Source organism: Halomonas sp. KO116 (genome assembly GCF_000734975.2).
Lineage (GTDB): Bacteria > Pseudomonadota > Gammaproteobacteria > Pseudomonadales > Halomonadaceae > Vreelandella > Vreelandella glaciei.
The window spans coordinates 171,932-285,718 of record NZ_CP011053.1 but is presented as its reverse complement, the minus strand read 5'-3'; the positions used below and the strand labels follow the sequence as shown (position 1 = coordinate 285,718).

114 protein-coding genes and 9 pseudogenes (1 of these 123 running past the window's edge) are annotated in these 113,787 nt (G+C 54.2%); 82 read left to right on the top strand and 41 right to left on the bottom strand.

Annotated features, from left to right (window positions below):
• Positions 1–72: 72 nt before the first annotated feature.
• The 18 genes from KO116_RS22790 (at position 73) to KO116_RS22705 (ending at position 16,404) form a co-directional block, all read left to right on the top strand.
• Entirely contained in the window at positions 73–1,731 is a 1,659-nt protein-coding gene (locus tag KO116_RS22790) for a DUF4942 domain-containing protein (protein ID WP_035557814.1), read from the top strand.
• Between the two features lie 84 nt (positions 1,732–1,815).
• The gene (locus tag KO116_RS22785) at positions 1,816–2,034 is read left to right on the top strand and encodes a hypothetical protein (RefSeq protein WP_035557817.1); all 219 of its coding nucleotides are present in this window, start codon (positions 1,816–1,818) and stop codon (positions 2,032–2,034) included.
• A gap of 172 nt (positions 2,035–2,206) precedes the next feature.
• Positions 2,207–2,515, top strand: a complete 309-nt coding sequence (locus KO116_RS22780; RefSeq protein ID WP_035557818.1) for a hypothetical protein — start codon at positions 2,207–2,209, stop codon at positions 2,513–2,515.
• The gene (locus KO116_RS22775) at positions 2,512–3,120 is read left to right on the top strand and encodes a thioredoxin domain-containing protein (protein ID WP_035557821.1); all 609 of its coding nucleotides are present in this window, start codon (positions 2,512–2,514) and stop codon (positions 3,118–3,120) included. Before KO116_RS22780 ends, KO116_RS22775 begins: the two co-directional genes overlap by 4 nt.
• Positions 3,120–3,764: an OmpA family protein gene (locus KO116_RS24320; RefSeq protein WP_052703858.1), complete on the top strand. Its 645-nt coding sequence runs from the start codon at positions 3,120–3,122 to the stop codon at positions 3,762–3,764. The genes KO116_RS22775 and KO116_RS24320 overlap by 1 nt, the downstream gene beginning before the upstream one ends.
• Positions 3,761–4,540, top strand: a complete 780-nt coding sequence (locus KO116_RS22765; RefSeq protein WP_035557823.1) for a hypothetical protein — start codon at positions 3,761–3,763, stop codon at positions 4,538–4,540. Before KO116_RS24320 ends, KO116_RS22765 begins: the two co-directional genes overlap by 4 nt.
• A gap of 10 nt (positions 4,541–4,550) precedes the next feature.
• Positions 4,551–4,964, top strand: coding sequence for a lytic transglycosylase domain-containing protein (locus KO116_RS22760; RefSeq protein ID WP_045812323.1), 414 nt, complete (start codon positions 4,551–4,553; stop codon positions 4,962–4,964).
• On the top strand, positions 4,961–5,323 hold the full coding sequence (locus KO116_RS22755; RefSeq protein WP_035557825.1) for a TrbC/VirB2 family protein: 363 nt from the start codon (positions 4,961–4,963) through the stop codon (positions 5,321–5,323). Before KO116_RS22760 ends, KO116_RS22755 begins: the two co-directional genes overlap by 4 nt.
• A 17-nt stretch (positions 5,324–5,340) precedes the next feature.
• Complete coding sequence (gene traL / locus KO116_RS22750) at positions 5,341–5,634, top strand: type IV conjugative transfer system protein TraL (RefSeq protein WP_008958346.1); 294 nt, start codon at positions 5,341–5,343, stop codon at positions 5,632–5,634.
• Complete coding sequence (locus KO116_RS22745) at positions 5,634–6,191, top strand: TraE/TraK family type IV conjugative transfer system protein (protein WP_035557829.1); 558 nt, start codon at positions 5,634–5,636, stop codon at positions 6,189–6,191. Before traL ends, KO116_RS22745 begins: the two co-directional genes overlap by 1 nt.
• A complete protein-coding gene (locus KO116_RS22740) occupies positions 6,188–6,880 on the top strand; it encodes a TraK domain-containing protein (RefSeq protein WP_035557832.1) in 693 nt (230 codons plus the stop codon). Before KO116_RS22745 ends, KO116_RS22740 begins: the two co-directional genes overlap by 4 nt.
• On the top strand, positions 6,873–8,360 hold the full coding sequence (locus KO116_RS22735; RefSeq protein ID WP_035557835.1) for a TrbI/VirB10 family protein: 1,488 nt from the start codon (positions 6,873–6,875) through the stop codon (positions 8,358–8,360). Before KO116_RS22740 ends, KO116_RS22735 begins: the two co-directional genes overlap by 8 nt.
• Positions 8,361–8,364: 4 nt before the next feature.
• Entirely contained in the window at positions 8,365–8,862 is a 498-nt protein-coding gene (locus KO116_RS22730) for a TraV family lipoprotein (protein ID WP_035557838.1), read from the top strand.
• A gap of 1 nt (position 8,863) precedes the next feature.
• Entirely contained in the window at positions 8,864–11,476 is a 2,613-nt protein-coding gene (locus KO116_RS22725) for a TraG/VirB4 family ATPase (RefSeq protein ID WP_035557840.1), read from the top strand.
• Between the two features lie 9 nt (positions 11,477–11,485).
• A complete protein-coding gene (locus tag KO116_RS22720; RefSeq protein ID WP_035557843.1) occupies positions 11,486–12,268 on the top strand; it encodes a M48 family metallopeptidase in 783 nt (260 codons plus the stop codon).
• Positions 12,265–15,246: a hypothetical protein gene (locus KO116_RS22715; RefSeq protein WP_035557846.1), complete on the top strand. Its 2,982-nt coding sequence runs from the start codon at positions 12,265–12,267 to the stop codon at positions 15,244–15,246. Before KO116_RS22720 ends, KO116_RS22715 begins: the two co-directional genes overlap by 4 nt.
• A gap of 96 nt (positions 15,247–15,342) precedes the next feature.
• Positions 15,343–15,762, top strand: coding sequence for a hypothetical protein (locus tag KO116_RS22710; RefSeq protein WP_035557849.1), 420 nt, complete (start codon positions 15,343–15,345; stop codon positions 15,760–15,762).
• 39 nt (positions 15,763–15,801) lie between these two features.
• A complete protein-coding gene (locus KO116_RS22705; protein WP_052703857.1) occupies positions 15,802–16,404 on the top strand; it encodes an RES family NAD+ phosphorylase in 603 nt (200 codons plus the stop codon).
• Between the two features lie 465 nt (positions 16,405–16,869).
• On the opposite strand, the pseudogene KO116_RS22700 reads toward KO116_RS22705, so the two are convergent.
• Positions 16,870–17,514, bottom strand: a pseudogene (locus tag KO116_RS22700) (recombinase family protein).
• A gap of 640 nt (positions 17,515–18,154) precedes the next feature.
• Between KO116_RS22700 and KO116_RS22695 the strand changes: the two are divergent.
• From KO116_RS22695 to KO116_RS24310, 4 genes are read left to right on the top strand one after another with little or no spacing between them, the layout of a single operon-like run.
• The gene (locus KO116_RS22695; RefSeq protein WP_144408654.1) at positions 18,155–19,567 is read left to right on the top strand and encodes a sensor domain-containing diguanylate cyclase; all 1,413 of its coding nucleotides are present in this window, start codon (positions 18,155–18,157) and stop codon (positions 19,565–19,567) included.
• Positions 19,568–19,588: 21 nt separating this feature from the next.
• Complete coding sequence (locus KO116_RS26365; protein WP_158414228.1) at positions 19,589–19,711, top strand: EAL domain-containing protein; 123 nt, start codon at positions 19,589–19,591, stop codon at positions 19,709–19,711.
• Entirely contained in the window at positions 19,712–19,912 is a 201-nt protein-coding gene (locus tag KO116_RS24315) for an EAL domain-containing protein (protein WP_052703856.1), read from the top strand.
• Between the two features lie 9 nt (positions 19,913–19,921).
• The gene (locus tag KO116_RS24310) at positions 19,922–20,443 is read left to right on the top strand and encodes an EAL domain-containing protein (RefSeq protein ID WP_082072712.1); all 522 of its coding nucleotides are present in this window, start codon (positions 19,922–19,924) and stop codon (positions 20,441–20,443) included.
• Between the two features lie 177 nt (positions 20,444–20,620).
• On the opposite strand, the gene KO116_RS26150 is transcribed toward KO116_RS24310, so the two are convergent.
• Together KO116_RS26150 and acuI are read right to left on the bottom strand one after the other, a co-directional pair.
• A complete protein-coding gene (locus KO116_RS26150; RefSeq protein ID WP_268762341.1) occupies positions 20,621–20,743 on the bottom strand; it encodes a hypothetical protein in 123 nt (40 codons plus the stop codon).
• A gap of 82 nt (positions 20,744–20,825) precedes the next feature.
• Positions 20,826–21,808, bottom strand: a pseudogene (acuI, locus tag KO116_RS22685) (acrylyl-CoA reductase (NADPH)).
• 161 nt (positions 21,809–21,969) lie between these two features.
• On the opposite strand from acuI, the pseudogene KO116_RS25995 reads away from it, so the two are divergent.
• Positions 21,970–22,692 (top strand): annotated as a pseudogene (locus tag KO116_RS25995) (IS3 family transposase); the annotation flags it as partial.
• Between the two features lie 236 nt (positions 22,693–22,928).
• Here KO116_RS25995 and KO116_RS22670 read toward each other — a convergent pair.
• The 6 genes from KO116_RS22670 to KO116_RS25370 form a co-directional block, all read right to left on the bottom strand.
• Positions 22,929–23,342 (bottom strand): DUF6691 family protein, encoded by a 414-nt coding sequence (locus KO116_RS22670; RefSeq protein ID WP_035557854.1) that lies wholly within the window; start codon positions 23,340–23,342, stop codon positions 22,929–22,931.
• Positions 23,339–23,800 (bottom strand): YeeE/YedE family protein, encoded by a 462-nt coding sequence (locus KO116_RS22665; RefSeq protein WP_035557858.1) that lies wholly within the window; start codon positions 23,798–23,800, stop codon positions 23,339–23,341. Before KO116_RS22665 ends, KO116_RS22670 begins: the two co-directional genes overlap by 4 nt.
• Before the next feature lie 110 nt (positions 23,801–23,910).
• Positions 23,911–24,084 (bottom strand): hypothetical protein, encoded by a 174-nt coding sequence (locus KO116_RS24915; RefSeq protein ID WP_176304696.1) that lies wholly within the window; start codon positions 24,082–24,084, stop codon positions 23,911–23,913.
• Between the two features lie 69 nt (positions 24,085–24,153).
• Positions 24,154–24,582: a TIGR01244 family sulfur transferase gene (locus tag KO116_RS22660; RefSeq protein WP_035557861.1), complete on the bottom strand. Its 429-nt coding sequence runs from the start codon at positions 24,580–24,582 to the stop codon at positions 24,154–24,156.
• The gene (locus KO116_RS22655; protein ID WP_235272577.1) at positions 24,560–25,564 is read right to left on the bottom strand and encodes an MBL fold metallo-hydrolase; all 1,005 of its coding nucleotides are present in this window, start codon (positions 25,562–25,564) and stop codon (positions 24,560–24,562) included. The genes KO116_RS22660 and KO116_RS22655 overlap by 23 nt, the downstream gene beginning before the upstream one ends.
• Before the next feature lie 236 nt (positions 25,565–25,800).
• Positions 25,801–25,947, bottom strand: a complete 147-nt coding sequence (locus KO116_RS25370; RefSeq protein WP_157826461.1) for a hypothetical protein — start codon at positions 25,945–25,947, stop codon at positions 25,801–25,803.
• Between the two features lie 440 nt (positions 25,948–26,387).
• Between KO116_RS25370 and KO116_RS26145 the strand changes: the two genes are divergently transcribed.
• Complete coding sequence (locus tag KO116_RS26145; RefSeq protein WP_268762340.1) at positions 26,388–26,510, top strand: hypothetical protein; 123 nt, start codon at positions 26,388–26,390, stop codon at positions 26,508–26,510.
• 153 nt (positions 26,511–26,663) lie between these two features.
• Here KO116_RS26145 and KO116_RS22645 read toward each other — a convergent pair whose 3' ends face one another.
• Positions 26,664–26,936, bottom strand: a complete 273-nt coding sequence (locus tag KO116_RS22645; RefSeq protein ID WP_035557864.1) for a hypothetical protein — start codon at positions 26,934–26,936, stop codon at positions 26,664–26,666.
• A gap of 705 nt (positions 26,937–27,641) precedes the next feature.
• Here KO116_RS22645 and KO116_RS22640 point away from each other — a divergent pair.
• From KO116_RS22640 to KO116_RS22630, 3 genes are all read left to right on the top strand, one after another.
• A complete protein-coding gene (locus tag KO116_RS22640; protein WP_035557867.1) occupies positions 27,642–28,268 on the top strand; it encodes a class I SAM-dependent methyltransferase in 627 nt (208 codons plus the stop codon).
• Positions 28,269–28,725: 457 nt separating this feature from the next.
• Positions 28,726–28,878: a hypothetical protein gene (locus tag KO116_RS25365; protein ID WP_157826462.1), complete on the top strand. Its 153-nt coding sequence runs from the start codon at positions 28,726–28,728 to the stop codon at positions 28,876–28,878.
• A 192-nt stretch (positions 28,879–29,070) separates the two neighbouring features.
• Entirely contained in the window at positions 29,071–29,346 is a 276-nt protein-coding gene (locus KO116_RS22630) for a hypothetical protein (RefSeq protein ID WP_035557873.1), read from the top strand.
• A 243-nt stretch (positions 29,347–29,589) separates the two neighbouring features.
• On the opposite strand, the gene KO116_RS24305 is transcribed toward KO116_RS22630, so the two are convergent.
• Positions 29,590–30,432: a hypothetical protein gene (locus KO116_RS24305; RefSeq protein ID WP_052703854.1), complete on the bottom strand. Its 843-nt coding sequence runs from the start codon at positions 30,430–30,432 to the stop codon at positions 29,590–29,592.
• 139 nt (positions 30,433–30,571) lie between these two features.
• Here KO116_RS24305 and KO116_RS22620 point away from each other — a divergent pair, with 139 nt between their 5' ends.
• The 5 genes from KO116_RS22620 to KO116_RS22595 all read left to right on the top strand — a co-directional run bounded on the left by KO116_RS22620 (position 30,572) and on the right by KO116_RS22595 (position 33,840).
• Complete coding sequence (locus tag KO116_RS22620) at positions 30,572–30,928, top strand: hypothetical protein (protein ID WP_035557876.1); 357 nt, start codon at positions 30,572–30,574, stop codon at positions 30,926–30,928.
• Positions 30,921–31,331: a DUF6573 family protein gene (locus KO116_RS22615; protein WP_035557880.1), complete on the top strand. Its 411-nt coding sequence runs from the start codon at positions 30,921–30,923 to the stop codon at positions 31,329–31,331. The genes KO116_RS22620 and KO116_RS22615 overlap by 8 nt, the downstream gene beginning before the upstream one ends.
• Positions 31,332–31,567: 236 nt before the next feature.
• Positions 31,568–32,158, top strand: coding sequence for a DUF6927 domain-containing protein (locus KO116_RS24300; protein WP_052703853.1), 591 nt, complete (start codon positions 31,568–31,570; stop codon positions 32,156–32,158).
• Between the two features lie 195 nt (positions 32,159–32,353).
• On the top strand, positions 32,354–32,932 hold the full coding sequence (locus KO116_RS22600) for a hypothetical protein (protein WP_035557883.1): 579 nt from the start codon (positions 32,354–32,356) through the stop codon (positions 32,930–32,932).
• Positions 32,933–33,162: 230 nt separating this feature from the next.
• Positions 33,163–33,840 carry a hypothetical protein gene (locus KO116_RS22595; RefSeq protein ID WP_144408651.1) on the top strand — a complete coding sequence of 226 codons (678 nt, stop codon included), beginning with the start codon at positions 33,163–33,165 and terminating at the stop codon, positions 33,838–33,840.
• A 605-nt stretch (positions 33,841–34,445) separates the two neighbouring features.
• On the opposite strand, the gene KO116_RS22585 is transcribed toward KO116_RS22595, so the two are convergent.
• Positions 34,446–34,844 carry a MerR family transcriptional regulator gene (locus KO116_RS22585; RefSeq protein ID WP_035557890.1) on the bottom strand — a complete coding sequence of 133 codons (399 nt, stop codon included), beginning with the start codon at positions 34,842–34,844 and terminating at the stop codon, positions 34,446–34,448.
• A gap of 78 nt (positions 34,845–34,922) precedes the next feature.
• On the opposite strand from KO116_RS22585, the gene KO116_RS22580 reads away from it, so the two are divergent.
• From KO116_RS22580 to qatD, 22 genes and pseudogenes are all read left to right on the top strand, one after another.
• Positions 34,923–35,342 (top strand): mercuric transporter MerT family protein, encoded by a 420-nt coding sequence (locus KO116_RS22580; protein ID WP_035557893.1) that lies wholly within the window; start codon positions 34,923–34,925, stop codon positions 35,340–35,342.
• A 33-nt stretch (positions 35,343–35,375) separates the two neighbouring features.
• Complete coding sequence (merP, locus tag KO116_RS22575; protein ID WP_035557896.1) at positions 35,376–35,681, top strand: mercury resistance system periplasmic binding protein MerP; 306 nt, start codon at positions 35,376–35,378, stop codon at positions 35,679–35,681.
• A 63-nt stretch (positions 35,682–35,744) separates the two neighbouring features.
• The gene (gene merA, locus KO116_RS22570; protein WP_035557898.1) at positions 35,745–37,379 is read left to right on the top strand and encodes a mercury(II) reductase; all 1,635 of its coding nucleotides are present in this window, start codon (positions 35,745–35,747) and stop codon (positions 37,377–37,379) included.
• Between the two features lie 219 nt (positions 37,380–37,598).
• Complete coding sequence (locus KO116_RS22565) at positions 37,599–38,042, top strand: glycoside hydrolase family 15 protein (protein WP_052703852.1); 444 nt, start codon at positions 37,599–37,601, stop codon at positions 38,040–38,042.
• Between the two features lie 431 nt (positions 38,043–38,473).
• Entirely contained in the window at positions 38,474–38,800 is a 327-nt protein-coding gene (locus KO116_RS25235; protein WP_127059530.1) for a hypothetical protein, read from the top strand.
• Positions 38,801–39,058, top strand: a complete 258-nt coding sequence (locus KO116_RS25230; protein WP_127059529.1) for a hypothetical protein — start codon at positions 38,801–38,803, stop codon at positions 39,056–39,058.
• Between the two features lie 138 nt (positions 39,059–39,196).
• Positions 39,197–40,543 (top strand): dihydrolipoyl dehydrogenase family protein, encoded by a 1,347-nt coding sequence (locus tag KO116_RS22555; RefSeq protein ID WP_035557901.1) that lies wholly within the window; start codon positions 39,197–39,199, stop codon positions 40,541–40,543.
• A 190-nt stretch (positions 40,544–40,733) separates the two neighbouring features.
• A pseudogene (locus tag KO116_RS24295) lies at positions 40,734–41,909 on the top strand (ISL3 family transposase).
• A gap of 172 nt (positions 41,910–42,081) precedes the next feature.
• A complete protein-coding gene (locus KO116_RS22535) occupies positions 42,082–42,543 on the top strand; it encodes a hypothetical protein (RefSeq protein ID WP_035557913.1) in 462 nt (153 codons plus the stop codon).
• 153 nt (positions 42,544–42,696) lie between these two features.
• On the top strand, positions 42,697–43,038 hold the full coding sequence (locus KO116_RS22530; protein ID WP_035557917.1) for a single-stranded DNA-binding protein: 342 nt from the start codon (positions 42,697–42,699) through the stop codon (positions 43,036–43,038).
• A 64-nt stretch (positions 43,039–43,102) separates the two neighbouring features.
• Positions 43,103–43,666 carry a hypothetical protein gene (locus KO116_RS22525; RefSeq protein WP_035557920.1) on the top strand — a complete coding sequence of 188 codons (564 nt, stop codon included), beginning with the start codon at positions 43,103–43,105 and terminating at the stop codon, positions 43,664–43,666.
• Between the two features lie 94 nt (positions 43,667–43,760).
• Positions 43,761–44,576, top strand: a complete 816-nt coding sequence (locus tag KO116_RS22520) for a DsbC family protein (protein ID WP_035557923.1) — start codon at positions 43,761–43,763, stop codon at positions 44,574–44,576.
• A gap of 450 nt (positions 44,577–45,026) precedes the next feature.
• Complete coding sequence (locus KO116_RS24290) at positions 45,027–45,485, top strand: hypothetical protein (RefSeq protein WP_052703851.1); 459 nt, start codon at positions 45,027–45,029, stop codon at positions 45,483–45,485.
• Complete coding sequence (locus KO116_RS22505) at positions 45,482–45,850, top strand: hypothetical protein (protein WP_035557931.1); 369 nt, start codon at positions 45,482–45,484, stop codon at positions 45,848–45,850. The genes KO116_RS24290 and KO116_RS22505 overlap by 4 nt, the downstream gene beginning before the upstream one ends.
• Positions 45,851–46,511: 661 nt before the next feature.
• Positions 46,512–47,219, top strand: a complete 708-nt coding sequence (locus tag KO116_RS22495) for a recombination-associated protein RdgC (RefSeq protein ID WP_268762339.1) — start codon at positions 46,512–46,514, stop codon at positions 47,217–47,219.
• A 197-nt stretch (positions 47,220–47,416) separates the two neighbouring features.
• Entirely contained in the window at positions 47,417–48,193 is a 777-nt protein-coding gene (locus tag KO116_RS22490) for a ParA family protein (protein WP_035557937.1), read from the top strand.
• 1 nt (position 48,194) lies between these two features.
• Positions 48,195–49,361, top strand: coding sequence for a ParB/RepB/Spo0J family partition protein (locus tag KO116_RS22485; protein ID WP_035557941.1), 1,167 nt, complete (start codon positions 48,195–48,197; stop codon positions 49,359–49,361).
• A 5-nt stretch (positions 49,362–49,366) separates the two neighbouring features.
• Positions 49,367–49,648 carry a helix-turn-helix domain-containing protein gene (locus tag KO116_RS22480; RefSeq protein ID WP_035557944.1) on the top strand — a complete coding sequence of 94 codons (282 nt, stop codon included), beginning with the start codon at positions 49,367–49,369 and terminating at the stop codon, positions 49,646–49,648.
• 710 nt (positions 49,649–50,358) lie between these two features.
• Positions 50,359–52,230: a KAP family P-loop NTPase fold protein gene (locus KO116_RS22475; protein ID WP_045812319.1), complete on the top strand. Its 1,872-nt coding sequence runs from the start codon at positions 50,359–50,361 to the stop codon at positions 52,228–52,230.
• Entirely contained in the window at positions 52,230–53,060 is an 831-nt protein-coding gene (locus KO116_RS22470; protein ID WP_045812318.1) for a hypothetical protein, read from the top strand. The genes KO116_RS22475 and KO116_RS22470 overlap by 1 nt, the downstream gene beginning before the upstream one ends.
• The gene (qatC, locus tag KO116_RS22465) at positions 53,057–54,322 is read left to right on the top strand and encodes a Qat anti-phage system QueC-like protein QatC (RefSeq protein ID WP_035561737.1); all 1,266 of its coding nucleotides are present in this window, start codon (positions 53,057–53,059) and stop codon (positions 54,320–54,322) included. Before KO116_RS22470 ends, qatC begins: the two co-directional genes overlap by 4 nt.
• The gene (gene qatD / locus KO116_RS22460; protein WP_035561733.1) at positions 54,319–55,080 is read left to right on the top strand and encodes a Qat anti-phage system TatD family nuclease QatD; all 762 of its coding nucleotides are present in this window, start codon (positions 54,319–54,321) and stop codon (positions 55,078–55,080) included. Before qatC ends, qatD begins: the two co-directional genes overlap by 4 nt.
• 574 nt (positions 55,081–55,654) lie before the next feature.
• Here the strand turns inward: qatD and KO116_RS22455 are convergent.
• Genes KO116_RS22455 through KO116_RS22445 form a run of 3 tightly spaced genes read right to left on the bottom strand, consistent with a single transcriptional unit; the run spans position 55,655 to position 57,289 of the window.
• Positions 55,655–56,611, bottom strand: coding sequence for a tyrosine-type recombinase/integrase (locus KO116_RS22455; protein ID WP_035561730.1), 957 nt, complete (start codon positions 56,609–56,611; stop codon positions 55,655–55,657).
• The gene (locus tag KO116_RS22450) at positions 56,596–56,931 is read right to left on the bottom strand and encodes a hypothetical protein (RefSeq protein ID WP_035561726.1); all 336 of its coding nucleotides are present in this window, start codon (positions 56,929–56,931) and stop codon (positions 56,596–56,598) included. The genes KO116_RS22455 and KO116_RS22450 overlap by 16 nt, the downstream gene beginning before the upstream one ends.
• A 43-nt stretch (positions 56,932–56,974) precedes the next feature.
• Complete coding sequence (locus KO116_RS22445; protein WP_052703849.1) at positions 56,975–57,289, bottom strand: hypothetical protein; 315 nt, start codon at positions 57,287–57,289, stop codon at positions 56,975–56,977.
• A 404-nt stretch (positions 57,290–57,693) separates the two neighbouring features.
• On the opposite strand from KO116_RS22445, the gene KO116_RS22440 reads away from it, so the two are divergent.
• Positions 57,694–58,050, top strand: coding sequence for a histone-like nucleoid-structuring protein, MvaT/MvaU family (locus tag KO116_RS22440; RefSeq protein WP_035561723.1), 357 nt, complete (start codon positions 57,694–57,696; stop codon positions 58,048–58,050).
• Between the two features lie 33 nt (positions 58,051–58,083).
• Positions 58,084–59,115, top strand: a complete 1,032-nt coding sequence (locus tag KO116_RS22435; RefSeq protein WP_035561720.1) for a hypothetical protein — start codon at positions 58,084–58,086, stop codon at positions 59,113–59,115.
• 1,189 nt (positions 59,116–60,304) lie between these two features.
• On the opposite strand, the gene KO116_RS22430 is transcribed toward KO116_RS22435, so the two are convergent.
• On the bottom strand, positions 60,305–60,859 hold the full coding sequence (locus KO116_RS22430) for a JAB domain-containing protein (protein WP_035561717.1): 555 nt from the start codon (positions 60,857–60,859) through the stop codon (positions 60,305–60,307).
• Positions 60,860–60,996: 137 nt separating this feature from the next.
• Here KO116_RS22430 and KO116_RS24285 point away from each other — a divergent pair, with 137 nt between their 5' ends.
• Complete coding sequence (locus tag KO116_RS24285) at positions 60,997–61,899, top strand: ArdC family protein (protein ID WP_052703848.1); 903 nt, start codon at positions 60,997–60,999, stop codon at positions 61,897–61,899.
• Between the two features lie 296 nt (positions 61,900–62,195).
• The gene (locus KO116_RS24280; RefSeq protein ID WP_052703847.1) at positions 62,196–63,224 is read left to right on the top strand and encodes a DNA-binding protein; all 1,029 of its coding nucleotides are present in this window, start codon (positions 62,196–62,198) and stop codon (positions 63,222–63,224) included.
• A 1,047-nt stretch (positions 63,225–64,271) separates the two neighbouring features.
• On the opposite strand, the gene KO116_RS22410 is transcribed toward KO116_RS24280, so the two are convergent.
• Genes KO116_RS22410 through KO116_RS22405 form a run of 3 tightly spaced genes read right to left on the bottom strand, consistent with a single transcriptional unit; the run spans position 64,272 to position 65,412 of the window.
• A complete protein-coding gene (locus tag KO116_RS22410) occupies positions 64,272–64,685 on the bottom strand; it encodes a DUF411 domain-containing protein (protein WP_035561714.1) in 414 nt (137 codons plus the stop codon).
• 13 nt (positions 64,686–64,698) lie between these two features.
• Entirely contained in the window at positions 64,699–64,833 is a 135-nt protein-coding gene (locus tag KO116_RS26140; protein ID WP_008957443.1) for a hypothetical protein, read from the bottom strand.
• Positions 64,834–64,869: 36 nt separating this feature from the next.
• Positions 64,870–65,412, bottom strand: coding sequence for a hypothetical protein (locus tag KO116_RS22405; RefSeq protein WP_035561711.1), 543 nt, complete (start codon positions 65,410–65,412; stop codon positions 64,870–64,872).
• A gap of 358 nt (positions 65,413–65,770) precedes the next feature.
• Here KO116_RS22405 and KO116_RS22400 point away from each other — a divergent pair, with 358 nt between their 5' ends.
• The 5 genes from KO116_RS22400 to KO116_RS22380 all read left to right on the top strand — a co-directional run bounded on the left by KO116_RS22400 (position 65,771) and on the right by KO116_RS22380 (position 69,985).
• Entirely contained in the window at positions 65,771–66,142 is a 372-nt protein-coding gene (locus KO116_RS22400) for a copper resistance CopC family protein (protein WP_035561708.1), read from the top strand.
• A gap of 3 nt (positions 66,143–66,145) precedes the next feature.
• On the top strand, positions 66,146–67,051 hold the full coding sequence (locus KO116_RS22395) for a copper resistance D family protein (RefSeq protein ID WP_035561705.1): 906 nt from the start codon (positions 66,146–66,148) through the stop codon (positions 67,049–67,051).
• Between the two features lie 283 nt (positions 67,052–67,334).
• Positions 67,335–67,868: a cupredoxin domain-containing protein gene (locus KO116_RS22390; protein ID WP_035561742.1), complete on the top strand. Its 534-nt coding sequence runs from the start codon at positions 67,335–67,337 to the stop codon at positions 67,866–67,868.
• Positions 67,869–67,882: 14 nt separating this feature from the next.
• Positions 67,883–68,548 (top strand): response regulator transcription factor, encoded by a 666-nt coding sequence (locus KO116_RS22385; RefSeq protein WP_035561703.1) that lies wholly within the window; start codon positions 67,883–67,885, stop codon positions 68,546–68,548.
• A 135-nt stretch (positions 68,549–68,683) separates the two neighbouring features.
• Entirely contained in the window at positions 68,684–69,985 is a 1,302-nt protein-coding gene (locus KO116_RS22380; protein WP_035561701.1) for an IS1380 family transposase, read from the top strand.
• 352 nt (positions 69,986–70,337) lie between these two features.
• On the opposite strand, the gene KO116_RS22375 is transcribed toward KO116_RS22380, so the two are convergent.
• Positions 70,338–71,663, bottom strand: a complete 1,326-nt coding sequence (locus tag KO116_RS22375; protein ID WP_035561699.1) for an IS1182 family transposase — start codon at positions 71,661–71,663, stop codon at positions 70,338–70,340.
• Between the two features lie 383 nt (positions 71,664–72,046).
• Between KO116_RS22375 and KO116_RS22370 the strand changes: the two genes are divergently transcribed.
• The gene (locus tag KO116_RS22370) at positions 72,047–72,718 is read left to right on the top strand and encodes a response regulator (RefSeq protein ID WP_035561696.1); all 672 of its coding nucleotides are present in this window, start codon (positions 72,047–72,049) and stop codon (positions 72,716–72,718) included.
• 29 nt (positions 72,719–72,747) lie between these two features.
• Positions 72,748–74,070 (top strand): ATP-binding protein, encoded by a 1,323-nt coding sequence (locus KO116_RS22365; protein WP_035561693.1) that lies wholly within the window; start codon positions 72,748–72,750, stop codon positions 74,068–74,070.
• A 52-nt stretch (positions 74,071–74,122) separates the two neighbouring features.
• Here KO116_RS22365 and KO116_RS22360 read toward each other — a convergent pair whose 3' ends face one another.
• The 5 genes and pseudogenes from KO116_RS22360 to KO116_RS25225 form a co-directional block, all read right to left on the bottom strand.
• Positions 74,123–77,320, bottom strand: coding sequence for an efflux RND transporter permease subunit (locus KO116_RS22360; protein ID WP_035561689.1), 3,198 nt, complete (start codon positions 77,318–77,320; stop codon positions 74,123–74,125).
• Between the two features lie 14 nt (positions 77,321–77,334).
• Positions 77,335–78,600 carry an efflux RND transporter periplasmic adaptor subunit gene (locus tag KO116_RS22355; RefSeq protein ID WP_035561686.1) on the bottom strand — a complete coding sequence of 422 codons (1,266 nt, stop codon included), beginning with the start codon at positions 78,598–78,600 and terminating at the stop codon, positions 77,335–77,337.
• A gap of 21 nt (positions 78,601–78,621) precedes the next feature.
• Positions 78,622–79,842, bottom strand: a complete 1,221-nt coding sequence (locus tag KO116_RS22350; protein WP_035561683.1) for a TolC family protein — start codon at positions 79,840–79,842, stop codon at positions 78,622–78,624.
• A gap of 204 nt (positions 79,843–80,046) precedes the next feature.
• On the bottom strand, positions 80,047–80,403 hold the full coding sequence (locus KO116_RS22345; protein ID WP_035561679.1) for a P-II family nitrogen regulator: 357 nt from the start codon (positions 80,401–80,403) through the stop codon (positions 80,047–80,049).
• Positions 80,404–80,420: 17 nt separating this feature from the next.
• A pseudogene (locus KO116_RS25225) lies at positions 80,421–80,555 on the bottom strand (efflux RND transporter permease subunit); the annotation flags it as partial.
• A 90-nt stretch (positions 80,556–80,645) separates the two neighbouring features.
• On the opposite strand from KO116_RS25225, the gene KO116_RS22340 reads away from it, so the two are divergent.
• The 4 genes from KO116_RS22340 (at position 80,646) to KO116_RS22325 (ending at position 86,106) form a co-directional block, all read left to right on the top strand.
• Entirely contained in the window at positions 80,646–81,947 is a 1,302-nt protein-coding gene (locus KO116_RS22340) for an IS1380 family transposase (protein WP_035561676.1), read from the top strand.
• 95 nt (positions 81,948–82,042) lie between these two features.
• Positions 82,043–83,395, top strand: coding sequence for a sensor histidine kinase (locus KO116_RS22335; RefSeq protein WP_052703844.1), 1,353 nt, complete (start codon positions 82,043–82,045; stop codon positions 83,393–83,395).
• Between the two features lie 68 nt (positions 83,396–83,463).
• The gene (locus KO116_RS22330; protein WP_035561674.1) at positions 83,464–85,326 is read left to right on the top strand and encodes a copper resistance system multicopper oxidase; all 1,863 of its coding nucleotides are present in this window, start codon (positions 83,464–83,466) and stop codon (positions 85,324–85,326) included.
• A gap of 9 nt (positions 85,327–85,335) precedes the next feature.
• Positions 85,336–86,106 carry a copper resistance protein B gene (locus KO116_RS22325; protein ID WP_035561671.1) on the top strand — a complete coding sequence of 257 codons (771 nt, stop codon included), beginning with the start codon at positions 85,336–85,338 and terminating at the stop codon, positions 86,104–86,106.
• A gap of 118 nt (positions 86,107–86,224) precedes the next feature.
• Here KO116_RS22325 and KO116_RS22320 read toward each other — a convergent pair whose 3' ends face one another.
• A complete protein-coding gene (locus KO116_RS22320) occupies positions 86,225–87,244 on the bottom strand; it encodes an IS30 family transposase (RefSeq protein ID WP_035565798.1) in 1,020 nt (339 codons plus the stop codon).
• Between the two features lie 93 nt (positions 87,245–87,337).
• On the opposite strand from KO116_RS22320, the gene KO116_RS22315 reads away from it, so the two are divergent.
• Both KO116_RS22315 and KO116_RS22310 read left to right on the top strand, forming a co-directional pair.
• Positions 87,338–87,754, top strand: a complete 417-nt coding sequence (locus KO116_RS22315) for a hypothetical protein (protein ID WP_045812317.1) — start codon at positions 87,338–87,340, stop codon at positions 87,752–87,754.
• Positions 87,755–87,920: 166 nt separating this feature from the next.
• Positions 87,921–89,087, top strand: a complete 1,167-nt coding sequence (locus KO116_RS22310; protein WP_052703843.1) for a DcaP family trimeric outer membrane transporter — start codon at positions 87,921–87,923, stop codon at positions 89,085–89,087.
• A gap of 143 nt (positions 89,088–89,230) precedes the next feature.
• On the opposite strand, the pseudogene KO116_RS22305 reads toward KO116_RS22310, so the two are convergent.
• From KO116_RS22305 to KO116_RS22275, 7 genes and pseudogenes are all read right to left on the bottom strand, one after another.
• A pseudogene (locus KO116_RS22305) lies at positions 89,231–89,449 on the bottom strand (transposase); the annotation flags it as partial.
• A 233-nt stretch (positions 89,450–89,682) separates the two neighbouring features.
• Positions 89,683–90,012: a four-helix bundle copper-binding protein gene (locus tag KO116_RS22300; protein ID WP_035565121.1), complete on the bottom strand. Its 330-nt coding sequence runs from the start codon at positions 90,010–90,012 to the stop codon at positions 89,683–89,685.
• A gap of 442 nt (positions 90,013–90,454) precedes the next feature.
• Positions 90,455–91,719 (bottom strand): annotated as a pseudogene (locus tag KO116_RS22295) (IS1380 family transposase).
• Positions 91,720–91,938: 219 nt separating this feature from the next.
• A pseudogene (locus KO116_RS22290) lies at positions 91,939–92,169 on the bottom strand (transposase); the annotation flags it as partial.
• Positions 92,170–92,419: 250 nt separating this feature from the next.
• Positions 92,420–93,586: a DcaP family trimeric outer membrane transporter gene (locus KO116_RS22285; RefSeq protein WP_052703843.1), complete on the bottom strand. Its 1,167-nt coding sequence runs from the start codon at positions 93,584–93,586 to the stop codon at positions 92,420–92,422.
• A gap of 166 nt (positions 93,587–93,752) precedes the next feature.
• Positions 93,753–94,169, bottom strand: a complete 417-nt coding sequence (locus tag KO116_RS22280) for a hypothetical protein (protein WP_144408650.1) — start codon at positions 94,167–94,169, stop codon at positions 93,753–93,755.
• 101 nt (positions 94,170–94,270) lie between these two features.
• A pseudogene (locus KO116_RS22275) lies at positions 94,271–95,525 on the bottom strand (ISL3 family transposase).
• Positions 95,526–95,720: 195 nt separating this feature from the next.
• Here KO116_RS22275 and KO116_RS22270 point away from each other — a divergent pair.
• On the top strand, positions 95,721–95,978 hold the full coding sequence (locus tag KO116_RS22270; protein WP_127063332.1) for a hypothetical protein: 258 nt from the start codon (positions 95,721–95,723) through the stop codon (positions 95,976–95,978).
• A gap of 7 nt (positions 95,979–95,985) precedes the next feature.
• On the opposite strand, the gene KO116_RS22265 is transcribed toward KO116_RS22270, so the two are convergent.
• The 8 genes from KO116_RS22265 to KO116_RS22230 form a co-directional block, all read right to left on the bottom strand.
• Positions 95,986–96,255, bottom strand: a complete 270-nt coding sequence (locus KO116_RS22265; protein ID WP_127063333.1) for a hypothetical protein — start codon at positions 96,253–96,255, stop codon at positions 95,986–95,988.
• 311 nt (positions 96,256–96,566) lie between these two features.
• Entirely contained in the window at positions 96,567–96,923 is a 357-nt protein-coding gene (locus tag KO116_RS22260; RefSeq protein ID WP_035564328.1) for a copper-binding protein, read from the bottom strand.
• Positions 96,920–100,075, bottom strand: coding sequence for an efflux RND transporter permease subunit (locus KO116_RS22255; RefSeq protein WP_045812315.1), 3,156 nt, complete (start codon positions 100,073–100,075; stop codon positions 96,920–96,922). The genes KO116_RS22260 and KO116_RS22255 overlap by 4 nt, the downstream gene beginning before the upstream one ends.
• Entirely contained in the window at positions 100,072–101,529 is a 1,458-nt protein-coding gene (locus KO116_RS22250; protein ID WP_035564331.1) for an efflux RND transporter periplasmic adaptor subunit, read from the bottom strand. The genes KO116_RS22255 and KO116_RS22250 overlap by 4 nt, the downstream gene beginning before the upstream one ends.
• Positions 101,526–102,779: a TolC family protein gene (locus KO116_RS22245; RefSeq protein ID WP_035564332.1), complete on the bottom strand. Its 1,254-nt coding sequence runs from the start codon at positions 102,777–102,779 to the stop codon at positions 101,526–101,528. The genes KO116_RS22250 and KO116_RS22245 overlap by 4 nt, the downstream gene beginning before the upstream one ends.
• 99 nt (positions 102,780–102,878) lie before the next feature.
• Positions 102,879–103,232 carry a hypothetical protein gene (locus KO116_RS25220; protein WP_144408649.1) on the bottom strand — a complete coding sequence of 118 codons (354 nt, stop codon included), beginning with the start codon at positions 103,230–103,232 and terminating at the stop codon, positions 102,879–102,881.
• A gap of 71 nt (positions 103,233–103,303) precedes the next feature.
• Positions 103,304–104,320, bottom strand: coding sequence for an IS30 family transposase (locus tag KO116_RS22235; RefSeq protein WP_035565389.1), 1,017 nt, complete (start codon positions 104,318–104,320; stop codon positions 103,304–103,306).
• A gap of 309 nt (positions 104,321–104,629) precedes the next feature.
• Complete coding sequence (locus tag KO116_RS22230; protein ID WP_035563023.1) at positions 104,630–105,352, bottom strand: cytochrome c biogenesis CcdA family protein; 723 nt, start codon at positions 105,350–105,352, stop codon at positions 104,630–104,632.
• Between the two features lie 247 nt (positions 105,353–105,599).
• Here KO116_RS22230 and KO116_RS22225 point away from each other — a divergent pair, with 247 nt between their 5' ends.
• From KO116_RS22225 to KO116_RS22185, 10 genes are all read left to right on the top strand, one after another.
• Positions 105,600–106,229 (top strand): peroxiredoxin, encoded by a 630-nt coding sequence (locus KO116_RS22225; protein ID WP_035563020.1) that lies wholly within the window; start codon positions 105,600–105,602, stop codon positions 106,227–106,229.
• A gap of 86 nt (positions 106,230–106,315) precedes the next feature.
• Positions 106,316–106,723, top strand: a complete 408-nt coding sequence (locus KO116_RS22220; protein ID WP_035563017.1) for a heavy metal-responsive transcriptional regulator — start codon at positions 106,316–106,318, stop codon at positions 106,721–106,723.
• An 80-nt stretch (positions 106,724–106,803) separates the two neighbouring features.
• Positions 106,804–109,278, top strand: coding sequence for a heavy metal translocating P-type ATPase (locus tag KO116_RS22215; RefSeq protein ID WP_035563015.1), 2,475 nt, complete (start codon positions 106,804–106,806; stop codon positions 109,276–109,278).
• A 33-nt stretch (positions 109,279–109,311) separates the two neighbouring features.
• Positions 109,312–109,440, top strand: a complete 129-nt coding sequence (locus KO116_RS26135; RefSeq protein ID WP_255319124.1) for a hypothetical protein — start codon at positions 109,312–109,314, stop codon at positions 109,438–109,440.
• Between the two features lie 65 nt (positions 109,441–109,505).
• On the top strand, positions 109,506–110,336 hold the full coding sequence (dsbG, locus tag KO116_RS22210; protein ID WP_052703842.1) for a thiol:disulfide interchange protein DsbG: 831 nt from the start codon (positions 109,506–109,508) through the stop codon (positions 110,334–110,336).
• Between the two features lie 61 nt (positions 110,337–110,397).
• Positions 110,398–111,075, top strand: coding sequence for a TVP38/TMEM64 family protein (locus KO116_RS22205; RefSeq protein ID WP_035563012.1), 678 nt, complete (start codon positions 110,398–110,400; stop codon positions 111,073–111,075).
• Positions 111,076–111,165: 90 nt separating this feature from the next.
• On the top strand, positions 111,166–111,693 hold the full coding sequence (locus KO116_RS22200) for a DsbE family thiol:disulfide interchange protein (RefSeq protein ID WP_035563010.1): 528 nt from the start codon (positions 111,166–111,168) through the stop codon (positions 111,691–111,693).
• A gap of 68 nt (positions 111,694–111,761) precedes the next feature.
• Complete coding sequence (gene lgt, locus KO116_RS22195) at positions 111,762–112,574, top strand: prolipoprotein diacylglyceryl transferase (protein WP_035563007.1); 813 nt, start codon at positions 111,762–111,764, stop codon at positions 112,572–112,574.
• Positions 112,571–113,113, top strand: a complete 543-nt coding sequence (locus KO116_RS22190; RefSeq protein WP_022522186.1) for a protein-disulfide reductase DsbD domain-containing protein — start codon at positions 112,571–112,573, stop codon at positions 113,111–113,113. Before lgt ends, KO116_RS22190 begins: the two co-directional genes overlap by 4 nt.
• Positions 113,114–113,787, top strand: the 5' portion of a protein-coding gene (locus KO116_RS22185) for a sulfite exporter TauE/SafE family protein (RefSeq protein ID WP_035563003.1). Its footprint extends 61 nt past the window's final position; the window shows 674 of its 735 coding nt (coding positions 1–674); it begins with the start codon at positions 113,114–113,116; its stop codon lies off the right edge, out of view.

Genomic DNA, 113,787 nt, shown 5'->3' with positions numbered 1-113,787 from the left:
GCGTCACCTACGCAGGAAGCCAGGCACCTCGGAAACTCGCTTGTAATAGATCACTAAATAGGGAACGGGACCATGATTCACGAAGCCATTGATAGCTATGACAGCACAGAATATCTTGGAGATATGGGGGAGTTCTTCGCCCCGGCCTCGACAGATATGGTCGATGGGCTGGTGGGGCGCTACAACGCAATGCGTAGGCGTGTGGAAGAAGTGGCGGCACTGTTTGATGGTGATCGTAAAGGTGTCGTCAACTACTTCATCCAGGGCAATCGCAAGCACGACAACACACGTTACTCATCACTGTCCACAGAGAATATTTTTATTGAAGAAGGCGCGATCGCAGCGCTGAACGCTGAATATTGGGACCGGGCCTTGAAGATGACCGATGTTCTCGACTTCATGCCTCAGACTCGCCGTAGCGAGTGGTGGGAGCAGATTAACGAGATGAAAACCCCTGACTTCACTGAGGAAACCGTAAGGGCAACCCTGACCGAGCTGCTAATGATGCGCGGCACCTTCCTAGCTGAGCGTGTCGACGGTATATTCCGTGCCCTAAGCCGTGAGCATGTTACCAATCGGCCTGAAGGTTTCTACAAACGGATGATCCTCAATTATGTCGTCACTTCCTATGAGACGGTGAATCATGACCAGGCAGGCCATATCAATGACCTTCGCTCAGTCATTGCTAAATTTATGGGCCGGGATGAACCAAACTGGCAGGCCTCTAGCCGATTGATTGATATTGCACGGCGCACCCCAGGCAAGCGGTTTATGGTTGATGGTGGCGCTCTGTACCTGAAGGTCTTTAAAAAAGGCACGGCGCATCTTGAGGTACACCCCGAAATCGCTTTTCGCCTAAACCAAGTGCTGGCGCATTTGCACCCGACAGCAATTCCTTCCCAGTTCCGCACCCCGCCTAAGCGCAAGCCTAAAGACTTTGTGCTAATGGATCGCCCACTTCAATTTGCGGTCATCAATTTACTCGGTTCCATGCGCAGCGTCCCTACCCGCTGCCCTAGCCACCTTCGACATCTCGAAACACGGTCGCCGAAGACAGAAAACCCTTGGGCGATTGAGTTCGATTATGGAGTGAAGGATAAGGTAGCGTTGGCTGAGGCTGAGCAGGTGCTCAAGGCCATCGGTGGGGTTAAGGTATTCAGTGATAACGGCGCAGTGTCGTGGTTCGAGTTCGACTACCACACCAAGCCGATTTTGGATGAGATTGTTGCCAGTGGTTGCATCCCTGACCATAAGAGCCACCAGTATTACCCTACCCCGGAGCGCTTGGCGTATGAGGTCGTAGAATTGGCCGAGATCAACGACCAGGATACGGTGCTGGAGCCAAGTGCTGGCCAGGGCCATATTGCTGATATGCTTCCCAAAGATCGGACTACCTGTGTCGAGCTGGCACCGCTGCATTGCAAGGTGCTAGCGGCGAAGGGGTTTCGCTGCCATCAAGCCGACTTTCTGGAGTGGGCAAATACGGCCAGAAGCTACACCAAAATAGTCATGAACCCTCCGTACAGCAAAGGTCGAGCCCTGCATCATCTTGAAGCCGCAGCGAGTTGTCTAGCTCCTGGCGGGCGCCTTGTGGCTATCCTCCCCGGCAGCATGCTCGACAAGGATCTACTGCCGGGCTGGGAGGTGGAATGGACTGCTAGCTATCAGGGTGAGTTCGCTGGGACTGGCGTAAACGTGACTATCCTGGTGGCTGATAAGCCCGCCCAGTAAGAAGTAAGCTAGCGCGGTCGATGCGATCGCGCCAGCTTTAGCATTTGGGTTAGCATTCCGAAAACACATCCTAACGGAAAGGTAATGGATCAAGGGTGCTACGAGGCTTACCTCCTGTCTCATGAAATACACAAAACGCTGGGCAACTATCAGCCCTCTCCTTATCGTCCTTGGTCGCCTGAGGATATGGCGTGGCTCGCTGGTGTTGATGATGCCTCTGGAGAGTATTTAAAAGCCGACAATGAGCAAAGCGGCGCCTCCCCCTCTCCTCGATCTAAAGAAACCCAGCTCTCCCTGTTCTAAGCCTCCCTCGATAGTCGTTTTCATCTCCCTCTAAGCCTTGGCATGCGACAGCAAAGCGACTCGCGCAAAAAAATCTCTACTTCCCCCGGTTAAGTGTCAGTGGCTGCCCTATCTACCTGCGAGGCCCATTAAGGGCACCTATGAGAGAGCACCGCTGGGAGGCGGAATTGAGATGATGGCGATGCGAGGCAGCACGCTTATTGGCGTGGCCATATTAGTTTGGGTCGCATGGATTGTCCTGGCGACCGATTCAGAAGCTCGAATTGAGCGAACCTGTCAGCCCGTTCTTTGGTTTGGCAATGTGGCAACTTCACTGACGCAGCTAACCTTTCCTAAGCAACAGGAATCGGTGCATGAGGCGTTTGAATCAGCTGACTATGCTTGTCGCTTTACCGTGTGGCGCTTGCTGCACGAAGACGCCTGGATCGAAAGCCACCAAGGTAACGAATCTAGTGATCAGTCGGGGGAGAGCGACCAATGATTTCCCCTACCCGCCTGCTACACCCCATCCGTAGAATTCTCGGTGTCACCGTGGCCACCTTGGGGCTCGCTGCTGGCGCTCATGCCGGAAATGATCAGCCTCTGGCGCTGGTTGAGTTTGCCAGCTTCGATTGCCCGCACTGCCAGGCCATGGACAAACACCACTCTTCTATTCAGGCAGCCGTCGAAGCGGCGGGCCTGGAGTACCGCTACGCTCCCCTGCCTTCCCATACCGGCCTTGAACGCGCATGGCGTGAACGCGCCTTTTACGCATCTCGCTCTATTCCAGGGGTTGCCAATGACGTTCGGAAAGCCTTTCTCACGGCTGGCGAAACCGGGGTTCCCCTCAAGGACTATGACGATGTGCTGGCGCACCTCCAATTGCATGTTCCCCAAGTTCGGTGGAACGAGTTTGCGGACGACCATATCAGCGATCCCAGCTCTGTCGAGGCGATTGAGCGAGCAGCGAGGCTTGCTGGTCGGGCAGGTCTTCGTGAGTACCCTGCCTTTGTCGCTGTGTCTCGTTCTGAAGTGAAGCTATTGAGCCTGTCGGGAGACGTTGCCGAGAGGGCCGAGGCGGTAATCAAGTACCTGGAGAACCTTTGATGACACTGCGAAACCCTGTGCTTGCTGTCTCGCTGACAGCTGTTCTTGCTGGCTGTGCAGCACATCCTCCGGCTCTGGAGCACGCACGCACGTCAACGCTACCTGATTCGTATAACACGATGACCAGTCGGCATGTGGTGATCCCTGCCTATACGCTTCAAGGGGTCAACGCGACCCGTACCACCAACTGGTACTACGGGGCTGGCCAGGGGCTTGATCGCTACGCTTACGGCGGCACCGTTTACGACGAGGCCTATTGGCAGCAGCGCCATGCCTCAATGCCGGATGACTACAAGGACGCCATGGAGTCTGTGCCTCTGGCGCGCTTCCATTTCGAGTTCGACTCAACAACGCTGACGCCTACCTCTCAGCGTGAAATGGCTTCCTTCCTGGAAGGAGAAGACCTGGCTGGCCGTGTGCTCATTGTTGGGTACACCGACCATATCGGCCCTGAGTCCTACAACATTTCACTCTCACAGCGCCGCGCTGATGCGATCGCGGGACAGCTCCATTTGGCTTGGCCAAAGGCCCGGTTCCTGACGGAAGGGCATGGCATCTATCCCAAGTTGGTTGACGGCACGACTGATGAAGCGCGGGCGGCAAACCGTCGCGCCGAGATTTTTTACCTGGAGGCAGACCAATGAACGTCTTTATCGCCCACGCCCAGATTCTACGAAAAGAGACGCCAAAGGAGCGCGGTCGTTCTGGCCTGATGGTGCTCAAGGTTGGTAAGAACAAGCGAAGCACAGAAGCCCTAATCCAATCTGTAAATCAGATCATTGTCCGAATTCCGAATCATCTATCTGATCGCGCAGCCAAGCTGGATGTTGATTCTTACATTGAAATTTTCGGCCATGTTGGCGGCATTGTGCGCCGTGCACACCACACGGGTGAGCAGCACCTGAGTGCCGAGTTGGTGGCCAACAACATCCAGCCGGCTGCCCCGATGATCGAGGGCAACATCGAAAAACATCTTTTCAATCGTTTCATTGCGATTGGCTTGCTGAGGGGGGTGAAAACTCCCGAGAAGGAGGGACCACCCTCCACAGCGTACCTGCAGATCGGCCCTGACCGACCGGACCTGGGGCGCTCCTTTCAGCATACCGGCGTGGTGTCCATGGCTGCTTTTGGGCGCGTTGTCGATCGACTTGTCGAGTACGAGGCCGGCACCGCCCTTCATGTTGAGGGACGAGTTACCGGCCTATTGCGAAAGATCCCCAAACCAGGAGCAGAAGGCGGCTTCGAGGAAAGTCTGGAGGTCGGGCTGGTGATGGATCGTGTCAGCCCCACTGCCATGGTCGCTGAGCGGATGATGACGCCGTTTGATGTGGCCAAGCCTGAAGCGCAGAACACCCCAGAAGAAACCAACGACGAAGCTGGCGCTGGGGAATCCGCGGCAGTGGCTGAAGAACAGCGCTAGGAGGTGGTCAATGATTGCCCTACCTGATTGTGTCCCTGAAATCGCTGATTACTACCAAGTACCCATCGAGATTGTCGCGGCAGTGCGTCTTCAAGAGAGCGGCAGCCGAGGGCAATTAGTGGGTCGCATAGGTCCGAACAAGAATGGCACTTACGACCTAGGCGCTATGCAAGTCAATACATGGTGGCTCGACCAGGAAACCAACCGGAATTACCTCCAGCAATGGGGAATTACCGAGCGTGAGTTGTTGGAAAATGAGTGTACGAATTTCGCTGTAGGGACGTGGATTCTCTACGACAACATCACGCGCTACGGCGAGTGGGAGGCGGCATTGGCCGCTTACAACGCTGGGTCGCCGAATAGTCCGGCAGGCCAGCAATACGCAAACGAAGTCCTCGCGACATTAGGAGATCAGTACCAATGACTACTTCCGTAGATACCCAGGCCACAACCAAGCAGGGCAAGCTCGCTCATCTAGTCGAATGCCTCCGCATGAACAAGAAGCGAGCAGCAGAGCGCTCACTGTTGGTTGCTACTACCGCTTTCCTGGCGATGCCAGCATGGGCACAGGAAGACTTTGAAGACTTCGCTGACAAGGTTGAAGAGCTGGCGCATGGGCCCTTCGGTATCGGCATTTCCATTCTGGCGCTGATCATCGGTTGCCTGGTGGGCCTTGGACGTCAATCTGCTGCCCCTGCGTTCCTGGGTCTAGGGATCGCCGGTGCCTTTGCGGTCGGCCCCTTCATGATCAAGGAAATCTTCAGCTGGTTCTCAGGCACCTGAGTTAGGAGTCGCGGGTCATGTCTAACGAGTCCTATCGGATACCGCAGGATGTTGATGCCCCTATCCCCATCTTCGCCTGGGAGATGACCGAGGTGGTTGTCGCCATCATGGTGATCGGCGTGGGCATCATCATGCGGTTTTTTATCCCAGGCCTATTTGCGGGGATCTTTCTCATGATGATGGCTAAGAAGATGCGTGCCGGCCAGAAGCGGGGACAAGTGCAGCATGTCTTGTGGCGGATGGGGCTCAAGTTAGACCCGCTGCTTGGCAAATACGCACCTAGACCAATGCGATTGGAGTACATTCGCTGATGAAATACCTCAATGCATTGCGAAATCAGTGGGTCGCTGCCAGGGGCTGGATGTTCTGCACCCTGCTCCTGACTGGGTTGCTGATCTATGTCTTGCAGAGCTATGTCCAGCTCAGCGCCAATATGCCAACCCGGCTGGTTCCCTACAACCTGCACGTCGTGGATGGGCCGGTCGAGGTGGGCGCCAGCGCTGGTTATACCGATGCGAGCTACCTCACTGAGATAGCCATGGCGGATGCCCAGCTGCACAGCTCTTGGACCCCAAGGAACGTGAGAAGCCAATACGCTCGGTTCCAGAACCGGATGACGCCGGCCCTCTATGCCAAGGTCGGCAATGATCTACAAGCACGGATTCCAGACCTGGAGAAATCTGAGCGTACCCAGGCCTTGTTCATTGAAGGGACCCAAGTCCTAGACGGCACAGTGCGAGTTTATGGGCGCTTGCGGGCTTGGCATGGCACCGAACAGATCGAAGACGAACCGATTGCTTACCGTGTCCGCTATTCCTTCAGCGGTGGCGTTCCGTATGTCGCTGGTTTCTCTTTGGAGGACGAATGAAAAAGCCTAAGATGCAGGGGCTGGTCATGGTGGCGGCGCTTGCCGTCGCCACCTTTGTCAGCGCCAGCGATGATGTCCAGAAGGTGGTTGTATCCACCGATGCTTATAACCGGCTGGTATTCCCAGAGCCGTACTCTACGATTGTTATCCCCCCCGAGGCCGAGTTGCGTGACAACCCTGTGCCGACTGATGGCAAACGTGGTCTCCTCATCCGTCCTGCAGACGAAGCCGACCCGTTCTCTATCTTCATCCAGCTGCGAAGCGGCGAGGCCTTCACGGTGAAGCTAGCGCCGGAAAGCGGCATCGATGCCCAGGTGTTCCGGTATCGAAACGCCCCTGACCTATCCGCAGAGCCCGAAAGGGAAAGCCGGCCCAAGGATCGTTGGATTGCTGACACTATCCTGTCCGCTTTCCAGGGGGCTCGCCCTAGCGGGTTTGAGCCGGCTGGCGCCCCGCCTAGTGCCCGACTTGAAATGCCTAATGGCGGCACGCTCAAGCTCACAGCGGAAACCCAGTACCGTGGTTCCGGCCATGTCGTGAATATTTACCGGCTGTCTTCTGATACCTCCCTTGAAGTCGAGCCTCGTGACTTCTACCGCGATGGCGTCGTTGCTGTTTCCTTGGAAGGGGACACGGTAAGTGAGCGCGATCAGCCCCGAATGATCGTCGTGGAGGTTGACCGTGGCTGAAGATCAGAACAACCAGCAGCCGAATGAATCGGGCCAGGACAAGCCTTCTAGGGTGGCCAAGGCCCGAGCTAAGTCCAAGGTAGTCTCTCAGAGCCTGTTGGAGCGAGCGCAGGGAAGAAAGTGGCTTCTATATGGTGGTGGGGCCTGCCTAGTCATCTGGCTTGTGGCAAGTAACGCTATTAGCGCACGAGACAACAGTAGCAATAAAGCGCCCCCTCCCCCGGAATTTATGGACACCACGCCGGATACACGGCATGGGGAGGAAGTCACTATTTCCCGACTTCAACAACAGTTAAGGGAGGCTCATGAAGAATTGGCAGACCAGCGCGAGAGTCAAGAGCAGAGGGATGCACGACTTCAGGCGCAGCTCGAAGAAATGCAGGCTGGCATGGAATCCGAACGCGAGCAAACGCGGGAAACCATGGAGTCGCTGCGCACACGACTAGCCGATATTTCTAGCGGAGATGATGGCACCAGTGAGGTTCGCATTGGCACATCTTCAAACAGAAGCACCGACGCCAACCGTGCCCCGTCTGACTATCTTCGCCCCCCCCGAGGCGACGACGCTAGCGCGGTACCTCCGCCCCCGGTAGCGCGTCGAGATGGTGACTCTGGCCGTGCCGGTTTACCCCCGAGGCAACAATCGTCGACACAGGGCGGCGTCATTCCTTCACAGTTTCCACAGCTCCAGAAGGAAGAAGGACCGGCTGACCCGATCGTACTCAATGGCTCAAGTGGTGAGTCCAGCGCTCGCATCTTACGTAATGAAGCGGCTCAGCAGGATGACGAAGAAGAGGATCTGGGGCCACCTAAAGCTGGGTTCCTCCCTATGGGGTCGTTCTCTGAGGTGGCAATGTTGACTGGCGCTGACTTTGGCGCTGCCGAGCGTACCCGCAACAACCCTCAGCCGGTGCTATTCCGCATTCAAAACGATGCATTCCTACCTGGCAGTGCGCGGTATCGCCTCGCTGACTGCTTTGGTATGGGCGGTGGCTACGGTGATTTGTCGAGCGAGCGAGCGCATATCAACGTCTCTCGTATTTCCTGTGTCGATACACGGACTGGAATGATGCTTGAGTCTCCAATCAATGGCTACATCGTGGACTCGGATGGCCGTCTGGGGCTTCGCGGCAAAGTTGAGCGACGTGCTGGCGCCCTGCTGGGTAAGGCCATGCTTGCTGGCTTCGCAGAAGGCGCCAGCAGCATTGCTGCAACAGCAGCTCAAGGTGCTGAATCGGCTGTCACAGGCAGCGGCGTTGTCACCACCATCGACCCGAACAGTGTCGCCGAGGTTGGCATGTACGGCGGTGCAGGCCGCGCGATGGAGATACTGGCAGAGCGTTACATCGAAGAGGCTGAATCCATGTTCCCGGTGATCGAGGTTCCATCAGGGCGCCGTGGCACTATTGTAATCCAGGAAGGCCAGAAGCTCGAGTGGGAAGCCTACGAGCTGGCCGACAAGATGCCGAGCGAGGGCTAATACGATGAGCTTAAAGTTGATGATCCCCTTGACCGCCCTGCTGTTCCTCGGTGGGTGTGCCACTGTCCAGCATGATTGTGAGCTGGGAAGCGAGTGTGTCGGTACCGGCGATGTTTATGAAGCTGCGGTGGCAAATAGTGGTTCCTCTGAAACAGTGATGGAGGGCCGTAAGGATGGCTCAGAAGCTGAAGAAGAAAAGATCGAGCAATGGCGACCCTATAGCGGGGGAGGCCTAACCGATATGCCTGTCTACCAGCCAGGTAAACCGGTGCGTATCTGGGTGGCGCCATGGCGCGGTGATGACGGCATTCTACGATCGGGCGAATACCTGTATGTGACTCTGCCTGATGACTGGAGTTATGGCCAGCTGCGTGACGATGGCATTGGGGCAGGCATGATCGGACCTTCTCCGGGTGTTCAACACATCGCGCCGAGAGGGCAAGACGCCAGCGTGAATCCTTATCGCATTCAGCCGCAAATGCAGATCGTCCCGGAGAATTGATATGAAGATAACCGCGATGACTCGTATGCGGCACCAAGTGCGCCGCATGATCCAGCAGGGCGCTCCCGATTATGGCGATCGCGCCCTCCCCCTCCAGGCAGCCGAGGCGCTGACTGAGCGGGATGATCCCGCGAGCCTGCTCCCCTACATCGACTATGAAGATAACTACTGTGTCCGGGATGATGGTAAACATCCTCAGCTTGGCTTCGGCGTCCAGTTTGCGCCATTGATGGTGGCTGGCAAGGACATCGAGGAGCAAATCGAGTCGCTGATTACGCGAGCGCCAGCGGACACGGTTATCCAGTTCGTCGCCCATAGTTCGCCGGCCATTGAGGACCGGATAAATACCTGGCAGGCACGGCGGTTACGTTACTGCAAAGACCCTATGCTCCAAGAGCTGGTAGAGCGCCGTAGCAAGCACATGCTTGACGCCGCGGCCGGGAACAAAAGCCTCCTACCGAATGAGCGTCTATATCCCCGGGAGGTGCATTACTTCGCCTTTTTCACCATGACCTTTGGCGGTGACCCAGAGCATGCTGAAGAGATTCGTTCATGGCGGCACATGTGCGACGAATTCCGGCAGTCGGTGATGGGGACATTCAGCTCTATGGGCCTGTCCCCTGCCCTGATGAACGAATTGGGTACGCGACGTGTGCTGCGCCGCATAGCCAACCCACAAATGGTGCCAGGGGAGCTTCAACGCCTGGAGGAGGAAGGTGGTCACTTCATTGATTCCATTTTCGATAAGCGCACACGCATTCGAGTGAAGTCCTCGGGTGCAGTCCAGTTTAGCGACAATGAAAGGGAGGTGGATGTTGTCCCTTTGACCATCGACACCTACCCGGACTACCTGCGTCTCTACATGACAGGTGACATGCTTGGGGAGTTGAAGTCGGCGACCGATCGGATCGCGCCGGCCTACTGGATGTATACCACCATCTACAAGCCGAACACCGAAAAGGCTCGTGATGACATCACCATGCGAATGGGCATGATCTCAAAGCAATGCATGAGTGATTCCGAGTGGTACAAGGGGATGATGCCGCACCTCTTCACGCGGCGTAGAGATACCCAGCAGCTGCTCAACGATACTCGCTCAAACTACTGCCCGGTACGCATGTGGTCGGGGATCAATATCATCACCGAACCCGAGCGAGCAGCTTCGGACGCGGACTATGTTTCCTCGTTGTGGCGGAAAGCAGGCTTCAGAGCCTCGCGTGAACGCTATATCTCGCTGCCTATCTGGTTGTCGTCTTTGCCATGGGGCTACAACCCACGCATGGACAAGCCTACATCAGGCCTTCAGCGGGCACAGATGGTGTCCAGCCTAAACGGCGCTTGCGCCTCAATCTGCCAGGGCGATTGGGGCGGTAACGGGCCAGTAGTACGCAAAGACCCACAGGGGAACCCTTACCTCTACGCAAACGGACTGTTGCTGGTTTCTCGCCGCGGTCAAATGTCGTGTATCGACATTTTTGATTCGGCCACCTCATACAATTTTTCGGTGATCGCGACCTCGGGTGCGGGTAAGTCATTCCTTGCCAACGAATTCGTTACCGACATGCGCTGTCGTGATGGCGTGGTCCGTATCATTGACGTGGGCGGCTCTTATAAGGAGCTGTGTGAACTGCTGGGCGGTCAGGAACTGAGGTTTGATCCTAACCATCCGGTCTCACTTAACCCATTCTGGGGTATCAAAGGCAAGCAGCGTTACGACGATGATGAAGGTGGCAGCGAGATCGCAGAAATGATCCCGGTGCTGAAGGATGCCATATCTCAGATGGCGTTCCCCCTAGGTGAGCCCGACAACTACGAATACCAGTTGATCGAAAAAGGCATCCTTGAGGCGCACGATAAACATGGCGAGGTCATGGAAACCAAGCATGTCTATCAGTGGCTTGAGTCCCGGGCAGACAGTGATCCGGTGGCCAAGAGTATTGCGTTGCAGTTGGAGCCGTATGCCGTAGGTCGGCATGCCGCATGGTTCAACGGTGAGCCCCAGCTGGATCTTTCCAATGAGTTCACCATACTCGAGCTGGAAGAGCTAAACGTCGATCGTGAGCTTCGGAATGTGGTCATGACACTCCTGATGGCTCGGACGACGCGGGACATGTATCTGCGCCCACGCAACATCCCGAAAATGATGCTGATCGATGAGGCATGGGATCTACTCGCGGACCCGAAAAGCGGGAAGTTTATCGAAACCGCCTTCCGGCGCATCCGTAAGTATTACGGCAGTGCCGGTTTCATTACACAGGGCTTCAAGGATACCGACCTGTCGCCGGCCGCTCAGGCTGCCTTCGACAATGCACCTTGGACGTTTGTGCTCAAGCAGTCGGGTCCCTCGCTCGACTACGCACAGAAAAACGGAAAGCTGGGCGGCGAAGACGAATTCCTATTCGATATGCTGCGCGGTGTGAAGCCCGGTGCCGGCTATTCGGAGGTCTTCGTCAAGCACGAGAGCGGGGGTGGCCTTTTCCGCTTTGTGGTCGATCCTTACTCCTACTTCCTATATTCGACCAATCCCAAGGACCAGGCACGCCTGATGAAGCTCACTTCAGCGGGCTACAACACGCAGGAGGCCATCCGCATGCTGGCCGAGGGGCAAGGGTAGGCTTGGCTTATGCTGGCGCTCCTGTCTGCCTTGTCGGCCTGTTTCGCTGGGGCGCTTGGTTATACTGTGATGGTGGTATTGCCGGTGGTGGTCTTCGTTGGCTTACCCCTGGAGTTCATACGTCCCCCTGGTGAGCTTATGACAGTCACTTGGCTGGCCAAGGCCACCTACCTCGCAGGTGGGTGGCTAACTGCCCTCGCCTGGCTAGGGCTTAGGCTGGCGCCAGCCAGTTACCGTATCGGCCGGCTATTCCCAAGGGCTCGTGAGATTGCAGATCGTGTCTGGGTTTACGAGACGCCTGCCCTTCAGGCCTATGCTATGCCGAGCCCTACGGGTGGCGTTGTAATCGTTTCCCGGGGCGCCCTCAATCTGCCTCCTGATGAGCTTGAGTGGCTGCTGGCGCACGAGAGGTCACACCTTCGCCGCGGCGATGCGTCTGCGAGCCTATACTGGTGGACGCAGCACAGCATTTTGCGGGTGGCGCTTTGGCTGGCGCGGTTGATCTATACAATTCTTCGTCCCATTCCCCTGATTGGCCTGTTGAGCGGCTTGTACTTTTCTGTGGCGAGCTTGGGGATTCGCTTGGCATTAGGGCTTTTCAAAGTCTTGGACCGCCACTTAGGGCATCTAATGGAATATCGTGCCGACCGTGACGCGGCGCGTGTTGCCTCTCCAATAGCAGGCTGCCGGCTTCTCAGTAGGCTCTCTACGGGTCTTGAATCGAGCTGGGGGCTTTTCTCGACACATCCGCCGACATATCGGCGTATCAAGCGCCTGGAGCGTATGACATGAGTTTGATGGGGTATCGCTCGACACTGCTAAGATCCGTTATTGCTCTAACTATCTTCTACAGTCTCGCCGCGGCTACTGCTTTTTACTTCATGGGGCCGGAAACGCTGCAGGAGTGGCTAGCTGGCGCTGGCTTTTGGGTAGAGGGTGACGAAGAGATAAACCCCGCGAACGCGGCATCAGCGGCCACTGAGGTCGTCCTGGCAAGGTTGCGTGTTGTCTGGCCATGGTTAGCCGGGGGAATGGCTGCTGGCTCTGTGATCGTTCTGCTCATAGTGGGAATGGGATTAATAACACGTCGACAGCGCGCTAAATCTCGCGGTGAGTTCCGGGGCATGGATCTCTCAATTACGTACATGCCTTATCCTGATCCGATTAACTTCAAGCCAGTGAAAGCGCAGCTGTCGGGTAACGTTCCGGCACATCACATGCCGCTAATTAACCAGTTGCTCGGTTACCTCCAGGCTCACCCTGATGCTTTTTGCGGTGACGGCCACAGTACGACACTGCTTGAGCACCATCTAGGCGTGATCGATGAGGCCTTCGAGTACGAAGGTGCCGATCCCCTCCTCCCTCTTGCCGCGGCAGCACATGATATTGGCAAGACTGTTTCGCATGCGAAACAGGACGGGCAGTGGGTCCGCCTGTCCTACCACGATAAACAGAGCGGGCGTCTGTTGGCAAAGTTCCCCGCGTGGTGGGAGCTGCCTGAGGATGAGCGAGCCATACTGTTGCTGGCAGTAAAATACGAGCATTCTCCCAACCTGATGCCAGTGGCTTTCCCTGGCCTCAGTAGCAAGGGGGTGCGCCGCGCAGTCACTCTCCTCCAGCAGCTGCGAGAGATAGACGGCCTCGCTACACGAGGCGAGAAACGCAAGGTGCTTGAGAATCTGAACGTCCAGGAGCTGGCGATCGAAACGTTCTTGCGAGTGGTTCCCCAAGTACCCTATCAGGTGAAAGGTTTAGCGAAGCGTGTCAAAGCGGCAGGCTTCCGCGTTGGTGAGCGGCTTTACCTCTCCGAACATCATGTTCGGGAGACAGCCCTTTCCAAGCTGGATGATGACGTTGCCGCGGCCTTTGGCGGTGACTTTCGAGCCCCAGGTAAATCAGGGGAGTTTACACAGGTACTTTTGGCAGCATTGGCCGATCGCGGCTGGCTCATCACTGAAATCGAGGGAGTGCCAGAGGGGAGCGAAGCGGCGAAGACCTGGACGTTGCCATCTGACCAAGCGTTGTGGCGGGTACGTTCCGGCATAATCGAGTTCAGGGGAATGATCGCGGTGGAGCTGCCAGTAGAACACCAAGGCCTATACCCGCGAGAAACCGCTTATGAGGTAACCGTCCTCGGCCCCCAGGGCAAGCACAGTAGCAACGCTGGCGTTGCGCCAACAAAAGACAGTGGTAAGCGGGAAGAGCGCATGACTAAGCCTAAAGGTATTCCAGCGTCAGACGTATGTGATGTCAGCCTGTTTGCTTCAGTGCCTACGGGTACGGGTGATGCAACGAAAACCAGTGGGAATGCTGCACAGAAGAGTTTAGGGGCAGCGAGCAAAACCTCTACATTCAGCCATGAATCACTCACGAATACCGACGTGGCTTCCGCCTGGCTGCTAGATGATTCCCAGGCGGCAGGTGGGAATACTGCACAGGAAGAGACGCGACAGCCCACCCCTTGCGGTGGGGATGCTGCACAGAAAGGCAATGGCACCCAGAACCAGCAGGCCTCCGCAATGGTTGAAACAGGCGAAGGAAAAGATATAGCCGGTGCCAAGCCGATGGATGATCTCCATGCGGCAGGTGGGGATACTGCACAGGAAGAGACGCGCCAGCCCATCCCTTGCGGTGGGGATGCTGCACAGAAAGGCAATGACACCCAGAACCAGCAGGCCTCCGCAATGGTTGAAACAGGCGAAGAAAAAGATATAGCCGGTGCCAAGCTGATGGATGATCTCCATGCGGCAGGTGGGAATACTGCACAGGAAGAGATGCGCCAGCCCACCCCTTGCGGTGGGGATGCTGCACAGAAAGGCAATGGCACCCAGAACCAGCAGGCTTCCGCAATGGCTGAAACAGGCGGAGAAAAAGTTATAGATGGTGCCTGGCTGCTGGACGATTCTCATACGGCAGGTGAGAACACTACACAGGAAGGCACGGGCCAGCCAATACCTTGCGGTGGGGATGCTGCACAGAAAGGCAATGATGCCCAGAATCAGCAGGCCTCAGCCAAAGCTGAAACAGGCGACGAAAAGGCTATAGTTGGCGCTTGGCTGCTAGAGGATGTCCCCGGTGTCGGTGGGGATATTGCACATTATGAGCAGGATGGGATGAGTAATTCCATTCATACTAAGACTCCAGCAGGATTTAAAAGAGAATCAGAGGGAGCTTGGTTACTAAATGAGATTGTTGAGGCGGCCGGTGGGAACGTTGCACAGATAGCGACCAATGACCAAATTTCGCCCACAACAAGCGGGGGGGATGTTGAACTGATCGCTGAGCAAGCCGAACCCACGAATGACTTTTCAGAGATTAGTCAGCTGACGCTAGGGGCTGACGCAGATAACCATAGTGATGTTTCGGCTGAGCTGGGTGACTGGAGCCCAGAGGCCGATAACGCACCGAATGATACCCATATTCAACTTGGCCTGGGGGAGGCAATGCTGGCCACAGCTGAGCATGAGTCCCCAGTGACACAGCCGAGCCATCAGCCAGTCCCTACTGTCATGGTTGATAAAACGACGCAAGGTGCTACAGAACAGCAGAAATCGGCTGTGTCTGGGCAGAAAGATGTACGGACATCCTCACCTATCCAGCGACGCCTGAAGAAGCGAGGTGGGACCTCGGCTGGTCGCCAAAAGGCTTTAAACAACGAAGCGCCAGCGGATAAAAGCGAACAGACAGGCCAAGTGAAAGCGAGCAGAGGGTCATCCAAGCCTGCCGGTGCCAAGGCGGAAGTAAAAGGAGTGCCTAAGCTGTTCAGTTGACCAAACATCACCTTGCGGAGATGGACTTCGAAGCGCTGAAGTTATATGATGCATTTATGTAGCAACATCGCTGCATTTTTGCAGGGAAAATAGGCTATGAGCGTTGAAGCAATCATCGAGCCGTCCGATTACGTTGCTCCCGACACTTTCAATCAATTCCTCGCTGACTTGAAAGCTCGGGCACGGCAAACCAAGAGCCCAATCATCAGCCCGAGGATGTTCTGCCTTGCCCTGGGCATGGATGTACAGACGCTGGCCTCGCGGGCGCATGTCCACCGCGTTACTGTAAACCGCGCCCAGGGGGCTGAGAAGCTGCAGACTTACTTACGGGATGCGGTGCGAGTCATGGGAGCAGCGGCTGACATAAATGGTAATTTTCAGGATGCCGCGTTCTGGTTTCGTAATGAACCGATCAGCGCATTCAATTTCAGGACACCAGAGCAGTTGGTCAGCGAGGGACGAGCTGAGGATCTATTGAACTATGTTCAATCACTTCACGCAGGCGCGGCTGGATGATCCTTACCAGCCTGGCAGATCAACCAGCCTATCGTGTCCATGTCCCCCGCTGGGCCATCGCCCCCCACAAGTGGCGCAGGCGCCGCCCAGCATGGCGGTCGCCTCAATCGTATCGGGGTTCCCGCACTCTACCTTGCTCTGGAAGAGCTGACCGCGCTTGAGGAGTGCCGGCAGCTCTCGACCCTGATGCCACCCGGTCTTATTGTGAGCTACACGGTAGCGTTGGCCACAGTAGTGGACTTCAGCCATGGGTACACGGCTGACTGGGACTCTCTCTGGCAGGAAATGGGTTGTGACTGGCGTAGAATTTTGTTTAATGATCGCGTTGAACCGCCCAGCTGGTTGCTCGCTGACCTAGCCTTGGAGGCTGGTGCTAGCGGCATACTGTTCCCGTCGTTGGCCAATCCACGGGGTGTAAACCTCGTAGTCTACACCGACGCCTTCATTTCACGTCACACCGCCCCTACCTCTCTTCGAGACCTGTCATACGGGAATGAGAAGAGAAGGATGCAAAATCATGATGATGTGCTGATTGTCCGAGGCGATGCTGATCTACGTTGCTACTGGCTAGCGATGGAGGGCAGCCCTTTGCAGATGTCGAGCCAGCGGAGTTCGGGATCGAGCGGCAGAAAGCGCAGGTAAGGTTCCTTACTTGGGACTGATCCTACTCTGCCACAGTAAGGCTATCAATTGATGGCAAACGGAGAACCTGCCCGTTAAGCATGGGTTATACGGGCTTGTAGTTCGCCCAGACTGTTGATTTCACGCTTCCCCAGGCTGTCTGCTGAGGGAGGCATTTTCAAAACCGCTTGATCCATCCGGTCAGTCATGCTTTTTGAAAGCTCGAATAATGAGAAAAGCTATGAACAGCGCTAAGTGGAATAAGTTGCTAGCTCGGTGGTGCCTTCTTAAAAATCAGTATCAATTGGGTTCAGGGGACTGCAGCCAGTCCAAGTTCTTACTGGCCTATCCTTAAATGCTCCAAGTTTAATACTATTATGCTTACACATATCGGCTGATTTTCTGCCATCTTTGATCATAAAGTCGATATAAAGCATCACTATTAGGCTAGAAGTGTCCGGAGAACACAGAGCAGTCCAGTTTTCTTTACACATGAAGCTTGCCCCTCCAGGTGTTATTTTCAGAAGACGATCGCACTGCGTGTCTGAAGTCGGTTGCACTGTGGTCTGGGGCTTCGGACTGGCTGGCCTCCAAAGCGGCGTAAAGGGCCGTCTTGCTGACCTTGATGCGTGCGGCGGCCTCGCGGATGCTCAGCCCATTGGCGAGGTGCTCCCTTGCCCGCTTCAGCTTGTCGTCGGTGACAACGGGCTTGCATTCTCCTTTGCGCCCACGGGCGGCGGCAGCGGCCAGCCCCGCCTTGGTGCGATCACGGATCAGATCACGCTCGAACTGCCCCAAGGCGCCGAACACGTGGAAGATCAGCCGCCCACCCGGCGTGGTGGTATCGATGCTTTCGGTCAGCGACCGGAATCCGACGCCACGCGCGTCCAGAGTGCTGACCACTTCGATCAGATGCGGCAGTGAGCGTCCCAGTCGATCCAGTCGCCACACAACCAGCACATCCCCGTCGCGCAGGAACCCCAGCGCGGCTGTTAGGCCGGGTCGTTCTTCCTTGGCCCCGGAGACGGTGTCATCAAAGATTCGCTCGCACTCCGCCTTGCGAAGCGCATCGGTCTACAAGGCGGTGTTCTGCTCTGCCGTCGGGACCCGCGCATAGCCAATCAGCGCCATTGACTGCCCCTTTTGTCCGCTAATCCGTCCGTTTATCTTATTGTCCCAAAATACATCAAACAAGCTGTTGTCGGACAATGTCCGGATTGGCCGCCTAATGATCGTTTCTCGGACAGGCTGCATTGTGCGCCGCCATGCTGAACCAATTCGAGGATCGTTTGACACGGCTCGTTCACAAGTCCGCTGCACACCGGGCGAACCGCCCAATGCATGGGTACAACCACCTTCTGACAACGACAGGCAATCAATGGGCTCAACACACGCGTTCGACGCGCTGATGAATATGGCGGGTTCATCGTTCCGTCACCATCGCTCGCTGCCCTGACTGTCGGCAGCCGCGGTGCCTCCAGCAGTGCTTCTCTATCCAGCGTTGAAGGGAGTGTTGGCCGATTACGGGTGAATAAAATTACTCTTGAGACGCTTTCAGTGTAACTTCCTTACAGATAAGTTATGAGCTACATCTCAGTCTGTTCGCACAAGCGCGACAAGCGACGGGCGACGAAGGTTCTTTGGCGAAAGAGCACGCGGATACTCTTCTTAAGGCTTCGACATGGACAACGTGTAAGTGCACGCCGGACAAGAACGCGGGGATGGCGCCCCTCAGGACGAATTGGCCTCCATCGAGTCCAGTGAACGGCTTATGAGAGCCCTGGGGCGCGGTCTCTTAATCAGCCTGGTCACGATCTTGATCGCCGTGGCCGGGGTCTTCGGGGTGGTGATCCTGTCGTCGCAGTCGCTCGATCGCTATGCCGAAGCGAAGTCGCGGGAGCAGGTGCAGCGACTGCTCGATCTCGAGCTCGAAGAACTGGCCAACCGCAGCCGAGATTATAGCTGGTGGAACGAGGCCGTCGAGCTGGTAATCTACCAGCGAGACACCGACTGGGCCATGGAAAACGTCAGCGGTTATCTGCAGAACCAGTACGGTACCGACTGGGTAGTGAGTCTGGATCGCGAGGCGACACTGATCCACGGCGTACACAAGGGTACGGAACTGGAGGCGCTGCCCGAGGGCCTGCTGACCGCCGAGTTCAAGCAGCTCATGGCCGAGGCCATCGACGCCGATTTCGCCGACCCCGAGCCCGCATCTGACATCCTGGATATCCAGGGAGCGCCTGCCCTGGTCGCCGTGTCGCCGTATGTGGCCTACGACCCGACCCCGTATGCCACCGATCAGGCGCATGGCTACCTGATCCTGGTCAACTACATCGACGAGGCCATGCTGGACGCTTGGCGCCGTGATTTTCAGATCGAGGCCCTGCGTCTGCTGCCGGCAGCGGCAGCTCCCCCTCGGGAGACAGGCCAACTGGCGTCCCTCCCCCTGGCAACACCGAGCGGCGAGCCGCTGGGCACCCTTCAATGGCATCCGGAGCATCCTGGCCAGAGCCTCCTCACACAGCTCCTACCCTGGGTGATCGGAGGCGTGCTACTGATCCTCGCGGGCAGCCTCTTCTTCTATCGACGGCTGCGAGCCTATGGCAGGCTGGCCCATGGTCACCTCATGGAATTGAGCACCAGTCGGGAACTGCTCTTTCGTCAGGCGAACTACGATTTTCTCACCGGCTTGGCGAACCGGTCGCTGTTCATAGAGCACCTGAACCACGAGTTGGCGCGCTGCATCCGCCATAAGCTGAAGGCCGGAGTCCTCTACGTTGACCTGGACGGTTTCAAGGCCGTCAACGACACCCTGGGCCATACCGCCGGCGATGAGCTGCTGTGCTGGGTGGCCAAATCCATGGCGAAGCTCGTGCGCACCGAGGACGATGTGGCACGCTTCGGTGGCGATGAATTCTGTCTGTTGCTGACCGACGTCGCATCTGAGGAAGATGTGTCACGGGTCGTCGACAAGATTCATGCCCTGCTGGCGGGCCCCGTTGAGGTGGGCGGCAAGCACATGCTGGTCGGGGCGAGTATCGGGATCGCGATGATTCCCGACGACACTCAGGATCTCTCCGATGTGTTCCGCTATGCCGATATCGCCATGTACCAAGCCAAGTCGAGGGGCACAAACCTGTCCTGCTTCTATGATGCAACGATGGAGGAGCGCTCGCAGTAACATGCAAGGCTGAAGGGTCTGTTGGCTCATTGCCTGACCCATGAAGAGCTGTACCTGCGCTATCAGCCTATCTATTCTCTGGTGAGCCGTGAGATCACCTGCATGGAAGCACTGCTCCGGTGGCGCCACAAGGAACTGGGGTAGGTGTTGCCGGCCGAATTCATTCCCGTGGCGGAAGAAACGGGCCGGAATATCACGGTCTCGATCAATATCTCGGCCAAGCAGCTGCGCGACCTGACGTTTCCGTTCAAACTGAATCAGCTGCTGGAAAAACACGGCGTGGAGTCTTCCAGCATCAAGCTCGAGATCACCGAGAGCCTGTTGATCTTGGAAAGTGACAACTAGCACCGTGTCCTGCTCGACCTGGCGAAGCGAGGATACCGCCTGGTGCTGGATGACTTCGGCACGGGATATTCCGGCCTTGGCTACCTGGACCGCTATCCCCTGGAAACGGTCAAGATCGACAAGTCGTTCGTGTCCGGCCCGAAAGCCTCCTCGCTGAACGCCTCGCTGGTCAAGACCATCGTCTTCATGGCCAACCACTGTGGCATGAAGACCATCGCCGAGGGCGATCGACACCCCCGAGCAGGAAGCGTTCGTGCGCGATACCGGCTGCACCCACGTCCAGGGCTTCCTCTTCAGCCGTCCGACCTCGGTGGCCGACATCATTGCTCTGATGGCCCCGCCCTCGCCTTCCCCAGCGGCGTCCTGGAACGAGAGCGTCTCGGTCTCGGGGCATGCCCCGTCAGGCGCCAGGGAGTCATCCCTGTGTCCGACCATGTACTATCGTGGTGCATGGTCGAGCATTGTAGTTGCCCGCTGCCCCGCCCAAGGCCCACTGGCGTGTCGGGCTGGCTGGCCTTCAAAACGGCGTAGAGGGCCGTCTTGCTAACCCTGATGCGTGCGACGGCCTCATGCCCCAACTCAAGTGTCACCAAGGCTCCGATGATGGACGTTCGGAACTGGGCCTGTGCTCAGGTCGGACAGGATGGTCACGCCTTGCTCGGCAATTGGTGATGTATCTGATGCCATGCCTCGACCCGCCCATGGTGCTTAGGAGGACTGAGCATAGTCGAGGTTGGTGAAGGCGATTGCTGAAACAATTCTTTCAGAAGACCACTGCACACCGGGCGGTCCGCTCGATGCGCTGGTGCAGCCGTCTTCTGAAAATGACATCAGGACTTCCTGGAGGGGCAATTTTGCGTAAATAAATTACGTTAAATTTTCTACGTAAAGAAAACGTACCTATTATTCGGATTTATAGAGCCATGGTCACTACTACGCGTCCGCGAATGCGACCGGCGAGCAGATCATCGACCGCCTCGATGGCGTCGTCGAGGGCGATGGAGCTGGTGATAGCATCGAGCTGCTCGGGAACCAGCAGCTCCCCCAGACGCCGCCAGGACTCGACGCGATCCGCGTAGGCGCGCATCACGCTGTCGATCCCCGCCAGGGTCACCCCGCGCAGGATAAAGGGCGCGACGCTGGCGGACAGGTCCATGCCCTGGGCCAGACCGCAGGCGGCCACCGTGCCACCGTAGCGGGTTGAGGCCAGGACGTTGGCCAGGGTGTGGCTGCCCACGGCGTCGATAGCTCCCGCCCAGCGCTCCTTGCCCAGCGGGCGCCCCGGCTCGGAGAGGGTAGCCCGGTCGATCACCTCCGCGGCGCCGAGCCCTTGGAGGTAGTCGGTCTCCTCTGGGCGGCCGGTGTAGGCCACCACCCGGTAGCCCAGCCGCGTGAGCAGCGCGATGGCGTAGCTGCCGACCCCTCCGTTGGCGCCGGTGACCAGCACATCGCCCTGCTCCGGGATGACGCCTTGCCTCTCTAACGCCATCACTGAGAGCATGGCGGTGTAGCCGGCGGTGCCGATGCCCTGGCCTGGCGTGGCGTGAAGGCCGCCGGCAGGGGAATCAGCCAGCGGCTCTCTAGACGGGCCTTCTCGGCCAGTCCGCCCCAGTGGCCCTCGCCCACTCCCCATCCGTTGAGCAGCACTGCATCGCCCGGCGCATAGGCCTCGCTCGCGGAGGCCTCCACCGTACCGGCTAGGTCGATGTACGGCACCATGGGGAAGGCATGCACCACTGGCCCCTTGCCGGTGATGGTCAGGGCGTCCTTGTAGTTGAGGGTGCTGCAGTCGACCCGGACGGTGACGTCGCCCTCGGGCAGCTGCGACTCGTCAAGGGTCTCGAGCGTCGCCTGCTGCCGGTTGTCTTGCTTGTCGATCACGATGGCTTTGAACATGTTGCACCTCGTGTCGTGGTGGGGTCTTTTATTGTAGTGGCATAGTGAATTTGGCCACCTAATTAGAGGTGCTAATATGCACCAAGACATCACTAGGTGGCAGCATGGCAACATGACCAAAACGTAACTTTAGCCCTGAATTCCGTCTCGAAGCAGCACAGCTGGTCGTCGATCAACACTACACTGTTCGTGAAGCGGCTGAAGCCATAAATGTGGGGCATTCGAGCATGGATAAATGGGTTCGTCAGTTACGCCAAGAGCGTGATGACCAAAGCCCTAAAGCAACGCCCATGACACCCGATCAGCTCAAGATTCGCGAGCTTTAAAAGCGCATCCGTGACATTGAGATGGAAAAAGACATCCTAAAAAAGGCTACCGCTCTCTTGATGTCGGACTTCCTGAACACTTCTCGCTAATCGAGAAACTCAAGACGAGCTACCCGGTAAAAAAAACTGTGTGAGGTGTTTGGCGTGCATCGCAGCAGCTTTAAATACTGGAGACAACGTTCAAAAAGGCCTGTGTGTGCCACGAAGGCTAAGGAAATAGCCAAGGTCAGAGAGCTATTTCGCGAGAGCGAAGGCTCTGCAGGGGCGCGCAGCATTGCAGAGATGGCGACAAGGCAGAATGTACCGTTAAGTCGCTATCGCGCTGGCCGCCTGATGGAAAAACTTGGCCTGATTAGTTGCCAAATACCCGGTCATAGCTACAAGAAAACGGGCGAAGAACATGCTGAGGTACCGAACCACTTAGCGCGTCAGTTTAACGTTGAGGCGCCCAACCGCGTTTGGTGTGGCGATGTCACCTATATCTGGACTGGCAATCGCTGGGCTTATCTAGCCGTTGTTATGGACTTATTTGCTAGGAAAACGATTGGCTGGACGATGCCAAGAACACGCTCATGGGGTTAGGGGGTCTTGAAATCCGGCGTGGCAGCCTGAAACACGGCTGTACGGTAATAAAGCCAGCGGTAGTGGCTAAAAAGTGGTCGCGCAGAGAATACTCGGGCCATGTTGACTGCTTCACTTGCCCAGAGATGAATTGTTTAGTGCTTTACTAGAATTACACTTCTAATAAACCTATTCTTCAATCGTAGAAAATATGGTTGAAGCTCAAGCGCCGATCAGCGACTGCCTGAGAACCGCTTTGCCAGCCACCATCCTCCTATCATCGACAGTAGCATTGCCATGAGTGGCATGGTCAGCCCAGCGAAAGAGGCGAATGCTGGTCCGGGGCAATAACCGGACAATCCCCAGCCAATTCCGAACAGGACCGCCCCACCCATCAGTCTTCCATCCAGATCACGCCGAGTGGGTAGTTGGAAGGCCTGAGCAAACAAGGGCTGTGAGCGGCGCAGCACGAGTCGATAACCGATGAACGTCGTGGTGACGGCACCGCCTAGTACAAACATCAAGGTCGGGTCCCAATCTCCAAACACATCAAGGAAATTCAGCACCCGGGTCGGGTCGGTCATGCCGCCGATCGCCAACCCTAACCCGAACAGCAACCCGGCGAGATAACCCATCAACGTTTTCATATGCCACCTCCGATGAGATGACGCATGACGAAGACGGTCAGCATCGCGCTTCCAAGAAAGGTTAAGGTGGCCGCCAACGATCGTGGTGAGAGTCGCGCCAGGCCGCTGACGCCGTGACCACTAGTACAGCCGCTGCCGACTTTTGTCCCGACGCCGACCAATAGACCTGCCAGCAGCATCAGCCCGATATCTCCCGCCGGCTGACCGATGACCTCATCCGGTGCGCCGGAGACATTACCTAGCCCACCTCCCAGTAAAATAAGGATGAGTGGGCCGCTGAACAGACCCAGTAGGAAGGCCAGGCGCCAAGCCGAATCTCCTGCGGGTTGCTCCAGCAATAGTCCGGAGAGGATTCCGCTGACGCCGGAAATACGACCCAGCGTTGCCATCAGCCATACAGCTGCCAGGCCGATCAGCACACCGCCGATCAAACCGGAAAGACTTGCCGCTATGTCCACGTTGTGTCTCCTCTATGTCAGGTATTTGAAATATGCCGGACAAGCCGTGTCGAAGCATCGTCATTGTCGGGATCGCTCAGCTCTGCAGAAGAATGAGCGTGCAAGGCATGTCAAGCATCGAACGTGTTCAGGAAGACATTACCGCTGAAATTGCGTAGGAATGCTGTCTTCAGCAGGCGGTTCATCTCTGGCCCCTTGACCTCGCAAAGGTGCAGTTGTAACCCCGCATCACTCAAACGCGGGTTGATCGACTGCAAACTATCCAGTGCCGAGGCATCGATCAAGTTGACGGCCTGGCAGCCACTGAGCGATGGGGAAATAGCGGCGCAAACTGGCCATGCCGGTCAGCGCTATTAGTTGTCATTGGCCTGGTTTTCGAGGCTCTCGCGAAGCGGCTCTAGGTCATAGCCGGCCGACTTGGCAGCACCGACGAGTTCCGAAATCGGACGATGCGAGACCTGTGAATAGGCCCAGAGATGAGCGACCCGTGTGCCGGTCCGGCAGAAACCGATCACGGGAGTCGGCGATAACTCCAGGGCATCGGCAAAGGCGGCAATGTCCTGCTGGGAATACTTGCCGGGCTTGACGGGAACTTCATGCCAGACCATACCCAGTGATTCTGCCTTAGCCTTGAGAGCATCGGGATCCGGCTGGTCATCACTTTCCCCACGCGGGCGATTGGAGATAATGGTGCGGAACCCTTGCTCGGCGAGCTGTTCAAGTTCGTCGAGGCGAGGTTGTGCTGTCACATAAAGACGATCATCGAGCGGTTTGATATCCATAGGTTACCTCCTTGGTCGCTTTAGGAGCGCGCCTCATCCCAGGCGGCCCCGGTAGAGCATCGAGGGGAATCTTTAGGTAACGACGACCATTATCCTCTGGCTCTGGCAGGTCGCCGCCCCGGATATTGACTTGCAAGGCGTGCAGGATCAGTTTAGGCATGGGCAGCTTGGCGTCACGCTCGTTACGCAAGGCGATGAAGCTGTCCGCTGTCGGGCTGTCTCGGAGATGAATATTGGTTTCGCGCTGGACTCTCACCGTGCTTTCCCACTCTGGCTCGCGATCGCCGGGCATGTAGTCGTGACCAGTAAAGAGCCGAGTGTCGTCCGGCAGTGCCAGGATGGCCTGAATGGAATCCCACAGTTTGTGAGCATTGCCCCCGGGGAAATCGGCACGGGCCGTACCACCATCCGGCTGAAACAGCGTGTCGTGCACGAACGCCGCATCGCCGATGACGTAGGTGATCGACGCCTTGGTATGGCCGGGCGAGAACATAATCCGGCCTTCTATCTCGCCCACGTGGAAAGTATCGCCCTCTACAAAAAGGTGATCCCACTGGCGGCCGTCATCCGGAAAGTCGGGCCAGTTGTATATATCCTTCCATAGCGCTTGCACTTGTGTAACGTAAGCTCCTATAGCCGTTGGTGCTCCTGTCTTTTCCTTTAGATACTGTGCTGCCGAAAAATGGTCCGCGTGCGGATGGGTATCCAGAATCCATTCGACCTTCAGCCCTTGGCTGGCAACGTAGCCCAGCAATTCATTCGCATGGTGCGTTGCGATAGCGCCGGACTTTTCATCGAAATCTAGGACTGGGTCGATGATTGCGCAGCGCCGAGTCACAGGATCGCTAACAACGTACTGCACGCTAGAGGTCCGCATGTCGTAGAAGCCGACAACATCTGGCTTGCCTGGCGAGTGTCGAAACGTTTGCATGGCATCCTCGGTTGTTGGTAAAAACGTTACTAGGTTAGAACAAAAAAACATAATGTCTAGCATCAGCAACCAAACCGCACAAATCATTTATCGCGGCAGCCTTCAAGGAGAAACACCTACTCTGTTTCGCTGGATTGACCCATTTCAGGGCTTCGTGGACTATAATGATGCGATAGAAATCCTGATGAGGATGAAGTTTGCCGACCTGTGCTAGATCATGCAGGGCCAAGCTGACGATACTTGCAATGGCAAAAATCCCCATTGGTAAGGAGGCTTGTTATAGCTGATCATGGCCGTGTACGGCGGGCTTTGGGTGCGTGCGTAGCTACAAGGGCATGCTCTACAAATACTTTGCCATCCATGGCTTCACGGATCGCAGCCAACACGGCTGACACAATCAACCGCCAGTCTGGGTATGCGGCTCGACTAAACATGACTGATTTCCTAAGCATTCCTACGCAGGTTTCCGTCGGCCCAACGAACTGGACCGGGAGGAGATATCGAGCATGCACTGAAGCAAACGTCGCAAAGCTTAGATTGGCTGGGGTCTTCCTAGGAGAAACAGTGCTGACTTCTGCCAACTGTGACCATTAGATATCTAGCGTGATTTTTGTCCATTTACCCTTCTGCAGCGTGGAATTCGGGCTCAACGAGCTCGAGGAGTATGCGCTATAGGTGCTGTACAGGGACTGAAGTACTGACTTTGTAACAATCAGCCCACGAGGAAAGGGTAAGAAGATAGCTCGTGCAAATCGACAAAAAGCGAATCCAAGTCAGGATGAAATTCAAGGCGTGGCGTTATCGGCAGGAAAAGCTAAGCGAGGTGTGCTTAACGTAACCATTACTGTAAATGAGATAGAAAGGGAGAGAAACAATGATGGATGGAATGATGAACGGTGATGCAATGATGTGGGGGATGGGGCTGATAGGGCTTCTTGTCCTAATACTGCTTGTGCTCGGTATTGGGGCTCTCGTTAAGTATCTATTTAAAAAATAAGCGAGACCTTAAAAGCGGTGAGGATACTGAGGGCTCTCAGTGAGTACAACCATTTGCTTCCCAAGTTCACACAAGGGCAGATAGCCGGCATATACGAGTGCCATGTTATTCCAACTGAGGCGCGGGACATCCGCAGCCACTCATTGCCTGTTGCTAAAGAACAAGTACTATACGAGTGCGGCAACCCCAAGCACGAGGAGCAGGATTACAAGCAGACAGAGCAGGTCCATCCCACCACATCATCAATCCGCCGCAAGCCACCATTTCGCCCATCGTCAGTTCTTCTCCCTGTAGTGTCGGTTTCTCCTGCATTTCAATCTGCACCGGATGTCCGGCGGCTTTCCACTGCGGATAGCCCTCGGTCAGGCTTATCGCCTTAGAAAAGATTGGTATTCTGACAGCGATATACCCCGCCGTCTGGAGCATCGGTAAGCTCTTTACCGGTGCCTGGTCAGACCGGGTGGGGCGTCAGGGGCTCATCGTCTGCCAGCAGTGGTCATTGTGGTGTTTGCTGTCTCCGTAGGGTTTTCGGGATTTGCGACGGGCGCGTTCCTATTGGGATAGGTAAAGCGATGGTTTATCCTACCCTGTTCGTCGTCATCGGTGATGTCGTGCATCCAGCGTGGTGATCCTCGGTTGGCATCTATCGCCTCTGGCGTGATCTTGGCTATTTCTTAGGCGCTATTATCGCAGGGGTGGTAGCGGATACACTGGGACTGGCTGCGGCGTTGTGAGTGGTGGTGGCTTTGACGTTCGCCTCGGGCCTATTCTCGACGCTGCGCATGAAGGAGGTACTCCAGATCACCGCACGGTCTCAGCGCAGCTGGATCCCTAACCAAGCTGGGAAGTGATTTACCGACCATCTCCTTGCCCATAGGCCCGGTCACGCCCGCGCCAAAAAGGAGAAAGACATGACGAGCATCACTCCTTCTTCTTGCCCGATGGGTCTTGGGCGCAATAGTCGTAGCAGTAGACATTGCCGGAAAGTTCAACACCTAGGACGGGAAAGAGCGCGTTGTAGTGCCCCAGAGATGGAGGGCAACAAAGGGCACAAGCTGGCTTAGCGGGGGTGCTATAGGCTTACAACACAATGATATGAGTTTTATCCCTATCGAATGTGGAGGAAGTGCCATGGGTTTTTATAGCCGCCACATACTGCCGCATCTGATCAACCTGACGATGGGAGCGGGGATGCTTAAGAAATATCGTCAACGTACCGTGGCCAAAGCTCGGGGGAGTGTCTTAGAACTTGGATTTGGATCTGGAGTTAACCTACCTTATTACAACCCTGAGCTTATAGAGAAGTACTATGCAGTGGAGCCGGATGGTGGCCTTTTAAAGCTTGCGCAAAAGCGTATTAACAAAGCCCCTTTCAAGGTGGAAGTGCTGCAAATGGGCGCAGAGCAGATAATACTACCTGATGACAGCATAGACACGGTCCTGAGTACTTGGACACTCTGCACGATTCCGGACATAGAAGCGGCTCTAGCCCAGGCGCGAAGGGTGCTCAAGCCCGGGGGACAATTGATTTTTGTCGAGCATGGACTCGCGCCAGAAACCCGCGTTGCCAGCTGGCAGCAACGGCTGACTCCGTATTGGAAGCGTTGCGCCGGTGGCTGCCATCTGGATCGGCAGACAGATGTGTTGCTTCTCAATGCCGGCTTTGTACTCCAGGATCTGGCTACAGGCTATCTCGGTCGTCCCAAGACCATGACGTTCATGTATGAAGGCGCGGCCAAGCCTCCCGCTGTCGGGTGAGTGAACTGGGTTCGCTGGCGGTAGATGGCGAACTCCGGGGCGCGAGATGTGAAAAAAATCAATTACATGCTACATAGCTGCTGGTGTAGCCCAGCATGCATGGCGGAGCCAGCGGCCCAGTAACGTGATCGCCAGCATGTTATGTCTCTCCACCCCTGTCTCGGTACGGTCACCCTCGGCTCTATCTCGGAGTGACATTCTGGTTTTTATCTTGAGCCCAGGTAATGAGGTCTCGGGTTCAACAGTGGTTTACGAGGCTCAACAGGCCCAGTACCCGGCAAACTATCGGCATTATGGTGCTTTTCTTAATTGGCATTGCCCTAATCGCCAGTGTGGTCTTTCGCTAGGCCACTGCTTTTGCATCTGCCGTTCTGCATGTTAAGGACGGTAGGTCTATGCTATCGCTGGATCGGCGATGTGTGCGGCCTCGGCCTGCTGTGGGGGGGTGAAACTGGTCATGGGCCCCGTAGTGCGAACGCCTTTCCCCGCCGCCTCTAATCTCTTCGCCAAGGTAACGGTGGTGGCCAAGGAGAAGGGTCTGTTGATCTACCTTCGGCGCACTCTGAACGGCCTGCTCGATGAACTGCTGACGCAGACCAGTCTCACCTGACGCTGGTCAAGAACGACGCAACGAGCCGGACATTGGCATCGGCAGGCGGAACCGCGCTAGTCGAGTCGCCCGCGTGATAGCTATCGTTCACGGAAAATTCGCTGTGCACCCTATTTACGAACCTGAGTGTCACCCTGCCCCCCTATCTCCTCTTGAGACCTGTAATCCAGCAGGAATGAGAGGAGTAGGATCATGAGCGTAAAGTTTCAACAATGGGTCGCCACGGTACGACGAAGGATGCAGGATGGCCAGCCTCTGCTGGGGCCGGACAGCCTGCAGGCACTGACAGACGATGTACGAAAACTCGGTCTTGGCGCTATGGGTGCCGGAGTTCTGGGTTTCTTCGCTCCTAGCGAGAAAATCACTCTTGGTGCATCAGTTGCCATGTTTTTCGTAGGTGCTATCATTTGGGTAACAGGTATTGCGTTTCTTGTAAGAATTGAGCGCAACAGTGCAGAAAAGGATTGAATTTATGAGCCCTTTTGGATGGTTAGTTACAGCTTTTGCAGTCTTTATGGCGGCCGTGTGTTTATTCACGTTCGTTCAAATTGAACGCAGCAAGCATCATCACCATCAGGACGGCAGCAGCAGTTAGCTGAATTCTGGCGTTTGTCATTCTCGTCAGAACAAGAGACATTGATCTCACATTCAACAAGCTCTTCCTTCGCGAAGAGCTTTTTTATTTCCGGTTACCAGAGGCTGGCGGATGGTTCAGCTAACCACTTCCTTGGCGAGGGAAAAGGCCACAGCCACCAGTGCAAGGCAGCCCAACGCCAGAGGATTGGTAAGAAAACGACACACTGCATAGCGGTATGGATGGGCTTCAATGCGGTCTTTCGTGGTCTGCAGGCTTGCAGCCTTTCGCTTGAGCTTCGCTATCTGCCCTTCCTGTTCTTCCAGCTTTCGCTGCTGATCAACTAGCCAGTCACTCGCATTCACCTTTTGGATATTCAATCGCCAGGCACGCTCGGCATCGTCAGTCGTCAGGTTTTCAGCAAGCATGTATTTTGATCGAGCGGTTATCTGCGATTCGGTTTCACTAGGGATGAATTCAATACCGAACTGCTCATAGAACCGATCACGCCTAACCTTGTTATTTCCATCGTGTGCGCCTGGCTTTTCATCTTGCCACGACAGCTCGATCTTCATTACCTCTGCCAGCGGCCACTGCCTGGCCCAAGTGACGATCTCTGCCATCAGGTAGGTGCCGATACGAAACCCGCGTAAACCGTTAAGAATCATTTGAATATCTGCGGGACCTCTGCATTCACCGTGAGTGAGTCTGACCCGCTCCCTATCTGTTGAGCTTGAAGGCGAATATGCAGCTGACCATTCGAGTTCATTTCCCTCAGGAGGCCGCTGGGTATCGATCCGTTTGACTCTAAGCGTGAGTCGAGCGCCCTGGCCAACAATTTGTTCTATCCGCTGGATCATCAAAATCGCGTGTGGAGTCTCGCTGTTGGGTGTCTCTCGGTGGCGAACCTGGATAACACGCAGATTCTCTCTGGGCGCTCCCTCAGTAGTGCTGTCCTGGGCTGTTGCTTTACCGACCATAGGCATCTCCTGAATTGATTGTTTCGCATGCGAAACAGGTAGGGGGCTACCAATACCATACTTTTCAACGTCAGCAAGGCCCCTATCTCTTCTTGAGACCTGCTTTGCAGGAATGTGAGAGAGAAGAGAGAGAATCCCAATGGAAACATTTGGCGAGCGTTTGGAAACGATCATCTACAGCCGTCGCGGCGGTAACTTCGGTGAATACTTAGGCGTTGAAGGTCTGAGCCGGAGGGTGCGAATAAGCGAGCAGGTGTTCAAAGTCCGCTCATGTGTGGATGTGGATTCTGACTGGATGTGGGAGGTTACGCACGAACCAAGCGGCTTGTCTGAGCGTTCTAATGAACGCTGGGGGCTATGCTTTGCTGCTGATCGACTGGCTCGCGTTGTTAGACGTGAGAGCGCCTGGAAGTTGCCGACTGGGCCTGAGGTTACACCCATCCCAATGGCTGCTTTTTTGGCGTCACGCCAACAGGGGGCTACAGCTCATGTTTGATGAAACTGACATGATCCATAGCTATTCCCGTGCGGATGCCATCGAAGATGGCAATTTGGTAGATGTCAGCGAACGTGCTGAGCACGCCGCCGGCAACATGATGGGTTTCAAGGTGCCTGTTGCCATGACTGCTGCAGCCTGGGAGGCTTTGGTGGCGTGGCATGACGGTAGAAGCCCTCATGAGATGCAGCAGCAAGAGGATAAGCGGTTAGGCGATGTATTGCTTGTCGCCCTTGAGGCTGCTGCGAGAGAGCGCAACGAGAGATATATCGACTTCATCGTTGATGTGATTGAGCAATCCGAAACCGGCTCTATCGTTGTGCCAAAACATGTTGTTATGACTATAGGTCCTGGGGATACCCCTAAGCCTGTGATAACGATCATGCTACCCGAGGAGGACTGACGCGATCGCGCAGTTATCACTCCTCTTTCTAAGCCCCTAGTCAGCCTTGTGCTGCCTGGGGGTTTTTCTATTTATGATGCCCATGAGCCAGGATCATGATTTTGCGGCTTCGATCCTATATGGCACTGCAATGGGAGCTAGACGCTATGTTTCGCATGCGTAACATTTTCTGTCAGTTTCACCCCTATCCCCTCCTGAGACCTGCAATACCGCAGGAATGAGAGAGGAGTAAGATTATGGGTACTTTATGCGTACCAAAGCCGTCCGACCGTAAAGCCTACCTGGACAAGGAATACACCAACCAGGATGGATCTAACGAAGTGCTGAAGTCGAGTTTCGTGGGCTCTACCTATTACGCTGCGATTAAGGTCCAGCGGAGGGGAGAGGCCACGGATCATGCGTCTATTGAGTACACGATAGCGGCGGTCGTGAAAACTAGCTGTTCGCAGGGAGAGTTTTGCTACAAGTCGATGGATGAAACCATGGGGCCAGCCTTGTCACAGTGCCCTGCATCGATTCTCAAACTGCTATCTCCGCTTGAGGAGCTGGAGCAGTTGGGGGTAGTAGTGGGAGTCGGACTGAAGTATGCCAGCGAATGGCGTGAGAGATGCCTAAAGCATGCTGAATCGAAAAAGCAGCGTGTGCGTCTGCAAAATGGCGATCGGATAAAACTACCGTACACAGTACGGTTCGTTGGAGGCCTGGAGTGCGACACATTCACCAAGGTGGACTTGCCGCGCAAACGCAATGTTTTCAGGCCAGATGGCTCGTCCAGCTTGGTAAGGCTTCAGGCCCGCCACCTGGATGATGCTGTAGTGCTCGCGTAGTATTTCAAGCCCTCTCTGCTGTTCTCAGCATGGGGCTTTTTCACGCTGGCGCCAGCCGCGCTATACCACCTGACACACAAGCCCTATCACTTCCTGAGGCTTTGGCCGTGTTCGTGTTCACCTCATGAAGCCCCTTTGCATCACCCTCCCCTCCCCCCCGATACTGAAACTCACCTTAGCCAAATGGAAGCCGTTATGACTGACTTAACGCATGAAGACCGCTTGTTTCTTCGAGAGCTACAGAAAAATATCGCTGCTAGTTTGGCCGGCTATTTTGATCAAGCGTTCGGCACTAATGTGCTGCCCGCAACCGGCGCCTCGATCACCATTGAGGGTGAGGTGAAGATGAACATGTACGATCACGCGCCAGGGCTCGCATTCTTTGAGAAGGAAACCTCACGTTCTGTGGCTGTACCTCCATACACTGAGTATTACAAACTGCGTGAGCTGGCTGAGGCTGGTTTTGCTGAGTTTTATCAGGCATCGAGTGAAGCCGAAGACGTATATGAAGGATTGTTTAGGCCTTTGATCATGCGTATCTGCAATAGTGGTGGGGTTGTTATAGACCTTTACGAACGAGGGGGCTGGCTCGTGGACACAATGCCTCCTAGCCAATGGACCGAAACGGCAGTTCAGATTGAGGAGCTGAATCGAGAGGGTAGCTTTCAGTCAGGATGGGACAATTTTTCGACAGCCCAAAGGCTGCATCGGCAGGCCTCTCGGCTACAGCAGTTGCTCACCCTTTCTCGTCACAGGACGAAATGCGCTGCCTGACACAGCCATAGCGACAGTACTATGAACCCTCTTTGTTTCGCGTGCGAAACACTTAGCTCGTCAGTTACTCCCCTACCTCATCTTGAGTCCTGCATTTACGCAGGAATGAGAGAGGAGTAAGGATCATGACGACACAGACAGACAAGACCACCTGCTGGATACCGAAGTGCCAACTTCCCGCACTGCGCGAAATGGTAGAACGGCTCGATCGCAAGGCAAAGAAACTTGGCATGGCGTCCTTCGAGATCAACGTGCTGGAAGAGGCTGTAAAGCCCTGGGCTCGTGAGAAGTTGGATCTTGAAGATCGACTGTCGCACTTTAAGCTGGAGCAGATCGTTGCCGTGAAAGTCGCAGTCAGTGGCGAACCTCCGAAGCTGGACGGGTATCGCTTGCTGGCGCGAATCGACATGGCAGCGAACCAGGCAGCACGGGGCACTCCCTTGGAGTGGGCATATAGCCGATTGCCCGAGCCATACAGATCGGGCGACGCCACGGGCGACTGCAGCCACTGCAACAAACGGCGTGAGCGGCGTTATCTCTTTCTGATGGAAGAGATGGCAATTGGCGTTGTCCTAGAGGTCGGAAAGACATGCCTCAAGGACTATCTTGGCCACCAAGGCGCTGAGTCGATGATGGCCCGTGCTCAACTATTGGTCTCTGTTATCAATATGATGGAAGAGATCGATGAGGTGGGCATATGCGGCGGTCGCCCTCCAGATGCTGTTGTCGAGCTGCGATGGCTGGTTGCCGCGGCAGTAAGGCAGATTCGGGAGCGAGGCTTCGTGTCTCGTGCTCGAGCAGAAGAAACTGGCGACCTGGCCACAGCAGAAATTGTGGGTGAGATGGCTCGTTCAGTCCCGATGGTCAGCAAGCGAATGAAGGCGTGTGTCTCTGAGGACGTGGCGTAGGCTGATGCGGTAATAGCTTGGGCACGGCAAGTGATCCCTCTGCAGACTGAGCATAACGATTTCGAGACGATGATTGTTCATCATGCTCGTTTCGACTTGGTTAAGCTTAAACGCGGAGTCGGCGTTATGACGGCGGCTGTCACTGCCTACGATCGACATGAGGAGTCAGCTGTTAACACCGAGTCAATGATGGCTCTCGGCTATGCTGGAGGTCCTGGCGATCAGTTGGAGATGGAAGTTGTGCGTAAGCGGTCCTTTTCATCAGATACGCGATGGGAGCTGATGTGGAAGCACATATTCTGCGACCCCGAAGGTCGGTACATTGTCTGGAAAACAGGTAAGGCCCTTGAGGGGAGTAAGGTTGTACTGAAGGGGCGAGTCAAGGAACACGGCGAGTACCGCGGGATTTCCCAGACTGTCGTGACACGCTGCTCAATTAGACCTACATGATTCACTAGCCCCTGAACCTTTCGGTCAGGGGCTTTTTTATGGTTCTTCGCCGATCAGCGAGAAAGAGAAGGAGGACGTCAATCACAGAGATTGCCTTAAGCCGCTCTGATGCGAAGAGGTAAAAGATGAACCACACCGCAGTAATAGGTATTCGGCTAAGAGGTCTCAGAAAGAATTTCTATGATGGGACATTTGGGAACTTCCTCTCCGCTGCATTGGGCCGACATTTCTTTTAAGGCGCGTTGCATGCGATGCAGGTCATTTATCTTGCGCTGGATATCGTCGGTATGCCTGAGTGCAAGCTCCTGTACCTGAGCGCAGGTGTAATGCCCGCCATCAACCAGTCGTAGAAGGTCCTGCACCTCTTCGAGCGTAAATCCCAGTTCGCGCGCTCGGCGGATAAACGTCAGCCGTGTGAGGTGGCGCTCTTCATAGCTACGAAAGCCGTTCTCGCTTCGGGGCGGATTCGGCATAAGCCCAATGCGCTCGTAGTACCGAACCGTCTCGATGTTGCAACCGGCTCGTCTGGCTAGCTCCCCTCGGCGTAATGGCATGGCCTACTTTCCTCTTGATCCTGTAGTAGCTACAGGGGCTACAGTAGCTATGAATACCCAAATTGCAAGAGAATCACTATGCAAGACAGTAAAGACCAGACGCTTGATCGAAGCGAGCAAACCACGACGAGCCGATCAGGGCGCAAAGGCCTACTGGCAAGCGGTAGTGTCATTGGCGCGATACTCGCCTCCGCCTGCTGCATTCTGCCGGTGGTATTTCTCTCACTGGGCATCGGCGGGGCCTGGATGAGCAATCTCACGGCGCTTGCGCCCTACCAGCCGCTCTTTCTCGCCTTCACCCTGGCAATGCTCGGTATCGGTTTTTATAAGGTTTATCGCAAGCCCAAGAGCGCCTGCCGGGCCAACGCTTGTGATGTGGATGGCTATTGCGGCACGCCGCTTGCCGAGCGAGTGATCAAGATAGCGTTGTGGGGTGCGACGGCACTCGTCGTGTTGGTGCTTGCCTGGCCGTATATCGCCCCGCTGTTCCTTGGCTAATACACCTTCAAATTTTCCTGGAGTCTTTCTTATATGAAATTTAGCACCTTGATCGGTACGCTTTTTTTGTCCGCGGCAAGTGCCGGGACGGCCTTCGCCGCTCAACAGACCGTCACCCTGGCTGTTGACAATATGACCTGTTCGACCTGTCCCTACACCGTCAAGAAAGCGCTCAATCAAGTGCTCGGTGTGGAGAACGCCACGGTTTCCTACGAGGAAAAAAGCGCCACCGTGACCTTCGAAGATGCCGAGGCGAGCGTGGCGGACTTGACCGCCGCTACGACCAATGCGGGCTATCCGTCGCGCCTGGCCTCCGAGAAAACTAAACAAGCCCAGTAACCACCTAGCCCACGTTCATCGAGGGCTGCGGGAGTTGTGCGAAAGGATTACCGAGGAATTTTTATGCAAACCACGATTACAGTTACCGGCATGACCTGCACGAGTTGCGCCGACTCGACTCAGGCGGCGCTCAATGCACTGCCCGGGGTCGAGGCTGAGGTCTCTTATGACCAGGGCCGCGCGGTAATAATGCGCCCGGGCGAGGTGGGTACCGAGCGTCTGCTTGAGACGATCCGTGCCAAGGGCTACGGCGCCGATCTGACGCAGGCCACAGAGCGAGCCAGCAGTGACCGAGGCAGCGAACAGGGTCTACATATTGCCGTGATCGGCAGTGGCGGGTCTGCCATGGCAGCGGCGTTGAAAAGTGTCGAGCGGGGTGCCCGTGTCACCCTGATCGAACAAGGTACCATAGGGGGTACCTGCGTCAACATCGGCTGCGTGCCCTCTAAGATCATGATCCGTGCCGCGCATATTGCCCATCATCGCCGCGAAAGCCCGTTCGATGACGGCATCACGGCAACGGCACCAACCATTGATCGTGGCCGTTTACTGGCCCAGCAGCAGAGCCGTGTGGAAGAGTTACGTCACGGTAAATACGAAAGCATCCTAGAAGGCAACCCGGCCATTACGGTTATCCGCGGCAGGGCCCGCTTCCGTGATGCCCAGACCCTGATTGTTGACAAGAACGATGGCAGCGAGCGCGAGGTCGCTTTCGATCGTGTCTTCATCGGGACCGGCGCGCGTCCCGCCATTCCACCGGTATCGGGGCTGGCTGGCACGCCCTATTGGACCTCGACCGACGCCCTGGCCAGCGACACCCTTCCCGAGCGTTTGGCGGTGATCGGGGCATCGGTGGTCGCGGTGGAGTTGGCCCAGGCCTTCGCGCGGCTGGGCAGCAAAGTGACGATCCTGGCGCGTAGCCGCCTGTTCTCCCGCGAGGACCCGGCCATTGGCGAGGCCCTGGAAGCCGCTTTCCAGGCCGAGGGCATTGATGTATTACGAGGCGTCCAGATCAGCCAGGTGGTGCATACCGATGATGAGTTCGTGCTCACGACGGACACGGGGGGCATCAAGGCCGACAAGCTGCTGGTCGCGACGGGCCGCACGCCTAATATCGAAACGCTGAACCTTGACGCCATCGGCGTAGAGACTGCCCGCGGAGCGATTCTGGTCGATGATTCTCTGCGTACCACCGTACCCACTATCTATGCCGCTGGGGATTGCACCGACCAGCCGCAGTTCGTCTATGTCGCCGCTGCGGGCGGCAGCCGCGCCGCCACCAATATGACGGGGGGCGAGGCGCGCCTGGACTTGAGTGCCATGCCGGCGGTGGTCTTCACCGACCCGCAGATCGCAACCGTCGGTTTGTCCGAAGCCGAGGCCGAGGCTCAAGGATTCGCTACCGACAGCCGGACCCTGACCCTGGATAACGTGCCCCGTGCGCTGGTCAACTTTGAGACCGGCGGCTTCATCAAGATCGTCGCCGAACGCGACAGCGGGCGCCTGCTCGGGGTCCAGGCCGTGGCCGGCGAAGCCGGCGAGCTCATTCAGACGGCGGTCATGGCCCTGCGTGCCGGGATGACGGTACAAGACATCGCTGATGAGCTTTTTCCTTACTTGACTATGGTCGAGGGGCTCAAGCTCTGTGCCCAGACCTTTACCAAGGACGTCAAACAACTGTCCTGCTGCGCGGGGTGACAAGCCTTGATGTGACGTTGGCGACCCTTGTTCGAGAAATGGCCGATCATGTCGCCGCCCACTGGCACGAACCCGATCAAGGGATCTAGGAAATGCGTGGGGAACCGCGTCATCACGTCTACAAATACCATGGCCTGGGTCGCACTCGACCGCACACTGCGCCTGCTGGGTCCTCAGCCCGCCTGGGAACTGGCATGAGATGGCATATTTCAGGCCATCGTGACTCAGGGGATCAAGCTCAGTGGCGGCTACCTCACGCAGGCCTTCGGTCATGACGATCTCGATGCCGCGCTTTTGTTGATCCCATTGATGGGCATTCCTATCGACAAGGCCGTACTTGAACTGACGGCTGCAGCAGTGGAAGAGCACCTATGTCATGGCGATGTCGTACACCGCTACCTGGCTTCGGATGGGCTTTCCGGCAGCGAAGATGCGTTTCTGATCTGTAGTTTCTGGCTGGTCGATATACTTCTAATGCTTGGTCGAGCCGAGGAGGCTCGCGCCCTGTTCGAGCGGTTACTGGCCAACGCCAACGCCAACGATGCGGGGCTCTATGCCGAGGAGAGCGATCCGACGACGGGCCTGTTCCTTGGCAACTTCCCGCAGGCTTTTACCCATCTTGCGCTGATCAACCGTGCCCTGCATATACAGCTCTACGAATAAGGTAGCGTGACGGCACCCATGCGGATTGCGTCCGGCGTACTGCTTCAAGCCTGTCCTCGGTCGCAACCAATGCGCCTTGGCGGCGCTGCCTCGGTCAAGGAGGCCGGGGTTCGTGACACAGTTCTGGAACTGCACCCGACCTCCTGGCCAGGCAAGTGAGGCGAGCCAGACAAAGTCTGCCCCTGCCCACAAGGCTACCGAGTCGACCTTGGGCAGGCTGGCTTCTTCAGTTACCAGACATAAACAACAACCACCTTGTCCCTGTAATAACTACAGGTCTACGTTGAAGTCAGCAAGGTCAGGATTTTCAGATTCGCCAACGAGTGAGGAGGGCCTATCCCTGCCAGCTCGCTCCCATGAATACCTGCAGGATGGCCGTTGATTTATCGGAGCAAGAGGCTCTCCAATGTCAATGAAAGGAGGCAACGACGATGTCTGAAGTGGAAATAGGCCGCCCCGAAGGCCGCACGTCCTACAGTGACTACGCCGAACGCTACTATGCTCAAGCGGGGGCGGGAAGAAACAGCCTCTCCGCAAGCGAGTACGTGGCCGTCGTCGAGGGCTTTCGGCGTGAAGTCGTTTGCATGGGGCAGTGCAACTTGTACCTCGCCGCGACGAAAGACTCGCAAATCAAGGAAGCGATCAAGACCTACCTTGAGGATGTATGCAACCCCAACATCCATGAGATGAAGAAGATTCTGGAAGTTGGCGGTTACGCCCTGCCGGCGCCGCTTGAAGAAACCATGAGCCCTGACTAGGTGCCCGATCAGGATACCTGTGTCGCCAATGACCGGATGATCGTGAATGCCCAGTGGTTCGCGGCGCGTGCGTTCATGACGCTCTGGCACAACTACGCCAGCATGAGCCAGCGCACGGATATTCGGGACGCCTTCATTCGAAACTATCACCGGGCCAACCGCTGGCATGTCACATTCCATGAAATCGCGGTAGAGAAAAAGCTAATGGCCCCCTTGCCCACCGTGGAGCCGAAAGACATGCCACTGATCCCCGAATAAGTGGCACGGTTCAGAGGGGAATAACGCATTTCCAGGGTATCGCTGTTCGGGCCACGGTAGAACGAAGCCTGGACAGCGATGACTTCAACGCGGCGACTAGCGGCTACCAAGTCGCCGCTACGCAAAGGAGTAAACAAGATGGCAGCATCCTACGATCTCGTCGCTATCGGTACCGGCACCGCCGCTAAAATAGTCGTCATGCGTGCCCAAGCCGCCAACTGGCGTGTTGCGATCATCGACTCCCGCCCCTTTGGGGGCACCTGTGCCCTGCGCGGCTGCGACCCCAAGAAGATGATGATCCAGGGGGCCAAGGCGCTGGACCATGCTCACCGCATGCAAGGCAAGGGCGTGGAGGGAGAGGTCCGTATCGACTGGGCCGAGCTGCTACGCTTCAAGCGAGAGTTTACCGATCCTGTGCCTGAAAAACACCAGGCCATGTTCAGCGACAAGGGCATCGATACCTACCATGGACAGGCGCGTTTTACCGGCCCCAACCGCCTTGAGGTTGAGGACCAGGTACTTGAAGCACAGCATATCCTGATTGCCACGGGAGCCGAGCCAGCCACCCTGGGTATTCCAGGCGAAGAACACCTCATAGACAACGAACAATTTCTGGAACTGGCTACTTTGCCGCCGCGGATTGCCCTGGTCGGCGGGGGCTATATTGCCGCAGAGTTTTCTCACCTGGCTGCCCGGGCTGGAGCTCAAGTCACCGTCCTACAGCACGGCGAGCGGATGCTCAAGCCCTTCGATCCGGACCTGGTCGATTGGCTCATGGAATCCTTCCGTGATCAGGGCATTGATGTGCGAACCCAGACCAACGTGGACGCCATCGAAAAGACGGCCTCCGGCTATCGTGTTCGCACCTCCTCGAATGGCGAGACCGGCACGGTTGATGTAGACCTAGTCGTGCACGCGGCCGGAAGAAAGCCAGCCCTCAAGGCCCTCAACCTGGAAGCGGCCGGTATCGAGACCGAGAAGGGGCGGTTATCGCTAAATGAGCATCTGCAAAGTACCTCGAACCCCGCCGTTTATGCCGCAGGCGATGCCGCCCAGGTGGGGCCGCCCCTGACCCCCGTGTCGAGTCACGATGCCAAGGTGGTGGCCGCCAACCTGATCGATGGCAAACGTAGCACACCGAATTATAAAGGGGTGCCGAGTGTCGCTTTCACCATTCCGCCTATCGCCTCCGCCGGTCTCGACGAAGCGCAGGCCCGTGAGCAAGGGCTGAAATTCCGCGTCTCGAGTCAACACACACACAACTGGTTTACCGCCCGTCAGGCCGCCGAGCCGGTCTATGGCTTCAAGATATTTATCGAAGAAGAGACAGATAAGGTACTGGGCGCTCATCTCGTCGGCCCCAACGTGGATGAAGTCATCAACGTATTCGCGCTGGCCATTCGTCATGGGCTCACCACCACGGACCTCAATACGACAATGTTTGCCTACCCAACGGGGGCCTCAGACATAGGCTCGATGCTCTAGGAGAGCCTGATAGCGGCAACTTGAGATGGCTAGACCTCATGCCTAAGCATTGAGATCTTTATTTGGCAACTGAGGATAAGAGTTCCAAACCATTTTCAGGTTTCACTGCAGGATAGCACCCGTAAACGAGAATGACGGCGGTAGAAAGGTTTAAGCCAAAAAAATGTCCCAACCAGACCACCGCCGTGCCATGGATGCTAGTTTGCTTACCTTGTTCTGGGAAGACTTCGAGTTGGTTTGCTATGAATCACTCGGCGCCAATGGCCTGCTGATCAGGCTCAAACTCACCGCCTCACACCCGCCCTGCTGCAGTCGCTGTGGCCAATCCACCTGGCTCATTCATGATGTCAGTTATCGCCGTGTGCGTGAGCGCGACCTGTTCCAGTATCGCGTATGGCTAGACATCCCTGTGCGCCGAGTACGTCGTCCGGCCTGCGGCCCCCGATGAGAGCGTATTGCCTGGCTAGCCGGACGTCAGCCACTGACCTGCGCCATGGTGAGCTGGGTCGAAACCCTGGTTCGACTTTCACCTATCAAGCATGTGGCCGAGCTGGTGGGGCTTCAATGGTATACGGTCAAGACTATGGATCATCGGCGCCTGAGTCATGAGACAGCCCAGGCAGACCTGACCCGGGTGCGGCGTCAGTTTGTCCTGCACAAGGGGAACCACTATGCCATGGTGGCTATTTGCGCCGACACACAGCAAGTCCTGTGGGTCGGCGAGGGGCGTTCATGCGCATGCGCTGCCTTCGAATGGCTGGACAGGGATACCTGTCAGCAAAAAGAAGCGGTCGCCATGGGCATGAATACGGCAATGGACATGGAAGCCAAGCAACACTGCCCAAAAGCCAGGGTCGTTTACGACCTGTTTCACGTGGTCGCCAAGTTCGGTCGCGAGGTGATCGACCGGGTGCGGGTCTATCAGGCAAACCGGCTACGCGAGAACCATGCTGGCCGGCGTGTGATCAAGCGCAGTCGCTGGTTGCTCCTGCGCAACCGCACCAACCTGGACCCTGAGCAGGCCGTCAAGTTGGATGTATTGCTAGCCGCCAAAGAGCCGCTGACCACGGTCTACCTGCTTAAGAGCTAACTCAAAGAGCTATGGTACGCACCTAGTGAAGCCGAGGCCCGCCGACGCTGTAAAGCGTAGTTTGGAATGGCCATCGACAGTGGGCTCAAGTCGCTGGTTGCTTTCGCCAAGCACCTAGAAGGTATCGTTGCCAGTGCCCTTTATCGACTCAACACCAGCGCCCTGGAAGGAATGAACAATCACATCAAAGTCATCAAGCGAATGGCTTACGGCTACCGGGACACGGCGTATTTCTTTCTGAAGATCAAAGTCGCATATCCCGGCAAAATGCGATGAACTTTTTTATTCTGTCGCTTGCCCTTTCTTAACCCCGTAAAAAACTACCTCTACAGCCTAGGGATGTTCTGCATGCGAAACATTTTACAGGCGCTCTAGCTGTCCACTTATGGCAGTCCCCGCCCTATCTCCTTTTGAGACCTGCATCGCAGGAATGAGAGGAGAGAGCGACATGAATATTGAGCTGATTATTAATCAAGAAGATGCCATAGCTTTTGGTCGTGAGTTCGGCGGGCTGCAATTAGATGACCTCCGTGCTGATAAGGTGGCGTTTGCCATCGACTCAGCGCAAGGCTCTCTTTTCATTCTGCCTCGTGAGGCCGGTCGCCGCTGGCGCCAGCCAACGCCACGTCAAATGGCTGACTTGGGAACGGATGTGAATGTGGCCTTCGAGGTCTTCTCGCTTGGTGAGCTTGAGGGGTTCGCTTTCTCTGTCGAGGATGGACCTGTCATCCAGGTGCGTCGCCCTGATCGCAAATTGCATCGGGAAAGCACTTTACAGGCCATAGAGAGCGCCGAAGATACATTCATTGTGAGCTTCACCAAGAGAGCTTTTGGTAACTTCCTCCTTAACTTGGCGCACTGGAGTTATCTCCAGCCCAAGGCAAGAATCGTTCGTCACCTCCCGAGGTGACCACTTCAAAGCCTCCTCGACTCATCTGAGTCAGGGGGCTTTTTCATGCGTTAGGAAAATAAACCGCCCAGGTTCGCTCCTTAGTGTCAGTAGCGCCCCTATCCCCCAACGAGACCCATTACGTTGGGAATGTGAGAGAGAGGAGATTTGAACATGTGGGGACAGACTCTACAGATTGGTCACATTGGCGAACCAGAAGTTCGGACCAACGGCAATGGCAAAACTTACGTTCGGTTCGGTATCAACATGGCCAAGAAAGTGGGTGATGATCCGATGTGGCTTAACTGCATCCTTGGTGGTCGCTTCGCCGAGGTTATGAAGGATCGCTTGAAGCGCGGTCAGTTGGTCTTTGTCGAGGGCGAATTGTCCTTCCGTAAGGCTGATAACGGCACTGTGTATACCAACCTTATGGTGGACACTTGCCGCATCCTCCGTGATCCGCGTAGCGCTGGTGCTGCAGGTGATGGAGACGAAGGAGTGGAATTTCCCTTTTGATGTTCTATTCACAGCCCCTGGTTTATTCCTGGGGCTTTTTCATGCGTAGACGATAGGCAGGCACATGAGCGAGACAGACCAAAAAACCAGATCCCGATTTCAGCACCCCTTGGCTAGGGTATTGCCTTTGGCAGGTGGTGTGCTGGGTGCGATGGCGTTCGCTATAACCGTCATTCCCTTAGACCTCCCATGGGCCTCGTCAAACGCTGAATCACCAGCCGTGGTGACATTCGATACGGCCAAATACGTTAATGCTCGCCGTGCAGCAGCCAGTGAGCTGCTAGGGGACGGTGAGGCAAGAGATTCAGCCGTATCCACATTGGCTCGCGTCGACAATGGCGTTCGCCCAGCGATCGTTGATGCAGCAGATGGCGCTTTGGTCATCGTCCGTCAAGCAGCCGTCTTGGACGGCACTATTCCTGACATCACTGACACCGTACTGGCTGGTTTAGGCCTGCCAACAGATGCCCCCACGATCGAGACAAGTCTTGATCGTCATGGAGACACCACTTACAGCGCATCGAACCTTTATGAGGAGGCTCGAGAGCTGGTCAGTCGTGCTAACCAGCAAGCGCGTGAGCGTGCCGATTCGCAGCGCGAGGCGGGAATTGAAGAGCTGCTGCCATAAACAGCAGATGATTAGAACCTGATGTGGCCATGCCCTGCATGGCGAAGACTACGCCAGCACCACTGGCGCTTAACTTTGCTCAAGGAGCTTATTGATGAAACACCTTACCCTGATCGCCTCCGCTGTTGCAGTCGCCTCCGCACTTTTCGCGGGAACTACCGTCGCCAATGACGACAATGCCGGCTCCAGCTTAGAGCTTCCCAAGGCCGTGTCCGATTTGGGCATCCCTGGAGCCAAGGTCGACAAAACATTCGATACCGGCCTAGATGGCATCAATGGCTGGGTTATTAGTGTCGAGAACGACACTAATGTGATCTATACCACTGAGGATGGTACGCATGCCTTTATCGGGATGATTCTGGGCGAGGGTGGCGAAAACTTGACGCAGGCTCACATGGAGCAGCACATGGAGAATAGCCCGCTGGCCAGCATGCCGAAGCGAGCTGCCTCTCAGGACAACGGATTTACAGATGAGGATGAGGCCGCAGCGCTTGCGCAAGTTGAGGAAAATGCCTTCTACGTTGAAGAGGGGAGCGGCGACAAGGTTCTGTATGTCGTCTTTGATACTCAATGTGGTTACTGCCAGAAAATGTATCAAGAGTCCCGGGCGGTTCTGGATGAAGTCACCATCCGTTGGATTCCGGTAGGCTTCATGGGCGAGGGCTCGCTCCACCAGGCTGCACAAATAGTCGACGCCGAGAACCCTACCGAAGTGCTGGCCACATTTGAGGGAGGCGGCAGTGTGTCTGGCTCCCCGAGCGCCGAAGCTATGAACATCGTGAGTGAGAACAGCAACCTGATCCAGCAGCTGGGTATCCGGTCTACACCGAATACGCTCTACAAGGATGAGAACGGTGAAGCTCATATCATGCGTGGTGCTCTTCGTGCGGCTGAAATCCGTAGCCTGTAACCTTATTGCACCTTGAAGAAATGCGCCCTGGCTCCCTCTCCGGCAGTCCGGGCGCCCAGCTAGAGGGCACCCCATGTCTCTACAAGACCAACGCACTGTTAGTATTATGCGGCGAGCAATCGAAGGAATGTTTCCGCAGTTCGCCGTGAACCGTCTATTTCCACGTCAGCCACTCAAGGTAGGCCGTGGTACACGGGAGAAGACCCTTTACCCCTTTCGCTGGCTGCACCGTCCTCTGACGCTTGAGCAGGCGCGCTGGGTCGCAAGTAGGTCAGTTGATTATTGGTTCCGGTGGCTCATCGCGTTTGGTGCGTCTCTTTATCTCTCTGTCAAATTGGGACCGCCTTACGGAGCATTCCTCCACTTAGGTTTTACGCTACTTGCTGCATGGACATTAATAGGTGTGGCCGTGGCTGTCGGGCGGAATAGAAAGACTCCGAGGATAGATGCATGAAGCAAGGCAACAAAAGTTGGCTCGCCTCTTTGGGGCGCGTAATATCCGGCCTGCGTAAGCAGTCGATGGATGCTGACCAAGTTGATCCAAGTGACCCAGCTATCACGAAGATGACAATTAGCCTGGCACTGGATCTCCTAAACGAAGAGCAATCGCACGAGCGTTTCAAGCCTAAAGATCGTGTCTCATGGAAATGGGGCATGAAGAACAAGAGCGTGCCGCTGGCCAGGCAAACTGCTGTAGCGTTACAAGTCCGTCAAGAGCCATTCAACGATAGCACCCTGGCACCTTCATCCACGTACTACGAAGAGCCTTTAGATGTGCTTGTAGGTGTGTATACCCACGAGGGTATTTTTCGAGAGCTATGGGTCGATGGGCGGCGCCTATGCTTGCTGACAGACCATCGCATAAACAGCCCGAACGGTGGCACTCAGTGGGGACAAGGTGAAGGATGATTGATACCAAGGTCATTTCAGATGCCCCTCTGAAGTTCGATGAATTGCTGACCACCGTGGCCAAGGAACAGCTTGGCCTGGATGGGAGCTACACAGTGTATGCGGTCGAGACGGATCAGATTGATGAGATCAATCTCAAGATGATTGAAGGCCTGGATGACATCCATCTACATTGTTTCACTGTAAGGCTTCCCCCTGGCTTGGCGAGAGTTAGCCTCGCCCCGCGGGATGGAAATCACTGGCGGATGGAAGAGGCGGTTCATGGGGTCGTGGATTATGGCCATACAGCTCGGGAGACTATAAGCGCCAGCTATAGTGGCAATGGGCAACGGTTGTACATCCCTTCGTCAAGTGGCAAACACTAAATGTTTCATTCTGCTTGAATTTAATATAATTCGTCGTCTGGCATAGATATAATATGGATAGCAATGATAACCGACTGGACCAGCTGAATGAGCTTCCCCTTACCAAAGAAGATCAGCGCTTCATACTCCGCTGCCTCCGTGAGGGCGGAGTGGTCGACTACCAACCCGTCCTCGCGGCATACCAGCTGTGTTGGAACAATGCGGCTGAGTCAGCGACTATCCGCAAAGAGATAACGTTGGGAGGAGGGCAGCCAACACCTTTCTCCGAGAGGCCTTGGGTGTTGAAGCGCTTGACTATCCGAGGTAAATGACCGGCCAGTTTACTATAGCGCCTAGGGGAGGGGGGGGGAGTTATACCGTTATCTATTATTTCACCATTTAAATACCATGCTCCCTTGCCTAAAATAATAAGATCGTAGGGCCTAATCGTGTTCGACAACGCACTGTCATATAGGGCACATAGCTCATTCTTTGGGGCTGACGAAATGACCAGCCTCATCGAAAAAAACTTTCCAGGGCCTGCGCGCCCACAGAGGCTCGAAGGGTAGGGTGGTCGGCTGTTTGCGGTGAAGTATTGGCATACACACTCCAGTCTCAATATCTCATTCTTCGCTTTCGGCAGTAGCAGCGTTTGCTCCCAGTAGCCGCGGTCAAATAGCTGGTGGAGGAGAGGGCGGCTGAAATGGAGAAGGCCTCAGGAAGTCACCTGCGCCGTGCGGAGAAACAATTGCTCAAAGAGCAGGTATACGAAGAGCTACTGCCCACCTCCCTGAAGCGAACCGGGCATTTTCTGATGGCTATCGACATCAGGCGTAAATGGATACTCATTGACGCTGCCAGTCGTAAGAAAGCAGAAGAAGCACTCAATCTGTTGCGCCTTACACTGGGATCGCTCAAAGTCACGCCAATGGCAACTAGCGATCGGCCAACAGCTTTGATGACCCGTTGGTTGGCTGCCTCGACTGAGCGTGCTGAAGGCTGGGCTCTTGGAGAGTTCTGCCAGCTCGAATCGCCTTCTGGCAATGATGGTGTGATTAAGGTTTCGGAGGTCGATCTCGATAGTGACGAGATACAGCAGCACCTTGATGGAGGCCGCATCTGTTCAGCCCTTTCGATTGCTCGGACAGGTCAACTGGCGATGCAGCTTCAGGATGATCTGGCCTTAAAGAAGATCAAATCCGATGACGCACTGCTCGAGAAGGCTGATTCGGGTGACGATGAAGCATCAAGGTTTGATGCTGATGCTCATATTCACATCCCAGCTCTTGCGGCCGTTGCCGAGGAGCTGATCACCCTCCTGGGGGGTGAAGTTGCCCCAACGCTGGAGAGTGCCCCTGGAAAACCTGTTCAGGCATCTAAAACAGCCTGAACCCGACCCATACATATCCTGCGTTTGACCTGGCTCCGTCCAGGCGTTTTTATGCGCCATATAGAGCATTTTATACTATTTGCCGTATCAGTTTATGTGGTTTATCATGTTTCGCATGCGTAACTTGGCAAGGATCGCCACTGTTTGCACAAGGACATTTTCAACCTGTCTTTTCCAGGTCGGCTACCGGAAACACCATGACCAAAATAATCAGTTTCTCCAATCAGAAAGGCGGGGTCGGAAAATCGACCATTTGTCTTCAAACAGTCTTCTACCTCGTGGAGGCGGGCTATCGCGTACTAGCAGTTGACTTCGACCCGCAGGGCAACACCTCTAGCCGGTTGAGCCAGAGCGATGAGGCAACCTATACAGGCACTCCCTCAGTCAGGCTGTTCGATGAGAACATGCATGAAATCAAGCCGATGAAATGCGTGCGAGGAATGGATCTGATCTGGACCACCAAGAACGATCCTGAGCTGTCCGAGATTGAGTCCCTACCGCTGAACTGTGTTGTGAACCCGATCACAAACCTGAAGGCTAGCGGCATACTGGACAACTACGATTATGTGCTGGTCGACTGTCCCCCTAGTCTGGGCCGTAAGCTGGTAGCTGCACTCACCATGTCTACCCATGTCATTTGTCCAGTACAAGTGAGCGGATTTGCATTGGATGGCGTAGAGGGTCTGCTGAACACGATCATAAGCGTTCAGGAGGAGCTGAATCCCGAGCTGGAAAATACCGGGATGGTGATCAATAACCTCAAGCGTGGCTTCGAGGAGGACATGATCACACGAGATGAGCTTCGCAAGGCAGTGCCGGATCTGGTCTACAAGTCTGAGATTGGCGTTCGAGGCCAACTCGACGTGGCCAACCTCAACGGCGTACCCGTTTGGAGCATAAAAAAGACATCGGCACGAGAGGCAGGGAAAGAAATCCGTGCAGTGATCGAAGAACTCATGGAAAAGGTGGGCTGACATGGCATTAGGAAAACTAGACAACCTACAGAGCCTTTCACGCCGCTCAAAAGGCGCCAAGGAAGTATTGGTGCTGGATACAGCAGAAGTGGTGCCGAAGGATGGCCAGGTCCGCGAGAAATTCGCCGGCATTGAGGAGCTAGCCGACTCAATTAAGTCGCATGGTCAGGAACAGCCGATCATCGTATCTCCTAAAGATGCCAACGGTAAGTATCGGATTCAGAAAGGTGAGCGTCGTTGGCGTGCCTGTAAACAGGCTGGCGTACCGGTTGAGGCGATCGTCAATAAAAAAGACCAGAACGAGCTGGACGAGACAGCCGGCGAGCTGATCGAGAACATCCAGCGAGAGAACCTGACTCCGATGGAGATTGCCAAGGGGATTCAGAAGTTCATTGATGGTGGATGGAAGGCCGTTGATGTGGCTAAGCGTCTAGGCAAGTCGCGTGGTTACATCTCGCAGCACCTATCGCTGCTCAAGCTCCCGGAATGCGTGCAGAAGCTCTACGAGGAAGATGTCACGTCTGATCCTGAATCGTTGAACTCGCTCAGGCAGATATATCAGATTGCGCCTGAGATAGCAGAACGCATTTGTGGAAAGGCTTTGATAGACGGGATTAGCCGGAAGGCCTGCCGTGAGCTGCTGAAACAGGCGAAGGATGGCACCCTGCCTGAAGATCCTGGAACAGCGCCCATGGAGCCGCAGGTGCCAGCTCTAGGGTCTCAGGAGGACCAACCACCACTGAGCGGATTCGACTCAACCTACTCTGCCGGAGAGTCTGGCAAGGGTGACACTACTGATGACGGCCAGCCTGAAATGCCACCCCTGATTTCCGAGGGAGAGGGCTCCTCTCCTGGTAAGGGGGATGTTGCACAGAAAGAGCCACCGACACCCAAACCGGCCACTGAAACTGAACAACCCCAGCCCAAGAAGGCGGCTGTCGCCGAACTTGAAACACCACCAGAGCCAGTAATGGCAAAGGAGCCCACCCGGGCTCGTATCGTCGTAAGCGTCACCGTGAAGGGTGCACTACGTAGCGGCTTGCTTCAGACTGATCGTATCGATCGTGAGCCTGGCTATTGCTGGGTTCGGCTAGATAATGATGGAAAAGACACACTGAGGGTAAGGGTCTCTGACGTTCAGCTGCTTGGTGTCGAGGGTGAGGACTGACCTCTATGACGAGCCTATCGCGTGACACACAGCGAAAATACGACATCATCCGTGCTATTGACCACATGGATCGCCCAAGCCTTCAGGATATCTCTGAAGCTACGGGTATCCCGGCTGGCACGGTTAAGCGGCAGCTGACTTCGATCCGGGAAGAGTTTAAGGTGAAAATTCTCTTTATTCGTGACCCTAGCTCACCTGAAGGCGCAATGGGCTATTACTCACTCGAAGGCTGGGGTATCTTGGACCCAAACTCCTTTCGAGAGCATTTTGGGGACAGATCCTCCTAGCCAACCGACACCCGGGGAGCATATTGCTCCCCGATTTGTTTCAAACCAGCCCCACCTTTCTGTGTCAGCCAACACGGAGTCATCAGCAGTGACCGAACCGAATAACCCCCACGGAATATTATCAAGCAACCTGCTTCAATTGGTCACGAAGATGTAGTTAAAGAGCTTGCCACTTTGAAGGTCGAGCTGGATAGATACGCACGTAAGACAATCGGGCAACAGTTGCTTAATGACATAGGGGATAATAATCAAGGAACCTGTGCACTACACCCCGATTCATTATTTGCCCTGCTTAAATCGGGAAGATCAAATCGGTAAAGCTTAGTAACCTCGTTATTTTAGGGAGGTTCAGGGAGCGGCTATTAGTTTTTTCTGAGGTTAGAGTGAAGATCTATACCCGGTGTCTTGTACAAAACTTTGTAGAAGTCAACATACTTCCCAAAAAGCGTGTTTTGCGCTCACCGCAGACTCTAGTGGGGTTGGTGCTGTTTTAAGCGATTGATTTAAGTTGAAAAACGCTAGCACGTAGTAATTAGGCGCTTCGGCTTTTCGCCAGGCTCTGGATATAGGCAAGAAGAAACTATCCGAACCCCAGGCTAGAATTTCCTAAGACTTTTTAATGGATATTTTCAGCTTCTCCGGTTACGTTTGATCCCTGGGGGCGAGAAACTTTTTGCCTACTTTGCATCTCGGGAAGCGGATTTTCAGCCATGTGGCATGACAACGAAACAGCAATTGATTACCTGAATTTCGGTGTAGTGGCTGATGCTTGTGCAAGCATGCTGACGCAAGCTAAAGGCGAACCCATTTCCATTGGTGTTTCCGGCGGGTGGGGGGCTGGTAAGTCTTCTTTGGTGAAAATGATTGCAGCTCGATTAGAGGCTCCCTCCGTATCGGCACCTGATGAAGTTAACAAGCCAGGAAATACCTTCGTTGTTCTCACTTTTAATCCATGGCTGTACCAAGACTTTGAATCCGCTCGCAGCGCTCTGCTTCAGATCGTAGGCGATGAGATTGTTAGACTTGCCCAGGAGAATGCAACCATTGCTGATAAGGCTTCTGAGCTATGGCGTCGTATCAATCTCTTAAGGATTGCCCAGCTAAGCGGCGGAGCTGCACTGACGTTGACGACCGGGATTCCAGTTGGTGCACTCGGCAAAACATTTGACACTATCGCCGGTTTCTTCCCCTCGACAGAAAAATCAGGAGAGAAGGAGGTAGATTATGAAGGTATCACAGCGGCGGCTGATGGCTTGCTGAAGCCAAAAGAACCGTTCTCCATGCCAGCGCACATCCAGGCCTTCCGAGATACCTTGGAAGGCCTTCTCGCCGAACTTGAAATCACCTTGGTAATTTTCGTCGACGATCTGGATCGCTGTCTTCCTCAAACCGCAATTTCAACTCTTGAGTCTATTCGCCTGCTGCTTTTCATTCGTCGATGCGCATTTGTCGTTGCGGCCGACAACGATTTCATCAAGTCGGCTGTGAAAGTGCATTTTGATGGGGCTGGAATTTCGAGCGATGTTGCTACCAACTACCTTGATAAGCTTATCCAGGTTCCACTCCACGTTCCGCGGCTTGGTCTCAATGAGGCGAAAGCCTATCTGGTATTACTCCTGCTTGAACGAGAGACTAATGCTGGCACTTTCACTCGGGACCAGTTCGAAAGCGCTCTCAAGCTCATTCCCGAGAGGCTGCGAAACAGCTGGAGAGGCGATACTATCAATCAAGAGTTTCTATACGAACTAGTCGGAACAGACGAAACATTTCGTAGCTTGATGAATCTCGCAGAGGGGCTGGCGTCACTTCTTCATCGTTCATCAGCAGTCAATGCCAACCCTCGGCTTATGAAGCGCTTCCTAAACACGGTTTATCTACGTGAGGCCCTTTCTGCGCCACAGGGGATCAAGCTAGATATAGCAGCATTGGCGAAATGGCACCTTATTGAGCGTTGTGATGAAGCTCTAGCAGAAGCGCTGGCTGGACAGGTGCATTCGGACAATGACGGTCGATTGCAAATCCTTGCTGAAGCAGAGAGTGCTGCTGCAAGCCAAGGACAGTTGCCCGAGCCCTTTAAGGACAACGCCTTCACTCGTCAGTGGCTCCAGTTGCCACCTGCACTCGGTACAGAAGATTTACGTCCACTGCTTCACCTGAGCCGGGACTCGGGTACTCGGGACTTTGGTGATGACAATATGATGCCTGACTCAAGAAAGCTTCGTGATGCTCTGAAGACAGCAACAAGCTCGCATCAGTCTCTCACAGATCTTATGCGAAAGGTCGGGCCGGATCAGACTGAGCTAGCGATGCTTAAGGCATGGCAGAGCTGCAGCACTACGCGTACCTGGAAGCGTAACAACGAAATCTTGATGCTTATTGAATGCTGCAAGGCCTTTCCCGTAATTGGAAAAAAAGCGGCCAGCTTGTTGGAGCAAGCGCCTTTAAAGCAAGTTGGTCCTGGCATCATTCCTACTCTAGGTGCTCAAGCATGGGCGAGTGAGGTTTTGGAGCGCTGGAATGAAACAAACGAACTGACTACGCCTACTAAAAATGCGATTTTGAACCTGAATACGAGGCGCTGATGGGTACATCAACATCCAGTAGTGGTGGCCGTTCAGGCTCTCCTTTTGACCCTGAATGGCTTGCTCCAGATGGAGCGACACCAAGCAACTTTGATGGTGAAACCCAATCTGATTCTGAGCAAGATAATGTCGAGGGAGCGCCTGCCAGTGATTCACAAGCAGGTGAGAATGTTATTGCACCAGATCGTCGCTTTGGTCCTGCACGATCCCAACTGGGCTCTTACCTAAGAAACGGCAGCCGCGACAATCTCCGTGGTGCTACCCAGAGCATGGTGTCAAAAGGAATGGGAGGAGCAAGCCGCGCTGCTTCAACTATGCGTAGCACGGCGAGAGGGGCTGGTGCTCTCGGTCAGTTCCTCGCAGCAGCTCGGGATGGTACGGATCCGCGGGTAACCGACTGGGTGGCGCGTTGTCGGACGGCTAATCTTTCCGCTTCTGACTTGGCGCTTGAGGTCTTAAAAGAGGTCATCTCAGGTTCCGGCAGTATTGACGAAGAATCTTTGCGTGACTCCGGTACTGATGCGCTAGCCAATCTCTACGAGAATCACCCAGATGTCGATATTTTTGATCTGACAGATGCTCAAATTGCTGAGGTGATTGGTCTGACGATCGCTAACCAAATCTGTCAGCTCATCGATATGCAACTCGGGCAAACCTACGAAAAGCTCAAGCATGACCCTGCTCAGATTCAAGAACGTCGAACGGACATAAGGGAATGGGTCTGGGCAGAGGTACGGGTGACCTTGGAGGAGAAAAAAGCCTCATATGCGGACCCTAAGAGTTTGGCGCAGTCAGTCCTTCAATCCGCTTTGCAGGTATTTGCCGAATGAACAAGATTCTGTGCACCACGGCGGAAAGAATCCCGCAGCAGCTGCAAGCAGACGAGAGAGTGTTCTCGTATTTCAAAGGTGCCAAGCGCAATGGTGTTGGCGCCATTGCCAACCGTTGGCATGGAACACTGAAGCGAGTCGGGTTCCGGCCATCACCGGCAGTTTGGGACTTTGTACAGTTTTGTCTTGCAGTCTGTAGTGCTGACTTGGCCAGCCCCAGAAATACCAGTGCAGACGGGTGGACGCGCACGATCCAACTCACTGTAGGGCTTTGTGAACCGCTGCGGTGGTTACCCCTCAAGCAACATCTTGAGGAAATGCTAAAGATTTTGACTGGCGACTACTGGACCCTGATTTTTAATGATGCAGGGGCTAAGCCTCCTCAGGGAGATGGTGACTATCTCCAGAACGACTGCGTTTCTTTGCTATCAGGTGGGCTCGATAGCCTGATTGGGGGCATCAATTTAGTGACTAAACAAAAGCGCCCTTTGTTCGTTTCCCAGCTTGCGCATAAGGACTCGGAGCGGCAGCGACGCTATGCTAAATTGCTGGCAGGCACTGGCTCACATTATCAGTGGAGCCACGGCATAAGTTTCAAAGGTGTACGGGAATCATCGACTCGTGCCCGGTCCTTGGCCTTCTACGCGTTTGCCGTGCTCGCCTCGACGAAGGTTAACCTACCAAAACCTCAGATCTACATTCCTGAAAACGGCTTTATCTGCATTAATCCTCCGTTGGTACCCGGGCGAGTGTCGAGCCTGAGTACACGCACAACTCACCCGCTCTTCATTGGCATGCTCCAGGATGTGCTTGAAGAGCTTGGGATATCTGTGGAGCTGGTATTGCCTTATCGCTTGCAAACCAAAGGCGAGATGATGCGAGATTGCCTCGATCAAGAGAAGTTGAGAGAGTTGGCTTCAGACTCTACAAGCTGCGGGCGCTTCAGGACTTATAATCGGCAGCACTGTGGTCGTTGTGTGCCTTGCCTGATACGTCGCGCTGCGTTCTTGGCCTGGGAACCAGAATCCGATACCACCAACTATCGCTTTTCATCGGTAGTAGGCAGTGATAAGTCCGGCGGCCCCGATGACCCTATGGCTGTAGCTCTGGCTGTGCTTGATGCCAAGCAGAGAGGACTGGATCGATTCCTGGGTGGCACATTGTCCTTTGCTTCGATTGAGGAACGCCCAGACTATCGCCGAGTCCTTCAGCAAGGTCTTGCTGAACTGGAAGCCGTCCTTGTACAGGATCAATTGCTTTGATCGACTTTCATTGTCACGTAGATCTCTATCCCAAAGCTAGAGAAGTGCATACCGAGACACTGCGTCGTAACTTATTCACTTGGCTAGTAACTACGAGCCCGAAAGCCTTCCAGGCAACGAGCTCGGTGCTCGGTCATCACGAGTCAATGTTGGTCAGCCCCGGTCTGCACCCTGAGATCGCTGGTGATCGTTTCCAGGAGTTGGATCTTCTCATAGAGCTGATTGATGGCGCCAATGCTGTCGGTGAGATCGGTTTGGATGGCTCTAAGAGGTATGTCTCTAGCTACCTAAAACAGAAGCAAGTTTTTGCTACTGCCGTGAAGCGATGCCATGACTTGGGTGGGCGTTCGCTCAGTATCCATTCGAGGCAGGCGGTTCCAGACGTGTTAACGCTACTTAGAGAGTTCCCTGACCACGGTACCCCGGTTTTGCATTGGTTCACCGGATCGGTATCGGAGCTTAAAGCCGCCGCTGCGCAAGGTTGTTGGTTCAGCATTGGCCCAGCAGCTTTCAATTCTGCGGCTGGGAAGGCACTGGCAAAAAGACTCCCGAAGGAAAAGGTCGTTCCTGAAAGTGACGGTCCCTTTGCGCAGTTGGATGACCGTCCTGTGATGCCATGGGATTTCGATATCACAGCCAACCTGCTCAGCGAAGCTTGGTCAATGCCAGCGCTAGATGTTCGTTATCAGTTACTCAGCAATGCCAAGGCACTGCTTGAGCAAATGGATTGCACAACGACAGCGGCAAGCCTCATTTAACACACAAGTTGTAGTCACTACCCTTTAGATGACTGGCTGTATAATTGGCGTAGCCTTTTTTTATCGTGTGAGCGAGAGATAGTTGCCTTTAGCCCGCATGGGGTAGTAGTGCAGGCCCCTTTACTAAGGCTCACTTCCGGCTCCATTGCCTAAACAATGAAGTCCCACCTTGGACCTCGAGCCGGCTGGAAGAAGGCATGAGGTCATTCCAATCCCAGAATGCAAATAATTTTTTTTCGGCTATCCGATTAGGGCAAGTAAGCGGCGAAAAATCAGGTTTCCGACTTTATTTGTAGCTGGTAGCTTTGGTGTTAGTTGTCAAAGTTACCAACTTTTCTCTTCGTGATAGCTAGTCACACGCTGATCCCTTCTCCATGAACTAGACGATAGTTTCCTCGCATGGCTACTCAGCGATCAGGTGTCTCCACAAGATGGCTACCATGGGCTGCGTTGCGGTATTGCCGTCCCTTTGCGGTCAGTTCGGCACACTAGGTCATAAAGCTGAATGATATACCGCCATCGGCCAGGCGCTGGATTACATTAGTGACTTCGGATGCGTCCTTAATTTGTAGTTTTATCCTCTTTTTATCGCCTCCTCAAGGCGCCTTTCCGCACTACGGTCATAGCGTTGTGTGGTAACTAGGTTGGTATGGCCTAAAGCGTATTGCACCGTGAGAACGTCAACCCCACGATCCAGCATATTCGTAGCGAAGGTACGGCGAAAGTCGTGCGGTGCGCACTCTTTTATACCCGCCTGAGCAGCCCTTTCTTTAATGATGAAGTACACAGCCTGGTCAGTAATTCGAAGATCAGTAATCACACCATGGCGGCGCACTCTAGGGAACAGAGGCCCGACATCCCGCCCCAACCGGGTTTGCCATTCCGTGACCTTCTGGAACGTTTCATTGGGCAGAAAGACGAGGCGTTCCTTGTTCCCTTTGCCCAAAATCCTGATCGATTGGCGGCTGCGGTCTATCATCTCGATGTCTATGGATACACTCTCTGATCGACGCAGCCCGGTGTTGACCAGTAAGTGGAGTAGCACGGAATCACGCTCCCCTTTGGGGGTCTCGTCTGTTTCGCATGCGTAACAAAGGGCCTGGATCGCCACATCATCTAAGTGTACGCCCTTAGGCAACCTCGAGCCCCTGACAGACTTGAGATCACTGATCTGATGATGGCTTTCACTGTCCATACGGCCAGCCACCCAGGCCTCACGCGCTACGCCTTTCATGGCAGATAACACTGTATTGATGGTCGCTGGTGCCTTACCCAGCTCACTCATCATTTCGATGATCGAGCGTACATGCTCGCGTCGAATCAGATGCCAAGGGCAACTCTTAATGTCATGACCACCGCTCAGGAGGGCAACTTGCTGGAGGTGCGATCGCATCGTGACCCGGCTTCTGCGAGAATCGAGCCCCATGAGATAGGAGAGCGCAGGGTTTCCTTTCGCCTCTGCCAAGCTATTCGATGCTATAGCAAGGTACCCAGTGCCGGACGGAGGAATAATCGTCAGTGAATCAGCCATTCCTGGCACTCCCTTCCTTCTAAACTGGCAACGTGCTGCTGCAAATAATCAGCCTGGTCAGCAGAACACGCAATAATATCGAGCAAATCGCCGCCTGCATGCAACAGTTCGTGAAAATCTGATGAGCATGGTGACGACTCGACGTAGACTCGCTGGCGACGCAGCCCGCACGTGAGCGTTAAGCTCAAGTGCTCAAGAACTGCATCGGCGTCCTCTATGATGCTAACAATATCGCCCGTATCGCGGACGATGACCATGAAGTCGTTGGTAGTGATAACCACATATCCTGCTCGAGGTGGCATAATCAAGTGATCAAACATCCAATTGCTCTCTTATGGTTGTGATTCTTTCCCTTAGTCTGGGCTAGTATCGGCCTTGCGACTGAGCCGCTTCCTGGCACCAATAGGCGAAGACTTCTTCCAGATGATCGATACATGGTGAGAACCCCTTGAACTCCCCAGCTTCGACGTGCAACACAGTGAACCAGCAGCCCGAATCCCGGCAAAAGATCCGTCGCTTGCCGAGACCACCTAAATCAGCTGCGATTCGATTAATGGCCCGCTGAGCATCATTGGTAACCGATCGTGGACCATCCTGGCCTATGATCAGTACGAGGGTATCCGTGGCGACCACAATTTTGTAGATTGCTTCCAAATCATTCAGCACAGCCTTATTCATGTGATTCTCATACAGCTTACTAGGGTTCACTGCCCTTCTCTACTTTCTTAAATAACTATTTTAATAAGTAGAGAACCTAAGCGCCAGCACTACGGCCTTTTTAACTGTGTACACAGGATCACTCAAAAACGGAAAATATCACCCTAAGTTATTGTTCTATATTCTATTTCTCAAGGTAAAAGCCATTTCCTGAAAGCCTGTACGCAAAATCTAGGCTTTTGGCAGGGCCATCACCCGTAGATTTTGCGAAATAAGGGTATTTTTTAATGGAAAAACACATCCTTGGAGAGATATTTTTGCGCTAGCTTTTAGACCACTGCCAACGGTCTCATATCGTTGACATACAGCCGAGTTAGCTACAAAATGTGCTTTGCACACTTTCACATTGCCTTGTCTGGAAACACATGCCTATATTGCGTGAATACCAACAGCTGCAGGAGCAATCGAAGTCTCTTCGAGAACAACTTATATCGTTTGAGAATCGAGAAGATTTCAAGCGTGAAAGTGCTTTTTTTAACCGCTTAAAAACGTTAATGGCTGATTATAATGAATCGGCCCTGGACGTTATTAAATTGGTTAATACTGAAAAAAGCGTCAGCGAGTCTCCGGCTATACGTAAGAAGCGAATGATAAAGGAATATCGCAATCCTTATGAAAGGGAGATTGTCGAAACAAGAGGTGGCAATCATAAAACCCTGAGGGCTTGGAAGGATCAGTACGGTGCCGAGGTCGTTGATTCTTGGCTTGTCGAAGAGAAATAGCAGGTTATTACTGTAGGCTGACAGAGGTTAGATATGGCCAGCGATAGCAATAAAGACAAGGACATACAAGCAGTTGCGGTTAATAAGCCGCCTCAGCTTGACCTATTCAGCCTGAGCGATAGCCGGGACAGAAATTATAGTAATAGCATCGACATTTACGATGCATTGCCTAAATATTCTCTGGAGAAGCGTCGTCGATTCACAGACCTTAACAGCGCGGTAAGAGAGCGCGAGTGCCGTATAGGCGACCGCGTTATAAAGGTTAAAGTTAAGCCAGCTATTATCGAGAATAGTAAAGGCAAACATGAGCTAGTTTATCCTGGTGAGCGTGAAGAGATTATAGAAGACGCTTTAAGAAAACTGGCTGTTAATGGCGGAAGCGTCATGATCGATGGTAAAGTTGGTGTTCTTTTTACTTTCTACGAGTTGCGTGCTGAGTTACGCCGGAACAAACATGAGTTCAAACTCAGCGAGATAAAGGAGGCGATACTTGTATGCCGTGGCGCACAGCTTGAAACGGTCACCAATGATAATGAAACTGTTATTTCCTCAAGCTTTTTTCCTATGGTCGGCCTAACCACGCGAAAAGATATTCAGATGCGTGAAGGCGATACTAAATGCTATGTACAGTTTAACCCTTTAGTAACTGAGAGCATTCTTAAACAAACTTTCCGTTTATATGACTATAGCACTTCGATGTCGATTAAGAGCCCTCTTGCCCGGTACATGCATAAGCGAATGAGTCACTACTGGAGCCAGGCATCAGCCAACGATCCCTATACGCCTCGTCTTATTCCTTACCTGTCAGGTAGCCCTCGCGGGCTTTCTGATCGCATGGGCAGTAATGTTCGGGCTATGAAAATTGCCCTAGACGTACTCGTTGAGCATGAGGTTATAGCTAGTTATAAAGCGAAGAGAATAACGGAAGGGAAAAAACTTGTTGATATTTACTACACAATCTTTCCTACAGATAAATTTGTCAAAACTGTTAAAAGAGCAAATTACAAAAGTAACTCAATACGGTTAAAGAAAGACTTACATACTATTAGCGAAACATCACTTTAAAATAATATTATCTTATTTCCTTTTGTGAAGTCTGGATCATTGAATGCATTTAGATGGCCTTTACTGCTTAGGGGGATAATGTACACACGGGCAACTCGTCGCCCTTCAAACCCCAGCCAGCCAGGATCGTAATTAACGGGCTGTGCTGCAGGAACCATTGAGGCGCGCATTGCAGTCCAAGCGTGTGCCATCATTGGGGGGAATGTTGCACAGATAGCCGATTCCAGACCCTCTCGATCACCTTGCTCAATAGGGGGAATGTTGCACAGATAGATGCTTCCAGACCTCCTTAATCACCGCGCCAATGACCGTAGCCAACGTCCAGTCACCCTTGTAAGCAGACTGCTATCACAGTAGGCATTCAAGAGTGTAGCTCACAGAACGTAGGTGGGAACGTTGCACCATCAGCCCCCGCGACAGGTCTTTAAAGCACGGCCAGCGTGCTCAAAAGTGTCATTCCTCCCTGGCAGGGGATTGTCGATCAGTAACAATTTGACAACAAAGAAGGTAAGGCACTATATTAAGCAGCTTCAAATGATAACGGTATAAAAGTGCTCTGATAGCTATCAACGTATCCACATTTACTGTGGGTAAGCCTGTGGAAAAGTAGCGTTTTATAGGTGGGAATGTTGCATCGTTTCGGTGGGGATACTGCACAGGTTATTTTCTGACCAGCAATTTAGCCCTCTATAGTAGGTGGGTATATTGCACAGGAGATGCAGAGCGAATCGAATCGATCCTGTCAACCTATCATGCCTTAAATCTTGCAGGTGGGAATGTTGCACAGATGGTGCCTAAATGAGCCAAAATGTGGACAAAAAGACGTTTTCTGTGGACATCAGGAGGATAACTTTGAGCCCCAGGTGGGGATGTTGCACAGCAAGCGGTGGGAATGTTGCATAGCAAGCGGTGGGGACGTTGCATCGGTTTTTGAAAGATAATGCATACTTTTCAGTGGTTTGATGCTTCTTTACTCGCTCGTAACCCTGTTTTAACCCAGCCTTAACCCTTTAACCTTTTTATATTAACCAGCCTTTCCTAACACCCCCCAAGCCACCGAGTTTCTTTGTGGGCCGTTAGAAGAGCAGTATCAACATCACAGCAGGTTTAACAATTAAAGGATAGCCCATAAAAAAGCCTCACCAGCTGGAATGCTGGTGAGGCCATGAAAACGGCATAACCGTTGAAGTTATATCAGCCCCCTCTCTGCAAAGCTGACATGCTCGGTGCCAGCCACAATAATGTGGTCTATCACCTTTACGTCGATCACATCCAAAGCCTCTTGTAGCTTCTTCGTAATCTGACGATCAGCATCACTCTCTTGAGGACTACCGCTAGGATGGTTGTGACACAACAATACGGCGGAAGCATTCGTTTCAATCGCACTTCTAACCACTTCCCTAGGATAGACAGCCGCCTTATCCACGGTGCCTCTAAAAAGCTCCTCATGCTTGATGACTTGATGTTGCGAGTTCAGCCACGTCACTGAGAACACTTCGTAAGGCAGTTCCGCATACTTGAGCGTCAGATAATCAACCGCTATCCAAGGAGCCGTTATCTTTGCACCCTCACTCTCAAGCTGACCATAGAACCGTGCTTCGATGATGTTCAGTGCCTCTGAGATAACAGCATCTTCACTCTCTTTACGCTGCTCTGCGGTCTCTACGGTTCCCTTTCCAGGGAAACTATAAACTTTGGCCGCCTCACTAACTGCGAACATATCCAACTGGTTGGTGTGCTTCATCATTCTCTCCTCTCTCATTCCCGCTGCCGGGTCTCGATTAGAGTTAGGGGAAGCACTGACCCCCCACCGGCTGTCACCTAGCGCCCTATCCCTTCTTGAGACCTGCACTACTGCAGGAATGAGAGAGGAGATAGATCATGAGCAAACGTGCAATCGATGGTATCCGCGAAGCACTCATACAAGGTTTGATGGAAGGCACAGCCCCCTGGCAGAAGCCTTGGAAACCAGGCGACAAAGATGTGAGCCAGCCCTATAACGCCTCTTCAGGGCGTTCTTACACTGGCTGGTCAAATATCATCAGTCTCTGGATTGCTTCAGATAAAAACGGCTACACCAGCCCTGCCTGGGTGACTTTCAAGCAAGCGAAGGATCTCTGCACTCACCCCCGCAAGGGCGAAAAGGCCACTCCCGTGGAATTTTGGAAATTCCACAAAAAGCGCGAGAAGAAGGAGAACGGCACAACGGAGGAGAAAATCATCCCCGTGAACCGTATCTTTTATGTGTTTAACGAGGAGCAGCTGGCGGACCCATTGACAGAGGCTGCAAAGCCACCTGTCTTAGAAGCTCAACCTGAGCCCGTGCAGTTCGTTGCACGGCTGATTGAAGCATCGGGCATCCCTTTAAGCTGGGGCGGTGACAAGGCCTACTACAGGCCCTCTACGGATGGCATACGCCTGCCCCGTCCTGAACAGTTCCATGAGGTTAGTGAAATTGCGGCCACCGGCCTGCATGAGCTGATCCATGCTACTGGTGCTCCCTCGCGCCTCAACCGGGACAAGAGCGATCGCGCTCGAGAGGAAGTAGTGGCAGAAGCTGGCGCCTGGCTTGCAGCCATGCGCTTTGGTCTCCCTGCTACCCCCGAAAACTCGGCGTCCTACCTCACTGGATGGGCTTCACGGCTCAAAGGTGACCAGGCCAAAGAGATCGACCGTGCTCTGGCTGATGCGCAGAAGGCGGTCAACTTCATCGAGCAAATGGCACAACAGTGCGGTTTGATCGACGGAGAAGAAGACTCAACTGCAGCAACCGCGGCAGCTTGATTTTTTTCTTTACCATTCAACAGCCTCCCCCTCGGGAGGCTTTTTTTTGTGTTTAGTCACTGCGGTGGGGATGTTGCACCGATCCCGCAACAGCTATGGCTTTCAACATTGGCACGATCTTTCCCAATAGATTTCCTGCACTGGTTGCATTCTTAGGTGGGAATGTTGCACAGCAGATCATCTAGTAGGCTGCGCTAGCATTATTTTTAGGGTTAGCGAAGCTGTTGACTATATTGTATGTATGTATCTTATGTATAATACATACATACAATACATACACTAGGAGATAGCCCGGCATGACTATTAAGCCGGAAATACGGCAACGCATCATTGATGCTGCCGAGAAGCTGGTATCCGAAGGCATCGACAGGCCCACCAATGAACAGGTGCGCGAATGCCTGGGTGGTGGCTCCCTGTCGCATATTTCCCCGGTCATGCGTGAGTGGCGCGATAGCCTAAAAGACAATGCCATCGCTGTGCGAGAAATGCCGAATGAGATCCGCACTGTCTTGGAGCGGGTTGGAGCTGAACTATGGCGCTCCGCTAGCCAGCACGCTGATGAAGAAGTCGAGAAGATACGCGCAGAGTCCGAACAGCGCGAGAAAGCTGCCAACGAAGAGCGAGATGAGGCGCTACGCGAGATTGAGCGACTAGAGGCCAGCATCGCAACCTTGCGTGAACACGGCCATCAGGATGGGCAGCGCATTGAGCAGCAGACGGAGGAGATCCATACGCTTGTGACGGAGAATGCCACCGCAAGGCAGCGGGCAGCGGATGCTATGGGACGAGTTACCGATTTACAAGACCAGCTCTCCCGCCAGAATCAGCAATTGGAAACCATGCGTGTTGAAGCGCAACGGCAACAAACGTTGGTCGACCACTTGCGAGACGAGAAAGCCGATAGCAGCGCCCGGTTGGCCACAATTGAAAGCGAGCTTAAAGCCGCTACACGGGAACTGGAAACCTCTAGTAAACGTGAATTGCAGCTCCAGAAAACGCTCGAGGCCGTCAACGAAGACCTCTCTTCTCTTCAGCAGGAACATGCCAGCCTACGTGCGGAGAATGCCTCTGTTATGAGGCGCAGCGGTGAGCTGCAGGACGAGAACGCAACGCTTCGTACCGATCTCGACAAGATCAAGACATCTTCCAGCGACGCCCGTAGCGAGCTGAAGACAGCGACTAAGCGGATTGAGGAGTTGGCAAATATTCAGGAAGAGCACTCAGAAACCCGGACACAGCTGGCAATCGCTTTATCCCGCGAAGAGGATCTGCGCAAGCAGTTAGCTGACCATCAGAAACGGCTAAAATCAAACAAAAAAGACTAGGGACCAAAGGCAGAGTGATGAGGTACAGGTCAGCCAGGTTACTGACCGGGCTCATGCTGATAATGGCACCAACCGTGGCCACTGCTGATATTATCATAGGCACCTGGTACGTGCGCCAGCTTGGCTGATTACCGATTGCCAAAGTGATACACCCTGGTAGAAGCGCAGAATGGATTCTTCTCCAGCACGAGCAAGTTCAAACCCAAATTACACCGGCTTTCCAATCCTTATATCTAGGGAGGGAAAGATTACTGAGGAAGCCCTGGACATTTGTATAGCGCATCTGATCAAGCGTGGCAGGGTTCAATCCAGGAAGTCGTGGATAACATGCCGGAAAGCGTTGTATCAGTTCTTTGGCTGGTGTGAGGTGAATGCTATTGACTGGCGTGATGTGGGCAATGACCGAGAAACTACGGTATTCGCGGAGTTCCGGGGCTGGAACCTAAGCCCCGAGGGCGGTGCCTTGCCGCAGCAACGGTGAATGCCCGGCTACGACTTCTTTGCGCATTCTATCGGTATGGCACCAAGTGTGGTTGGGTGATGACTGTTCCGTATGCCATGAAAACGGTAATGGTTAGGCAACCTACAGGCCTCCTCGCTCACGTCGGTGCGAGTGGAGGAAGACGTACGACCGCAGATGTCACGCTGAAGACGCCACGAACCGTAATTTGGGTGCTAAGCAAGCATCAATCGATTGATCTCCTGAGTGCCATCACCAATCCCACGCATACGCTGTACTCAATGATGCAATCCAAGGCTCAGACCTATGCCTTGCTCTACGTGCGCGACCGACTGGGCCATGCCTCGGTCGCAACTACTGAGAAATACTTGCACTGTCTCTAATTTTAATTAGTTTGATAGACGCAAATAATAGGCTGCTTTTGGCCGAGGCTATGTGAAAACTCTCGAGCCGTAAACAACATGGTTGACGTAAGCGAAATCGGTAGAATTTTTATAAATGAAAAGCTTTAGAGTCAGCGAAAGAGCACCGCAACCAACAGGCCAGCTTTGATCACTCAATTAAAGGGTCATAAACTGCTCATCTTCCTAGTCTGTAAACGCGTAGACATCGTAAGGACCGTCTTGTGGCCCTGGCATACCTGGCGTACCAATCGGCATACCTGCTAAACCAATTCCATCTATTTTAGGCTGTTGCTCAAACAGCGCCTGCACGGCTTCCATTGGAACGTGGCCTTCGATCCAATACTCGCCCATCTCAATGGTATGGCATGAACCCAGGCCATAGGGCACGCCTGCCTGCTGCTTAATATCACCCAGCTCTACATCGTCAATAATCGTCACTTCTACGCCGAGCTCTTCAAGATGGCGTGCATAAGCGTCACAGCAGCCGCACTGGGGGTTTTTATACAATGTTGCCTCTGGCGGTAACGCCGCCTGGGCGGAGACCGCCCCAAGCAGCATGGAACCAGAGAGTAAAAGCTTGGTGCTCATATGTTGCATTATTTTCAACTCCTTAGCGTGAACGACTGAAGAGGTACTTGGCCAGCGAAGCGATCGCCAAGCCAATTAATAACAGCATGGCCAGGGGCATCAACCAGCCTAGCCACCCCATTGACCCCATAAAAGCAAAACATTCCGCGTTCATCATGCCATCACTCCTAAAAAAAGAGGCAATCGCCAAGGCTTATTGCGGGCCATGGTGGCTGGGCATGCTTCCACTCATCTGTTCACGCTGCTCGTCGGTTAGTAAGTCCTGCATCTGGTTATGCATGCGCACGTTATCAGCCATCATATCGCCATGAAGGCTGGCCATTTGAGCATGCAGCGTCTTTACTTTCCATTGTTCAGGGCGTTCAGTCTGCATGATTTGCATCATGTCGTCGCGCAGGTTCATCAATTCGCCCATCCGCTCAAGCTGGGCCGCGCGGTGTTCTTGGCGCATCTCACGCATGGTACTCATCTGCTGCTCGTCGAGCATACCGCCCATGCTCCCCATGCCTCCCATCATTGGACAAGGCATCATCCCGCTTTGCCCTCCCATCATCATTCCTGGGTACATGTCTTCTTGACTGCCCATCATCATGCCCGAACCCATACCGACTTGGCCGTCCATCATATTGCCCTGACCTTGGGCGCCTTGGCTCATACCTTGAGCGAAAATGGCGCTGCTGGGGACACTGAGGCTTGCAGCCAGACCAATGGCAAAGATCATCTTGTGCTTAACCATGATATTTCCTCTTATCATGTTGCTGGTCGAGACATCGCCTTATCCATTAAAAATGGAAGAAGGCGGAGTTAGCTTTCGTTATAAACCTACAACCTATAGGTGGCCCAAAGGTAAAGGAGAAACCGATCCCAATACCTAAGTGTTGTCACAGATCATTTTTTCCGCCATTTTCAGCCCTGTTTCAGGTTGGCACGTTATAACACCGACTCATTTCCATGAAGAAAAGCACGACGCCATGCGCCTTGTTCGCCAAACAGGGCAGATGAACGATGTAAGAAGGCTCAGCCGAATCAGTTTTAGCGCCTCCGCGATGAAGTAACGGCATCCATTCAACCCTAAAAATATATAAGGATACGGTATGCAAAAGAAGACGAGTTCGCTCCCTATCATTCACGCTACCTTAGCAACGCTGTTGCTGTCGCTAGCAATCCCAGTGCTGGCCCATGAAGGGGGCGCAAGCACTTCACCTAAGGATGGCGTGACCATTCAGGATTCCCCAGCAGAGATTGGCATTGAGTTTGGTGGCATGATGCGTATCACCCAGTTTGAAGTGACAGGCCCGGACGGCTCTGTTCCTCTTGATGGTCAGCCAGGCAGTGAACAGGTCGAACGCTACTTCGTAAAACCAGGTGAAATTCTTTCGGCTGGGGACTACCAGGTACGCTGGCGCGGCCTATCGGATGACGGGCACATGATGACCGACGGTTTTAACTTCTCGGTCGAGCCCTGACCCATGGCCTGGTGGTTCTCCGTAAATAGCCTCGACGTCTGGACCGTCGCGATGATTCTCGTGGCGGCCGGGGTTTACCTCAGTGCCCTAGTCGCGACGGGAGCCGTGTTGTTTTGTCTAGCATTTCCCCAACTCCCTGAACATGACCGGAGGCACGTCGCCCGCATGGGTGTCCTTGCTGTCTGGGCCGGGATTATCCTGATTCTGTTCCAGTGGCCTTTAGAAGCTGGTTACCTTGGGGGCGGCAATATAGCGGCTGCAACCAACCCAATGCTACTCGGGATCGTGTTCGAGGGTGCGTCCGGGACCCGGCTGATACTGGTGGTAACTGGCTTGCTGTTGGTCCAGGCGATTCAGCTCAATAACTTAACACTCTCAAAAACAGCCAACAGCTTGAGCCTAGTAGGCGTTTTATTGGTGATGCTGGCATTCGTGCAGGTGGGGCATACAGTAAACACCCCACGCCTCGTTCTGGCTGTCTTGCTGATCGTTCACCTGATGGCGGCAGCATTCTGGGTAGCCTCGCTGTGGCCGCTGTTCCACTTAGTGGGGCAACATTACAACCACGGCAATACCGCCCGCATTCTGACCCGTTTCGGGCAACTCGCCATGGGCGGAGTTGGCGTGTTGGTACTGGCGGGCGTCACTTTGGCCACGCTGCTAACAGGCGGTCTCACACCCCTGCTCACCACGGCATATGGACAGTTCTTGATCGGCAAGGTATTGATTGTGGCGGCGCTACTGTTATTTGCTGCCGCGAACAAGTGGCGGCTTGTGCCGGCCTTTGAGAGCGGCGACGCAACAGCCCCAGGACGGTTACAGAGAAGTATTGCACTGGAGATGGTGCTGGTCGCGGTTATCTTGTTGATCACGGCAGTGCTGACAAGAGTGTCATCACCGAATGGGTGACTAACAGGTCAACCACCTTGTTGAGCCGTTCCAGAGCTCGAAATTAACGGTCTCCTTCTTATGGGCCTTACGCTGAGGTTTAGGCGGAGGCTGCCATAGGCAATTGCACCAACAAGACGAAAAGTCATTGCTGCAGCGTTGACTCTAATCAGGGGGGGCAGGATCCATCATCATGTTAGAAATGCTTTTGGGTAGCAGGCCATATTTTTACGTTAGGTTCAGGCTCGTTTCAGGTTAACGCCGTATAAAGAACAAGTGACAATAACCTCTGAGGTAAATGACCATGCGCAACATCTCCTTAACAACGTCTTTGTTTGCCCTTTCACTCAGTTTGATAACGAGTGCGGCATGGGCTTCGCCCGGCCAAGGCAGTGGTGACAATGGCCTAACCGAGGCTGACGTTGACCGCACGATCAGCCTTGAGGCTGGCGATATGTGGTTCGACCCTGAAGAGCTAGAACTGGCGGCTGGGGAGGTGGTTAAATTTGAAATCACCAACACCGGCAATTTAGAGCATGAATTTGTGATTGGTAGCAAAGAAGCCCAAGAAGAGCATCGAAAAATGATGCTAGACATGGCCAATGGCGGAGGCCATGACATGTCGAATATGGCACACGGTGAAGGCCACGATATGTCCAATATGTCAAACGGCGATGGTCACGATATGGCCAATATGAGTATGGAAGGCGTCACCATTGCACCTGGCGAGACTGGGTCTCTATTATGGCGTGTTCCTGATAATGTTAACGCGCTAGAGTATGCATGTAACATTCCCGGCCATTACGAATCCGGCATGTACGGCAATTTTTCTCTCTAATCTGACGTATATCCATGAAACTGTTGCTACTTGAAGATGATGACTTGCTAGCGGAAAGCTTGGCAGAGAGTCTCAAAGACAACGGTTACCTGGTTGATTTGGCCGCTTCCTTGAAAGCGGCCAAGTCGCTGATGGCAACCGAGCATTATGAACTGGCGATCTTAGATGTCGGTTTGCCCGACGGCTCAGGGCTGGATCTGCTCGCCCAGTGGCGCAGGCAAAAACGCGACACGCCTATTTTGATCCTGACGGCCCGCGATACCTGGGAAGATAAAGTTGTCGGTCTTGAGACGGGGGCCGATGACTATCTTACCAAGCCCTTCCACGAAGCCGAACTGATGGCCCGGCTGAAGGCCTTGCTACGCAGGCAGTCTGGTCAGTTATCTCAAGTGATCACGCTTAACGGCATTTCGTTGGATGAAGCGGGTCAACGCGTGTGCTTAGAAGGTGAAACGTGGCGTTCGCTCACGGCGACCGAGTTTCGGTTACTACGCTACTTAATGCTGCATCCTGATCGCATTCACTCGAAAGAGCAGCTACTAGAGCAGCTCTATGCATTGGATCAGGATGCCGCCGCGCCTAACTTGGTCGAAGTCTATGTCGCTCGTCTGCGTCGTTATCTAGGCAAAACAATTATCCAAACTCGCCGCGGCCAGGGGTATTTCTTTGCTTCACATTGATCGGCGTAGTTTACGTATTCGACTACTCGCCTGGCTAGCCCGGATTTCTCATGAGGGGATAAAAGAAAGCGGCTGAAAGTGCTATAGTTTCAGGACCTTACACCGTTCACCAAGCACCAACAGCCGCTATCCAAAATGGTACCTGAAAAACTGACCTTCTCGCCACTGTCTCGCCGTCAAATTGAAGCCGATTTCTCCGGTGGTCATATCACCTCCGATGCCGGCCTGCTTTTGCTTCGCGAAGTCGACAACCAACACCAGCTCACTCAGCGCCTGGCTACGGTGCTGGACGATGCCCGTAATCCGGTACTGGTTCGCCACAAGCTTCAAACCATGATCCGGCAACGGGTCTTTGGCGTAGCCGCCGGATACGAAGATCTGAACGATCACGAAACGTTACGCGCTGACCAGGCACTTCAGACCGCGACTGGCGAAGAGGCCATTCTGGCGGGCAAATCAACACTGTGCCGAATGGAGCAGCGCGTAGACCGGCAGGCCGTGGTCAAGGCCCACGAACTGCTGTGGCATCACTTCATTGAACAGCACGAGACTCCACCCAAGGAAATTGTGCTGGATTTTGATGGCACCGACGTTCCGGTGCATGGCGACCAGCCCGGCAAGTTCTTTAACGCCTACTACAATCACCATTGTTACTTCCCACTGTACGTGTTCTGCGGTCGCCATCTGCTGGTGAACTACCTGCGCACCAGCAACCGAAGCGACAGCCGCCACAGCTGGGCCATTCTGGCCCTGCTGGTGAAATTCATCCGGCAGTACTGGACGAATACCCGCATCGTGTTCCGGGGTGACAGCGGCTTTTACCGTCCCCGATTGCTGAGCTGGTGCGACCGGAACAACGTGGACTATCTGGTGGGCCTCAGCAAGAACAGCCGGCTGCTCAAGGAGGTAGACGTACCCTCGATGCTGGTTCGCAAGGCTCACAACGAACTGGGTGAAAAAGTCTGCGCCACCTATCGATTCCAGTACCAGGCCCACACCTGGAAACACCCCCGCTGGGTGATCGCGCGTCTGGAGGAGGGCGAACTGGGTGCCAACCCCAGGTTCATTCTCAGCTCCCGTTACGACGACGGCGTTAAACTCTACTACGAGCAATACTGTGCCCGGGGTGACATGGAAAACCGGATCAAGGATCAGCAGTTGTGTCTGTTCGCAGATCGCACCTCCAGCACGCGGTGGTGGACCAATCAGTGGCGGTTGCTCTTATCGGGCTTTGCCTACACGTTGTTCGAGCGATTACGGGCCCACTTGAAGAAGACCCCCTTCGAGAGAATGAGCGCCAGTAACCTGCGGCTGAAGCTGATCAAGGTGGGCGCGGTCATCATTCGCAACACTCGACGCATACGGGTGTTGATGAGCGATGCCTATCCTTACAAAGACGAACTCTCTGACCTGGTGCGTCAACTGGTTCCGGAATAGAAGCCTGGGCTCCCCCGGCCCGACTCAATGGGGGAAAGGGGGCCGTGTGTCCGGACAACAGAAATTGATCAGTTATTAATCAATCGCGGCCGCAAATGAGCGGTAGTGGCGGTAACCTGCACAGTCTGCGAGACTTGCCGGGGACCTATGAGAAATCCGGGCTAGGAGTCTGCGCGGCAGAAACGTTTTGAGCCCTCGTTTCCGCCAGACCGGATCATTGTCTGGCCGGAAGGAGTGTTCGCGATATCGGATCGGCTCCATCATCGCTTTCGATCCAGCCAGTTAACCGGTTAAAAGGGGCATCGCAGGGCCCCAGCTGTACCTACCGTGAGCCAAAGGCTGCCTCAGCGACTTATGCCAACCTCATCAGTGAACTCATGCGCCTGAGATTGAGCGACAGACAGACAAGATCCCATTCACCCTGCACCGCCTGAAGGCCCCGCAAGCCGAACTGCCGGAAGCCCAGGACATTCTTGATCCAGCCATTCACCGCCTCAACCATGTGCTTGTGCTGAGCGTAGACTGCTCGCCCCTCCGCCGTGGTAAGCTTCTCCTCCATGCGGGCCGTCGCCGGGTACCGGCTCGCGTTTATATCTCCGGTTTTTTTGCCTTCCCGGCGCAGCGAGACGTAGCCATCTATGCCTTTTGTCTCCAATGCCTGCAAGTCTTCCTCTTTGCGATAACCCGCATCAGCCAGACATTGGCCTGGGTAACTTCCCAGAGTTTCTTTTACCTCGCCCAGCAGCGGCACCAGACAGCCGTTATCACTGGGGTTGTTACCCTGGCGGTTGCCCACGATGATCTGGAACTCGCCATCCACGGCCAGTTGGCCGTTATAGCATTGCTGGAACCCATCATTCGTTTTCATGATCCGGCTTTGGGGGTCGGTAAAGTTACTCTGAGCCTTGTCCTCCGGAACTCCATAATCTCTCTTGAAGTTCCGGCCACCCTTGGGTGAGCGGCGATCATCGTCTGGATGCCGGCCTTTGGCCTCATCTTGCGTTTTTTGATCCGCTTCCAGTTTCTCCTTCGCTGCCCGGATCTTGTCCAGCCGCCCCTGACGGTGCTGAAGCTCTTCGGGTAACTCGTCGCCCCGCTGATCCGGGCCAAACTGTTGGTCTTCCGATTCATCCACACGGCGAGCCTGGCCACAAAGCTCATCAACCTCTTTTGACAGACGGGCTTCTTCCTCCCGCATGCGGTCATAGCTCATGGCCTTGTGCTTACTGGCGTTGGCCCGGACCTTGGTGCCATCAATCGCCAGCGTACCGAGAGTAACCAATTCCGCTTCCTGGGCGATCCGGACCACCTGAATAAATACGGCCTTGAACGCAGCCAGGTGTTGCTTGCGAAAATCGCAGATAGTGCGGTGTCTGGGGAAATTGCCAGCCGCCAGGACCCGAAGGGCGACATCTTCTTCCAACTTCCGGGCGATCTTTCGTGATGAAAACACGCCGGTCGCGTACGCATAGATCAACACCTTCAACATCATCCGCGGATCGAAAGGCGAGTTGCGCCGACCGCTCCCTTCATACCGGGCGTAGAAGGCACTCAGATCCAGTTCCTCGACCACGTCACTGATGAAATAGGCCAGATGCCCTTCGGGCAGCCACTCGTTCAGGCTCGGGGGAAGAAGCAGTTCCTGATCAGGTGAATAGGGGCGGAAGGTGGTTCCCATCGGATTCTCCGGTGCTGAAGAATTTTTACGTATTATGCCAGAAGGTGGCTCCTGCCGCGCAGACTCCTAGCATAGGCCGGTAACAAACTGTCGAAACCGGCAAGAAGTCCCATTGTGGCAGCTCCTTGTATAAGGCGGCGCCTGGACACACCTGCATAGAAATGTCTATCGCTCATAGGTTGCTCCTAAAACCATGTATATACAGCTTCTCGCGTTCGTGGCTCGATTGTTGACGCTACCCGGTGCAACTGAAATCAAACTGAAAAGTCGACCGGTAACCCCCCATTTTTAACGGGTTGCTGTTTTTCTGGGGAGTTGCCGTTACTGGTACAATCCATGGCAGACTGGCGAAACTTTCCCACCTCGAAAAACGGCGCTTACAAATGAAAATTCTGATTGTTGAGGACAATGCGGTACTTGCCAAAAGAATATCGGACTGGCTTGCGCAGGCGCACTACACAGTCGATATCGCCAAAACCGGCAAAGAAGCGGACTCGTTGATTGAAACAAGCTCCTACCAGGCCGTTATTCTCGATATCGGACTGCCCGATGAAAATGGACTGTCTTTAATGCAAAGATGGAGAAAAAACGGGAAAAAAGAGGCCATCCTTATTCTGACCGCACGCTCCAACTGGACTGAGAGAGTAGAAGGGTTGAACGCGGGTGCCGACGATTACCTTCCCAAACCGTTTGAGTTTGATGAACTGAAAGCCCGGCTCAGTGCGATTATCCGCAGAAAGGACGGCAGAACGACAGACCAGATCAGCGTCGACGGATTTCATCTCAACGCCACCTACCGAACGCTTACCACGCCCGACCAGAAAGAGTTCAGACTGACAGCTACGGAATTCCGCCTTTTGCAGTGTTTCCTCCGTTCACCGGACCGGGTGTTTTCCCAGGACGACCTGGTTGAAACCCTCTACAACATAGAAAGATGCCCCACCAGAAATGTTGTTCAGGTCTATATAGCCAGGCTCAGAAAAATAATAGGGGGCAATAAAATCAAGACTTTGCGTGGCCAGGGCTACTTCTTCGAAAAAGATCCTAACCGCTGAACGCCCGAGTGAACCAACCAGGTTAAAATATGTCTGCTCCGAAAAGTATCCGCAGAACAGCCATTCAGTATGGGGCTGTTTTCAGCCTCGTATATTTTACTCTGATATTCTTTTCACACACCTACGTGATAAAGCAACTATCGGACGAGTCCAGGAAGCAACACCTGAACAAAGAGCTGGGAAACTTTCAGGCAATCATTGAGGCTGAATCCCCCACAACCGACGACCTCAGCAACATGATCAATCAGTTTGAAATGCTTCTGGGGCATGCCATCGTCATCGAAACGGCTAGCGGAAGCGTCCTGGCGAGCCCGAACTTTGACCAGAGCCAACTGCAGGGCGCTGCAGAGAAGCCCGAGGGTTTCATCCACATAGCGCAGGGTGCGAACACGCTTTTCGGGCTCAAACGCATTTTCTCCGCCAGTGAAAAACTGGCCTCAATCACCGTTCTTGAAACCGAGGGGGCGCTCTCTGAACGACCGCTGAAGGCCCACCTGACATTGCTCGGTGCCTCGGCCGTTCTTCTGGCGATACTGCTGGCACTGATTGGAACCACCACACATCTGACGTTAAAGCCCATCAGTAGGATAAAAGAGGACCTGAGACGGCTCCAATCCGGGAAACAAAGTCGTCTGAACCCTCACGTGCCGGAAGAGTTTCGTCCGCTGATCCGGCAGCTCAATGATTTGCTCGAGCTGTCAAACCGGCGGCTGGACCGCCACCGCCGCCTGAATTCCGATCTCTCTCACCTGGTCAAAACCTCTATTTCTGCCAATCTTGCCATTTTGTCGGATATCGATACCTTGCCTCCGTCCCGGGAGGATGTTGTGTTTATGGCCTCTAACTTGCGGGAGCTTGACAAATCCCTGAAATACCGGATGAGCAAAGCAGACATATCAGGCAGACAGATGGGACGGACGTGCATGCCGGTTGAAATCACGGCAAGTGTCATCACCGTTATGGAAAAAATCTTCCCTGACACGGTTTTTCGCCTCCACACCAACTTACCTGAAAACTTCAGCTGGCCAATGGAGCGACAGGATCTTTCAGAGCTACTTGGCAATTTACTCGAAAATGGCGGGAAGTGGTGCCAGACAACCGTCGACGTTACAATCGCCCGCACGTCATCAGGACTCTCCATAGAAGTAGCGGACGATGGCCCCGGAATTTCTCCCGAGGCGGCAGCCACTGTCATGAACAGGGGTACCAGGCTGGATGAAACGGTCGCCGGTTTCGGGCTCGGATTGTCCATCGTGTCCGAGATTGTCGAAGACAACCTCGGACAGATGAACATGGGTACCTCAAAAAACGGAGGAGCCAGCATTGTCATTCTACTGCCACTTCCGGATTAGAAAACCTCCAGAAAGGCAACCGTCGATGACGCAGCGCGGCTTCTCCCATTTTTTACCGTTGGATATCACTCACCTTGGCTCTCGAAAAGCGACCGAACAGAACCGGCAAAACAAACAGCGTCAGGAAAGTTGCGGTGATAAGGCCGCCAACAATCACGCTGGCCAGTGGCTTCTGGATTTCAGCACCCACGCCCGTCGACAACAGCATCGGTATCAAACCGAGTGCCGAGGTTATTGCTGTCATCAAGACAGGACGTAAACGGGAGACGGCACCTTCAAACACCGCGGCATCCATGCTCAACCCATCCTGTATTCGCTGATTGATGCTTTCGACCATGACGACCCCGTTAAGCACCGCCACACCAAACAGTGTGATAAATCCAACGGAACTGGGGACTGAAAGGTACTGGCCGGAAATCCAGAGCGAAAAGACGCCACCAATGACAGCAAGCGGCACGTTGACAAGGATTAACAGTGCCTGACCAACCGAACTGAAAGCAAAGTACAGCAACAGCGCAATCAGGCCCAGAGATACAGGGACCACAATGGTCAATCGTTTCTGAGCTCGCTGCTGGTTTTCAAACTGACCACCAATATCCACCGAATAGCCGGGGGGAAGGTTCACTTCTGACGCGATAACATCCTGAATATCGGCAACCACACTGCCCATGTCACGACCCTGCACATTAGACTGAATGACCACACGGCGCTGAACGTCATCGCGGCGCACCTGAGGCGGACCGGACTGAATAGAGATATCGGCAACATCACCAAGTCTCACCCAGGCTCCGGACGGCGCCTGTAACCTGAGATCGGCAATGGCATCCCGGTCTTCCCGGAAACGTTTGGCCAGACGCACATAGATATCATACCGCTCGTTGCCGTTGATGATCTGGCCCGCAGCGGCACCACCCAGTCCGTCCCGGACGACACTCATCACATCAGACACGGCGAGTCCGTACCGGGAGAGTGCCTGACGGTCTGGCTGAACCACCAACTGCGCTTCACCGGCAATCTGCTCCATGGCCACGTCCCGGGTCCCCTGAACAGTTCGGACCGCCGCTTCGATCTGTTGGCCTTTCTCGGCCAGCACCTTGAGATCCGGGCCAAAGAGTTTGATGGCCAACTGCGCGCGGACACCAGACAACAATTCGTCAACCCGAGTTGCAATAGGCTGAGAAAAGTTAAACAGTAGCCCCGGGTGCTGTTCGAGCTTCGCCTCAAACAGGGCCTGCAATTCATAGCGATTACTGGCGCTGGTCCACTCGGCTGTTGGCTTGAGGCCAATGTAGATTTCGATGTTGTTGACGGGCTCCGGATCGCCGCCTATTTCCGCCCGCCCCGCCCGGGACAGCGCGTAGGTCACTTCTGGAAATTCCATCAGCATGGCTTCCAGTTTTGGCGCCACTTCAAGCGCCGTATCAAGGCTTGATGAAGGGGCCAGGGTCACCCGGAGGTTAATCGTGCCCTCTTCCAGTTCAGGCACGAACTCCGTGCCGAGTCGTGGCACAACCAGCGCCGCCAGCACAACAAGAACAGCCGCCGCGCCAACAACCACGCGGCTATGCTTCAGTGACCAGGCAAGCCCCATGCGATAGAGCTTTTCCAGGGGTTTTAGAATGAAGCTTTCCCGCTCCCGGATACCCTTACGGAACATGTATGACGCCAGCGCGGGTACAACCACCAGAGCGACGATCACAGCGGACACAATGGCCAGCATGATGCTGATCGCCATTGGCTGGAAAAGCTTGGCTTCCACACCTTCAAAGCTGAATAAAGGCATGAAAACGACCAGGATAATCGCCGTCGCGAAAAAAATTGGTCGCGCCACTTCCCGGCCTGCCTCCTGCAGTCGAAGCGCAATGCCATGGTCATCGTGTGACGCGTCCAATGGGTCAGGGTCGTTTTTCACCAATTCATCCCGACGGGCGTCATGCTCAGCATCCGGATGCGTCAGATGTTTGAACATGTTCTCGACCATAACAACAGAGCCGTCCACCAGCATGCCAATTGCCACAGCAATGCCGCCCAGAGACATCAGGTTGGCCGAGAGACCGAACCAGGCCATGATCATCAGCGCAATACCGATAGAAATCGGTATAGAAAGCAGCACGAGCGTTGCTGCCCGAAGATTCATCAGGAACAGGGCAAGCACGATCGCAATAAACACAAAAGCCAACAGAAGTGCATTGGTCACCGTCTCTACGGCCTTGGTCACCAGATCCGCCTGGTTGTAATAGGGCTCAAAACGAACCCCACTCGGAAGCGCCTGATTTATGCGATCAATGCGGGCCTCGATGCCGTCGATGGTGGCTTTTGTGTTGGCCCCCATTCGTTTGAGTACAATGCCAGAAACCACTTCACCCAGTTGTTCAACCTGACCGGCTTCATCCTTCCGGGTCATGGTTACCGCACCCTGGCGAATTTCAGTGCCCAGCGCTACCTCGGCGACATCGTTCACTGTCACTGTAATGCCATCACTGGTTTTAACGGGCACCTGACGGATCTGCTCGAGCCCCTGCTCGCCATTACCCAGCCAGCCCATACCGCGAATAACCAACTGCTCCTGCCCGCGGCCCATATACCAGCCCCCAACATTGGAGTTGTTGTTCTCCAGGGCTTCCATGACATCGTTCTGTGATAAGTCATAGGACAGCATTCGCGCCGGGTTCAGGTTAACCTGGTACTGGCGGACCTCTCCGCCAAACGACAGGATTTCCGTAACCCCTTCAGCCGGTATCAGCAACAGTTTGACCAGCCAGTCGTGCAAGCTGCGCAATTCCATTGCGTCGTACCCCGAATCCGGGTCCGCTATCAGCAAGTACTGGTAGACCTGGCCAAGACCGGACGTATTCGGCCCCATTTCAGGCACCCCGACCCCGTCCGGAATCAGCTCCCGCGCGGCCTGCAACCGCTCGAAAACCAGTTGGCGCGCGAAATAGATATCCGTGCCCTCTTTAAAGACCACGGTGACACCAGACAACCCGGTTTTGGAGATGGACCGAACCTCCTCAACATCCGGCAACGCATACATCACCGCTTCAATGGGATAGGTGATCAGCTGCTCGACTTCCTCAGCCGCAAGTCCGGGCGCCTCTGTATTAACAGCGACCTGGACGTTTGTAACGTCGGGGAAAGCATCAAGATTCAGTTTTGGTATCTGAAACGCGGCCGTGGCGATAAGCACTGCAAGCGCAATAAGAACCAACAGGCGGTTCTGAACCGCCCAGTCGACAACTCGGTTGAACATAATGACTCCCGGAATCAGTGGTTGTGCGGATCAAAGCCGCCTTTGGCAATTTCAGAGGCCACAAAAAATGCGCCCCGCAAAACGACTCGTTGGCCCGCAGCCAGGCCGGAAACCTCACGGAGCCCGCCAATTGAGCGGCCCAGTTCCACTTCCACGGGTTCATACTCGCCTTCGGCCTCTTCCACATAGACCGTCCAGTCGCCGTCCGCGCCACGCATCAATGCAGTCTCCGGCACGGCAAGCACCGGCTCGCTGGTCTTAAAACGAAAATACACATCTGCGAACATTCCTGGATGAAAACGATCTTCAGGATTGTCCAGCTCCAGCCTGACAATCCGCGTGCGGGTCACAGGATCAATGGTGTGGGCTTCCTGGGACACCGTTGCCACGGCCACACGACCCGCTGCCCTGACTTCGGCTTCCGCGCCCTTCTCTAGAACAATGTCGGAGCTTGCTGGCAGATGGGCTTCTACCCAAAGCTCACTCTCATCAGCAAGAGTCACCAGCGGCTGGCCAGCCTCAACTCTTTGTCCTTGCTCAAACTCATCGGTCAGTACTGCACCATCCACGCGAGCCCTGAGCATGTATTCACCGAGACTATCCACCCCGCTGGCCTTCAACGCACCAATGTCATCATCGTTCAGCCCGTAAGCAAGCAGAGTCGCGCTTGCCGCTTCAATGTTGGCTTTCGCTGTATTGAACCGCTGATCGCCAACCACGGAACGACCCAGCCCGCTGATTCGCTTCCATTCAGGAAAAGCTTTCCTGTAATCCGCCTGCGCCTGTGCCACCGTCTCACTGAACAGGGTTACCAGCGGCTGGCCCTTGGTTACGTGCTCACCCAGTTCCACGTGACGCCGCAGCACCACTGAGGCAACCCGGGGGGACACGTGATAGCTGGTATAGCCGTTGGTCAGCAGCTCACCGGGCGCGTAAATTTCATAGTCAACGCGCTTGCTTTCGAGGGTTGCTACTTCAATGCCGGCGAGCTCTTTCTGTTTGGCATTGATGCTTGCGGTGGCCGCTTCTTCATGGCCACCGTTCTCGTCTTCGTGGCCGTGCCCCCCTTCCTCTTCATGATCACCTTCCTCCTCATGCTCACCTTCTTCACCATGATCTTCCTTATGCTCGCCCTCCTCACCGGTGACTTCCTGATGATCGTCGCCACTGGCAGCATGATCATGACCGGCTTCCTGATGAGCATCTTCCTCTGCCTGTACAAAAGAAAGTGGGGCTGTAAGCAACGTCAATGCGAATACTGAAATCAGAGCTTTTTTCATAATGAATATCCAGTTTCCAGACTATTGTTGGAAGGGGGTGATCAGTTCGCCAGACTGACTCAATAGCTCAATCAGACCCAGCTGCGCCTGCTTTTCCAGTTCAATACCGGTTTTCAGACTCTCCGCGCGCTGGCCCAGCGCCTGGAGATACTCAGAGGTGGAGAGGTCGCCGACCTGCCACTGCCTCTCAAGCAAATCAGCACTTCGCTGTACACGCCCCTGGGAGAGTTCTGTCCATCGGCTGAGTTGGGTGTCGTATCGCTTCCAGGCAGCTCGGGCGCCCGCCAGACCATACTGCTGCTTCCGATAAAGTGCCTGAAACCGAGCCTCGGCCTCTAATGATCGTCGGTTGGCAGCCTGGATTTCGGCACGGTAGTTATTACGGACATTCAGAGGGATCGAGAACGTCAGGCCAACCAGGTTCTCACCGCCATCACGCCCTCCGCTCAGCCCGACCGTGGGAGATGCCGTCGCTCTGCGACTGACCACCTCGGCTTCGCTCCGCAGCACCTGCCACCTCGCGCGGGCGGCAACAATTGACGGATGAGCCAGCAAATTGTCGTTATCGACCCTGGAAGCAAGAGCCGGCCAAATGTGCCCGGGGATCCCCCCATCCTGAGGCCTCCAGTCCGGCAGACGTTCTTGAACCTGAGTTTCTGCCCGATCAACTGCGGCCTTTGCCTGGGCGACTTCGCTCAACTGACGGGATAGATTTAGAAACAGAAGCTCTGCATCGGCACGCCCCAGATCACCTGCCTGCTGGCGTTGCTCAACCTGCTCCAGCAAGGCATCCAGACGGTGTTGCTGGGATTCCGCAATTTCTTCGGCACGCGTCGCCGCGCGCCACTCGACAAGCGCAAACAGCGACTCGGACGTTTGTGCCAAAACCGCCTCGTTCAAATCAGCTTCAGCGGAAAGCCTGATCAGCTTTGCCTTGTCCTTTAGCGCACCCTGTTGATCAGACCAATCGATCGTTTGTGACAGCCCTGCCTCAAAGTTGTTTTCACTGCCCGTTCTGTCTGCTCCAACAGACAGCTCCGGGTTATACAGCGGTTGTTCGCTTGCCTCAGCATCCGCATCCCGGGCTGCCGCCTGCTCTGTCGCCGCCATGACATCCGGATGCTTGCTTATCTGGCCAGTGAGCCAATTTGTCCAATTCACAGTCTCCGCTTGACCGAACAGAGGAATAGACAATAGTACTGAACACAGCAACGCCCTGGGCGAGTGCTTGCTTGCCTTCATCGACTTTCTCCCGAAGGGGTAAATAGCCACAATTCATGGGCGCGAGGCGTCCATGACAAAGTAGGTAGAGGTGGAGATAGTAAGTGAAAAGGTTGAAATGAACTTGAATTTGGAAGGCATTAGCTCAGGGAACTTGAAAGTGCTCCTCAATAAGGGCGGGGAGAAGCGGCAACGCGACTCATGGCCACGATGCCGCCATCCAATCTAGGAAAAGCGCTGGTTTGATGCCGGTTGAAGTGCGCTCTCGTCGGTCGCACCATCGTCGATACGAACAGCCCGAACCAGGCGGGATACAAGCACCTTGCCGTCACCCGGGTGCCCTTCCTGGGTTCTGCCCGTTCTGACAATGAGTTCCACAACTTCACCAGCGACATCATCGGTCGCTACGTCTATTTCCAGCTTGACCATCTTCACTTTCTCCAGAGGCGACTCATCGCCGACCAGATGACCAAATTCGCCGAGAGACACGACAGCAATACTTGCCACCCCCTTAACTTTGGCCAGAGCATCAACCACATGCTCTGCCATCACTTCTCTGACATACGCTTTTATTTCATACATAAACCGTCTCCTGACTATCAGACTGAAACGTCACGACGTTCAGATGCAAACCACTGGTACACACTGGGCAACACCACCAGCGTCAGCAGCGTTGAAGTGATCAGACCGCCAACCACAACCGTTGCCAGTGGCCGTTGGACATTAGCCCGGATTTCTCATGAGGGGATAAAAGAAAGCGGCTGAAAGTGCTATAGTTTCAGGACCTTACACCGTTCACCAAGCACCAACAGCCGCTATCCAAAATGGTACCTGAAAAACTGACCTTCTCGCCACTGTCTCGCCGTCAAATTGAAGCCGATTTCTCCGGTGGTCATATCACCTCCGATGCCGGCCTGCTTTTGCTTCGCGAAGTCGACAACCAACACCAGCTCACTCAGCGCCTGGCTACGGTGCTGGACGATGCCCGTAATCCGGTACTGGTTCGCCACAAGCTTCAAACCATGATCCGGCAACGGGTCTTTGGCGTAGCCGCCGGATACGAAGATCTGAACGATCACGAAACGTTACGCGCTGACCAGGCACTTCAGACCGCGACTGGCGAAGCGGCCATTCTAGCGGGCAAATCAACACTGTGCCGAATGGAGCAGCGCGTGGACCGGCAGGCCGTGGTCAAGGCCCACGAACTGATGTGGCATCACTTCATTGAGCAGCACGACGCCCCACCCAAGGAAATCGTGCTGGACTTCGATGGCACCGACGTTCCGGTGCATGGCGACCAGCCCGGCAAGTTCTTTAACGCCTACTACGATCACCATTGTTACTTCCCGCTGTACGTGTTCTGCGGCCGTCACCTGTTGGTGAGCTACCTGCGCACCAGCAATCGAAGCGACAGCCGCCATAGCTGGGCCATTCTGGCCCTGCTGGTGAAGTTCATCCGGCAGTACTGGCCGGATACCCGCATCGTGTTCCGGGGTGACAGCGGCTTTTACCGTCCCCGATTGCTGAGCTGGTGCGACCGGAACAACGTGGACTATCTGGTCGGCATCAGCAAGAACAGCCGGCTGCTCAAGGAGGTAGACGTACCCTCGATGCTGGTTCGCAAGGCTCACAACGAACTGGGTGAAAAAGTCTCCGCCACCTACCGGTTCCAGTACCAGGCCCGAACCTGGAAACACCCCCGCTGGGTGATCGCGCGTCTGGAGGAAGGCGAACTGGGTGCCAACCCCAGGTTCATTCTCAGCTCCCGTTACGACGACGGCGTTAAACTCTACTACGAGCAATACTGTGCCCGGGGTGACATGGAAAACCGGATCAAGGATCAGCAGTTGTGTCTGTTCGCAGATCGCACCTCCAGCACGCGGTGGTGGACCAATCAGTGGCGGTTGCTCCTGTCGGGCTTTGCCTACACGCTGTTCGAGCGATTACGGGCCCACTTGAAGAAGACGCCCTTCGAGAGAATGAGCGCCAGTAACCTGCGGCTGAAGCTGATCAAGGTGGGCGCGGTCATCATTCGCAACACTCGGCGCATACGGGTGTTGATGAGCGATGCCTATCCTTACAAAGACGAACTCTCTGACCTGGTGCGTCAACTGGTTCCGGGATAGAAGCCTGGGCTCCCCCGGCCCGACTCAATGGGGGAAAGGGGGCCGTGTGTCCGGACAACAGGAATTGATCGATTATTGATCAGTCACGGCCGCCAATGAGCGGTAATGGCGGTAACCCGCACAGTCTGCGAGACTTGCTGGGGACCTATGAGAAATCCGGGCTAGGTGGCGTGGCGCTATTTGTGGTGGTGACGACCTGGCTACTGCATGGCATATTGTTACAGAATCTTGCTCGGGATTTTTTGGGTGAGCGTCTTCAGCGCGAAGCCGACCATGCCGTCACGCAGCTTGAGCAAGGTGAAGCCGCCGTGCCTGCCGCGCTTGACTCGGTTAGCCAAGGCTATCAAGTCTTTCATCATCTCTACGTACTCCGCTTCAACGGCTCGGTCAGCGCTTCCGACCCACAATGGCAGCAACAGCTGGCTTCGCTGCTAGATGAAAGCGGTGATGCTCTAATAGACGTGAATCGCGGCGAGCAACACATGCTCGTCTATCGTCGCCATTTTGAATGGCAGGGCACGCAGGGTGTGCTGCTGGTGGGTGAGGACTTCTCTCAAGTAGAAGCAGGGCTTGCAACATTGCACTGGTGGGTCGGTGGGATTGCCAGCGCGCTGTTAGGAATGCTCATCATACTCAACATGTTAGCGGTTAATCGTGGACTCAAGCCACTCTGGCAACTGCGTCAACAGCTTGAAGCATTGCGAGCGGGCAAACGTGATCGCTTGTCATTAATAGCCCCTTCTGAGCTAGATGAATTAGTCGACCAGTTGAACTGGTTTATGGATGACATTGACCTTCGCTTGAAGCGCTCCAGAGAGTCGGTCGCGAACCTATCACATGCATTAAAAACCCCGCTGGCAGCCGTTACCCAAGTACTGCGTGGCAATCGGCCCATTGATGAAACCCGACGCCATAAACTGCTCAGCCGTATTGAGGATATTAACGCCCAGCTGGATGCGGAGCTGCGTCGCTCACGTATTGCAGGCCCTAACGCGGGGCGAATGGCCAACGTCACGCGTGATAGTTCACGGCTCATCGAGATGTTCCGCAGCCTTTACCCTGAGCGTATCTTCAACCTCGCCCACTCGGCAGGCGAGAAAGACCAAGTGCCTATTGAGGCTCACGACTTTTCTGAAATATTAGGCATCGTGCTCGATAACGCTGGCAAATGGTCAAATAGGTGCGTTAATTGTGTTATTGCCGTCTCCGCTACCACACTCACGCTCACCATTGATGATGACGGCCTCGGCGTTGCAGAAGAGGATCTTTCGCGCTTGGGAGAGCGTGGCGCACGACTGGATGAACGCCGTCCCGGCTACGGTTTAGGCCTGTCGATTCTTGCGCAGTTAGTTGAACGTTACTTGGGGCACTCACATTTTGAGCGTAGTCCACTGGGGGGCTTGCGCGTTACGATTACCCTGCCTCTAGCGGGTGAAGTAGCTAATTAATCATTATTCAGCTTTGTTTCAGGTTCTTCCATCAAGATGGTGCCATTCATCATTGATGGGAGTTACACATGGCACGCTCAAGCATTATTTCTCACCCGCTTTCTCGCCGGCAAGTCCTAAAAGGCGGTGCTGCCTTAGGGTTAGGTTCCGCTGCCGCAATGGGACTAACTCCCGCCTGGGCAAGCCCCTGGGGCCGTACGAATGTCTATGCACAGGGCGTCGAAGAAGGGCCCGAGATATCACTCGCTATCCGCCGTGAATCCATTCCGATTGACGGACAAGAAGCCCACCCAATTACCATTAACGGTACCAGTCCTGGCCCGCTGATTCGTTTGAAAGAAGGTCAAGACGCCGTACTGCGTGTCACCAACCTGCTGGACGAGTCCACCTCCATCCACTGGCATGGTCTTATTCTACCGCCGGAAATGGATGGTGTGCCTGGTGTCAGTTTTGCCGGTATCGCCCCTGGTGAAACTTTTACCTATCGTTTCCCTGTCAGGCAGAACGGTACCTACTGGTACCACAGCCACTCCGGCTTGCAGGAACAGCTCGGCCACGCCGGGCCGTTGATAATTGACGCCGCCGAGCGCGAACCCATCCGCTACGACCGTGAGCATGTGCTACTGCTCACCGACTGGACCTTTGAAGACCCCATGTCGGTATTTCGTAATCTGAAAACCATGGAAGGCTATTACAACTTCCAAGAGCGCACGATTGCTGATTTTTTCGCCGATGTTCGCGAAAAGGGTTTCTCACAAACCGCCGAGATGCGCGGTATGTGGGCCAAAATGCGCATGAGTTCTCGGGATATCGCCGATGTGACCGGCAGTACTTATACCTACCTGCTTAACGGTCACTCCCCCCAAGAAAACTGGAATGCGCTGTTCAAGGCTGGTGAGCGGGTACGACTACGCGTGATTAACGGGTCGGCGATGTCATACTTTGATGTACGTATACCTGGTTTGAAGATGACCGTCGTTGCTGCCGATGGCCAGCCAGTGCAACCCGTGCCTGTTGATGAGTTCCGTATTGGCGTGGCGGAAACGTACGATGTGCTTGTTTCACCAGAAGATGATCGAGCCTATACCATCTTCGCCGAATCCATGGATCGCAGCGGCTACGCTCGCGCTACCTTGGCACCGCGTGAAGGCATGCAGGCGGAGATTCCCAAGCGCCGCCAAATTGCCGACCGCGGCATGGAAGCCATGGGCGCTCATGGCATGGGTGACATGGAAGGCATGGAAGGCATGGATCATTCAGGCATGTCGAATATGGAAGGTATGGATCACTCCAATATGCCGGGAATGAGCGGTGACGATGCTGGTATGGAAGGCATGGATCACTCTAATATGGAGGGGATGGATCACTCCAACATGGAGGGCATGGATCATTCTAATATGGGCGGCATGTCGGGCGAGCAGGCGAAAGTCGGCGAAAACGGCATTCTCATTGCCGGTGAAGCCCAGCCCGGCTCTCGCTACGACCAGGCGGGCATCGGCATTGATCCTGACGAACGACGCGTATTGGTTTACCGGGATCTCAAAGCGTTCACACCATGGCCTGATCGCCGTGAGCCAGGCCGTGAGCTTGAGCTGCACCTGACCGGCAATATGGAGCGTTATATGTGGTCGTTCGACGGTAAGAAGTTTAGCGAAGTGACCGGCCCTATTCATTTTGAGAAAGATGAGCGGCTGCGCCTAATTCTGATTAACGACACCATGATGGAGCATCCTATCCACCTCCACGGCATGTGGATGGAGCTGGAAAACGGCCAGGGTGAATTGATTCCGCGCAAACACACCTTGAACGTGAAGCCCGGCGAGCGCGTGTCTGCGCTGATCACTGCAGACGCCGAGGGCAGTTGGGCGTTCCACTGCCACCTTCTCTATCACATGGATGCCGGCATGTTCCGCGTTGTTCAGGTTTCTTAAGGAGGCAGTATGAAAACCAAGCACTACTTAACCCTCGCCAGCGCCGCCCTCGGCATGGCCGCCGCCACGACTGCTCAAGCCGAAGACGGCTATGACGCCCCGGCCGGCTGGCCGTCACCGGTCGTGGAGCACCCGATGACCACGGTACGGGTCGATCGCTTGGAATATGCTTCGCCCGACAAGGGGGGGGATGCCTTGGTCTGGGATTTCCAGGCCTGGTATGGCGGTGATTTCAATCGCCTATACGTGGAAGGCGAAGGCGAAAACGTCCAGGGCGATGGCGAAGATGCAGAATTCGAGTCCCTCAACCTGCTTTATAGTCGTTTGATTGCCGACTTCTGGGAACTTCAGGGCGGCATCGGTTATCAGGGCGGTATCGCTACGAATGACTATCCCGAACGCTATTTCGGCGTCATCAGCCTATTGGGGCTCGCCCCCTATCGCTTCGAGACCGATCTCGACTTGATGATAAGCGATGAAGGCGATATCTCCGCCAGCCTGGAAAGCGAGTACGATCTGCGCCTGACTCAGCGGCTCTACCTACAGCCGCGTACCGAAATTGCCGTAGCTGCCAGCGAAGTTAAGGAGTTTGGTGTGGGTGAGGGCCTTAACTCAGTGCGTGTCGGCATGCGCCTGGGCTACGAAGTGACCAGACGCTTTGCGCCTTACGTGGGTGCTTACTGGGTAAAAGAGTATGGCGATACCGCCGACCTATCTCGTGCTGGTGGGAATAATACCGAAGATACCGGCGTGGTGGCAGGTGTCAGGTTAATGTTTTAAATCGTTAAGCACTCTATAACTTGCGCCACCGGAAGGTGGCGTTTTTTTTGCTAAAAAACCACTAAATTCAGCTTCAATTCATACTCTAAGGTGGCGGTCTCAAGTTCCAAGCGCAACGCTATTGAAGGGTGCTCGGGCCAGCGACCGATTTCTTGAGCACCTCGGCGTAAACTTCCAGCGGCGTGCGCCAGTCCAGTGTCTTGCGCGGCCGCGTGTTCAGTGAGTCGGCGATCTCGTCGAGCTCTTCCTGGCTGTAGACCGACAGATCCGTGCCCTTCGGCAAGTATTGCCGCAACAGTCCGTTGGTGTTCTCGTTGGAGCCCCGCTGCCATGGGCTATGCGGGTCAGCGAAGTAGATTGCCGTACCGGTTTTCTGCGTGATCTCGGCATGCTTCACCATCTCTCTGCCCTGGTCGTAGGTCATGGACAGACGCAGGGCTCGTGGCACTTCATTGAGCTTGTCGCTGAAGCCAACGGCCGCCGCGGTGGCCGTGGTGCCATCCATCTTCGCCAGGATCACCAAGCGCGTGGTGCGCTCCACCAGCGTACCGACGGCGGAGCGATTGTTGGCACCGATGATGAGATCGCCCTCCCAATGGCCAGGCATCAGGCGGTCTTCGATCTCAGGCGGCCGCATATGGATGCTAACGAGCTCGGGAATCTGCTGGCGTCGATCCTTGCCACGGCTACGTGGCCGACGCTTGCCGTTGCCCTGCCGCAGGCAGGCGATGAGCTCTTTCTTGAGGCTGCCACGGGGCATCACATAGAGCGCGTTGTAGATGGCCTCATGCGAGACCTGTCGACGTGATTCGTTAGGAGACATGCGCTTCAGTGTGCGGGCTATCTGTTCCGGTGACCAGTACTTGCGCAGCAGGTAGACCACCAGCTCGAAGAGCTCGCCGTCGGGATGCAGCTTGGGACGCTGACGTGGCCGATGCCGCGTCAGGCGAGCCCGGTAGCCCGCCAAGCCGGCATCGTAGCCCTTGATGGGGTCGACCGTGTGGCGAGCGAGTTCTCGCGACACGGTGCTCGGTGCACGGCCCAGATGAGTGGCGATGGATCGGATTGAATGAGTCGCTCGCATCATCATGATGGCGGCTCGGTCTTCAGCAGTGAGATGGCGATAGCAGTAAGTCATAGCAACACCGTACCTGATGGGTCACGTGTTGCACTTGCTCATTGAGACCGCCGGTTATTATTAAATTGTAAATAACCAACGGAGTAAACCACCATGAAATTTAAAGCAATTATTTTTGGCGCAACGGTAGCAACTATACTATCTACACCTGTCTTGGCTAGCTTAGGTAACACCTCTCAAGGCGCTCCGACGCTTGAAAGAGGCGTATCTTCTACGCTGATTCTTGCACAAGGGCACTCGAAGCGTTTCAATATTAATATTGAACAAGCGACTACCCTCCAAGTGACAAGTGAACATTTTCCGGGCATTACAAGCACTGGCAACCGCATTTCAGCTGTTCTTTATAATGAGGCGGGACAGCAGGTAGCAGAAGCTTCCAGCCCACGGGGGCACTTCGAACTTATTCGTCAGCTGCAACCTGGAAATTATCAGCTTGAGGTGAGTGGTAGCTCATTGGGAGGTAATAACCAAAGTGACAGTAACCGTTATGAACTACATGTCGCCTATTGATATCCTTTAGTCTTGACATGAATTAAGAAGGTCAGCCATGAGCTGACCTTTTTTATGAAAAACTAGTATCTCGGCAAACAAATTCAGCTTTAATTCAGGAATTTTCGCTAACCTTATAGTGCCGCAATCGGCGTAAAAACAAACCAATTCATAAAGAGGTGTCATCATGTGGAATAACAAGAAGATTCCCTTGGTCAGCATGACGGTTATGGCCTTGGCAATCGGCTCGACGTATGTTTCGGCCCTGGAAACCCAAGTGGGAGAAACCACCGTGGGGCTGTATGGTTACGCTAGGCTCAATATGGCCTACAGCTTCGATCAAGATGCCGGATCGGCTAACGAAGGTTACTTTGGAGATATCGAAAGGTCGGAAGATAAGGTCGGAGATCAGTTCCAGGCATCTGCCACACAGAGCCGTATCGGCTTTCGGACCAGTACGCCTGTCGAGGGGAGCACGCTTTACACCGTAATCGAAGGGGACTTCTGGTCCTATAATGATGATAATTCGCGCTTCAGATTACGGCATGCCTATGGTTCCTGGAATGGGATCCTTGCCGGACAGACCTGGTCGAATTACAACACCTTCGTCGCCGCCACGCCCACACTGGATTTCCTCGGCACGGCGGGAAGCAATGGCTATGGGTCGCGCCTAGCCCAGTTGCGCTACACCATGGGAGGATTCTCGATAGCTGCGGAGGATCCAAAGGCACAGCTGGCGGAGAACATCGATGGCTCCGTGCCAGAAGATGATTTGCTACCGGATAATGACGATGCCGTATCATCGATGCCCGCGTTGAGCCTGCGCTATGAAGATAGTATGGGTGACTTTTCCTACTCAATCGCCGGCATCGCCCGGCAGCTGAAGTACGATACCGGAAGCGAAAAGGATACGGAAATGGGCTATGGGGCCTTCGCCGCAGGTGCCTACCATGCCGGACCGGTGACCTTGAGAGCGATCGTGAACGCCAGCGAGGGGGCGAACAGTTACCTCTATCTGTCTGGCGATTACTTCAACGGTGCCGATGCCTACGTCGATACCAACGGTAAGCTGCAAACGCTATCTGGCGATGGCGGAGCCCTTGGTCTTTCTTATCAAATATCACCACAGTATTCACTGAACGCGTCCCATGGCTATACCGATGTCGAATTGGGCGACCCTACCGTAGGTGGGAATGCAGGTAGAAAGAACAAGAATACATTTCTTAATCTGATGTGGACTCCCAACGAACGCTTGATGTACGGAATTGAGTACGGCTACTTCGAAACGGAGTTGGCCGATGGCCGTGAAGAAGATGCGAGCCGTGTGATGGTGGCTGCCCAGTATAGTTTCTAGGGTGAGTTAGTAGCATAGCAGAGAAGCTGTTTTGATCGATTGCTTGGGCGTATGCCCAAGCTTTTTTATGGTTCTTCGTCACTTCATGTGGGGCCTGATCGAACAGGCGACCCACAATACCACTGTCACTAAACTGAATAAGAAAGATCAGTCGCGTCGGGAACACTTTTGATGACCAAATCGATACAGATGAAGTCGCGCATGGCCTGGCTGTCATAGATGGCATCTTCAAGCGCTTCGTCGACCAGTGCATACCATTGCTGAAGGAAGTAGATCCGCAACATCTGTCCCAGGAACCGTTCCCGGCGGGTGACCTTCTTATTGTTCTGGTGCTCAGCCTGAGCAAACGAGATCTGTTTCATCGAGAACTCTGGCGGGTAGTGGAAAACTGTATTTTGCCCTGCCGGTGGCACTTAGGCAGCAACGGTCGTATTTATGCAGTGTTTCCTTAAAAGAGGCTCGCAGTAGGCTTGCTTCTACTAGAGTTTATTTCAAAATAATTACCTCAATAATTTGAAAGCCTGAGTTAAAGCAAATGAATTTCTCCATAGAAGTTCACGTCGAGCCGGAGCGCTCGCCCCGGCTGGCTTAGAGCTTAGCTGGCCATTGCGGCACATTCTTCAGCGCAGCGGTGACAAGCTTGGGCACACTCTTGGCAGTGGGATGCATCATGTTTTTCACACTCATCACCACATTTCTTACAAATGTCGGCACATAGACGGCAGATCTCGTGCGCAAACTCACTTTCTTGTGCCATAAATGAGGCGGCTAACCGACAAATTTGAGCACATTGCATGTTAAGGCGAATACATTCCGCCATCATTTTTACGTTGTCTTCTTTTAGACACTCAGTTGCACACTTGTCGCAATAAGCAGCGCATATGTGACAAGCTTCAATGCAGTTTTCGTATTTTTTGAAGTCCATCTCGGTTCTCCATTTATTAAATCAAATTTTATTTACCATAGTTCTTGCTTGGCATAATAAAGCTAGAACAACCTAAAAGATAAATCAAGGAAAGGGAACCTGGTAACTAATCAAAAAATATAAAAATAAACCAGGTAGCTGTGCGTTACTTGCCGTAATTTTTATTATTCAGCTAGGATTCAGGAAGGCCTACTATAATAAATTTTTTGTCAAAAAAACACTGAAACGTTCGCTGCGCTTGTAAGTTACCTCGCCACGAGCTCCTAATTAAAGCAATTAGTCCGGATTTCTCATAGCCTCTCAGCCAGTACCGAACTCAGGCTGTCACACCGCTAAACATCTACTGGCTAGACTTACATTGGCTACTTTTTAATCACTTTCCGTCGTTCAGACACACTTCCCCCTTCCCCCCATTGCGTCGGGCCGGGGGGCGCCCGAGCAGTCAGTTCGGCACCAACCGCCTGACGAGGTTGGATAGCGCCGTTTTATAAGGATAGCTGTCACTCATCAGCACTCGGATGCGGCACGTATTGCGGATGATGACCGCCCCCACTTTGATGAGCTTGAGCCTCAGGTTGCTCGGGCTCATGCGCGCGAAGGACGTTTTCTTCAGGTAAGTCCGTAACCGCTCGAACAGCGTATAGGCGAAGCCTGACAAGATTAGCCGCATCAGCCGCCACTGATTGGCCCACCAGTGCGTACTGGAGGTCCGGTCAGCGAACAGGCTCAGTTGTTGATCTTTGATTCAGTTTTCCATGTTGTCTCGAGCAAGTACTGCGCGTAGTAAAGCTTGAAGCTGTCATCGTAACGGGAACTGATGATAAACCGGGGGTTGGAGCCCAGCTCGCTCTCTTCTAGACGAGCCACCACTCAGCGTGGGCATTGCCAGGAGTGGGCTTGATACGGGAAGCGGAACGTCCCTGCCACTTTTTCTCCCACCTGCCATTGGGTTTTGCGTACCAGCATCATGGGCACATCCACTTCCTTGAGCAGTCGGTTGTTCTTGGCGATTCCCACGATGTAGTCGACGTGATGCCGATCGCACCAGTTCAGCATCTGGGGACGACAAAAGTGGCTATCACCTCGTAACACGATACGGGTATCAGGCCAATATTGACGGATAAAGCGTACCAGTAGTGAGAGGATGGTCCAGCTATGGCGGCTGTCGCTTCGGTCACTGGTGCGCAGATAGCTCACCAGTAAGTGGCGACCACAGAAGACATACAGCGGGAAGTAGCAATGGTGGTCGTAGTAGCCGTTGAAGAACTTGCCCGGCTGCTCGCCGTGAACCGGGATATCAGTACCATCAAAGTCCAGCACGATTTCTGTCGGTGGCTCCTCGTGCTGCTCGATGAAGTGGTGCCACAGCACCTCATGGGCCTTCACTATTGCTTGCCAATCGGCGTGCTGTTCCACCCGGCACAGCGTCGACTTGCCCGCCAGCGCCTCCACTTCACCGAGCGCCGTCTGAAGCGCCTGGTCATAACGTAGGGCCTCATGGTCGTTGAAATCTTCGTAGCCAGCAGCGACACCGAACACCCGCTGACGAACCAGAGTGTCGAGCTTATGACGAATCTGTTCCGGTGCGCGGGGATCATGAAGCACGGCGGCCAAGCGGCGTGTCAGGCGATACTGTTTATCGACTTCACGAAGCAGGAGTAATCCGGCGTCTGACGTAATGTGGCCCCCAGAGAAGTCGGCTTCAATTTGGCGGCGTGAGAATGGCTAGAAGGTGAGCTTTTCAGGTACCATTTTGGAAGCGGCTGTTGGTGTTTGATGGATTGGTTAGGTTCTTGAAATCATAGCTCTTTCAGCCGCTTTCTTTTATACCCTGTGAGAAAACCGGGCTAGAGTAATTAACATAAAAATTAAATCTATTAATTTTTGGAACGCTAGCAGCCAGCATTTTTTCGGTTCTTCGTTACTTCATGTGGATTTAGCCTGATCGAATAGGCGGCCCGCCGGGCTGCCAATCAGATAGATCATGGCGATGAAGTTAGCCTCGTTCCGATAGCCACGTGCGCGTGACCGAGCCGCCTGAAAAAGGCCGTTCATCCCTTCCAGTCTTGCGTTCGTCAGTCCCGAGTGCCAGCGCCTAACCACTGCTTCCGCGTGCCGCTCAAGTGTCGCCAAGGCCTTTCCCATCGGCTTCAGTAGTGACTTTTCAGAAACCGCCGCTTGCATAACTTTGAGACAGCCAGGCCATGCGCGACTTCATCTGTATCGATTTGGTCATCAAGAGTGTTCCCGACGCGACTGATCTTTCTTATTCAGTTTAGTGACAGTGGTATTGTGGGTCGCCTGTTCGATCAGGCCCCACATGAAGTGACGAAGAACCATAAAAAAGCTTGGGCATACGCCCAAGCAATCGATCAAAACAGCTTCTCTGCTATGCTACTAACTCACCCTAGAAACTATACTGGGCAGCCACCATCACACGGCTCGCATCTTCTTCACGGCCATCGGCCAACTCCGTTTCGAAATAGCCGTACTCAATTCCGTACATCAAGCGTTCGTTGGGAGTCCACATCAGATTAAGAAATGTATTCTTGTTCTTTCTACCTGCATTCCCACCTACGGTAGGGTCGCCCAATTCGACATCGGTATAGCCATGGGACGCGTTCAGTGAATACTGTGGTGATATTTGATAAGAAAGACCAAGGGCTCCGCCATCGCCAGATAGCGTTTGCAGTTTGCCGTTGGTATCAACGTAGGCATCGGCACCGTTGAAGTAATCGCCAGACAGATAGAGGTAACTGTTCGCCCCCTCGCTGGCGTTCACGATCGCTCTCAAGGTCACCGGTCCGGCATGATAGGCGCCTGCGGCGAAGGCCCCATAGCCCATTTCCGTATCCTTTTCGCTTCCGGTATCGTACTTCAGCTGCCGGGCGATGCCGGCGATTGAGTAGGAAAAGTCACCCATACTATCTTCATAGCGCAGGCTCAACGCGGGCATCGATGATACGGCATCGTCATTATCCGGTAGCAAATCATCTTCTGGCACGGAGCCATCGATGTTCTCCGCCAGCTGTGCCTTTGGATCCTCCGCAGCTATCGAGAATCCTCCCATGGTGTAGCGCAACTGGGCTAGGCGCGACCCATAGCCATTGCTTCCCGCCGTGCCGAGGAAATCCAGTGTGGGCGTGGCGGCGACGAAGGTGTTGTAATTCGACCAGGTCTGTCCGGCAAGGATCCCATTCCAGGAACCATAGGCATGCCGTAATCTGAAGCGCGAATTATCATCATTATAGGACCAGAAGTCCCCTTCGATTACGGTGTAAAGCGTGCTCCCCTCGACAGGCGTACTGGTCCGAAAGCCGATACGGCTCTGTGTGGCAGATGCCTGGAACTGATCTCCGACCTTATCTTCCGACCTTTCGATATCTCCAAAGTAACCTTCGTTAGCCGATCCGGCATCTTGATCGAAGCTGTAGGCCATATTGAGCCTAGCGTAACCATACAGCCCCACGGTGGTTTCTCCCACTTGGGTTTCCAGGGCCGAAACATACGTCGAGCCGATTGCCAAGGCCATAACCGTCATGCTGACCAAGGGAATCTTCTTGTTATTCCACATGATGACACCTCTTTATGAATTGTCTTGTTATTACGCCGATTGCGGCACTATAAAGTTAGCGAAAATTCCTGAATTAAAGCTGAATTTGTTTGCCGAGATACTAGTTTTTCATAAAAAAGGTCAGCTCATGGCTGACCTTCTTAATTCATGTCAAGACTAAAGGATATCAATAGGCGACATGTAGTTCATAACGGTTACTGTCACTTTGGTTATTACCTCCCAATGAGCTACCACTCACCTCAAGCTGATAATTTCCAGGTTGCAGCTGACGAATAAGTTCGAAGTGCCCCCGTGGGCTGGAAGCTTCTGCTACCTGCTGTCCCGCCTCATTATAAAGAACAGCTGAAATGCGGTTGCCAGTGCTTGTAATGCCCGGAAAATGTTCACTTGTCACTTGGAGGGTAGTCGCTTGTTCAATATTAATATTGAAACGCTTCGAGTGCCCCTGAGCAAGCATCTGTGTAGAAGATACGCCTCTTTCTAGTAAGGGAAGATTCTGTGTTGTATTGCCTAAGCTCGCTAATACAGGTGTAGAGAGGATACTTGCTACTACTGCACTAAAAACAATTGCTTTAATTTTCATGGTGGTTTACTCCGTTGGTTATTTACAATTTAATAATAACCTTAGAGTATGAATTGAAGCTGAATTTAGTGGTTTTTTAGCAAAAAAAGTTCTTCGTCACTTCATGTGGATTTAGCCTGATCGAATAGGCGGCCCGCCGGGCTGCCAATCAGATAGATCATGGCGATGAAGTTAGCCTCGTTCCGATAGCCACGTGCGCGTGACCGAGCCGCCTGAAACAGGCCGTTCATCCCTTCCAGTCTTGCGTTCGTCAGTCCCGAGTGCCAGCGCCTAACCACTGCTTCCGCGTGCCGCTCAAGTGTCACCAAGGCCTTTCCCATCGGCTTCAGTAGTGACTTTTCAGAAACCGCCGCTTGCATAACTTTGAGGTAGTTCGTGATGCGCCACCGAGCCGCTCTGGGCGTTGGGGCCTTCTGGATCCAGCGTAGCTTTTCCTTGATTATCCAGGCATCGGCCGTGGCGCTCTGATCGGCTACCAACTCCTGGAGCGCCGCCAACTGTTTAGGTCTCAGGTTCTCGTTGTCCAGATTTTTCAGCAGTGCCCAGCGCAGCGATTTAGGGTGTTCCTGCTCGCGGCGCTCTTTCTTGCGGACCTCGTCCAGCCGCTTGGTAAAGGTCTGCACGATATGGAACCAGTCGACCGTTACCTCTGCCTTGGGAAGGTGCTTGGTGATGCCGCTAAGGAAGGCGGGCGACATGTCGCAGACTACCTCGACCACATTGTCCGTATTGCCGCCATGGGTTGTCAGGAAGGCGCTAAATGCTTGGATGGCATCCTTGCCGCAGCCTGGAACAGCGAAGATCACCGGTGCCTGCTTGCACTGCATGTCGAGGAATACCGGGACATAGCGATGGCCGCGCCGGGACGCGGTTTCGTACACGCCGACCGTCGCCACCCGGGACAGATCCAGTTCCCCCAGCATTCGGCCTACGTAGTGATGCACGATGCGCCATAGTCGTTTGTCGGAAATCTCCAACTGGCGAGACGGCCAGCACCGGCATCTCTTTGACCAGTGACATGGCCGCTTGCTCAAACAGCAGGGTGAAGTCGCTGCCCGGCCGCGCCCAGGGCACTTCTATGCGTTTGACGCCATGTTCAGGACACTTCGTGCGAGGCACGCGAGCATGCAGGTAACAGTGATGCTGAAAGAAGTTCAAATGCCGCCAGGTTTTGTCGGCAAAGTCGTGAGCTTGACAGGCCTTACCGCACTCCGGACAGGGGTAGAGACTACCGCGCTCCGCCTCGACATAGAGATCCAGTCGGTGGGGCGACACGGCGGTATCCAGGTGCTGGTTCTTGAGGATCCAGGGCGCTTCCAAGCCCAGGCCGAGAGTCAGAATTTGGGTGCCGTCCATGTCATACCTACTGTCGTTGTGGAGACTATATTCTGGCCTAGCTCAGGGCATGAATTCCACACTCAGCGTCGAAGAGCCATTTTTTCAACATCTGTATGGGCTAACTTCGGGAATACAACCCAGGATCTGCCCTTACTAGAAAGAGGAGTGTCTTCTACACAGCTGCTTGCCCAGGGGCAACCCAAGCGTTTCAATATGAACATTGAACAAGCGACTACGCTGAAAGTGGATAGTGATCACTTTCCAGGCTTTACCAGTACTGGCAACCGTATTTCAGCTGTTCTACTCAACGAGGTAGGACAGCAAGAAGCAGAAGCTTCTAGCACACGGGGGCACTTCGAACTTGTTAGTCAGCTACAACCGGGGAAATACCAGATTGATGTGACAGGTAGCTCAAGGGGAGGTGCTAAGAAAAATGATAATAACAGCTATGAACTGCATGTTACCTACTAATTATTAACTACCAGCGAATGCCGTCCCCCACATCATGGAACAAATCTTCCGGTTTATAGCTGACTACATTTGATGAGCTTCCAGTAATTTTTTCCATAAACCTCTGATCCGACTGACGATTTCCTTTATCGTATAAAAGATCATTTTTAGTAAACGCATCAGTTCTCAACGAAGTCTGAGATTGTGGCTTAACAATTACCGCATGCCCTGCAGAGCAATCTTTGTTTAGCTCTATTGAGTTATTGGCGAACACCAGCGGGCTTGCAGTGATACCCATGCAAAGACCTACTAAGCACATTTTTTCGCTAGATTATTAAATAACATAACTATCTCCTTATTTTACCTATAGCCGCCTTATATTTAAACGTTACAGTAACGTTAATTTTAAGCGCCGTTTTTCTCACACCACTCTGTGCTCTGAAATTCAAAATCATTAAATTTTTTATAAAAAAATTAATTACCATTGATATCAATGGCAGGTTAAATACATTAACAAGCAATGGCGGTGTAGTTTTTTGTCTAACCAAATTGCATCTTTCTAAAAGCTGCTGAGTGGCCACCCCTTAGCGGTGGTCATTCGGCATTGTTCTAATCGCTGTTAATTGAGGTAATCACCGAATCCATGCCCTTGGACGTGAATTCAAACTCGACCTCATCGCCTTCCTTGAGATTCATAAGCTGCTCAGGCGTAGCCTTGAACCCCATTGTCATGGCCGGCCATTCGAGCTCTGGCACCGGACCATGAGCAATGGTAACGGTTCCTTTCTCCATATTTATCTTACGTATGGTGCCGGCAGCCTTGGCTATCTCAGCTGCAGCGTCGTTCTGATCCATCTGCATGTTATCCATCGCAGTATCCTGATCGTGCTCCATCGCGTTCATGTCGCCAGCAAAAGCGGCAGGAGCTATCGCGAGGGTTATCATTAATGCGAGTTTGGTTCTCATCGTGTTTCTCCAGAGGTTGGATGGGTTAGGTGAATAGATCGGCGTCTCATCAATAGATAAGCCGCTGGGAGGACAAACAAAGACAGTAGTGGGGCAGTGATCATCCCTCCGACCATAGGCGCAGCGATGCGGCTCATAATCTCGCTTCCGGTTCCACTCCCTAGCAGTATCGGTAGCAAACCGGCGATAATAACTGCCACGGTCATCACCTTAGGCCGAACGCGCTGCACGGCTCCCTCACGGATCGCCCCAAAAAGTGCTGGTTCGTCAAAATGACCGGCTTTATTGCGCTCGACCCAGGCGTTGGTCAGATACAACAACATAATCACACCAAACTCAGCAGAGACTCCAGCCAGAGCAATGAAGCCGATACCCGTGGCGACCGATAAATTGTAATCGAGCAAATACAGTATCCAGACCCCGCCTGTAAGGGCGAACGGAAGGGTAGCCAGAATCAATAGCGCTTCGCTAAAGCGTTTAAATATCAAATAAAGCAACACGAAGATGATGACTATCGTTGCTGGCACCACCAGTTTGAGTTTCGCGTTGGCTCGTTCCATGAATTCAAATTGGCCTGAATAACGAATACTCATGCCGGACTCGAGCTCTATTTCATCATTGATCTTGGCACGAATATCTTTCACTACCGTGGCCATGTCTCGGTCGCGAACGTCGACATAGACCCAGCCTGTCAGGCGGGCGTTTTCGCTCTTCAACATGGGCGGGCCGTCGGTGACCTTGATTTGCGCCACGGTGCCTAATGTGATCTGGCTGCCTTGAGGAGTATAGATAGGCAAATTGCGCAGGTCGTCCAGTGAGTCACGCCATTCGCGCGGATAGCGCAGGCTGATCGGATAGCGCGCCAGTCCTTCTACGGTTTCACCAATATTCGCGCCACCAACCGCACCAGCAACGATGGATTGAACGTCGGAGATGTTCAGCCCGTAACGTGCTGCTGAGCTGCGTTCAATGTCGACATCAATGTAACGCCCGCCCGTGAGGCGTTCAGCGACTGCGGAACTTACCCCTGGGATAGTCTGGGCGATCCGTTCCACTGACTGGGTGATTTTATCGATTTGCACCAGATCCGAGCCGTATACTTTGACACCTATGGGGCTTTTTATACCGGTGGCAAGCATATCAATGCGGTTACGGATTGGTGGAATCCACAAGTTAGCCAGACCCGGAACCTGCACCGCCTGGTCCAGCTCAATCATCAGTTTTTCCGGTGTCATGCCCGGTCGCCACTGGTCTTTCGGTTTGAACTGGATAGTGGTCTCGAACATAGTTAACGGCGCTGGGTCGGTCGCGGTATCAGCGCGGCCGGCCTTGCCGAATACCCGCTCAACTTCCGGCACCGACTTGATCATCCGATCAGTCTGTTGCAACAGCTCCGAGGCCTTCTGAACCGAAAGGCTCGGTAACGCTGTTGGCATATAGAGCAAGTCTCCCTCGTCAAGCGGCGGTAAGAACTCTCCGCCGAGTCGCGAGGCCGGCCAAAGAACAGTCAGAAACACTAGCAATGCTACCAGCAATGTGGACTTCGGCCATCGCAATACCGCTTCAAGGGGCGGCTGGTAGATCCAGATCAGTCCACGGTTGATCGGGTTGCGATGCTCATCCGGAATTTTGCCGCGAATCCAGTAGCCCATCAGAACCGGGACCAATGTAATCGAAAGGCCCGCTGCTGCTGCCATGGCATAGGTTTTGGTGAAAGCTAATGGGCCGAACAACCGCCCCTCCTGGGCTTCCAGCGTAAAGACCGGAATGAACGAGAGGGTGATGATCAACAGGCTGAAAAACAGTGCCGGCCCCACTTCAATCGACGCATCAGTAATGACTTTCCAGTGCGCTTCACCCTTAAGCACCTTGTCTGGGTGCTTCTTGTGCCAGGCTTCGATGTGCTTGTGTGCATTCTCAATCATCACGATAGCCGCATCGACCATCGCGCCGATGGCGATGGCGATCCCGCCCAACGACATAATATTGGCGTTGACCCCTTGGCGCTGCATAATGATAAAGGCGATAAGGATGCCCACCGGTAGCGAAACAATCGCTACCAGCGAAGAACGAAAATGCCAAAGAAAAATCAGGCAAACCAGTGCAACTATGATGAACTCTTCAAGCAGCTTGTAACTAAGATTCTTCACTGCGCTGTCTATCAGGGTGCTGCGGTCGTAGGTGGTGACGATCTCCACCCCGTCAGGCAGGCTCTTCTTCAGCTCCTGCAATTTGTCCTTCACCGCCGTGATGGTTTCGCGGGCGTTCTTGCCGCTGCGCAGAATTACCACGCCGCCAACTACTTCACCTTCGCCGTTGAGTTCGGCAATGCCGCGGCGCATCTCCGGGCCTAACTGGACATGCGCTACATCGCCCAACGTAACCGGCACACCGCTACTCTCCAGGCGTAATGGGATGTCGCGAAAATCATTAAGAGACTCCAAATAGCCTGAGGCGCGCACCATGAACTCGCTCTCACCCATCTCCAGCACACTACCGCCCGTTTCGCGATTGGCCGCGTCAATTGCCTGGGTAACCTGTTGCTGCGTCACTTTGCGATTAGCCATACGCACCGGATCAAGCACCACTTGGTACTGTTTGACCATTCCGCCGATTGGTGCCACCTCGGCAACATTCGGCAGTGTCTTCAGCTCATAGCGCAGAAACCAATCCTGTAATGAGCGCAATTGCGAAAGGTCATGGGCGCCGGTGCGATCGACCAGTGCGTACTGGAAAATCCAGCCTACCCCCGTCGCATCAGGCCCTAGCGTTGGGGCAACACCAGCCGGCAGCCGGCTTTGTACCTGACTTAAATATTCAAGCACTCGGGAGCGAGCCCAGTACAGATCGGTATCGTCGTCAAACAATACATAGACGTAGCTATCACCGAAGAATGAGTAGCCCCGCACCGTTTTGGCCCCAGGCACCGATAGCATGGTGGTTGTCAACGGGTAAGTAACCTGATTCTCAACGATCTGTGGCGCCTGCCCAGCATAGGGCGTACGGATAATGACCTGCACATCAGAGAGATCCGGTAGTGCATCAACCGCCGTGTTCTGTACTGACCAAATGCCCCATGCCACAGAAAAAAGCGTGGCAAGTAGCACCAGAAAACGGTTGACGACCGACCAACGGATGATTGCTGCGATCATAACTGGCCTCCCAGTTTTTCGATTCGCTTAATCACCAGCCCTTCATCACTTTCGCTAACGCCTACACGCACCCTGTCGTCCTGAGCCAGGTCTTGCAGCAAAGACTCCTCTGCGATTGGAAAAGACATTGTCATACCTGGCATATTAAGTGTTTTGAAGGGGCCGTGAGATAGCACAATCGCACCCTCTTCCAAAGTAATGATGGTACCTTCAGCCTCGTGCAATGCAGGCTCAGGAGCCGATACTGGCTGATTCATTTGGGTAGTTAACCCGCGCAGACTGGCTTCTGAGTCAAGCAGGAACTGACCAGAAGCGACTACCTGCTGATTTTCCTCCAGCCCTTCAAGCACTTCTGTTTTACCACCAGCTTCACGGCCAGTTCGTACTTCTATCGGGCGATATTTACCTTCTCCTTCAGTCACCATGACAAGAGTACGCCGACCGGTGCGGATCACAGCCTCGGTGGGCAAGACCAGTGCCATCTCATCGCTGCGGGTCAACGTTACTTCAGCGGTCATGCCAGGGCGCAGACGTTGCTCAGGATTAGGCAGCTCAATTCGGACTCGTACTGTTCGGCTGTCCAGGTTGGCTTCTGATAAGATAGTCTCAATCGTTCCTTGCAACGCTTCACCTGGAAACGCTGGAAGCCTAGCTTCGACAGGTTGACCCATTGCCAATACGCTCATCTGAGACTCGGGCACCGCTACTTCAAGCCAGACGGTTTCCAAGCCGTTGATGCGCGCCAGCGGCGCGCCAGCAGGCAACGTCATACCTTCGCGCACCTCAAGCGTTCGCAGCACGCCGCTGATGGGGCTACTGACGGTCCATACTGATATCGCTTTTGCACCACGTTCCAGTTGCGTAATGTACTCAGCCGGCATACCTGCCAGGCGCATTCGTTGGTGAGCTGCCTCTAAAAGTTGTGGCTCGTCCAAACTGCGCAGGGCGAGATACTCCTCCTGTGCAGCGACCCACGCAGGCACCAGAAAATCGGCCAACGGTGCCCCTTTTTCCACTACGTCTTCCGGCGCTAGGCCATAAACCCGCTCGACGAAACCGCCGCTACGCGCCTGAACTATGGCAACATCACGCTCATCAAATGTCAGGATTCCAGCCGCGGTAACAATCTCACTGACAGACTCACGCGTTACGGTAGCTACACGCATCCCCAGGTTCTGCATAATGCCAGGGTCGATTGACATGGAGGCGCCATCGCCACCTTCATCGGCATAACGAGGCACCAAATCCATATCCATGAAGGGCGATGGACCAGGCTCGTCGAAGCGCTGCTGGGGATACATGGGGTCGTACCAGTACAGCACTTCTTTATCTTGCTGTTCGTCTGCCTGAGCGTGAGCGGGCAACGTCGCCAACGAAAGTCCGACAAGGCCTGTAAATCCAAGAACCCTGGGCCAGCCGATCAGCAACGCTCGTCGCTTGATTTTGAATATCATGGCTGGTTATCTCCGAAAGCGAAATGTAGGCGAGCATTGGTTAACGAGCGATCCCGAGCCAAATCAACGCGGCGCAAGCGGGTTTCAACCAGCTCTTGCCGAGCACTGATGACGGCCATGAGTTCACCGCTACCGGCACGATAATCCGCCATAGCTAGTCGCACCTTCTCTTCAGCCAGCGGCAGCAAAGCCTGCTCAAGCCGAGCCAAGCTTTGAACAAGCCGCTGGTATTCAGCCAGATCAGTTGCCAATGATTGGTTGTACCTACGCAACACTGCCTCTCGTTCTGCTTCAAGCTGGGCCAGACGAGAGCGTTCAGAATCAATAATGGGATCTTGACGTGAACCGGAAAATACGGGTAGATCAAAATTGACGCTGAGGCTAACCATATCGCCGAAATCACGACCGCGCCGCTGGTAATCCACGCCCCAGCCCCAATCAGGAGTTTTCTCAGCGACGGCTTCAGCAATTTCAGCCTGTGCCTGACGCGTCATCGGATTGAATGCCAGCAACTGCGGATGCCGTTCCAGGTTGTACTGGTAATGAGCTAAATCGTCCTGCCATTGTGGCCAGCCACCGGTCAGTGGCTGGCTGGCGGCCGGGCCAATCCAGCGGCTTAGTGCGGCCCGGGCTGCTGTTTCGTTGCGCCGTAACAAGTCCTCCTGATCCGCTAGCAATACAGCTTCCTGTTTCGGCAGTATGCTGTCAGCTAGCTGACCACGTCCTCCGGCAAGCCGCGCTGTTACTGCTCGGGAAAACAGTTCGTTTTCAGCATAAAGCTGTTTGAACAGGGCCAGCTTGCGCTCGATCGCTAAGGTAGTGATCCAGGCGTCTGCTGTTTCCTGGCGTACCTGAAGAAGCTCAATGGCCTGCTCCGCATCAGCGACCGTCGCAGCAGCATCCGCTGCATCAATTCGTGCCCGGCGCTTATCACGGTTAGGGACTTCCTGCATTACACCGACCATCTGCATGGTCATCGGCTCATTGCCAAGCTCCCAGCGTGATTCGCCTTCAATGGGAGTGTTTTGCAGTCCTAATCTCAACTTGGGATCCGGCAGTTCTCCGGCGGGGATGGCCGCACTGCGTGTCGCCTGCTGATTGGCCGCTTGAGCAGCCAACGAAGGAGCTTCACGCTCAGCCAAATTCAAGGCTTGCTCCAAAGTAAGTGCGACTGACAACCCAGGAAAGCCAAGCGAGCTGACGAATAGGGCGGCCGTGCACGCACGAAGCCAATTGATTCGGTATTTCATGGTGATTGATTCCGTTTATGTTCCAGCGCGAACCAAAGGCACGCGATGACCATCCGAAAGCTTCAGGGGCGCCGGATGATATTCATTACATAATAGGAATCAGCTGCGGGGAGGATGCCAAACGGCATCTGGTGCGAGGGACCGCACAAAATTTATTGCCAACACAAGAGGGAGCTGGCTGGGCGAAAACGGCAGGCTTTTGATAACAGCTACCTGGAGCAGGCTGCTGGTTTTACATTCCTTGCCGCTCTTGCAGTCGGCAAAGTCATCTCGTTCGTGCTGCGAACAGCATTCATGCTCGGTGTCCCCCGAGAAACTAGACTCCGGGGTAACGTAAACATTCGAATGATCCATGGAGAAAGAACCGGTCATCATAAGGGTTTGCGCCGTTCCCGTTACGGGAAGTGCAAAACTCAAAATAAATACAATAAAAAACCGGGTATATAATTTCATAGTCGGGCATTCTATTGAAAAAAGACTCATATAACAAGACTTGGCGGATGCAGACACTGAGTGCAACACCGTCAATGTATAGATGACAGGGCCTCATGGTACTTCGCCATCTGCTCGCTCATCACCTCAATAGGGCACTTGAAGTCGAAGCGCTTTCGGGGGCGCATGTTCAACTCAAGTGCGATCTCATCCAGTTCTTGCTGGGTATAGACCGATAGATCCGTTCCCTTGGGCAAGTACTGCCGTATGAGACCATTGATATTTTCGTTGGCGCCTCTCTGCCACGGACTATGTGGGTCGCAAAAATAAATGGCAATACCGGTATTCTGGGTAATCTTGGCGTGCTGCGTCATCTCGCGCCCCTGGTCATACGTCATGCTCTTCCGCGCAGCCAATGGCATCCGGTTCAGCGCAGCGCTAAAGCCTTCCACGGCCGAGGTGGCGGTCGCATCGTTCATCTTCGCCAGGATCAGGTAACCGCTTTTCAGTTCTACCAGGGTTCCGACAGCCGATGCGTTGCCCTTGCCTTTGATCAGGTCGCCTTCCCAGTGCCCGGGAAATTCACGTTTCTCTACCTCGGGAGGGCGGAGGTGGATGCTGACCATATCAGGAATCTGGTTGCGTCGATCAACTTGCCCACGTCGGGGCTTACGGGTGGATTTTCCTTGCCGCAAGCAGTGAATCAGTTCCTTTCGCAGCTCACCGACGGGCAACGCGTAGATAGCACTGTAGATCGTTTCACGGCAGACGTAGGCGTCTCGGAGGTCAGGGATATTCATATTCCTGAGCTTGCCGCTAACCTGCTCGGGTGACAAGCGCCGACGCAGCATGTACTGAATCAGTGCGAACCGAGGGCTGCCCGGAAACAGTTTTCGCCTTGGTCGACAATTGTCTCGGCGGTCATGACGGCGCTGTTGCGCGTGTGACGGGCGGTAATGGCCATCGGACGATCCATTGCGCCGTATCTCTCGACTGATCGTCGCCGGGGACCGCTCAAGCAGGGCTGCTATCTTCCTGATGCTCAAGCCTTGTGCGAGGCTGACTTGGATCGTCGCACGCTCTTCTATGCAAAGTTCAGAATATGACATGGGGTCAACACCTTACCGGTTTGGTCAGGTGTTGCACTCAGAATTTGCGGCCAAGCTTCCTAAATGATCGCGCAGCAATAATCACGCTTTATTTCAGTATTTTGCAGTGCATTTAGGGCATTTTCACAAAGGCTTTCAGGAAAATTAAATCTATAAAATAAAAAACAAAAAAGATACAAAACTTTGGTAAAAAAAGTTAAAGGTAATGCAGAAAAAAGAGCTATTAAATAGTCATTAATGGTAATGTAAATGTTATAAGCACCTCGCTAAGAGCCTCATTTTGGAGAAACTAAACAACTTACAATTAGCCTACCCCAAGGTTGCCAGGGAGGGGAAAAGGTCGACCATGATACTGGAAAGCCGTGTCATATACCCCGTAACGATGGCGATGCCCATCAGGATCACAATCGTGCCCGCCACGGGGCGAGCATAGGCGCTCCACCTTCCTAGGCTTTGCCGATGCAGAGCGAATCGGTTAATCAGTAAAGTGCTGGCAAGAAAAGGTAGCGCTAGGCCAGCCGAGTAGGCACTGAGATATATCATTCCAGCCTGAGCACTAGCAGCGTTGGACGTGGCCATCAGGATGGCGCCCAGGATGGGGCCGATACAAGGCGTCCAACCGATGGCAAAAGAGATCCCGAACACAGTCGCCGACAGCGGGGAGCCACCCTGGACATTGGGGGTGAACTGAAAGGTACGCTGGAAAAGCGGCAACCGGAACACGCCGGTCATGAAGAGGCCCAGCACGATCACCGCCGAGCCGGCAACCCAGTTGAATTCTTGACGATACCCTCGCATCAGTTGCCCGATACTACTGGCGCCGAGCCCGAGTAGGATGAACACGATGCTGAAGCCGAAGACGAAGAAGGCACTGAGGGTCAATGCCTCTAACCGCCTGTCGGCTTTACCGGCACTACCGCCTGTGACCACCGACAGGTAGGCCGGTAACAGGGGCAGCGTGCAGGGCGAGAAGAAGGAGACCAATCCGCCGATAAAGGCGCCGACCAAGCCGATGGAAGAGAGAGATTCCAATGTGTTATCGCAACTTAAGTTATGGAGACAGCCAACAAGGGTATTGATACCAATCCCATGGTGCTACCTCCTATCATGTCCATTTTAGCGCCATAAGAATTTTAAGGCTTACAGCTACTTTAAGGTCAACCTTTATTGGCAAATTATTTGTCTCCTACCGAACTGCAAATATTACACATCAGGCTTGACCTTAAAGTTGACTTCAAAGTTATGGTGGCTACTCAATGAATGACATGAGGACATTTCCATGGCGCTACAACTGGGCGAGACAGCACCAAACTTCACGATCGAATCCACGCAAGGCACGGTCAACTTTCACCAATGGCTTGACGACAGCTGGGCGGTGCTGTTCTCGCACCCCGCTGATTTTACGCCAGTATGCACCACAGAACTGGGCGCGTTTGCCAAGCGAAAGCTCGAATTCACCCAGCGGGGAGCCAAGCTGGTTGGGGTTTCGGTGGATCCACTTAGCTCTCACCACGACTGGGCGAGGGATATTGAACAGACTCAGGGCGCAGCTCTGAACTACCCCTTGCTGGCTGACGAAGATCAGGTGGTGGCGAAGCTGTATGGAATGATTCACCCGAAAGCCGATCCTAAACTGACGGTGCGTACGGTCTTCATCATCGATTCTGACAAGAAAATTCGTCTCACTTTGACGTATCCGCCCAGCACTGGACGTAATGTCGACGAGATACTGCGGGTTCTTGATTCGCTGCAGTTAACCGACAAACACAAAGTGGCCACGCCCGTTGACTGGCAAAACGGTGACGATGTCATCATCTCGCCATCGCTATCAAATGATGACGCCAAGCAACACTTTCCCGAAGGTTGGAACACTAAGACGCCCTACCTTAGGGTCGTGCGCCAACCGTAGCAATAGGAGCCTTGGCCAGTGTATGGAGCATATCAACTGAGTCAGGCTATTGGACGTTCAGACTAGCAATGTCGTGAGGAAGCGTCATGCAAACACTAAGTATCGGCGAGCTTGCCGAACGAAGTGGAGTCGCTAGCCAGGCGATTCGATTCTACGAAAAAGAGAAACTTATGCCTCCTCCGAGGAGGACCGATGCCAACTATCGGCGTTACCCATTAGAAGCCGTGGATCGGTTGCAGTTTATCGTTCATGCCAAGCAGTGGGGCTTCACGCTACAAGAGATTCGGGAGCTGTTAATGCTTCAGGATGCTAATGGCGACCGGGCACAAGCTAAACGCATCGCCGGCGAGAAGCTGCATAAAGTGCGCGAGCAGATCAAACACCTCACGCGGATTGAAGCCGTATTATCGAAAACATTGAGTGAGTGTGCAGGCGAAGGGCCTATGCAGGAAGGCTGCCCGATTGTTGAAGCTATCGCTGAGCAGACTGAATGATTGGGCACTTTCTCGACAGCGAACATGGAAATCAAGTTTGCCTATCGGGTCGTCGATAAATTAACAGGGAGATCGTCATTATGACGCAACACGTCGACATCGAGATTCGTGGTATGTCCTGTGCTTCCTGTGTTGGGCGTGTGGAGCGTGCACTCAGCCAGCAGCCAGGCGTGATCAACGCTCAAGTAAACCTCGCCACACAGAAGGCGGCTATCCAGGTCGAAGCAGGTACCGCAACCGCTAACCTACTCAATGCCATTGAAACGGCGGGCTATCAACCGGTGGTAGAAAGCCTCGACATACCCGTCACCGGTATGAGTTGCGGATCTTGTGTCTCTCGGATTGAGCGAACGCTAACGAAGCTGCCCGGCATAGTGGAGGTGAGTGTTAACCTCGCCACCCAGAAAGCCTTCGTTCGTTTCCTGCCGGGAGTCGTTTCGCTACCGCGAATTCAGCATGCCATCCGCGAGGCAGGCTATGAACCACAGGATACCGATACGCCGCCACCGACGGACAGCGAGGACCGGGAGAGAGCTGAGCTTCGCCGCCGAGTCGTGCTCGCGGCAATATTCACGATTCCGGTGGTCATCATCGCCATGGGGAAAATGATTCCCGCCTTTGACACGCTTTTGACGAGTCTAATGCCGCATCGCGGCTGGATGGGCGTCGAGTGGTTATTGGCCACACCGGTGCAGTTCTATGCTGGTGCACGCTTCTATCGCGTCGGCTTCGCCGAACTCCGGCATTTTAATCCGGGCATGAACAGCCTCGTTATGATCGGATCGAGCGCTGCCTATTTCTATTCGGTCGCCGCCCTGCTGGTGCCCGGACTCTTTCCCGTCGGAACCGCCGTGAGCTATTTCGAAGCGGCGGCGGTGATCGTGACGTTAATTCTGCTCGGTCGCTATTTTGAACACATTGCCAAGGGCCGCACCTCCGAAGCTATCAAGAAGCTTCTGCAATTACAGGCGAAAACTGCCCGCGTCATCCGTGAGGATGAAACCGTCGAGCTGCCTATCGACGCCGTCGTCACGGGCGATCGTATTTTGGTTCGCCCAGGGGAGCGTGTTCCAGTCGATGGCATCGTTGAGGAGGGCCACTCCTACGTTGATGAGTCGATGATCAGCGGTGAGCCAGTGCCGGTCGTCAAACAGAAGGATTCCGAAGTCGTCGGTGGCACCATCAACAAGAACGGTGCACTTACCTTTCGCGCCACGCGGGTGGGTGCGGACACCGTGCTGTCGCAGATCGTCAGGATGGTGGAAGCGGCGCAGGCCGAGAAGCCACCGATTCAGCAACTGGCCGACAGGATCGCCGGGGTGTTCGTGCCCGTGGTCATCGCCATCGCCATGGTCACCTTCGGGGTGTGGTTCGCCGTCGGGCCGGCGCCGGCCCTTTCCTTCGCCTTCGTCACCACGGTGAGCGTGCTGCTGATCGCCTGCCCCTGCGCGATGGGCCTGGCTACCCCAACGGCCATCATGGTCAGTACCGGGAAAGGGGCCGAGATGGGAGTGCTATTTCGCAAAGGGGCGGCGCTTGAGACGCTGGCCAAGATGAATACGGTGGTGCTGGACAAGACCGGCACTTTGACCCAGGGGCGCCCCGAACTGACCGACTTCGAAGCAATTAACGGTCATGAAAACGACGTGCTGCGACTGGTCGCGGCGGTGGAAGCTCAAAGCGAGCACCCCATCGCTGAGGCTATTGTGCAGGGCGCCAAGACCCGTGGGCTGGAATTACCCCCTGTCAGTCGCTTTAGTGCCGAGCCTGGCTACGGCATTGAAGCCGAGGTCGACGGCCACTTGGTACATGTAGGGGCTGATCGTTACATGCGTCGGCTGGAAATCGACCTCGGCCAGGCAGAAACACGCGCCAAGGTGTTGGCCGAGAACGCCAAGAGCCCGCTCTATGCCGCGGTAGACGGTCAGCTTGCTGCAGTCATCGCGGTGGCGGATCCCCTCAAGGAGGGCTCTGCCGACGCTATCGCAGCACTCAAAGCGCAAGGGCTGGAAGTGGCCATGCTCACCGGCGATAACCGTGCCACTGCCGATGCTATCGCCCGACAGGTTGGCATCCAGCAGGTTCTCGCCGAGGTGCTGCCCGACCAGAAAGCGGCAGAGATCCGGCGTCTCCAAGCGGAGGGCAAGCGTGTCGCTTTTGTGGGAGATGGAATCAATGATGCTCCCGCGTTAGCGCAGGCCGACGTGGGCATTGCGATCGGTACTGGTACCGATATCGCCATCGAGTCTGGCGATGTGGTGCTGATGAGTGGCGATTTGCGAGGCATCGTCAATGCCACAGCGCTCTCCAAGCGTACCCACCGGACCATTATCGGCAATTTCGTTTGGGCCTATGGCTACAACGTAGCACTAATCCCCGTGGCGGCGGGCGTGCTCTATCCGTTCATCGGCGTATTGCTCAGCCCCATGCTGGCGGCGGCGGCCATGAGCGTTTCCAGTGTTTTTGTGCTGACTAACTCGTTGCGGCTACGCCGTTTCACATCGGATACCGGCAATGCCACATCACGTCCAAACGATGCTGTTCATCGCGCCTAAACCAAACACCGTCGTGTTAACGAGGAATTCAAAATGATGGGAAGTGAAAGCTGCATGTGGGGTATGGCAGGGATGGGCCTAATAGCGATCTTGTTGATTATTGCACTGGGGCTTGGTGTTGCTGCGCTTATCAAGTACCTGTTTTTTAATAAGAAGCACTAAAACCAGCCAGTAAATGTGATCGACCTAATCCCTTGGAAAAACAGTAATTGATAAAGAGAGCATTCATGAGGCATATCCTACATTCTACTTATTACCTAGCCGCTGCAGGTCTGTTAGGTCTTATTACGTTGCCTGCGTTGGCGCAGGAAGCAGGAACCGATGCCAATGAGAGTCATCAGGCCAGCAGTGCCGCTAATACTGAGTCTCCCTTGCCCAAGACGATTACCGTGTTGGTGGATCAAGGGTTCACATTCCATGGCAGCTTCGAAGCGCCTGACGACCTCCAAGGCTATGCCTTGTCTTATGATAATGAGCCTATGGCGGCTTATATTTCTTCCTCTTCCGACTATGCCGTCATTGGTACGTTAATCGACCCCCAGGGCAATGCCGTCATGGAAAGCCAGCTTCAGGCTCTGGTGCTGGACCCCATGCTGGAAGCTACCTGGAGTGCGTTTGAAAACACTCGTTTTATCTCGGAGGGGAATGATGATGCTTCGCATATTGTGTACACACTAACAGACCCCAACTGCCCCTACTGCAATGCACTCTGGAAAAATTCGCGCCCGCTCATTGAGCAAGGCGTGTTACAGCTTCGTCACGTGCTGGTCGGCGTGCTATCAGAGGACAGTCTTCGCAAAGCTGCTGCAATCCTTGAAGCCGACAATCCGGCCAGTGCTCTCGAAACTCATGAACTGGAATTTCGCAATGGCGGCATAAGGCCGGTGGAGCCGTCGGAGGAGAGTCAAGCGCTTCTTAGAAATCACGCCCAGATCATGCGTGAGGCCGGTGCTACGGGAACGCCGACCAGCTACTACCGTGATGAAGCCGGGAAAGTTCAGCGTATCAATGGCGCAGTGTCGACCGACCAGTTTCGCGAAATATTGGGCGTTGAATGATACACCATAACGGTACAGGGCTGAGATGCGAGTCTCCCCAATCACGACCACTGAGATGCACATGGCAACCAAGCTTAGCGTAAAGCAAACGCTCTTTTTGGGGCTCACTCTATTGATGGGCTTGGCGGCCCTTTATTGGATTCTGATGGAGACCGGCGCCTTGTCGGTCTTGACCGACAAGCAGGCCTTGCGTGAGTGGCTTGATAGGCTGGGCGTCTGGGGGCCGTTGGCCATCATCTTTATGATGATGGCGGCCATTGTCATGAGCCCGATTCCCAGTGGCCCAATTGCGATGGTGGCTGGTGCGCTTTACGGCCCAGTTGGGGGGACGATCTATGTCGTTATCGGTGCCGAAGCCGGTGCTCTGCTCGCTTTCTGCATTGCTCGTTTGCTCGGCTATGAAGTGATGCAACGCTGGCCGCGTACGCGGCCCATCCTCAACTGGCTGGGAAAGGAGCGCTCTCAGACAGGCTTGATGCTCATCGTTTTTGCATCCCGATTGGTGCCCTTCCTTTCGTTTGATGCCGTCAGCTATGCGGCAGGTATCACCCCCCTGTCTTTCTGGCGCTTTTTGATCGCCACACTGGCCGGCGTGATCCCCACGGCGTATCTAATCGTCATGTTCGGCGAAGTGCTGATTACGGCCGACTCCCGTGGCCTCACAATCGCGCTGATTCTCATCAGTGGCATTACATTGCTGCCGCTGCTGGCGAAACGCTTATGGGCTCGACAGCCATGACCGATAGCAACCGAGTGCTCTAAATCAACTTTCGTAAGCATTAACAATGCTCAGCAGGCACTTACCCGCTACTACCTGTGAGACGTACACGTGAAATTTCGGACATTGCTATTTTTACCCCTATTGGGCTTTTTTGGTTTGAGCTTTTTCTTTTATCAGGGCTTATCAATGGATCCTAGCGCCAGAGATTCACCCTTGTTAGCTCAGCCGTTTCCGCCATTCAGACTGACAACGCTGGAAGACCCCTCAAGGCTCGTTAATGAATCTCTTTTTAAAGGAAAGGTGACATTAGTCAATGTGTGGGGAGAGTGGTGTCCGACTTGCAAACATGAAATGCCGCAGTTATTGGATTTAGCCGCGCGAGGCGTCCGCTTGGTTGGGATCAACTATAAGGATACCCAGGCAAAGGGGCTCGAGTTTCTTGACGAGTTCGGGAACCCTTTTGAAGTCAACATCTTTGATCCAGAGGGTAACCTAGGTTTTGAGCTAGGTGTGTATGGCGCCCCAGAAAGCTATCTGGTCGATACCGAAGGCACTATTCGTTACAAACATACAGGTTACATAACGTCTGAAGATGTTGAGCGAGTCATCCAAGAAGTCGAGAAGTGGAAACGATAAAACGGTTATGAAAACGCATTATTTTTTTATTAATGACTCCATCTGTAACGCTAAGTTAAGGAAGGTATATGTTGCAATACCCTCAAATTGATCCGATCGCCATCGCCATAGGCCCTCTTCAGATCCACTGGTATGGCTTAATGTATGTCATCGGGCTAGTCGCTGCTTGGTGGTTGGGTCGGCGTCGCGCCCATCGACTCGGCCTAAGCCACGATGATATGGGCGACCTGATCTTCTACGGCGCCATCGGCATCATCGTTGGCGGCCGTCTTGGCTATGCGCTGTTTTACGGGCTCGAACAACTGCAAGCAAACCCCCTTTGGTTATTAAAAATCTGGGAAGGAGGCATGAGCTTTCATGGCGGCCTTGCCGGTGTATTAGTGGCTGCCTGGCTGTTTGCTCGCAAACATCAACTGGCTTTTATTCAACTGACTGACTTCATTGCTCCGTTAGTCCCGATCGGCCTGGGAGCGGGTCGCCTCGGTAACTTCATCAATCACGAGTTACCGGGAAGAGTTAGTGATGTACCTTGGGCAATGGTGTTTCCATCCATGATGGAGCTGGGCCCAGAGCCACGCCATCCTTCGGCTCTCTACGAGTTTGCCCTTGAAGGTGTCGTGTTGTTTGCCGTGCTGTGGTGGCTATCGCGCCGACCGCGTCAGCGAGGCCTCATCTCTGGGTTGTTCCTGCTTCTGTACGGAGCCTTTCGCTTCATCGTGGAGTTCGTGCGCCTCCCAGACCCTCAGTTGGGATTCATCGCTTTTGGCTGGTTGACCATGGGGCAGCTGTTGACACTACCGATGCTCATAGCGGGTTTTGCTCTGGTCGCTTGGTCCAGACGTCAGCCAGTGGATAAGCCAAAGGCGGCGTTAAACTCATGAAACAAGTCTTCGCTTTTCTAATGGTGGCACTCTTTATAGTCACACCGGTAGCGGCACGTGAAGAGATATTTGGGGTTGGTGACAAAAGCTCCCCTTTTAACCGTTCGACGCAACGTGACTTTCTACCGGCTACAGAAGCCTTCCGAACCACCGCTTGGCGAGACGATGATCGGGTTTATGTCGGTTTCACCGTCGCCGAAGACTATTACCTTCATCGGCATCAGTTTGCGATTGAGAGTCTCTCTCGAAGTATCAATTTCGGAGAGCTGGCTTTGCCACCTGGTGAGCCAATGTCGCACGCATCTTTGGGGGACATTAATGTTTTCTACAATCAGGTGTTGGTGAGTGCGCCCATCGAGGCGAGCGAGACCGTGATCGGACCGTTGGCCGTCGTGGTGACCTTTCAGGGCTGTTCCGATCAAGGACTTTGCTATCCACCCGAACAGGTCGAACTTATCTCACCGTACGGCTCCCCTCCGGCGACCTTCGCCACCAGCCCCTCCCTTGGTACGGCGGATAGCACCAAAGGCGCTCCTTAAATGAATCCCGCCGACCTGAGCCTGCCGCCGCTGGCGGCGGCCTTCGTCTTCGGCTTGCTGGGAGGCGCGCACTGTATCGGCATGTGTGGCGGCATCATGAGTGCCCTGACCTTTGCTGTGCCCCCCAGCATGCGACAACCTAGCCGTTTAGCAGCTCTGTTGCTCGGCTATAATTTAGGCCGTATCAGCAGCTACATGATCGCGGGTGCCTTGGTGGCCCTGCTCGGTTCCGTGCTCAACCATGCATTGGACAGCTTCGCCCTGGTATTGCGTATCCTGGCGGCGGTCATGTTGATACTGATGGCGCTTTATATCGCCAACTGGTGGAAGGGCTTGCTACGTATCGAGGCACTAGGGCGCGTTCTGTGGCGCCGCATCGAACCAATAGGACGTCGCTTGATGCCTGTTGTAAAAGTGCCCCAAGCGTTCGCACTTGGCTCGCTATGGGGCTGGATGCCTTGTGGGCTAATCTATTCGATGCTGGCCTGGAGTCTGGCCGTAGCCGAGCCATTGCGTGCCGCCGCGATGATGGGGGCCTTCGGGCTCGGCACCCTGCCTGCCGTCCTAGCGACCGGTGTGGCAGCGCGCCGCGTCTCAATATGGATACGTAGTCCTGCGACTCGTACGCTAGCAGCGCTGCTAATTATTGCGTTTGCCGTCTGGCAACTCTGGTA

Excerpts from the sequence above, each read along its gene's own strand:
- KO116_RS22790 (WP_035557814.1), top strand. The coding sequence starts at position 73 with ATGATTCACGAAGCCATTGATAGCTATGACAGCACAGAATATCTTGGA.
- KO116_RS22785 (WP_035557817.1), top strand. The coding sequence starts at position 1,816 with ATGGATCAAGGGTGCTACGAGGCTTACCTCCTGTCTCATGAAATACAC.
- KO116_RS22780 (WP_035557818.1), top strand. The coding sequence starts at position 2,207 with ATGATGGCGATGCGAGGCAGCACGCTTATTGGCGTGGCCATATTAGTT.
- KO116_RS22775 (WP_035557821.1), top strand. The coding sequence starts at position 2,512 with ATGATTTCCCCTACCCGCCTGCTACACCCCATCCGTAGAATTCTCGGT.
- KO116_RS24320 (WP_052703858.1), top strand. The coding sequence starts at position 3,120 with ATGACACTGCGAAACCCTGTGCTTGCTGTCTCGCTGACAGCTGTTCTT.
- KO116_RS22765 (WP_035557823.1), top strand. The coding sequence starts at position 3,761 with ATGAACGTCTTTATCGCCCACGCCCAGATTCTACGAAAAGAGACGCCA.
- KO116_RS22760 (WP_045812323.1), top strand. The coding sequence starts at position 4,551 with ATGATTGCCCTACCTGATTGTGTCCCTGAAATCGCTGATTACTACCAA.
- KO116_RS22755 (WP_035557825.1), top strand. The coding sequence starts at position 4,961 with ATGACTACTTCCGTAGATACCCAGGCCACAACCAAGCAGGGCAAGCTC.
- traL (WP_008958346.1), top strand. The coding sequence starts at position 5,341 with ATGTCTAACGAGTCCTATCGGATACCGCAGGATGTTGATGCCCCTATC.
- KO116_RS22745 (WP_035557829.1), top strand. The coding sequence starts at position 5,634 with ATGAAATACCTCAATGCATTGCGAAATCAGTGGGTCGCTGCCAGGGGC.
- KO116_RS22740 (WP_035557832.1), top strand. The coding sequence starts at position 6,188 with ATGAAAAAGCCTAAGATGCAGGGGCTGGTCATGGTGGCGGCGCTTGCC.
- KO116_RS22730 (WP_035557838.1), top strand. The coding sequence starts at position 8,365 with ATGAGCTTAAAGTTGATGATCCCCTTGACCGCCCTGCTGTTCCTCGGT.
- KO116_RS22725 (WP_035557840.1), top strand. The coding sequence starts at position 8,864 with ATGAAGATAACCGCGATGACTCGTATGCGGCACCAAGTGCGCCGCATG.
- KO116_RS22720 (WP_035557843.1), top strand. The coding sequence starts at position 11,486 with ATGCTGGCGCTCCTGTCTGCCTTGTCGGCCTGTTTCGCTGGGGCGCTT.
- KO116_RS22715 (WP_035557846.1), top strand. The coding sequence starts at position 12,265 with ATGAGTTTGATGGGGTATCGCTCGACACTGCTAAGATCCGTTATTGCT.
- KO116_RS22710 (WP_035557849.1), top strand. The coding sequence starts at position 15,343 with ATGAGCGTTGAAGCAATCATCGAGCCGTCCGATTACGTTGCTCCCGAC.
- KO116_RS22705 (WP_052703857.1), top strand. The coding sequence starts at position 15,802 with ATGTCCCCCGCTGGGCCATCGCCCCCCACAAGTGGCGCAGGCGCCGCC.
- KO116_RS22695 (WP_144408654.1), top strand. The coding sequence starts at position 18,155 with ATGAGAGCCCTGGGGCGCGGTCTCTTAATCAGCCTGGTCACGATCTTG.
- KO116_RS26150 (WP_268762341.1), bottom strand. The coding sequence starts at position 20,743 with ATGTCATTTTCAGAAGACGGCTGCACCAGCGCATCGAGCGGACCGCCC.
- KO116_RS22670 (WP_035557854.1), bottom strand. The coding sequence starts at position 23,342 with ATGAAAACGTTGATGGGTTATCTCGCCGGGTTGCTGTTCGGGTTAGGG.
- KO116_RS22660 (WP_035557861.1), bottom strand. The coding sequence starts at position 24,582 with ATGGATATCAAACCGCTCGATGATCGTCTTTATGTGACAGCACAACCT.
- KO116_RS22655 (WP_235272577.1), bottom strand. The coding sequence starts at position 25,564 with ATGTTTTTTTGTTCTAACCTAGTAACGTTTTTACCAACAACCGAGGAT.
- KO116_RS25370 (WP_157826461.1), bottom strand. The coding sequence starts at position 25,947 with ATGTTTAGTCGAGCCGCATACCCAGACTGGCGGTTGATTGTGTCAGCC.
- KO116_RS26145 (WP_268762340.1), top strand. The coding sequence starts at position 26,388 with ATGATGGATGGAATGATGAACGGTGATGCAATGATGTGGGGGATGGGG.
- KO116_RS22645 (WP_035557864.1), bottom strand. The coding sequence starts at position 26,936 with ATGCTCCAGACGGCGGGGTATATCGCTGTCAGAATACCAATCTTTTCT.
- KO116_RS22640 (WP_035557867.1), top strand. The coding sequence starts at position 27,642 with ATGGGTTTTTATAGCCGCCACATACTGCCGCATCTGATCAACCTGACG.
- KO116_RS25365 (WP_157826462.1), top strand. The coding sequence starts at position 28,726 with ATGGGCCCCGTAGTGCGAACGCCTTTCCCCGCCGCCTCTAATCTCTTC.
- KO116_RS22630 (WP_035557873.1), top strand. The coding sequence starts at position 29,071 with ATGAGCGTAAAGTTTCAACAATGGGTCGCCACGGTACGACGAAGGATG.
- KO116_RS24305 (WP_052703854.1), bottom strand. The coding sequence starts at position 30,432 with ATGGTCGGTAAAGCAACAGCCCAGGACAGCACTACTGAGGGAGCGCCC.
- KO116_RS22620 (WP_035557876.1), top strand. The coding sequence starts at position 30,572 with ATGGAAACATTTGGCGAGCGTTTGGAAACGATCATCTACAGCCGTCGC.
- KO116_RS22615 (WP_035557880.1), top strand. The coding sequence starts at position 30,921 with ATGTTTGATGAAACTGACATGATCCATAGCTATTCCCGTGCGGATGCC.
- KO116_RS24300 (WP_052703853.1), top strand. The coding sequence starts at position 31,568 with ATGGGTACTTTATGCGTACCAAAGCCGTCCGACCGTAAAGCCTACCTG.
- KO116_RS22600 (WP_035557883.1), top strand. The coding sequence starts at position 32,354 with ATGACTGACTTAACGCATGAAGACCGCTTGTTTCTTCGAGAGCTACAG.
- KO116_RS22595 (WP_144408651.1), top strand. The coding sequence starts at position 33,163 with ATGGCGTCCTTCGAGATCAACGTGCTGGAAGAGGCTGTAAAGCCCTGG.
- KO116_RS22585 (WP_035557890.1), bottom strand. The coding sequence starts at position 34,844 with ATGCCATTACGCCGAGGGGAGCTAGCCAGACGAGCCGGTTGCAACATC.
- KO116_RS22580 (WP_035557893.1), top strand. The coding sequence starts at position 34,923 with ATGCAAGACAGTAAAGACCAGACGCTTGATCGAAGCGAGCAAACCACG.
- merP (WP_035557896.1), top strand. The coding sequence starts at position 35,376 with ATGAAATTTAGCACCTTGATCGGTACGCTTTTTTTGTCCGCGGCAAGT.
- merA (WP_035557898.1), top strand. The coding sequence starts at position 35,745 with ATGCAAACCACGATTACAGTTACCGGCATGACCTGCACGAGTTGCGCC.
- KO116_RS25235 (WP_127059530.1), top strand. The coding sequence starts at position 38,474 with ATGTCTGAAGTGGAAATAGGCCGCCCCGAAGGCCGCACGTCCTACAGT.
- KO116_RS22555 (WP_035557901.1), top strand. The coding sequence starts at position 39,197 with ATGGCAGCATCCTACGATCTCGTCGCTATCGGTACCGGCACCGCCGCT.
- KO116_RS22535 (WP_035557913.1), top strand. The coding sequence starts at position 42,082 with ATGAATATTGAGCTGATTATTAATCAAGAAGATGCCATAGCTTTTGGT.
- KO116_RS22530 (WP_035557917.1), top strand. The coding sequence starts at position 42,697 with ATGTGGGGACAGACTCTACAGATTGGTCACATTGGCGAACCAGAAGTT.
- KO116_RS22525 (WP_035557920.1), top strand. The coding sequence starts at position 43,103 with ATGAGCGAGACAGACCAAAAAACCAGATCCCGATTTCAGCACCCCTTG.
- KO116_RS22520 (WP_035557923.1), top strand. The coding sequence starts at position 43,761 with ATGAAACACCTTACCCTGATCGCCTCCGCTGTTGCAGTCGCCTCCGCA.
- KO116_RS24290 (WP_052703851.1), top strand. The coding sequence starts at position 45,027 with ATGAAGCAAGGCAACAAAAGTTGGCTCGCCTCTTTGGGGCGCGTAATA.
- KO116_RS22505 (WP_035557931.1), top strand. The coding sequence starts at position 45,482 with ATGATTGATACCAAGGTCATTTCAGATGCCCCTCTGAAGTTCGATGAA.
- KO116_RS22490 (WP_035557937.1), top strand. The coding sequence starts at position 47,417 with ATGACCAAAATAATCAGTTTCTCCAATCAGAAAGGCGGGGTCGGAAAA.
- KO116_RS22485 (WP_035557941.1), top strand. The coding sequence starts at position 48,195 with ATGGCATTAGGAAAACTAGACAACCTACAGAGCCTTTCACGCCGCTCA.
- KO116_RS22480 (WP_035557944.1), top strand. The coding sequence starts at position 49,367 with ATGACGAGCCTATCGCGTGACACACAGCGAAAATACGACATCATCCGT.
- KO116_RS22475 (WP_045812319.1), top strand. The coding sequence starts at position 50,359 with ATGTGGCATGACAACGAAACAGCAATTGATTACCTGAATTTCGGTGTA.
- KO116_RS22470 (WP_045812318.1), top strand. The coding sequence starts at position 52,230 with ATGGGTACATCAACATCCAGTAGTGGTGGCCGTTCAGGCTCTCCTTTT.
- qatC (WP_035561737.1), top strand. The coding sequence starts at position 53,057 with ATGAACAAGATTCTGTGCACCACGGCGGAAAGAATCCCGCAGCAGCTG.
- KO116_RS22455 (WP_035561730.1), bottom strand. The coding sequence starts at position 56,611 with ATGGCTGATTCACTGACGATTATTCCTCCGTCCGGCACTGGGTACCTT.
- KO116_RS22450 (WP_035561726.1), bottom strand. The coding sequence starts at position 56,931 with ATGTTTGATCACTTGATTATGCCACCTCGAGCAGGATATGTGGTTATC.
- KO116_RS22445 (WP_052703849.1), bottom strand. The coding sequence starts at position 57,289 with ATGAATAAGGCTGTGCTGAATGATTTGGAAGCAATCTACAAAATTGTG.
- KO116_RS22440 (WP_035561723.1), top strand. The coding sequence starts at position 57,694 with ATGCCTATATTGCGTGAATACCAACAGCTGCAGGAGCAATCGAAGTCT.
- KO116_RS22435 (WP_035561720.1), top strand. The coding sequence starts at position 58,084 with ATGGCCAGCGATAGCAATAAAGACAAGGACATACAAGCAGTTGCGGTT.
- KO116_RS22430 (WP_035561717.1), bottom strand. The coding sequence starts at position 60,859 with ATGAAGCACACCAACCAGTTGGATATGTTCGCAGTTAGTGAGGCGGCC.
- KO116_RS24285 (WP_052703848.1), top strand. The coding sequence starts at position 60,997 with ATGAGCAAACGTGCAATCGATGGTATCCGCGAAGCACTCATACAAGGT.
- KO116_RS24280 (WP_052703847.1), top strand. The coding sequence starts at position 62,196 with ATGACTATTAAGCCGGAAATACGGCAACGCATCATTGATGCTGCCGAG.
- KO116_RS22410 (WP_035561714.1), bottom strand. The coding sequence starts at position 64,685 with ATGCAACATATGAGCACCAAGCTTTTACTCTCTGGTTCCATGCTGCTT.
- KO116_RS26140 (WP_008957443.1), bottom strand. The coding sequence starts at position 64,833 with ATGATGAACGCGGAATGTTTTGCTTTTATGGGGTCAATGGGGTGGCTA.
- KO116_RS22405 (WP_035561711.1), bottom strand. The coding sequence starts at position 65,412 with ATGGTTAAGCACAAGATGATCTTTGCCATTGGTCTGGCTGCAAGCCTC.
- KO116_RS22400 (WP_035561708.1), top strand. The coding sequence starts at position 65,771 with ATGCAAAAGAAGACGAGTTCGCTCCCTATCATTCACGCTACCTTAGCA.
- KO116_RS22395 (WP_035561705.1), top strand. The coding sequence starts at position 66,146 with ATGGCCTGGTGGTTCTCCGTAAATAGCCTCGACGTCTGGACCGTCGCG.
- KO116_RS22390 (WP_035561742.1), top strand. The coding sequence starts at position 67,335 with ATGCGCAACATCTCCTTAACAACGTCTTTGTTTGCCCTTTCACTCAGT.
- KO116_RS22385 (WP_035561703.1), top strand. The coding sequence starts at position 67,883 with ATGAAACTGTTGCTACTTGAAGATGATGACTTGCTAGCGGAAAGCTTG.
- KO116_RS22380 (WP_035561701.1), top strand. The coding sequence starts at position 68,684 with ATGGTACCTGAAAAACTGACCTTCTCGCCACTGTCTCGCCGTCAAATT.
- KO116_RS22375 (WP_035561699.1), bottom strand. The coding sequence starts at position 71,663 with ATGGGAACCACCTTCCGCCCCTATTCACCTGATCAGGAACTGCTTCTT.
- KO116_RS22370 (WP_035561696.1), top strand. The coding sequence starts at position 72,047 with ATGAAAATTCTGATTGTTGAGGACAATGCGGTACTTGCCAAAAGAATA.
- KO116_RS22365 (WP_035561693.1), top strand. The coding sequence starts at position 72,748 with ATGTCTGCTCCGAAAAGTATCCGCAGAACAGCCATTCAGTATGGGGCT.
- KO116_RS22360 (WP_035561689.1), bottom strand. The coding sequence starts at position 77,320 with ATGTTCAACCGAGTTGTCGACTGGGCGGTTCAGAACCGCCTGTTGGTT.
- KO116_RS22355 (WP_035561686.1), bottom strand. The coding sequence starts at position 78,600 with ATGAAAAAAGCTCTGATTTCAGTATTCGCATTGACGTTGCTTACAGCC.
- KO116_RS22350 (WP_035561683.1), bottom strand. The coding sequence starts at position 79,842 with ATGAAGGCAAGCAAGCACTCGCCCAGGGCGTTGCTGTGTTCAGTACTA.
- KO116_RS22345 (WP_035561679.1), bottom strand. The coding sequence starts at position 80,403 with ATGTATGAAATAAAAGCGTATGTCAGAGAAGTGATGGCAGAGCATGTG.
- KO116_RS22340 (WP_035561676.1), top strand. The coding sequence starts at position 80,646 with ATGGTACCTGAAAAACTGACCTTCTCGCCACTGTCTCGCCGTCAAATT.
- KO116_RS22335 (WP_052703844.1), top strand. The coding sequence starts at position 82,043 with ATGAGCGGTAATGGCGGTAACCCGCACAGTCTGCGAGACTTGCTGGGG.
- KO116_RS22330 (WP_035561674.1), top strand. The coding sequence starts at position 83,464 with ATGGCACGCTCAAGCATTATTTCTCACCCGCTTTCTCGCCGGCAAGTC.
- KO116_RS22325 (WP_035561671.1), top strand. The coding sequence starts at position 85,336 with ATGAAAACCAAGCACTACTTAACCCTCGCCAGCGCCGCCCTCGGCATG.
- KO116_RS22320 (WP_035565798.1), bottom strand. The coding sequence starts at position 87,244 with ATGACTTACTGCTATCGCCATCTCACTGCTGAAGACCGAGCCGCCATC.
- KO116_RS22315 (WP_045812317.1), top strand. The coding sequence starts at position 87,338 with ATGAAATTTAAAGCAATTATTTTTGGCGCAACGGTAGCAACTATACTA.
- KO116_RS22310 (WP_052703843.1), top strand. The coding sequence starts at position 87,921 with ATGTGGAATAACAAGAAGATTCCCTTGGTCAGCATGACGGTTATGGCC.
- KO116_RS22300 (WP_035565121.1), bottom strand. The coding sequence starts at position 90,012 with ATGGACTTCAAAAAATACGAAAACTGCATTGAAGCTTGTCACATATGC.
- KO116_RS22285 (WP_052703843.1), bottom strand. The coding sequence starts at position 93,586 with ATGTGGAATAACAAGAAGATTCCCTTGGTCAGCATGACGGTTATGGCC.
- KO116_RS22280 (WP_144408650.1), bottom strand. The coding sequence starts at position 94,169 with ATGAAAATTAAAGCAATTGTTTTTAGTGCAGTAGTAGCAAGTATCCTC.
- KO116_RS22270 (WP_127063332.1), top strand. The coding sequence starts at position 95,721 with ATGAACATTGAACAAGCGACTACGCTGAAAGTGGATAGTGATCACTTT.
- KO116_RS22265 (WP_127063333.1), bottom strand. The coding sequence starts at position 96,255 with ATGGGTATCACTGCAAGCCCGCTGGTGTTCGCCAATAACTCAATAGAG.
- KO116_RS22260 (WP_035564328.1), bottom strand. The coding sequence starts at position 96,923 with ATGAGAACCAAACTCGCATTAATGATAACCCTCGCGATAGCTCCTGCC.
- KO116_RS22255 (WP_045812315.1), bottom strand. The coding sequence starts at position 100,075 with ATGATCGCAGCAATCATCCGTTGGTCGGTCGTCAACCGTTTTCTGGTG.
- KO116_RS22250 (WP_035564331.1), bottom strand. The coding sequence starts at position 101,529 with ATGATATTCAAAATCAAGCGACGAGCGTTGCTGATCGGCTGGCCCAGG.
- KO116_RS22245 (WP_035564332.1), bottom strand. The coding sequence starts at position 102,779 with ATGAAATACCGAATCAATTGGCTTCGTGCGTGCACGGCCGCCCTATTC.
- KO116_RS25220 (WP_144408649.1), bottom strand. The coding sequence starts at position 103,232 with ATGAAATTATATACCCGGTTTTTTATTGTATTTATTTTGAGTTTTGCA.
- KO116_RS22235 (WP_035565389.1), bottom strand. The coding sequence starts at position 104,320 with ATGTCATATTCTGAACTTTGCATAGAAGAGCGTGCGACGATCCAAGTC.
- KO116_RS22225 (WP_035563020.1), top strand. The coding sequence starts at position 105,600 with ATGGCGCTACAACTGGGCGAGACAGCACCAAACTTCACGATCGAATCC.
- KO116_RS22220 (WP_035563017.1), top strand. The coding sequence starts at position 106,316 with ATGCAAACACTAAGTATCGGCGAGCTTGCCGAACGAAGTGGAGTCGCT.
- KO116_RS22215 (WP_035563015.1), top strand. The coding sequence starts at position 106,804 with ATGACGCAACACGTCGACATCGAGATTCGTGGTATGTCCTGTGCTTCC.
- KO116_RS26135 (WP_255319124.1), top strand. The coding sequence starts at position 109,312 with ATGATGGGAAGTGAAAGCTGCATGTGGGGTATGGCAGGGATGGGCCTA.
- dsbG (WP_052703842.1), top strand. The coding sequence starts at position 109,506 with ATGAGGCATATCCTACATTCTACTTATTACCTAGCCGCTGCAGGTCTG.
- KO116_RS22205 (WP_035563012.1), top strand. The coding sequence starts at position 110,398 with ATGGCAACCAAGCTTAGCGTAAAGCAAACGCTCTTTTTGGGGCTCACT.
- lgt (WP_035563007.1), top strand. The coding sequence starts at position 111,762 with ATGTTGCAATACCCTCAAATTGATCCGATCGCCATCGCCATAGGCCCT.
- KO116_RS22190 (WP_022522186.1), top strand. The coding sequence starts at position 112,571 with ATGAAACAAGTCTTCGCTTTTCTAATGGTGGCACTCTTTATAGTCACA.